Annotated in this window: 96 protein-coding genes and 1 pseudogene (1 of these 97 running past the window's edge); 62 read left to right on the top strand and 35 right to left on the bottom strand. The window is 62.0% G+C overall.

Annotated features, from left to right (window positions below):
- Positions 1–955 precede the first annotated feature (955 nt).
- The 3 genes from rpsT to mutM form a co-directional block, all read right to left on the bottom strand.
- A complete protein-coding gene (gene rpsT / locus ACSQ8R_RS22035; RefSeq protein ID WP_210010493.1) occupies positions 956–1,222 on the bottom strand; it encodes a 30S ribosomal protein S20 in 267 nt (88 codons plus the stop codon).
- A 191-nt stretch (positions 1,223–1,413) separates the two neighbouring features.
- On the bottom strand, positions 1,414–2,187 hold the full coding sequence (locus ACSQ8R_RS22030; protein WP_436255331.1) for an enoyl-CoA hydratase: 774 nt from the start codon (positions 2,185–2,187) through the stop codon (positions 1,414–1,416).
- Between the two features lie 63 nt (positions 2,188–2,250).
- Positions 2,251–3,129 carry a bifunctional DNA-formamidopyrimidine glycosylase/DNA-(apurinic or apyrimidinic site) lyase gene (gene mutM, locus ACSQ8R_RS22025; protein WP_436255330.1) on the bottom strand — a complete coding sequence of 293 codons (879 nt, stop codon included), beginning with the start codon at positions 3,127–3,129 and terminating at the stop codon, positions 2,251–2,253.
- Positions 3,130–3,281: 152 nt separating this feature from the next.
- Between mutM and ubiE the strand changes: the two genes are divergently transcribed.
- The 4 genes from ubiE to ACSQ8R_RS22005 all read left to right on the top strand — a co-directional run bounded on the left by ubiE (position 3,282) and on the right by ACSQ8R_RS22005 (position 7,890).
- The gene (gene ubiE / locus ACSQ8R_RS22020; RefSeq protein ID WP_436255329.1) at positions 3,282–4,058 is read left to right on the top strand and encodes a bifunctional demethylmenaquinone methyltransferase/2-methoxy-6-polyprenyl-1,4-benzoquinol methylase UbiE; all 777 of its coding nucleotides are present in this window, start codon (positions 3,282–3,284) and stop codon (positions 4,056–4,058) included.
- Positions 4,059–4,062: 4 nt separating this feature from the next.
- The gene (gene ubiB / locus ACSQ8R_RS22015; protein ID WP_436255328.1) at positions 4,063–5,625 is read left to right on the top strand and encodes a 2-polyprenylphenol 6-hydroxylase; all 1,563 of its coding nucleotides are present in this window, start codon (positions 4,063–4,065) and stop codon (positions 5,623–5,625) included.
- A 164-nt stretch (positions 5,626–5,789) separates the two neighbouring features.
- Positions 5,790–7,127 (top strand): hypothetical protein, encoded by a 1,338-nt coding sequence (locus ACSQ8R_RS22010; RefSeq protein ID WP_436255327.1) that lies wholly within the window; start codon positions 5,790–5,792, stop codon positions 7,125–7,127.
- Positions 7,114–7,890 (top strand): hypothetical protein, encoded by a 777-nt coding sequence (locus ACSQ8R_RS22005; protein ID WP_436255326.1) that lies wholly within the window; start codon positions 7,114–7,116, stop codon positions 7,888–7,890. Before ACSQ8R_RS22010 ends, ACSQ8R_RS22005 begins: the two co-directional genes overlap by 14 nt.
- Before the next feature lie 88 nt (positions 7,891–7,978).
- On the opposite strand, the gene ACSQ8R_RS22000 is transcribed toward ACSQ8R_RS22005, so the two are convergent.
- Both ACSQ8R_RS22000 and ACSQ8R_RS21995 read right to left on the bottom strand, forming a co-directional pair.
- Complete coding sequence (locus ACSQ8R_RS22000; RefSeq protein ID WP_436255325.1) at positions 7,979–8,539, bottom strand: glyoxalase superfamily protein; 561 nt, start codon at positions 8,537–8,539, stop codon at positions 7,979–7,981.
- A gap of 222 nt (positions 8,540–8,761) precedes the next feature.
- Complete coding sequence (locus tag ACSQ8R_RS21995) at positions 8,762–9,121, bottom strand: hypothetical protein (protein ID WP_436255324.1); 360 nt, start codon at positions 9,119–9,121, stop codon at positions 8,762–8,764.
- Between the two features lie 128 nt (positions 9,122–9,249).
- Between ACSQ8R_RS21995 and coaBC the strand changes: the two genes are divergently transcribed.
- Entirely contained in the window at positions 9,250–10,455 is a 1,206-nt protein-coding gene (gene coaBC / locus ACSQ8R_RS21990; RefSeq protein ID WP_436255323.1) for a bifunctional phosphopantothenoylcysteine decarboxylase/phosphopantothenate--cysteine ligase CoaBC, read from the top strand.
- Between the two features lie 3 nt (positions 10,456–10,458).
- On the opposite strand, the gene ACSQ8R_RS21985 is transcribed toward coaBC, so the two are convergent.
- On the bottom strand, positions 10,459–11,253 hold the full coding sequence (locus ACSQ8R_RS21985; RefSeq protein WP_436255322.1) for a class II glutamine amidotransferase: 795 nt from the start codon (positions 11,251–11,253) through the stop codon (positions 10,459–10,461).
- Positions 11,254–11,447: 194 nt separating this feature from the next.
- Here ACSQ8R_RS21985 and otsB point away from each other — a divergent pair, with 194 nt between their 5' ends.
- The gene (gene otsB, locus ACSQ8R_RS21980; RefSeq protein ID WP_436255321.1) at positions 11,448–12,257 is read left to right on the top strand and encodes a trehalose-phosphatase; all 810 of its coding nucleotides are present in this window, start codon (positions 11,448–11,450) and stop codon (positions 12,255–12,257) included.
- A 17-nt stretch (positions 12,258–12,274) separates the two neighbouring features.
- Complete coding sequence (gene otsA / locus ACSQ8R_RS21975) at positions 12,275–13,651, top strand: alpha,alpha-trehalose-phosphate synthase (UDP-forming) (protein WP_436255320.1); 1,377 nt, start codon at positions 12,275–12,277, stop codon at positions 13,649–13,651.
- 103 nt (positions 13,652–13,754) lie between these two features.
- Here otsA and ACSQ8R_RS21970 read toward each other — a convergent pair whose 3' ends face one another.
- Positions 13,755–14,462 carry a glutathione S-transferase family protein gene (locus ACSQ8R_RS21970; protein ID WP_436255319.1) on the bottom strand — a complete coding sequence of 236 codons (708 nt, stop codon included), beginning with the start codon at positions 14,460–14,462 and terminating at the stop codon, positions 13,755–13,757.
- Positions 14,463–14,573: 111 nt separating this feature from the next.
- Here ACSQ8R_RS21970 and ACSQ8R_RS21965 point away from each other — a divergent pair, with 111 nt between their 5' ends.
- Both ACSQ8R_RS21965 and ACSQ8R_RS21960 read left to right on the top strand, forming a co-directional pair.
- Positions 14,574–15,467, top strand: coding sequence for a LysR substrate-binding domain-containing protein (locus tag ACSQ8R_RS21965; RefSeq protein WP_436255318.1), 894 nt, complete (start codon positions 14,574–14,576; stop codon positions 15,465–15,467).
- A 62-nt stretch (positions 15,468–15,529) separates the two neighbouring features.
- Entirely contained in the window at positions 15,530–16,474 is a 945-nt protein-coding gene (locus ACSQ8R_RS21960; protein WP_436255317.1) for a threonine/serine dehydratase, read from the top strand.
- A 15-nt stretch (positions 16,475–16,489) separates the two neighbouring features.
- On the opposite strand, the gene ACSQ8R_RS21955 is transcribed toward ACSQ8R_RS21960, so the two are convergent.
- The gene (locus ACSQ8R_RS21955; RefSeq protein ID WP_436255316.1) at positions 16,490–18,073 is read right to left on the bottom strand and encodes a peptide chain release factor 3; all 1,584 of its coding nucleotides are present in this window, start codon (positions 18,071–18,073) and stop codon (positions 16,490–16,492) included.
- 98 nt (positions 18,074–18,171) lie between these two features.
- Here ACSQ8R_RS21955 and dut point away from each other — a divergent pair, with 98 nt between their 5' ends.
- Both dut and cysK read left to right on the top strand, forming a co-directional pair.
- On the top strand, positions 18,172–18,642 hold the full coding sequence (gene dut, locus ACSQ8R_RS21950) for a dUTP diphosphatase (protein WP_436255315.1): 471 nt from the start codon (positions 18,172–18,174) through the stop codon (positions 18,640–18,642).
- Positions 18,643–18,772: 130 nt separating this feature from the next.
- The gene (cysK, locus tag ACSQ8R_RS21945) at positions 18,773–19,741 is read left to right on the top strand and encodes a cysteine synthase A (RefSeq protein WP_436255314.1); all 969 of its coding nucleotides are present in this window, start codon (positions 18,773–18,775) and stop codon (positions 19,739–19,741) included.
- Between the two features lie 262 nt (positions 19,742–20,003).
- Here the strand turns inward: cysK and ACSQ8R_RS21940 are convergent, their stop codons facing one another.
- The 9 genes from ACSQ8R_RS21940 to rsmI form a co-directional block, all read right to left on the bottom strand.
- Positions 20,004–21,539 carry a YifB family Mg chelatase-like AAA ATPase gene (locus ACSQ8R_RS21940; protein WP_436255313.1) on the bottom strand — a complete coding sequence of 512 codons (1,536 nt, stop codon included), beginning with the start codon at positions 21,537–21,539 and terminating at the stop codon, positions 20,004–20,006.
- A 195-nt stretch (positions 21,540–21,734) separates the two neighbouring features.
- Positions 21,735–22,685 (bottom strand): glutathione synthase, encoded by a 951-nt coding sequence (gene gshB, locus ACSQ8R_RS21935; protein ID WP_436255312.1) that lies wholly within the window; start codon positions 22,683–22,685, stop codon positions 21,735–21,737.
- A 75-nt stretch (positions 22,686–22,760) separates the two neighbouring features.
- Positions 22,761–23,264 (bottom strand): cupin domain-containing protein, encoded by a 504-nt coding sequence (locus ACSQ8R_RS21930; protein WP_436255311.1) that lies wholly within the window; start codon positions 23,262–23,264, stop codon positions 22,761–22,763.
- A gap of 108 nt (positions 23,265–23,372) precedes the next feature.
- Positions 23,373–24,473: a sn-glycerol-3-phosphate import ATP-binding protein UgpC gene (locus tag ACSQ8R_RS21925; protein ID WP_436255310.1), complete on the bottom strand. Its 1,101-nt coding sequence runs from the start codon at positions 24,471–24,473 to the stop codon at positions 23,373–23,375.
- Between the two features lie 2 nt (positions 24,474–24,475).
- Positions 24,476–25,324, bottom strand: a complete 849-nt coding sequence (gene ugpE, locus ACSQ8R_RS21920) for a sn-glycerol-3-phosphate ABC transporter permease UgpE (protein ID WP_436255544.1) — start codon at positions 25,322–25,324, stop codon at positions 24,476–24,478.
- A gap of 9 nt (positions 25,325–25,333) precedes the next feature.
- A complete protein-coding gene (gene ugpA / locus ACSQ8R_RS21915) occupies positions 25,334–26,218 on the bottom strand; it encodes a sn-glycerol-3-phosphate ABC transporter permease UgpA (RefSeq protein ID WP_436255309.1) in 885 nt (294 codons plus the stop codon).
- A 66-nt stretch (positions 26,219–26,284) separates the two neighbouring features.
- Positions 26,285–27,613 (bottom strand): sn-glycerol-3-phosphate ABC transporter substrate-binding protein UgpB, encoded by a 1,329-nt coding sequence (ugpB, locus tag ACSQ8R_RS21910; protein ID WP_436255308.1) that lies wholly within the window; start codon positions 27,611–27,613, stop codon positions 26,285–26,287.
- Positions 27,614–27,736: 123 nt separating this feature from the next.
- Positions 27,737–28,135, bottom strand: coding sequence for a YraN family protein (locus ACSQ8R_RS21905; RefSeq protein ID WP_436255307.1), 399 nt, complete (start codon positions 28,133–28,135; stop codon positions 27,737–27,739).
- Positions 28,122–29,039, bottom strand: a complete 918-nt coding sequence (rsmI, locus tag ACSQ8R_RS21900) for a 16S rRNA (cytidine(1402)-2'-O)-methyltransferase (RefSeq protein WP_436255306.1) — start codon at positions 29,037–29,039, stop codon at positions 28,122–28,124. Before rsmI ends, ACSQ8R_RS21905 begins: the two co-directional genes overlap by 14 nt.
- A 270-nt stretch (positions 29,040–29,309) precedes the next feature.
- Between rsmI and dnaN the strand changes: the two genes are divergently transcribed.
- The 7 genes from dnaN to ACSQ8R_RS21865 all read left to right on the top strand — a co-directional run bounded on the left by dnaN (position 29,310) and on the right by ACSQ8R_RS21865 (position 34,365).
- A complete protein-coding gene (dnaN, locus tag ACSQ8R_RS21895) occupies positions 29,310–30,428 on the top strand; it encodes a DNA polymerase III subunit beta (protein WP_210010467.1) in 1,119 nt (372 codons plus the stop codon).
- 124 nt (positions 30,429–30,552) lie between these two features.
- Positions 30,553–31,146, top strand: coding sequence for a phospholipid N-methyltransferase PmtA (gene pmtA / locus ACSQ8R_RS21890; RefSeq protein ID WP_436255305.1), 594 nt, complete (start codon positions 30,553–30,555; stop codon positions 31,144–31,146).
- A 2-nt stretch (positions 31,147–31,148) separates the two neighbouring features.
- Positions 31,149–31,742, top strand: coding sequence for a histidine phosphatase family protein (locus ACSQ8R_RS21885; RefSeq protein WP_436255304.1), 594 nt, complete (start codon positions 31,149–31,151; stop codon positions 31,740–31,742).
- Positions 31,739–32,431: an orotidine-5'-phosphate decarboxylase gene (gene pyrF, locus ACSQ8R_RS21880; protein ID WP_436255303.1), complete on the top strand. Its 693-nt coding sequence runs from the start codon at positions 31,739–31,741 to the stop codon at positions 32,429–32,431. Before ACSQ8R_RS21885 ends, pyrF begins: the two co-directional genes overlap by 4 nt.
- Before the next feature lie 151 nt (positions 32,432–32,582).
- Complete coding sequence (locus ACSQ8R_RS21875) at positions 32,583–32,870, top strand: DUF1330 domain-containing protein (protein WP_436255302.1); 288 nt, start codon at positions 32,583–32,585, stop codon at positions 32,868–32,870.
- A 102-nt stretch (positions 32,871–32,972) separates the two neighbouring features.
- On the top strand, positions 32,973–33,953 hold the full coding sequence (locus ACSQ8R_RS21870) for a complex I NDUFA9 subunit family protein (protein ID WP_436255301.1): 981 nt from the start codon (positions 32,973–32,975) through the stop codon (positions 33,951–33,953).
- A gap of 259 nt (positions 33,954–34,212) precedes the next feature.
- Entirely contained in the window at positions 34,213–34,365 is a 153-nt protein-coding gene (locus tag ACSQ8R_RS21865; protein WP_007763306.1) for a hypothetical protein, read from the top strand.
- A gap of 38 nt (positions 34,366–34,403) precedes the next feature.
- Here the strand turns inward: ACSQ8R_RS21865 and ACSQ8R_RS21860 are convergent, their stop codons facing one another.
- Positions 34,404–35,210, bottom strand: a complete 807-nt coding sequence (locus tag ACSQ8R_RS21860) for an undecaprenyl-diphosphate phosphatase (RefSeq protein WP_436255300.1) — start codon at positions 35,208–35,210, stop codon at positions 34,404–34,406.
- A gap of 156 nt (positions 35,211–35,366) precedes the next feature.
- Here ACSQ8R_RS21860 and ACSQ8R_RS21855 point away from each other — a divergent pair, with 156 nt between their 5' ends.
- The 13 genes from ACSQ8R_RS21855 (at position 35,367) to guaA (ending at position 48,759) form a co-directional block, all read left to right on the top strand.
- Positions 35,367–36,059, top strand: a complete 693-nt coding sequence (locus ACSQ8R_RS21855; RefSeq protein WP_037079594.1) for a glutathione S-transferase family protein — start codon at positions 35,367–35,369, stop codon at positions 36,057–36,059.
- On the top strand, positions 36,040–37,215 hold the full coding sequence (gene queG / locus ACSQ8R_RS21850; protein WP_436255299.1) for a tRNA epoxyqueuosine(34) reductase QueG: 1,176 nt from the start codon (positions 36,040–36,042) through the stop codon (positions 37,213–37,215). The genes ACSQ8R_RS21855 and queG overlap by 20 nt, the downstream gene beginning before the upstream one ends.
- Positions 37,215–38,087 (top strand): SDR family oxidoreductase, encoded by an 873-nt coding sequence (locus ACSQ8R_RS21845; RefSeq protein WP_436255298.1) that lies wholly within the window; start codon positions 37,215–37,217, stop codon positions 38,085–38,087. The genes queG and ACSQ8R_RS21845 overlap by 1 nt, the downstream gene beginning before the upstream one ends.
- 382 nt (positions 38,088–38,469) lie before the next feature.
- Positions 38,470–38,880 (top strand): septal ring lytic transglycosylase RlpA family protein, encoded by a 411-nt coding sequence (locus tag ACSQ8R_RS21840; RefSeq protein ID WP_436255297.1) that lies wholly within the window; start codon positions 38,470–38,472, stop codon positions 38,878–38,880.
- A gap of 97 nt (positions 38,881–38,977) precedes the next feature.
- Positions 38,978–40,267 carry an RsmB/NOP family class I SAM-dependent RNA methyltransferase gene (locus ACSQ8R_RS21835; protein ID WP_436255543.1) on the top strand — a complete coding sequence of 430 codons (1,290 nt, stop codon included), beginning with the start codon at positions 38,978–38,980 and terminating at the stop codon, positions 40,265–40,267.
- Positions 40,268–40,401: 134 nt separating this feature from the next.
- Positions 40,402–41,679: an imelysin family protein gene (locus ACSQ8R_RS21830; RefSeq protein WP_436255296.1), complete on the top strand. Its 1,278-nt coding sequence runs from the start codon at positions 40,402–40,404 to the stop codon at positions 41,677–41,679.
- A gap of 51 nt (positions 41,680–41,730) precedes the next feature.
- Positions 41,731–43,269, top strand: coding sequence for a di-heme oxidoredictase family protein (locus ACSQ8R_RS21825; protein WP_436255295.1), 1,539 nt, complete (start codon positions 41,731–41,733; stop codon positions 43,267–43,269).
- Positions 43,269–44,372, top strand: a complete 1,104-nt coding sequence (locus tag ACSQ8R_RS21820; protein WP_436255294.1) for an imelysin family protein — start codon at positions 43,269–43,271, stop codon at positions 44,370–44,372. Before ACSQ8R_RS21825 ends, ACSQ8R_RS21820 begins: the two co-directional genes overlap by 1 nt.
- A gap of 4 nt (positions 44,373–44,376) precedes the next feature.
- Entirely contained in the window at positions 44,377–45,459 is a 1,083-nt protein-coding gene (locus tag ACSQ8R_RS21815) for a DUF1513 domain-containing protein (protein WP_436255542.1), read from the top strand.
- Positions 45,460–45,496: 37 nt separating this feature from the next.
- Entirely contained in the window at positions 45,497–45,949 is a 453-nt protein-coding gene (locus tag ACSQ8R_RS21810; protein ID WP_436255293.1) for a TspO/MBR family protein, read from the top strand.
- 71 nt (positions 45,950–46,020) lie between these two features.
- Positions 46,021–46,470, top strand: coding sequence for a PaaI family thioesterase (locus tag ACSQ8R_RS21805; RefSeq protein ID WP_436255292.1), 450 nt, complete (start codon positions 46,021–46,023; stop codon positions 46,468–46,470).
- Positions 46,467–47,120: a 5'-methylthioadenosine/S-adenosylhomocysteine nucleosidase gene (locus tag ACSQ8R_RS21800; RefSeq protein WP_436255291.1), complete on the top strand. Its 654-nt coding sequence runs from the start codon at positions 46,467–46,469 to the stop codon at positions 47,118–47,120. The genes ACSQ8R_RS21805 and ACSQ8R_RS21800 overlap by 4 nt, the downstream gene beginning before the upstream one ends.
- A 61-nt stretch (positions 47,121–47,181) precedes the next feature.
- The gene (gene guaA, locus ACSQ8R_RS21795) at positions 47,182–48,759 is read left to right on the top strand and encodes a glutamine-hydrolyzing GMP synthase (RefSeq protein WP_436255290.1); all 1,578 of its coding nucleotides are present in this window, start codon (positions 47,182–47,184) and stop codon (positions 48,757–48,759) included.
- A 121-nt stretch (positions 48,760–48,880) separates the two neighbouring features.
- Here guaA and ACSQ8R_RS21790 read toward each other — a convergent pair whose 3' ends face one another.
- Complete coding sequence (locus ACSQ8R_RS21790) at positions 48,881–49,438, bottom strand: methylated-DNA--[protein]-cysteine S-methyltransferase (protein WP_436255289.1); 558 nt, start codon at positions 49,436–49,438, stop codon at positions 48,881–48,883.
- Positions 49,439–49,768: 330 nt separating this feature from the next.
- Between ACSQ8R_RS21790 and ACSQ8R_RS21785 the strand changes: the two genes are divergently transcribed.
- On the top strand, positions 49,769–50,425 hold the full coding sequence (locus ACSQ8R_RS21785) for a 2'-5' RNA ligase family protein (RefSeq protein WP_436255288.1): 657 nt from the start codon (positions 49,769–49,771) through the stop codon (positions 50,423–50,425).
- A 76-nt stretch (positions 50,426–50,501) separates the two neighbouring features.
- A complete protein-coding gene (locus ACSQ8R_RS21780) occupies positions 50,502–50,984 on the top strand; it encodes a VOC family protein (protein WP_436255287.1) in 483 nt (160 codons plus the stop codon).
- Positions 50,985–51,003: 19 nt separating this feature from the next.
- Here the strand turns inward: ACSQ8R_RS21780 and ACSQ8R_RS21775 are convergent, their stop codons facing one another.
- Complete coding sequence (locus ACSQ8R_RS21775; protein WP_436255286.1) at positions 51,004–52,446, bottom strand: methyl-accepting chemotaxis protein; 1,443 nt, start codon at positions 52,444–52,446, stop codon at positions 51,004–51,006.
- A 131-nt stretch (positions 52,447–52,577) separates the two neighbouring features.
- Positions 52,578–52,742 carry a hypothetical protein gene (locus tag ACSQ8R_RS21770; protein WP_436255285.1) on the bottom strand — a complete coding sequence of 55 codons (165 nt, stop codon included), beginning with the start codon at positions 52,740–52,742 and terminating at the stop codon, positions 52,578–52,580.
- A gap of 174 nt (positions 52,743–52,916) precedes the next feature.
- Here ACSQ8R_RS21770 and ACSQ8R_RS21765 point away from each other — a divergent pair, with 174 nt between their 5' ends.
- Genes ACSQ8R_RS21765 through ACSQ8R_RS21745 form a run of 5 tightly spaced genes read left to right on the top strand, consistent with a single transcriptional unit; the run spans position 52,917 to position 55,332 of the window.
- Complete coding sequence (locus ACSQ8R_RS21765; protein ID WP_436255284.1) at positions 52,917–53,264, top strand: ArsC family reductase; 348 nt, start codon at positions 52,917–52,919, stop codon at positions 53,262–53,264.
- A 40-nt stretch (positions 53,265–53,304) separates the two neighbouring features.
- Positions 53,305–53,733, top strand: coding sequence for a putative toxin-antitoxin system toxin component, PIN family (locus ACSQ8R_RS21760; RefSeq protein WP_436255283.1), 429 nt, complete (start codon positions 53,305–53,307; stop codon positions 53,731–53,733).
- Positions 53,715–53,960 carry a ribbon-helix-helix protein, CopG family gene (locus tag ACSQ8R_RS21755; RefSeq protein ID WP_436255282.1) on the top strand — a complete coding sequence of 82 codons (246 nt, stop codon included), beginning with the start codon at positions 53,715–53,717 and terminating at the stop codon, positions 53,958–53,960. Before ACSQ8R_RS21760 ends, ACSQ8R_RS21755 begins: the two co-directional genes overlap by 19 nt.
- Before the next feature lie 6 nt (positions 53,961–53,966).
- Entirely contained in the window at positions 53,967–54,440 is a 474-nt protein-coding gene (ybaK, locus tag ACSQ8R_RS21750) for a Cys-tRNA(Pro) deacylase (RefSeq protein WP_436255281.1), read from the top strand.
- 4 nt (positions 54,441–54,444) lie between these two features.
- A complete protein-coding gene (locus tag ACSQ8R_RS21745; RefSeq protein ID WP_436255280.1) occupies positions 54,445–55,332 on the top strand; it encodes an MBL fold metallo-hydrolase in 888 nt (295 codons plus the stop codon).
- A 28-nt stretch (positions 55,333–55,360) separates the two neighbouring features.
- Here the strand turns inward: ACSQ8R_RS21745 and ACSQ8R_RS21740 are convergent, their stop codons facing one another.
- Entirely contained in the window at positions 55,361–56,176 is an 816-nt protein-coding gene (locus ACSQ8R_RS21740) for a hypothetical protein (RefSeq protein ID WP_436255279.1), read from the bottom strand.
- A 73-nt stretch (positions 56,177–56,249) separates the two neighbouring features.
- Between ACSQ8R_RS21740 and ACSQ8R_RS21735 the strand changes: the two genes are divergently transcribed.
- The 4 genes and pseudogenes from ACSQ8R_RS21735 to ACSQ8R_RS21720 all read left to right on the top strand — a co-directional run bounded on the left by ACSQ8R_RS21735 (position 56,250) and on the right by ACSQ8R_RS21720 (position 59,189).
- Entirely contained in the window at positions 56,250–57,503 is a 1,254-nt protein-coding gene (locus ACSQ8R_RS21735) for an aminopeptidase (RefSeq protein WP_436255278.1), read from the top strand.
- Between the two features lie 50 nt (positions 57,504–57,553).
- Positions 57,554–57,850 (top strand): annotated as a pseudogene (locus ACSQ8R_RS21730) (type II toxin-antitoxin system RelE/ParE family toxin).
- Positions 57,850–58,137: an addiction module antidote protein gene (locus ACSQ8R_RS21725; protein WP_105402410.1), complete on the top strand. Its 288-nt coding sequence runs from the start codon at positions 57,850–57,852 to the stop codon at positions 58,135–58,137. Before ACSQ8R_RS21730 ends, ACSQ8R_RS21725 begins: the two are co-directional and overlap by 1 nt.
- 110 nt (positions 58,138–58,247) lie before the next feature.
- Complete coding sequence (locus tag ACSQ8R_RS21720) at positions 58,248–59,189, top strand: cyclase family protein (protein WP_436255277.1); 942 nt, start codon at positions 58,248–58,250, stop codon at positions 59,187–59,189.
- Here ACSQ8R_RS21720 and ACSQ8R_RS21715 read toward each other — a convergent pair whose 3' ends face one another.
- A complete protein-coding gene (locus ACSQ8R_RS21715) occupies positions 59,190–59,783 on the bottom strand; it encodes an NAD(P)H-dependent oxidoreductase (protein ID WP_436255276.1) in 594 nt (197 codons plus the stop codon).
- Positions 59,783–61,390 (bottom strand): exodeoxyribonuclease VII large subunit, encoded by a 1,608-nt coding sequence (gene xseA, locus ACSQ8R_RS21710; RefSeq protein WP_436255275.1) that lies wholly within the window; start codon positions 61,388–61,390, stop codon positions 59,783–59,785. Before xseA ends, ACSQ8R_RS21715 begins: the two co-directional genes overlap by 1 nt.
- Before the next feature lie 304 nt (positions 61,391–61,694).
- Between xseA and ACSQ8R_RS21705 the strand changes: the two genes are divergently transcribed.
- The 3 genes from ACSQ8R_RS21705 (at position 61,695) to ACSQ8R_RS21695 (ending at position 62,619) form a co-directional block, all read left to right on the top strand.
- Positions 61,695–61,958 (top strand): spike base protein, RCAP_Rcc01079 family, encoded by a 264-nt coding sequence (locus ACSQ8R_RS21705; protein WP_436255274.1) that lies wholly within the window; start codon positions 61,695–61,697, stop codon positions 61,956–61,958.
- 18 nt (positions 61,959–61,976) lie between these two features.
- Positions 61,977–62,249, top strand: coding sequence for a hypothetical protein (locus ACSQ8R_RS21700; protein WP_436255273.1), 273 nt, complete (start codon positions 61,977–61,979; stop codon positions 62,247–62,249).
- A 139-nt stretch (positions 62,250–62,388) separates the two neighbouring features.
- Positions 62,389–62,619, top strand: a complete 231-nt coding sequence (locus ACSQ8R_RS21695; RefSeq protein ID WP_436255272.1) for a hypothetical protein — start codon at positions 62,389–62,391, stop codon at positions 62,617–62,619.
- A gap of 16 nt (positions 62,620–62,635) precedes the next feature.
- Here ACSQ8R_RS21695 and ACSQ8R_RS21690 read toward each other — a convergent pair whose 3' ends face one another.
- A complete protein-coding gene (locus ACSQ8R_RS21690; RefSeq protein ID WP_436255271.1) occupies positions 62,636–64,489 on the bottom strand; it encodes a hypothetical protein in 1,854 nt (617 codons plus the stop codon).
- Between the two features lie 125 nt (positions 64,490–64,614).
- Here ACSQ8R_RS21690 and ACSQ8R_RS21685 point away from each other — a divergent pair, with 125 nt between their 5' ends.
- The 4 genes from ACSQ8R_RS21685 to ACSQ8R_RS21670 are packed head-to-tail and all read left to right on the top strand — an operon-like array spanning position 64,615 to position 67,062.
- A complete protein-coding gene (locus ACSQ8R_RS21685; RefSeq protein ID WP_436255270.1) occupies positions 64,615–65,622 on the top strand; it encodes a glycosyltransferase in 1,008 nt (335 codons plus the stop codon).
- Positions 65,619–66,317 (top strand): class I SAM-dependent methyltransferase, encoded by a 699-nt coding sequence (locus ACSQ8R_RS21680; RefSeq protein WP_436255269.1) that lies wholly within the window; start codon positions 65,619–65,621, stop codon positions 66,315–66,317. The genes ACSQ8R_RS21685 and ACSQ8R_RS21680 overlap by 4 nt, the downstream gene beginning before the upstream one ends.
- Positions 66,318–66,326: 9 nt before the next feature.
- Positions 66,327–66,689, top strand: coding sequence for an EamA family transporter (locus tag ACSQ8R_RS21675; RefSeq protein ID WP_436255268.1), 363 nt, complete (start codon positions 66,327–66,329; stop codon positions 66,687–66,689).
- Between the two features lie 7 nt (positions 66,690–66,696).
- Positions 66,697–67,062 (top strand): hypothetical protein, encoded by a 366-nt coding sequence (locus ACSQ8R_RS21670; protein WP_436255267.1) that lies wholly within the window; start codon positions 66,697–66,699, stop codon positions 67,060–67,062.
- Here the strand turns inward: ACSQ8R_RS21670 and ACSQ8R_RS21665 are convergent.
- The gene (locus tag ACSQ8R_RS21665) at positions 67,059–68,045 is read right to left on the bottom strand and encodes a Gfo/Idh/MocA family protein (protein WP_436255266.1); all 987 of its coding nucleotides are present in this window, start codon (positions 68,043–68,045) and stop codon (positions 67,059–67,061) included. The two genes, ACSQ8R_RS21670 and ACSQ8R_RS21665, sit on opposite strands and share 4 nt — an antisense overlap.
- A 191-nt stretch (positions 68,046–68,236) precedes the next feature.
- On the opposite strand from ACSQ8R_RS21665, the gene ACSQ8R_RS21660 reads away from it, so the two are divergent.
- The 3 genes from ACSQ8R_RS21660 (at position 68,237) to ACSQ8R_RS21650 (ending at position 70,678) form a co-directional block, all read left to right on the top strand.
- Positions 68,237–69,187, top strand: a complete 951-nt coding sequence (locus ACSQ8R_RS21660; protein WP_436255265.1) for an aldo/keto reductase — start codon at positions 68,237–68,239, stop codon at positions 69,185–69,187.
- Between the two features lie 61 nt (positions 69,188–69,248).
- The gene (locus tag ACSQ8R_RS21655) at positions 69,249–70,244 is read left to right on the top strand and encodes an aldo/keto reductase (RefSeq protein ID WP_436255264.1); all 996 of its coding nucleotides are present in this window, start codon (positions 69,249–69,251) and stop codon (positions 70,242–70,244) included.
- A gap of 74 nt (positions 70,245–70,318) precedes the next feature.
- Positions 70,319–70,678, top strand: coding sequence for a nuclear transport factor 2 family protein (locus tag ACSQ8R_RS21650; protein WP_436255263.1), 360 nt, complete (start codon positions 70,319–70,321; stop codon positions 70,676–70,678).
- Between the two features lie 15 nt (positions 70,679–70,693).
- On the opposite strand, the gene ACSQ8R_RS21645 is transcribed toward ACSQ8R_RS21650, so the two are convergent.
- The 6 genes from ACSQ8R_RS21645 to infC all read right to left on the bottom strand — a co-directional run bounded on the left by ACSQ8R_RS21645 (position 70,694) and on the right by infC (position 76,484).
- Complete coding sequence (locus ACSQ8R_RS21645; RefSeq protein WP_436255262.1) at positions 70,694–71,311, bottom strand: hypothetical protein; 618 nt, start codon at positions 71,309–71,311, stop codon at positions 70,694–70,696.
- Positions 71,312–71,429: 118 nt separating this feature from the next.
- Positions 71,430–73,853, bottom strand: coding sequence for a phenylalanine--tRNA ligase subunit beta (gene pheT, locus ACSQ8R_RS21640; RefSeq protein WP_436255261.1), 2,424 nt, complete (start codon positions 73,851–73,853; stop codon positions 71,430–71,432).
- A 13-nt stretch (positions 73,854–73,866) separates the two neighbouring features.
- Positions 73,867–74,949, bottom strand: a complete 1,083-nt coding sequence (pheS, locus tag ACSQ8R_RS21635; RefSeq protein WP_436255260.1) for a phenylalanine--tRNA ligase subunit alpha — start codon at positions 74,947–74,949, stop codon at positions 73,867–73,869.
- A 155-nt stretch (positions 74,950–75,104) separates the two neighbouring features.
- A complete protein-coding gene (gene rplT, locus ACSQ8R_RS21630; RefSeq protein ID WP_046627769.1) occupies positions 75,105–75,509 on the bottom strand; it encodes a 50S ribosomal protein L20 in 405 nt (134 codons plus the stop codon).
- Between the two features lie 39 nt (positions 75,510–75,548).
- Complete coding sequence (gene rpmI / locus ACSQ8R_RS21625; RefSeq protein ID WP_007751830.1) at positions 75,549–75,752, bottom strand: 50S ribosomal protein L35; 204 nt, start codon at positions 75,750–75,752, stop codon at positions 75,549–75,551.
- Positions 75,753–75,947: 195 nt separating this feature from the next.
- Positions 75,948–76,484 (bottom strand): translation initiation factor IF-3, encoded by a 537-nt coding sequence (gene infC / locus ACSQ8R_RS21620; RefSeq protein WP_046603008.1) that lies wholly within the window; start codon positions 76,482–76,484, stop codon positions 75,948–75,950.
- A 181-nt stretch (positions 76,485–76,665) separates the two neighbouring features.
- Between infC and ACSQ8R_RS21615 the strand changes: the two genes are divergently transcribed.
- From ACSQ8R_RS21615 to ACSQ8R_RS21605, 3 genes are all read left to right on the top strand, one after another.
- On the top strand, positions 76,666–77,469 hold the full coding sequence (locus ACSQ8R_RS21615; protein WP_436255259.1) for an alpha/beta hydrolase: 804 nt from the start codon (positions 76,666–76,668) through the stop codon (positions 77,467–77,469).
- 130 nt (positions 77,470–77,599) lie between these two features.
- Entirely contained in the window at positions 77,600–78,214 is a 615-nt protein-coding gene (locus ACSQ8R_RS21610; protein ID WP_436255258.1) for a transglutaminase-like cysteine peptidase, read from the top strand.
- A gap of 184 nt (positions 78,215–78,398) precedes the next feature.
- On the top strand, positions 78,399–79,934 hold the full coding sequence (locus tag ACSQ8R_RS21605; protein ID WP_436255257.1) for a sensor histidine kinase: 1,536 nt from the start codon (positions 78,399–78,401) through the stop codon (positions 79,932–79,934).
- 155 nt (positions 79,935–80,089) lie between these two features.
- Here ACSQ8R_RS21605 and mbfA read toward each other — a convergent pair whose 3' ends face one another.
- Positions 80,090–81,073: an iron exporter MbfA gene (mbfA, locus tag ACSQ8R_RS21600; protein ID WP_436255256.1), complete on the bottom strand. Its 984-nt coding sequence runs from the start codon at positions 81,071–81,073 to the stop codon at positions 80,090–80,092.
- A 238-nt stretch (positions 81,074–81,311) separates the two neighbouring features.
- Here mbfA and ACSQ8R_RS21595 point away from each other — a divergent pair, with 238 nt between their 5' ends.
- The 6 genes from ACSQ8R_RS21595 (at position 81,312) to ACSQ8R_RS21570 (ending at position 85,204) form a co-directional block, all read left to right on the top strand.
- Positions 81,312–82,418 (top strand): TRAP transporter substrate-binding protein, encoded by a 1,107-nt coding sequence (locus ACSQ8R_RS21595; RefSeq protein ID WP_436255255.1) that lies wholly within the window; start codon positions 81,312–81,314, stop codon positions 82,416–82,418.
- Positions 82,419–82,562: 144 nt separating this feature from the next.
- Positions 82,563–83,669: a TRAP transporter substrate-binding protein gene (locus ACSQ8R_RS21590; protein WP_436255254.1), complete on the top strand. Its 1,107-nt coding sequence runs from the start codon at positions 82,563–82,565 to the stop codon at positions 83,667–83,669.
- Between the two features lie 354 nt (positions 83,670–84,023).
- A complete protein-coding gene (locus ACSQ8R_RS21585) occupies positions 84,024–84,233 on the top strand; it encodes a cold-shock protein (protein WP_007770461.1) in 210 nt (69 codons plus the stop codon).
- Between the two features lie 126 nt (positions 84,234–84,359).
- Complete coding sequence (locus ACSQ8R_RS21580; protein ID WP_436255253.1) at positions 84,360–84,647, top strand: cold-shock protein; 288 nt, start codon at positions 84,360–84,362, stop codon at positions 84,645–84,647.
- Positions 84,648–84,698: 51 nt separating this feature from the next.
- On the top strand, positions 84,699–84,941 hold the full coding sequence (gene rpsU / locus ACSQ8R_RS21575; protein ID WP_038548258.1) for a 30S ribosomal protein S21: 243 nt from the start codon (positions 84,699–84,701) through the stop codon (positions 84,939–84,941).
- A gap of 41 nt (positions 84,942–84,982) precedes the next feature.
- Entirely contained in the window at positions 84,983–85,204 is a 222-nt protein-coding gene (locus ACSQ8R_RS21570; protein WP_046603001.1) for a hypothetical protein, read from the top strand.
- Positions 85,205–85,279: 75 nt separating this feature from the next.
- Here ACSQ8R_RS21570 and ACSQ8R_RS21565 read toward each other — a convergent pair whose 3' ends face one another.
- Entirely contained in the window at positions 85,280–86,494 is a 1,215-nt protein-coding gene (locus ACSQ8R_RS21565; protein ID WP_436255252.1) for an MFS transporter, read from the bottom strand.
- 198 nt (positions 86,495–86,692) lie between these two features.
- Complete coding sequence (locus tag ACSQ8R_RS21560; RefSeq protein ID WP_436255251.1) at positions 86,693–86,863, bottom strand: hypothetical protein; 171 nt, start codon at positions 86,861–86,863, stop codon at positions 86,693–86,695.
- A 183-nt stretch (positions 86,864–87,046) separates the two neighbouring features.
- Between ACSQ8R_RS21560 and ACSQ8R_RS21555 the strand changes: the two genes are divergently transcribed.
- Positions 87,047–87,644, top strand: the 5' portion of a protein-coding gene (locus ACSQ8R_RS21555) for a TetR/AcrR family transcriptional regulator (protein WP_436255250.1). It continues 11 nt past the right edge of the window; 598 of the gene's 609 nt are visible here — the first part of the coding sequence; its start codon is at positions 87,047–87,049; its stop codon lies off the right edge, out of view.

Genomic DNA, 87,644 nt, shown 5'->3' with positions numbered 1-87,644 from the left:
TTCCGTCGTTTCCCCTGCCGCCTGGGAGCAACTTGAATCAAATGCCTGCCGCGCTTGGTCCCCATTACCTGCACGGGCTGATATAGTATTCATATGCATAATTCGCCGCCTTCCAAATCGCGTAGCCTGGCGGTTCTCGTTAACGCCGCCAGAACAACCTTCGTTTCAAGGCATAGCAAACCATTCCCAATCATTGAGAACCGTCGCCGCCCGTCCCCTTTGTTTCAAAACTTTCTCTCGTCCTCGCAGCCGATCGAAAGTTACGCTCAGCCCGCCTCGTGAACGGTCTGCGCTTGCAGGAGCCACCCCGCATATACGAACGCCCTCATCCTCATCATGAGCCGTCCGAACCTCTTCCACCTCCTTTACCCGGGTATGGACCGGATAGCGTTGACAAAAACCGGCCGTTTCCGGAAATGCCAATCTCCGGACCGCAACCGATGGTTATCAGGAAAACGGGCGATTTATCCCGTTGCAAAGGGTAAAAAGTCTACCTGCCGTCCTACATGTGACGGTGACCGGCAGCCCTCTGAAGTAATCCCCGCGCCCCTTGCTGGAGGCCATTTAGGCAGGATCAAATGCCAAGATCAATGATGAATTTTACGCAAAATTAAGAGGCGGGCGTTGACTCGGCGAGCGTGATTTGAATGTCACAGAGGCATTCATGGAGAATCGCTGTTGAATCAATGGGATTCAAAATTGACATACATTCTGAACGATCGTTCACAGAAAAAATAAAAATCTGCTTGACTCCACCTGGGAGCTTTTACCCGTCGCCAAAGTCACCCATGGACTCATAGACCTCCCGTAACAAATTGATTTAACTAGATATTTTCTGTCACGCCGATGACACGAAATTGTTAATGAGCCGGATAAATATAAGGAGTCCTGAGAGAATCACAAAAAGCCCAGTCAGAACGACCAGGCTTCATTATGATACAGTTTGTGAAATTAATTAGGCCGAAAGGGCCTTCACACGTGCAGCAAGACGGGACACCTTGCGGGATGCCGTGTTGCTGTGAAGCACGCCCTTGGTAGCGGCGCGCTGGATCTCCGGCTGGGCAGCCTTGAGGGCTTCTGCAGCAACCGCCACATCGCCCGTAGCGATAGCCTCTTCGACCTTGCGGATGAAGCCGCGAACGCGCGAGCGGCGGGACTTGTTGACTGCGGTACGGCGAGCGATCTTGCGGGTCGCTTTTTTCGCCGAAGTTGTATTGGCCATTTCATGCCTCTCTACGAATTCGAACCAAACTCCGCCGTTGCCGCGCCGGTCCTTGCGACCATCAATCCAGCAATTCGGGAGCAATAGAGGAAGCCGTGATCAGGCTTTCCCAACTGTGGGCGGGCATATAACCGGAATACCCGCCCCAGTCAACGCGCATTTTGGTGGATGACCATCCGCTGTTGCACGATTTAGCGGTTGGAGAACTGCGGCTTGCGCTTTTCCACGAAGGCCGCCATGCCTTCCTTCTGGTCGGCGGTCGCAAACAGCGAATGGAAAAGCCGCCGTTCGAAGCGCAGGCCTTCGGCAAGCGTCGTCTCGAAGGAGCGATTGACGGCCTCCTTGGCCATCAGCACCGCGCCGCGCGGGAAAGAGGCGATCTTCGCTGCCGCCTCGACCGCCTCATCGATCAGCCGCTCCGGCGAAACGATACGCGACACGAGCCCTGCCCGCTCGGCTTCCGAGACATCCATCATCCGGCCGGTCATCACCATGTCCATCGCCTTGGCCTTGCCGACCGCGCGGGTCAGCCGCTGCGAGCCGCCCATGCCGGGGATGACGCCGAGCGTGATCTCCGGCTGGCCGAACTTTGCGGTTTCAGAGGCGATGATGAAATCGCACATCATGGCGAGTTCGCAGCCGCCGCCGAGCGCGAAGCCGGAGACGGCGGCGATCATCGGCTTGCGCGTGGCAGCGATCGCCTCCCAGCCCGAGATGAAGTCGTTCACATAGGCCTCGACGAAATCGATGCCCTGCATTTCCTTGATATCGGCGCCGGCGGCAAAGGCTTTTTCGGAACCGGTCAGCACGATCGCACCAACCGCCGCGTCCTTGCCGAATGCGGCAAGCGCCTGCGTCAATTCGGCCATGACGGTCGAATTGAGCGCGTTCAGCGCGGTCGGCCTATTGAGGGTGATGAGCGCGACGGCGCCCCGGGTTTCGGTCAGCAGGGTTTCGTAGCTCATCCGATGTCTCCTCTTCTGGTCTTTTGCTCTAGGCTTCTGGCAGTCGGTTGGTTCTGGCCGCGGTTACTCCTGGCAGACCGGGCAATAGAAGGTGGAGCGGCCCGCCTGGGTGATGCGCGCGACGGTACCGCTACAGCCCGGCGTGCGGCAAGCTTCGTCCTCGCGGTCGTAGACGGAGAAGGAGTGCTGGAAATAACCGAGCGAGCCATCCGTCTGGATGTGGTCTCTCAACGACGAACCTCCGGCGGCTATCGCATCGGCAATGACGTCGCGGATCGACTGGTTGAGGAGGACCATCTCCTTCTTCGGCTTGCCCGTCTTGGTCACGATGCTGCCCGAAGCCCGGGTCGGCAGGAGATGCGAGCGCCACAGGGCCTCGCAGACATAGATATTGCCGAGGCCGGCTATCACCGTCTGGTCGAGCAGGGCACCTTTAAGCGGCTGGCTCTTGCCCGCCAGCCTGGCCGCCAGGTAATCAGCATCGAGCGCATTGCCGGTCGGCTCCGGTCCGAGCTCGGCGAAAGCCGGATAGAGGTCGAGCTCGCTGCGCTTCCACAACTGCATGAAGCCGAAACGGCGCGGGTCATTATAGATGACACGCAGCAGGCCTTCCTTCTGTCTCAGATGGAAGACGACATGATCGTGCTTCTGATCCTTCGAGCGCGGGTGGTGGAACTCGCCGAGCATTTCGTTCTCGATCCGAAACGATCCCGACATGCCGAGATGGCTGATCACGGTCAGATCGTCCTCCAGGTCGATCAGCAGGTATTTGGCGCGCCGGCCGAGCGAGACGATGCGGCGCTCGTTGACCGCCTGGGCGAAATTCTCCGGCAGCGGAAAGCGCAGATCCGGGCGATTGAGTTCCAGCCTGGCGATCACCGCGCCTTCCATTGCCGGGGCGAGACCGCGCCGGACGGTTTCCACCTCTGGCAATTCGGGCATGATTGACCAACTTCCTGTTTCAACGATATCGCGCCTGGTCTATAGACCGGACCGGATGTCGCACCCATCTTATGAATACGCGCCACAGATAGCGCGGGATGCGCGACTTCGCTATGGTCGCCGACCAGAAGAGAGACGTTAGGAGTTCACCGATGACCGAAGCCCGTACCAGCGCCGACGGCGGGATGGAAACATCCTATGGCTTCCGCAAGGTCGCGGACGGCGAGAAGCAGGGCCTCGTCAACGACGTCTTCCACAAGGTCGCCAAACGCTACGACGTGATGAACGACGTGATGTCGGCCGGCATGCACCGCGTCTGGAAGGACGCGCTGATCGCCTCGCTCAATCCGAGAAAAGATGCCGGCTATAAAACTTTGGATGTGGCCGGCGGCACGGGTGACGTCGCTTTCCGGATCGTCGAGGCTTCCGACCGGAAGGCGCATGTGACCGTGCTCGACATCAACGGTTCGATGCTGGCGGTCGGCGCGGAGCGGGCTGAGAAGAAACGTCTTTCGGAAAACCTCGCCTTCGTTGAAGCCAATGCCGAGTCGCTGCCTTTCGAGGCCAATTCCTTCGATGCCTATACGATCGCTTTCGGTATCCGCAACGTGCCGCATATCGACGTGGCGCTGAAGGAGGCCTATCGCGTTCTGAAGCGCGGCGGACGGCTGCTGGTGCTGGAATTTTCCGAAGTCGAGATGCCGCTTCTCGAGCGCTTCTACGAGGAATGGTCGTTCAAGGCGATCCCGCGCTTCGGCAAGATGATCACCGGCGAAGCCGAGCCCTACCAATACCTGGTGGAATCGATCCGGAAATTCCCGAACCAGGAAAATTTCGCGGCGATGATCCGCAACGCGGGTTTCTCGCGCGTCACCTACACCAATTATACCGGCGGCATCGCGGCGCTGCATTCCGGCTGGAAGCTCTGAACGCATGAGCACGATCGGCGCTTATTTCCGGCTTGCCCGTGTCGGCTGGGTCCTGGTGCGTGAGGGCGTGGTATCGGCCCTGCCGACCCAGGACATGCCTCCTTCCATCGGCCTCGTCAAAGCACTGGTCGAGCCTCTGGCGCGGTTTCGCTCCAAGACGCAGGCGCGCAGCGAACGCCTGACCCGCGCGGTCGACCGGCTTGGCCCCTCCTATGTCAAGATCGGCCAGTTCCTGGCGACCCGCCCGGATGTGGTGGGCGTCGATTGGGCCGTCGATCTCGCCATGCTGCAGGACCAGATGGCATTCTTCCCGACCGAGACGGCGAAATCGGCGGTCGAGGCATCGCTCGGCCGCACGATCGGCGATCTCTATTCCGCCTTCGGCGAACCGATCGCTGCCGCCTCGATCGCCCAGGTCCATCCAGCCGTCGTCAATGACAGGAAGGTGGCGGTCAAGGTGGTGCGACCGGGCGTGCGCCAGCGCTTTGCCCATGACATCGAGAGCATGTACCTGCTCGCGCACATGCAGGAACGCTTCATGCGTTCCAGCCGCCGCTTAAGGCCCGTCGAGGTGACGCGGACGCTCGAACAGACCACCAAGGTGGAAATGGACCTGCGCCTGGAGGCTGCGGCGCTTTCCGAGATCGCCGCGAATACCAAGGAGGATCCGGGGTTCCGGGTGCCGTTGGTCGACTGGGAGCGCACCGGCCGCGACGTGATCACCATGGAGTGGATCGACGGCATCAAGATGTCGGATGTTGCAGGCCTTCGCGCCGCCGGGCATAATCTCGAAAAGCTCGCCGAGGTGCTGATCCAGTCCTTCCTGCGCCACACGCTGCGGGATGGCTTCTTCCACGCGGACATGCATCCCGGCAATCTGTTCGTTGATTCCGCCGGCACGATCGTCGCGGTCGACATGGGCATTGTCGGCCGGCTCGGCAAGAAGGAGCGCCGCTTCCTCGCCGAAATCCTCTATGGTTTCATCACCCGCGACTATCTGCGCGTCGCGGAAGTGCATTTCGAGGCCGGTTACGTTCCTTCCCATCACGACGTGGCGAGCTTCGCCCAGGCGATCCGGGCGATAGGCGAGCCGATCCACGGCCAGCCGGCCGAAACGATCTCCATGGCGCGCCTCTTGGCCCTGCTCTTCGAGGTCACCGACCTGTTCGAGATGCAGACCCGCACCGAACTGATCCTGCTGCAGAAAACCATGGTCGTGGTCGAAGGCGTGTCGCGCATGCTCGATCCGCGCTTCAACATGTGGAAGGCGTCGGAGCCGGTCGTTGGCCAGTGGATCCGCGACAATCTCGGACCGAAACGGATCGTTTCCGATCTGCGCGATGGTGTCAAAGCCGCCGTCAAGCTTGCCGAGGCGCTGCCGGAAATCGCCGCCAAGACGGAGACGCTGCACCAGGAACTCGTCTATATGAGCGAGCACGGCCTGCGCTTCGATCCTGAGACTGCTGACGCGATCGGCAGGTCGGAAGCACGACACAACCGTTCAGGCCGCGTCGCTCTCTGGATCATCGCGCTGTCTCTGCTGTATCTCGCCTTTATTCTGAGCTGAACTCCCCACAGACCCGGTGTCTGGCTTCCTGATGTTGAAATAACCCGGTTCCACAAGGGCTTCGGCCCTGTTGCAGCTTTAATGCGGCCTTTATTCCGCCGGGTTTTTCATTCTCTGTTAAGGAATACATTCCTTTTGGGGCCTAGCCTTCCGGAGACGATTTCATGGCGCTAGGCGCAACTCAACGCTTGCATGACGGCGTCGCGGCCGTCGAGACGATGACCCGTTTCGCGCTCGCCGTGCTGGCGCTCGCCTCCGGCGTCTACACCTATCTCGGTGCGCGCAGCATCCTCGACGGGTCGCCGACGGCCGTGTTCTTTGCGGCGGTCATCTACTCCGCTTCGGTGTCGGTCGGCATCTATGCCTTCTGGTCTTATATGGCCCGGTTCTATCCGCATGTGACGACTCGTGCCGGGCGGTCGGCCATGCTTGGTGTCATGGCGATTGGCGCAGCAATGATCCTTGCCATGTCGAGCTGGCTGAACGCGGCGGCACTTGCCGGCTCCGCGGCCGTCGAGCAACATCTTTCCGAAACGGTCGAGGACTATACCGCTGATCTCGACCGTGCCCACCAGAACGCGCTCGCGGCGCAAAGCCTGCTGCCGGATATCCAGCGCGCTTCCGAGCGGTTTTCGCAGCTTGCCGGCGTCGAACGGCAGTCCGGCTCGCTGACCGGCACGACCGGATCGGGCAGCGTCGTACAGCTTCTCAGCCAGATGTCGGCGCAGATGAAGTCGCTGCAGGCCAATATCAACGCCTCGCGCGAACAGGTGGACGACCTCTTCACCCAGGGCCAGAAACGGCTCGAGACGATGCGTTCGCTGGTCTCGGCACCCGGCACGATCGAGCCCCGTGCCGACCAGTTTTCCACCGAAGCCGTGGCACTGACGGGCGTCATCACCTCGCTGGCGCAGACCTCGATCGCCCCGTCGATCCGTCGCGCGGCGGACGACCTGTCGCTTGGTTTCATCGCGCCGGTTCCGGATGGCGGTGCGGCCGATCTCGTCAATCGGCAGAACCAGGTGATGGACACCGTCCGCACCTCGGTCACGGCGCAATCCAAGGCGCTTGCCAAGGCCGCCGACGAGATCCTTACCCGTCCAGGGGTTCAGGAGCGTCGTTTCGTGCCGCTCTCGTCCGCCGAGGCCGTGCTGCACTATGCACAGGACTTCATTCCCGCCTGGGCCGGCGCCATTTCCATCGACCTTCTGCCCGGCGTGATGGTCTTCATTCTTGCCACCGTCCATGGCGCGATCCGCCGCCAGGAGGAAAACCTGCCCTTCGCCGAACGGATCACCGCGGCCGAGCTTCTCAGGGCGCTCGAAGTTCAACGTGCTGTTACCGCGAGCGGGGTGAATGTCGAACAGACGATCGCCAAGACGGAAGCCGAGGACAAGACATCGGCGCCAAGGCCGGAACCCGCGTCTGAACTCGAGCCGAACAACATCACCGCAATCGATCTCAAGTCACGCAGCCGGGACCGTTCGCATGAGGATCGGTGAGGCGATCAGGACGCTCGACGAGGGCAGGCTGATGCGCGGCGCCTTCTATGTGCTTCTATCGGCTGCGGCTGTTTTTCTCGTCGTCGATATTCGCGACATGACGACGATGAACGCCGCCTTGCCCGGCTTCGATCCGATGCATGACGGCCAGCCCGTGTTGCCGCCGGCCCTGACCGAAGGCGTGCCCGCCGCGCCGCCGGTGCAGCCCGCCAGCCCGAAGGAAGTGCTACGAAAGCCGATGACCTTCGAGCTCACCACAGGCGGCGTGCTGCTCGCGGAAGGCACGATCGATCCGGGCGCCGCCGCCCGCTTCGCCAGGGAGATCGAAACGCGCGGGGAATATGTGAAGACGGTGACGCTGAATTCCCCCGGCGGCTCGGTGGACGATGCGCTTGCCATGTCGAAACTGATCCGCGACCGTAAGCTCGACGCGAGGGTGGCATCGAAGGCGCTGTGTGCCTCTTCCTGCCCGATCGTGTTTGCCGGGGGTGTCGGACGTTCGGCCGAGAAGGATGCCGTGATCGGCGTCCACCAGGTATTCAACGGAGGCAAGGACCGGCCTTCGGCGGAACAGGCGATGTCCGCCGCGCAGGCGACCACCGCGCGGGTGGCCCGGCACCTCGACCAGATGGGCATCGGCGCAGGGCTCTGGATCCATGCGCTCGAAACGCCGCCGGACCGGCTCTATTATCTGACACCGAAGGAAATGACGGATTTCAAGCTGACGACCGAGCCGCTCGCGACGGCCAGGAAGAAGATCTAGTTTTCCGGGGCGACCCGTTCGCCTGCAACGAGGGGCGGCATCATGCCGGTAAAGGCCGCTGCCGCTCCCTATGCCGGGTCCTGTCAGATCAAGCCTGCGGCTTGATCTCCCGCTCGCAGAAGGTAATGCGGTTGTTGAACGGGTCGGTGACCGTCACTTCCAGACCCCAGTCCGCCTGTTCGAGGCCCGGCTTCATGTACGGGTAGTTCTTGCCGATCAGCTCCTGCTGAAAGGCGCGCGCACCCGTTATCGGCACGAAGACCCGCGCCCCCGGCGAGGCATCGCCCGCATGTTCGGACAGGTGCATCAGCATGCCGCTTCTCGAAATCTGGCAATAGAGAGGGAAATTTTCGCCGAAGCGATGTTCCCAGTCGACCGTGAAGCCCAGGAAATCGTGGTAGAATTCCATCGCCTTGTCGACTGAGAAGATCCGGAAGATCGGGATCGCCGGCTGGATCGAAACCGCATCCGGCTTCCTTTGTTGCGGTTCTGCGGCATCGATCTTTGCGGCAAGAATGTTCCAGTTGTCATAGCCGAACTGTGTCGCAACCAGCTCCAGGGCCTGGCTATGGGTCAGCTCGACCTTACGCTCGGCAAGCGCCTCGCGCAGGCTTTTCGCCATCAGTTTCGCATCGCGGAAATCGCGCATCTCATCATCCTTTCAACGGGCGAACGAGAGCCTCTTGGGCCCATCAATCAGCGCCCGCATTACTGACCCGTTCGTCATCATTGGCCGGATCGGCAAAAGGATGAGAGGCAGTGGATGCGTTCACCTGGACGCCGGAGCGCCGCGGGCGGCTGGCCGCATCCGGCCGCAAACAGGAGTAACTTACTCCAGAATCTAACGCAAGATGCAAGAACCGCCTTCCTGTCAGTGCGTGACAGGCTCCCGGAAAATGCGGCCCTCTTTCGCCTTCGCGCCTGCCTCGAAAAGGGGGCGCGTCGAGCCGGCGACGATGTCGGTGGCCGCGGCGGTGGCGCTCTCGATCGCCTCGCCGGCCACGCCCGCGGCAAGCGCACGTTTGCGGCCTTTCGTGTTGCCGGGCTTACGGATGTCGGTACGCTCATCGGTCAGCACCGCGGCCGCTGCACCGGCGCCGGCGACGAGCGCTCTCGCCAGCATCTGCCGGCCGGTGCGGCTCGCGAGCATATTGCGCAGCAGGGACGACTTGCGCACGGATTTCGGCACCTTGAATCCGGCGATCTTCTTCGGAACGATCTTCTTTGTCATGGCGGTTCTCCCTTTGCTGCTGAACTCCCATCGGCTGCAACTGTTCCGCGGCGCCGGCGATGCGCAAGACAATTGCAACTTGGCGGCCAAAGGCTTAGCTTCCGGCCATTGTGGTATCGGGTACGAGCATGGAACTTTCTGGCAAGCGCATCCTTCTGATCATCTCCGGCGGCATCGCGGCCTATAAGAGCCTCGACCTCATCCGCCGGCTCCGCGAGAGGGGCGCCTCCGTCCGGCCGGTGATGACGAGGGCGGCACAGGAATTCATCACGCCGCTCGCGGTCGGCGCGCTCTCTGCCAGCCATGTCTATATCGATCTGTTTTCCCGCGAGGACGAGCAGGATGTCGGGCATATCAGGCTTGCCCGCGACAACGACCTCGTCATCGTGGCACCTGCCAGCGCCGACCTGATGGCCAAGATGGCGCATGGGCTGGCGGACGATCTTGCGAGCGCCGTGCTGCTCGCCACCGACCGGCCGGTCCTGATCGCGCCCGCCATGAACCCGAAAATGTGGACCGCGCCCGCGACCAGGCGCAATGTCGAGATGCTGAAGACCGACGGCATCCATTTCGTAGGTCCGATGGCGGGCGAGATGGCCGAAAGCAACGAGGCCGGCACCGGCCGCATGGCCGAGCCGCTTGAGATCGTCGCGGCGGCGGTCAAACTGCTGGACGGCGCACCGAAGCCGCTCGCCGGCAAGAAGGTGATCGTCACATCCGGCCCGACCCACGAGCCGATCGACCCGGTGCGTTACATCGCCAACCGCTCTTCCGGCCGGCAGGGCCATGCGATCGCGGCAGCGCTCGCAAAGCTCGGCGCGGATGTGACGCTCGTCTCCGGACCGGTGACGATTGCCGATCCGGCAGGCGTGAAAACCGTGCATGTGGAACGCGCAGAGGAAATGCTGGAAGCCGTGATCGCCGGTCTTCCGGCCGATATCGCCGTCATGGTGGCGGCGGTTGCCGACTGGCGCGTCGCCTCGTCGGCCGGCCAGAAGATCAAGAAGCAGCCGGGCGAGGCCCCGCCTCCCCTGTTGCTGACCGAAAATCCGGACATCCTGAAGACCGTCGGGCATCACGAAAAGCGGCCGAAGCTGGTGGTCGGCTTTGCCGCAGAGACCCAGGATGTCGAAAAGAACGGCCGCGCGAAACTGGAACGCAAGGGCGCCGACCTGATCGTCGCCAACGACGTCTCACCGGAAACCGGCATCATGGGCGGCACCCGCAACCGGGTGAAGATCATCAGCGCCAACGGCATCGACGACTGGCCAGATCTCGACAAGGACGAGGTGGCGGAGCGCCTTGCGGCACTGATCGCTTCGAAGCTGGGATAGATTTCAGGCTGCTTCGGACAGGGCCTTCGGCCGGAAAAGCGTGACCTGCATGCCATCGGCGCCAACCACGACGGCGCTGCCGTCCGGGATTTCCACCCAGGTATCGGCCTCATCGTTCAGCGGTTCGGACACCAGGCAATGCCCCGTCTCGCCGCCCATCGGGGCCGCGTAGAGCGTTGGCGGCTTGTGGTCGGTGGCGTAACGCACGGCGTAGAGTTCCCGACCGTTGGAATAGGCGGCGGTGAAGCGTACCAATGCCTCTCCCGATTTTTCCATCGACAGGTCTTCGACCATGGCGATGGCCTTTTCCATGGCCCGGAGCGGATCGGCGTCTAGCCCGAACTGCAACGCGAGCAGGAAGAGAAGTTCGGAATCCGTCGTGCCGGTGCGGGCGTCGAACAGCGCATCCGAGAGCATGCCCTCCATGTGCCGGCGGATGCGCTCGAAGCCGGAGATCTGGCCGTTATGCATGAACGACCAGTGGCCCTGGACGAAGGGATGGCAGTTGTCGCGCCGCGTCGCGCCATGGGTTGCCGCCCGCACATGGGCAAGGAAAAGCGGCGAACGGATCTGCCGCGCAAGGCTTTTCAGATTGCAATCGGACCAGGCGGGCAGGATGTCGCGGTAGCGGCCGGGTTCCGGCCGGTCGCCATACCAGGCGATGCCGAAACCATCACCATTCGTCGCGGTCTTGGCGCGGGTGGCGCAATGAGACTGCTCTATCAGGGAATGGGCAGGCGAGGAGACGAGTTCTTCCAGATAAAGAGGTTCGCCGCGATAGGCTGCCCAACGACACATGGGTCTTTATGCTCCAACATTGCCGCTCGTCTGCGGCCTGAAAATCCAAGAACTTCAAGGTCTCGACAATTGCTTAACGAAACATGAAGCCGGCACCTTCATGACAGCTTTTTGGCAAACGGCGTATCACTTTTTGCGACAACACGTTGTCTTTCGAGGTTGCCCCAGCAGTTTGATTGCCTAGATATAGGCAGATGTCGCGTAAAGAACAGTCGAGCCCAGCTACAGCAGAAGTGCCCCTTCCGGAGGATCCCGTTCTCAGAAAACTCGTCCTCGAACCTGAGCGATGGGCGCTGTTTCTCGATATCGACGGCACGCTGATCGACCTTGCCGAGACCCCGGACGGGATCGTCGTACCGCCGGAACTGCCCGAAAACCTGCATCGTCTTTCCATGAGGCTCGGCGGCGCGCTGGCGCTGGTCACAGGCCGGGCTCTTCCTTATGCCGACCAGCTTTTCACACCGTATAAGTTTCCGATCGCAGGCCTGCACGGCTCGGAGCGCCGCGATCCCTCCGGGGCGATCAGCCGTGTCGGGACCGATGCCGCGTTCGAGGATCTGAAGGTGGCTCTTATCCGTGAAGCCAGCCAATGGCCGGGCGTTCTGGTGGAGGACAAGGGCGCGGCCGTCGCCGCCCATTATCGCCAGGCGCCGGAGCAACGCGAGGCGGTCGAGGCGGCCATGCCGCGCTACCTCGACAGGGCAGGTCCGGACTTCACGCTCCAGCACGGCAAGATGGTGATGGAAATCCGGCCGGCACAGGCGAGCAAGGGCCACGCCCTGCGGGCCTTTCTCGATCAGCCGCCCTTCCAGGGCCGCAAGCCGATCGCGATCGGCGATGATCTGACCGACGAGGCGATGTTCCGCGTCGCCAACGAGCTCGGCGGCCACTCCATCCGCATTACGGAAACCGAAGCGGAGACGCTTGCCAGATCCACCCTCCCCTCGGCTGCGGCTCTGCGCGCGGCGATCACTGCCCTGGCGAGTGACACCAGATCCGCATGAGCTGAAAGGACAATATATTGAGCCGACTTGTCGTCGTTTCGAACCGTGTCACCCTTCCGCAAAAAAGCGGCGACGCCCCAGCCGGCGGGTTGGCCGTCGCGCTGCAGGCCGCCCTGGAGGAGCACGGCGGCATCTGGATGGGATGGTCCGGCAAGTCCAGCGGCGCGAAGGAGCCGGCGCCGCTCGACATGCAGCAGCATGGCAACATCACCTATGCGCTCACCGATCTCACCAAGACGGATGTCGAGGAATATTACCACGGGTTTGCCAACCGCGTGCTTTGGCCGATCTGTCATTACAGGATGGATCTGGCGGAATATGGACGCAAGGAAATGGCCGGGTATTTCCGCGTCAACCGCTTCTTTGCCCATAAGCTGGCGCCGCTCATCCAGGAAGACGACATCATCTGGATACACGACTATCACCTGATCCCGCTTGCCGCGGAACTGCGCCAGATGGGTCTCAAGAACAAGATCGGGTTCTTTCTTCATATTCCCTGGCCGCCGGCGGACGTGCTCTTCACGATGCCGGTGCACGAGGAGATCATGAAGGGGCTTTCGTATTACGATCTGGTCGGGTTCCAGACAGACCACGACCTCGCCAATTTCGTCGGCGGGCTTATACGCGAAGGCATCGGCGACGCCCTGGAAGGGGGTAAGCTCAGTTCCTACGGGCGCACCTTCAAGGGTGGCTTCTATTCGATCAGTATCGAGACTGCCGCATTTGCCGAATACGCGAAGAAAGCGGCCAGCAACATCATGGTGCGCAAGGCCAAGCAGAGCGTCGAAGGCCGCGACCTGATCATCGGCGTCGACCGGCTGGACTATTCCAAGGGCATCACCCAGCGAATCGATGCGTTCGAGCACTTCGTCAAATCCAACCCCGCCCATCACAACCGCGTCACCTACCTGCAGATCACCCCGAAATCCCGATCCGAAGTGCCGGAATACGAGCAGATGCAGCGCATGGTGGCCGAACAGGCAGGCCGCGTGAACGGTGCCATCGGCACGGTCGACTGGGTGCCGATCCGCTATATCAACCGCTCGATCGGCAGGCCCGTTCTGGCAGGCCTATACCGGCTCGCCAGGATCGGGCTCGTCACACCGCTTCGCGACGGCATGAACCTGGTCGCCAAGGAATATGTCGCGGCACAGGATCCGGAAAACCCGGGCGTACTGGTGCTATCGCGTTTTGCGGGTGCGGCGCGCGAACTCCGCGGTGCGCTGCTGGTCAATCCTTATGACATCGAAGGCACGGCGAACGCGATTGCGCGCGGCATCAACATGCCGCTCGAAGAGCGCAAGGAACGCTGGGGCCGCATGATGGAGCATCTCCTCGAACACGACGTCACCCGCTGGTGCGACGACTTCCTCAAGGATCTCACCGGGGCTTAGGTTCCTTAAGACCTCCGAGGATCAACCCCGGATACCACTTCCCGCAGAAGCCGTGGCGCCATCAGGGTCGCCACGACTGGGCTGTGCACATGGATATCGGCAATCACGCCGCCTGCTTCAGAGATCCGAGCGCTTCACCGAGGCTCACATGGCCGAGGAACTGGCCGCTTGTCTGCGCCTCCTCCTGGTGCTCGATGGCCCAGGCGAACCGTACCGCCGGGTCCTGCTGCATACGCTCGTAAAGCGCATTCAGCGCCGGATACTGCCGCCGGTCGACGACCTGATGGAAATCGTTCCAGCGAGCGATACCGGCGAAATAGGCGTCCGCAAAACTCTTCTCATCGCCGAGCAGCCAATCCCGGCCGCCAAGCAGCTTTTCGAGCTGGGCATGCGCCTTCTCCATCTTGGCGATACCGTAAGCACGGAGAGCCTCCTTGGCCTGCGGGTCCAGCTCATGCTCGACCGCGTACCAGAGCGGGCTGAAGGCGTTGAAGAACCCGGTATTCAAAAAAGCCAGCATCTGGTTCAGCCGGTCGAACTTCTCCGATTTCGGATCGAAGCCCCAGCCCTTCCCCACCGTGCGGGCGGCGATGTGGCTGAGGATCGCCAAGCTCTCGCTCATCACCCGGCCGTCCGGCAGCATCAGCGACGGTGTTTCGCCAATCGGATTAACCGGCTTGTAGGCGTCGCTCGAAACCACGGCCGGCATTTCGACACGGCACAGCCGATAGGGTGCGCCGGTCCATTCGAGCGCCACGATCGAGCCGAAGGAACATCCTTCCGGCACGCCATAAAAGAGTATCGGTGTCATTTCATCACTCCTTGGATTGAAATTCTGAGGCACCGGCAATATGATTTTGTGGACGCCGGCGCGATAGACATCGATTTTCCGCCTTTAAGTCTATGCATATGGACGCTGAGAATGACTTTACCCAACCTCAACGATCTCTATTTCTTCGTGCAGGCGGTGGAGCACGGCGGCTTTTCCGCGGCAGGCCGCCGGCTCGGCCTACCGAAATCCACGGTCAGCAAACGCGTGGCGGAGCTGGAGGACCGGCTCGGAGTGCGGCTGATCCAGCGGACATCCCGCAGTTTCTCGCTGACCGATCTCGGCCGGGATTTCTTCCGGCACGCGCAGGCGTCGGTGATCGAGGCGGAGATGGCGGAAACCATCGTGCGTACCCATCTCGGCGAGCCGAGTGGCATCGTGCGGATGACGGCTGCGGTGCCGACCGCGCAATTCGTGCTCGCCGATCATCTCGCCGAGCTTTCGGCACGATATCCAAGGCTACATCTTTCGCTGCATGTCAGCGATCGGTTTGTCGATATCGTTCAGGAAGGTTTCGATATCGCGGTGCGCAGCCATCAGGCGCCGCTGCCGGATTCGACGCTGCTGCGGAAGAAGCTTGCGACCGACCCTTTTTTCGTCGTCGCCTCACCGGATTATGTTCGCACCCAGGGCGAACCTTTGCGGCCGGAGGATCTTGCAGGGCACGGGGCGGTCACCGCCGGCCCGACGGATATGGTCTGGAAGTTGTCCTCGGAGGATGGCGAAGCGGTCGTCGTGACACCCAGATCCGTGCTTTCCGCCGACGAGCCGATGGTGATCATGAAGGCAACGATGGCAGGCCTTGGCCTGACCTGCCTGCCGACTTCCGTCTGCCGCGGCGCGCTTGCCGAGGGCAGGCTGATCCGCCTGCTGCCCGAGTGGACGGCCGGCAGTATCACCACGACGATCCTGATGCCGCATCGGCGCGGGCAGCTTCCCGCGGTGCGTGCCGTCGTCGATTTCCTCAGCGAACGGATCGGCGCCTGAAGGGACTTTCATTTCCGTGTTTTGCCGGATACCCATGGCCGTCCCATTCCCAAGAGGCCATCATGTCGATCGAAAACACCGTCACGCCCGAACGTATCGCGGAGACCGAAAAGCTCATCCGCCCGCATATCCGCCGCACGCCGGTCATGCGCGTCGATATGCGCGATTTCGGGGGGACACCACTGCCGGTCGATCTGAAACTCGAACTGCTGCAGCATTCCGGCTCGTTCAAGGCCCGCGGTGCCTTCACCAACCTCCTGACGCGCAAAGTCCCGGCAGCGGGCGTCGTTGCCGCATCCGGCGGCAACCACGGAGCGGCGGTCGCCTATGCGGCGATGCGGCTCGACGTGCCAGCGCATATTTTCGTACCGAGCGTGGCCTCGCAGGCGAAGATCGACCTTATTCACTCCTATGGCGCTGAACTGGTGGTCGGTGGCGACCGCTACAACGATGCGCTGGCGGCGAGCCAGGCCTACGTGGCGACGAGCGGCGCAATTGCCGCGCATGCTTATGACCAGGTGGAAACCCTGCTCGGACAGGGCACGCTCGGCAAGGAGATCGAGGACGACCTGCCGGAGATGACGACGCTACTCGTCGCGGTCGGCGGCGGCGGACTGATCGGGGGCATTGCCTCGTGGTTCAGGGGCCGGGTGAAGATCGTTGCGGTGGAATCCGACGGCGCGCCGACGCTGTACGAAGCCTTCAAGGCCGGCCGCCCGGTCGATGCGCCGGCCGGCGGCATTGCGGCGGATTCGCTTGCGCCAAAGCAGGTTGGCGAACTGATGTTCCCCGTTGCCCAGAAATTCGTCCAGCCGCCGGTCCTGGTGACCGACGACGAAATCCTCTCCGCTCAGAAGGCGCTGTGGGCCGGCGCACGCATCGTCGCGGAACCGGGTGGCGCCGCGGCCTTTGCGGCTCTGCTCTCCGGCAAATATGTTCCCGGCCCGGACGAGCGCGTCTGCGTCCTCGTCTGCGGGTCGAACACGACGGCGGTCAAGTTCGCCTAAGATGACCTCATGATATCAGGCCGCCTTGGCGACCTGATATTCCTTGATGGCGACCATCTTGATCGCCGGATAACGCTCCGACTCGTAGCGCAGCGAAAAGCTGTCCTGCGCCAGGAAAACCGGATCGCCATCGAGATCGCGGGCGATATCGCCGCGCTTCACCGTCAGGAACTTGTCGAGATCGGCCTGGTGATCGGCAGAAATCCAGCGGCAGATCGAGAAGCGCGACATTTCGAAGGAGACCGGCAGGCCGTATTCGCCCTGCAGCCGTTCCTTCAAGACGTCGAGCTGCAGCGCGCCGACGACGCCGACAATGGCCGGCGAGCCGTCTTCCGGCGAGAAGAGCTGCACGACGCCCTCTTCCGCCATCTGCTGCAGCGCTTCCTTGAGCTTCTTCGCCTTCATGGCATCCTCCAGCCGGACGCGGCGGAGGATTTCCGGCGAGAAGTTCGGCACACCCTGGAACACCAGTTGTTCGCCTTCGGTCAGCGTATCGCCGATGCGCAGCGTGCCGTGGTTCGGGATGCCGACCACATCGCCCGCGTAGGCGGTGTCGGCCAGCTGGCGCTGGGACGCAAAGAAGAACTGCGGCGCCGTCAGCCCGAGCTGCTTGCCGGTGCGCGACAGCCGCGCCTTCATGCCGCGCTCCAGCTTGCCCGAGCAGATGCGCGCAAACGCGATGCGGTCGCGATGGTTCGGGTCCATGTTCGCCTGGATCTTGAAGACGAAGGCCGTCATCTTGTCGTCCGTCGCATGCACAGTGCGGATGTCCGCCACCTGGTCTCGCGGCGGCGGGGCAAAATCACCCAGCGCATCGATCAAATCGCGGACGCCGAAATTCCGCAATGCCGAACCGAAGAAGACCGGCGTCATGTGGCCTTCGAGGAAAGCCTTGCGGTCGAACGGCCGGCAGGCCTCGATTGCCAGTTCCGTCTCCTCGATGAAGGCGGCGCGCTCGTTTTCCGGCAGGCGGTCGGCAACGCTCTGGGGGCCGTTGACCGGCGTTACCTTAACCTCGGTATCGGAACCGCGCACCGTGTTTTCGGCCAGATGATAGGAGCCGCAGAACGTCTTCGAACGGCCGATCGGCCAGGTGATCGGCGCAGTGTCGAGCGCCAGCTTCTCCTCGACCTCATCGAGGATCTCGAAGGGATCGCGGCTTTCACGGTCCATCTTGTTGATGAAGGTGATGATCGGGATATCACGCATGCGGCAGACTTCGAACAGTTTCAGCGTCCGCGGTTCGATGCCCTTGGCGGCGTCGATGACCATGACCGCGGCATCCACCGCCGTCAGCGTGCGATAGGTATCGTCGGCGAAGTCTTCGTGGCCGGGCGTATCGAGGATATTGAAGACGTTGCCGTCATATTCGAAGGTCATCACCGAGGTGACGACCGAGATGCCGCGCTCGCGCTCGATCTTCATCCAGTCGGACCGGGTCTGGATGCGGTCCTTCTTCGCCTTGACTTCGCCGGCGAGCTGGATCGCGCCGCCGAACAGCAGCAGTTTTTCGGTCAGCGTCGTCTTGCCCGCGTCCGGGTGGGCAATAATTGCGAATGTGCGGCGGCGGGAAACCGCCTCGGCAATCGTTTCGGGCATTTTTTCTAGATCCTTTACGTTGCCGCGTATCTAACGACTCCGTGGATAACTTTCAATTCGTGTTTGACCGGAGCGACCCTCGGTCGCCAAATGACCTGATGAACATCCATGCCCCCTCCTCGCCGAAGCTGAACCTGATCCGGCTCGCCCACGGCGCCGGCCTCGACCTGCCGGCCTATGAAACCGCTGGCGCCGCCGGCATGGACCTGCGCGCCGCCGTCGAGGACGGCATGCCGCTGACGATCGCGCCCGGCAAACGGGCGCTGGTGCCGACCGGCTTCATCTTCGAAATCCCGGAAGGGTTCGAGGCGCAGATCCGGCCGCGCTCCGGTCTTGCCTTCAAGAATGGCATCACCTGCCTCAACACGCCCGGCACGATCGACAGCGATTATCGCGGCGAGGTGAAGGTACTGCTCATCAACCTCGGCGACGAGGATTTCGTCATCACCCGCGGCATGCGCATCGCCCAGATGGTGATCGCGCCGGTGACCCAGGCTCGGGTGGCTGAGATTTCCGAGGCGACCGCCACCGCCCGCGGCGTCGGCGGCTTCGGCTCGACCGGCCTCTGAACGAAACAGCGTTCTCGTTCCCGACGACTTCCGGGAACAAAATTTCCATTTCGCTTGCCGTCGGGTTCCACCTTGCTGGCTTTCGCCGGGAACACGCCCTACGTTCTCTCTAAATCCTAGGGAGAGCACCATGCCAGAGACCAGAAAGCCGGGCCGCGGCCGAATCTATTCGTCGATCACCGAAACCATCGGCGACACGCCGATCGTGCGCCTCGACAAGCTGGCCAAGGAAAAGGGCGTGAAGGCCAATCTTCTGGCCAAGCTTGAGTTCTTCAACCCGATCGCCTCCGTCAAGGACCGTATCGGCGTGGCGATGATCGAAAGCCTGGAGGCCGAGGGCAAGATCACTCCTGGCAGGACGACGCTGGTCGAGCCGACATCCGGCAATACCGGCATCGCACTCGCCTTCGCCGCTGCCGCCAAGGGCTACAAGCTGATCCTCACCATGCCGGAAACCATGTCAATCGAGCGGCGCAAGATGCTGGCCCTGCTCGGTGCCGAACTGGTGCTGACCGAAGGTCCGAAAGGCATGAAGGGGGCGATCGCCAAGGCGGAAGAACTGGCCGCCTCGCTGCCGGATGCGATCATCCCGCAACAGTTCGAAAACCCGGCCAACCCGGAAATCCATCGCAAGACGACGGCCGAGGAAATCTGGAACGATACCGACGGCAAGATCGACATCTTCGTCTCCGGCATCGGCACCGGCGGCACGATCACCGGTGCCGGCCAGGTGCTGAAGGAGCGCAACCCGGCACTCAAGGTCATTGCCGTGGAGCCCGAGGAGTCACCGGTACTCTCCGGCGGGCAGCCCGGCCCGCACAAGATCCAGGGCATCGGCGCAGGTTTTGCGCCAAAAATCCTCGACACGCACATCTATGACGAGATCGTCACCGTCAACAGCAGCGAGGCCATGGAAATGGCCCGTCTCGTAGCAAGGCTCGAAGGCGTACCGGTCGGTATCTCTTCCGGAGCGGCGCTAACCGCCGCCATCGAAGTCGGCAGCCGGGAGGAAAATGCCGGCAAGACCATCGTCGTCATCATCCCCTCTTTCGCCGAACGCTATTTGTCGACCGCGCTTTTTGAAGGGTTGGGTAGTTAGCTGCACTTCTTCAGGTCGTCATCCTCGGGCTTGACCCGAGGATCCAAGGCCAAGCCCACCAAGGTTGACTACGTTAGAGCGCGTCGCCAGGCGGATGGATCCTCGGGTCAAGCCCGAGGATGACGACGGAAGGGTATGCTATCCGCGTCGGCCTAAGCGCGGTCCGCCTAAAGGCCTGGTCATCGGTGACGACCTGCCCTGGCCGCAGAGCAAATTCATCGCCACCTCCCAGCCCTCGCAACCCCATCCCCAACCTTCCGCCTCATGCCGCGGCCGTCGCCAGCCGTTCGCCGGTCATGCGATAGGAAATCGCCTCGGCGAGATGAATGCGGCCGACCGTGTCCTTGCCGTCGAGATCGGCGAGCGTGCGCGCCACCTTCAATATGCGGTGGTATCCGCGTGCGGAGAACTTGAGTTTTTCCGCCGCATCCCGCAGCAGCTGAAGGCCGCCCGGATCGGGTTCGGCGATCTTCTCGATCAGCGCCGTCGAGCAGCGGGCATTGGTGAGCACACGCGGATAACCGGCCTGTTCGAACCGCTCCCGCTGCCTGTCCCGCGCAGCCGCCACGCGCCGGGCGACATCCGCGCTGCTTTCTGCCGGCATCGGACGAATGAGATCCGCCGCCGAGACTGCCGGCACGTCGATGCGGATATCGATCCGGTCCATCAGCGGCCCGGAAATGCGCCCCTGATAGTCCGACATGCATTTTGGTCCACGGGCGCAGGTATGGCCGGGTTCGCCCGCCATGCCGCAGCGGCATGGATTCATGGCCGCGACAAGCTGGATACTGGCGGGATAGGAAACGCGATGATTGGCACGGGCGATAACGCATTCGCCGGTCTCCAGCGGCTGGCGGAGCGCGTCCAGCGCCTGCGGCGAGAATTCCGGGAATTCGTCGAGGAAAAGCACGCCGTGATGGGCAAGCGACGCCTCCCCCGGCCTGGCGCGCAGGCCACCGCCCACCAGCGCCGCCATGGTCGCCGAGTGATGCGGCGTGCGGTAAGGCCGGCGGTCGGAGAGCTTGCCGCCGGAAAGCTGGCCGGCAATCGAATGGATCATCGACACTTCCAGCAGTTCGGCGGCCGAGAGCGGCGGCAGGATGGACGGCAGCCGGGCGGCAAGCATGGATTTTCCGGAGCCGGGCGGACCGACCATCAGAAGGTTGTGCCCACCGGCGGCGGCGACTTCCAGCGCACGCTTGGCGGATTCCTGGCCCTTGATATCGACCAGGTCCGGCAAATTGCCAGGCAAGGCGCGGATCGCCGGCTGCGGACGCGAGATGACCTGGGTGCCGCGGAAATGGTTGGCGAGCGCGATCAGGCTGCGCGGCGCGACGATGTCGATCTCGGCCCCTGCCCAGGCGGCTTCCGCGCCGCTGTCGGCCGGGCAGATCAGACCCTTCCCCAGGACGTTGGCGGCGATTGCCGCCGGAAGCGCCCCGGCGACGGGCGCAAGCGTGCCGTCGAGGTTCAGTTCCCCAAGCACCACATAACCGGCGAGAGCGTCTCCGGGAACGGCGCCCAGCGCGGCCATCAGGGCGAGCGCGATCGGAAGGTCGAAATGGGAGCCTTCTTTCGGCAGGTCGGCCGGCGCCAGATTGACGGTGATCTTCTTCGGCGGCATGGCAAGGCCCGATGCGTGCAATGCGGCCTGCACCCGCTCGCGGCTCTCGGCCACCGCCTTGTCCGGCAGGCCGACGATATGCATGTTGATCTTGCCCGGGCCGACCATGACCTGCACATCGACCGGAACGCCTTCTATGCCCTGGAATGCGACTGTGCTGACGCGCGAAACCATATCCACCCCGCCCCTAACTTGATGTCCAGGACGCCAGCGATACACGCTTTCCGTGCCAGGAATTGCAATCTGGCATGGAAATCGGAATGAAACAAGAACATTCAACGAACAATTTCACGCATCCGCTGCATGTGGGTTGCAGGCGGTTGCATCACGGGAACAAAGGCGATCCGTATCCGAAACGCCTTGCCCTTATCAGGCGCGTTTTGCCTCGATTGCATCCCAAAGGAGGCCTGCGACGTCGGCGCCGCCGAATTTTTTGACTTCGCGGATACCGGTCGGGGATGTGACGTTGATCTCGGTCATATAGTCGCCGATCACATCGATGCCGACGAAGATGAAGCCGCGCTCGCGCAGGGCGGGTCCGATGCGGGAGCAGATCTCCTTCTCGCGCGGCGTGATCTCGGTCGCCTCGGCGCGGCCGCCGACATGCATGTTGGAGCGGCTGTCATGTTCGGCGGGAACGCGGTTGATCGCGCCGACCGGTTCGCCGTCCACCAGAAGGATGCGTTTGTCGCCCTTGCGCACGGCCGGCAGATAGGCCTGGGCGATATAGGGTTCGCCGCGATACATCTGGCCGAACATTTCGAGCAGCGAGGTGAAATTGCGGTCGTCGCGGGCGGAATGGAAAACCCCGGCGCCGCCATTGCCGTAGAGCGGCTTCAGGATGATGTCGCCCAGCTCCTCGCGGAAACGGGCGATTTCGCCCGGATCGCGGCTGATCAGCGTTGCCGGCATCAGATCGGCGAACTCCGTGACGAAGATCTTCTCCGGCGAGTTTCGCACCCAGGCGGGGTCGTTGACGACAAGCGTCTTCGGATGGATGCGCTCGAGCAGATGGGTCGAGGTAATGTAGCCCATGTCGAAGGGCGGATCCTGGCGCAAATGGACGACGTCCATCTGCGAGAGATCGACGCGTTCCTTCTCTCCGAGCGTGAAATGATCGCCCTTGACGTCGCGCACCTGCAACGGCTCGACAGCGGCGAAGATCCTGCCGTCACGCATGGTCAGGCGGTCGGGAGTGTAGTGAAACAGCTCGAAGCCACGCGCCTGCGCTTCGAGCGCCATGGCGAAGGTGGAATCGCCGGCAATGCCGATGCCGGAAATATGGTCCATCTGGAACGCGACCTTGCGGATTTTCGCCATGACTTCAGCCCCCTAGGATTGGCCCGCCTGATGTAGGATGGCGGGCTTCCAAAGGCAACTGCAATCGGGCCACTATCACGCGGAGATGCCGACCTGCGTCTTTGCCCGCAACATGTTGCGCAGGCGGAAAAGCATGGCGATCGGCTTCGGGAAGGGCCGGCGGATGAAGGCGACCTTCTTCAGATATTTGTCGATGCGCCAGGTGGCCCAGGTCCGGCCCTTGAAATAGGCGACATCGCCTGCCTGGAGAACGCGCTGCGTGCCGTCTTCGGCAGTGACGTGCACCTCGCCCTCAAGGATCACCACTGTTTCGTCCCAATGGAAGTACCAGCGGAACTCGCCCGCCGTACATTCCCACACGCCGGTCGTCGCGCAATCGTCCTCGGCGGTGGAATGAGAACCGGCACGTGCCTGCGGATCGCCGGCGATGACCCAGGTCGGCTCGATCGGCATCGGCTTCATTTCGAGAGAATGCGGACAGGCGCCGACAAAGGGTTTCACCCTCGGCTTCTCAGGTGCGTAGGACCTGGACCGAAATGCAATTGCCGCTGCGGTCGCGGCGAGGACATGCCAACTCATCTTTCCCCCGGAAGCTGTCAATTCGGGGAGATGCTACCGGCAAAGAGTAAGCCGGCTCTTCAGGCCGATGTTAGGATTTTAACGATCGGCCTGAATTTTGAGACTCTCTCAGAGAACCGGTTCGACCGGCGCAAGCTTTGCCTCGGCCGGAACGTTGCCCGGCAGGCGCTTGCCCGTTTCGATCGAGAAGAAGTGCAGGCGCCTGGCGTCGATGGCAATGCGCATGTCCGGCGACAGCGCGATCTCGGGAGAAACGGCGGCGGTAATCTGCTGGTCGCCGACCGTGCCGTGGATCAGGCGCTGGGCACCCAGTTCCTCGGTATATTCGAGGCGGAAAGGCAACGCCTCTTCGTCGTCGCGAGCGATGCGCAGATCCTCGGCGCGGATACCTACGGTGACGGCACCGGACGTCGGCGCAAAACCGTTGAGGCCGATCATCGCCGGGCCGATCGCCAGCCTGTCGCCGTGCAACTCGCCCTTGACGAGGTTCATGGCCGGCGAGCCGATGAAGCTCGCGACGAAGGTGGAGGCCGGCGCGTGATAGACTTCCAGCGGTGCGCCGATCTGCTCGATCTGGCCGCCGTTCAGGACGACGAGGCGGTCGGCCAGCGTCATGGCCTCGAGCTGATCATGGGTGACGTAGATCGACGTGGTGCCGAGGCGGCGCTGCAGGCGCTTGATCTCGCCGCGCATGGAGACACGCAGCTTCGCATCGAGGTTGGAAAGCGGCTCGTCGAACAGGAAGGCGGCTGGCTTGCGCACGATCGCGCGGCCCATGGCGACACGCTGGCGCTGGCCACCGGAAAGGGCACGCGGCTTGCGTTCCAGATACTGGGTGATCTCCAGCATGCGGGCGGCTTCAGCGACGCGGGCGTCGATCTCGGCTTTCGGCGTGCCGCGGTTTTTGAGGCCGTAGGCGAGGTTGTTGTAGACCGTCATATGCGGATAGAGCGCATAATTCTGGAAGACCATGGCGATATCGCGGTCGGCCGGTTCGACCTCGTTGACGACCCGCGAACCGATCTTCACCTGGCCTTCGGAAATCGTCTCCAGGCCGGCGATCATGCGCAGAAGCGTGGACTTGCCGCAGCCGGACGGGCCGACCAGGACGATGAACTCGCCGTCGGCGATGTTCAGCTTGATATCGGTGACCGCCCGGACATTGCCGGTATAGACCTTGCCGACGTTTTCGACATCGATGGAAGCCATGATTATTTCTCCGTCTCAACCAGGCCTTTGACGAACAGGCGCTGCATGAAGATGATGACGAGCACCGGCGGCAGGCCCGCCAGGATGACGCCGGCCATCACGAGGTTCCACTGGGTATCGCCATCAAGCACGGAAGCAAGCCGCTTGATGCCCATGACGACGGTGTAATAGTGCGGCTCGGTGGTGATCAGCATCGGCCAGAGGTACTGGTTCCAGCCGTAGATGAACATGATGATGAAGAGAGCGGCGATATTGGTGCGCGACAGCGGCAGAAGGATATCGCGGAAAAATTTCATCGGACCGGCGCCATCGACGCGGGCCGCTTCCATCATCTCCTCCGGCACGGTCAGGAAGAACTGCCGGAACAGGAAGGTGGCGGTCGCGGACGCGATGACAGGAATGACGAGGCCGGAATAGGAATTCAGCATGCCGAGATCGGCGACGACCTTGTAGGTCGGCAGAATGCGCACTTCCACCGGCAGCATCAGAGTCATGAAGATCAGCCAGAAGGCCGGCACCCGCAGCGGAAAGCGGAAATAGACGATCGCGAAAGCCGAGATGATCGAGATGGCGATCTTGCCGACTGCGATCAGGATGGCCATCGCCAGGCTGTTTGCCAGCATCAGCAGGAAGGGCGGTGCGCCGGCTGTCGATTCACCCGAACCGAGCAGATAACCGTAATTGGCTGAGAGCTGATCGCCGGGCAGAAGCGGCACGACCCCGGTCATGAAGTCCGTCGCCCCACGCGTCGAAGCGACGAAGGCGAGGTAGACCGGAAACACGACGGTCAGCACGCCGATGATCAGGACCAGATGGGTCAGGAAGGTGAGAAAGGGACGATTTTCGACCATCATGGCACCTCAATACTGAACTTTGCGCTCGATCCAGCGGAACTGGACGACGGTGAGGACAACCACGATCAGCATCAGGATGACCGACTGCGCGGCGGAAGGTCCGAGGTTCAGGCCGATGAAGCCATCCGCATAGACCTTGTAGACAAGGATATTGGTGGATTGGGACGGCCCGCCGGAGGTGGTCGCATCGACGATGCCGAACGTATCGAACATCGCGTAGGTGATGTTGATCACCGCCAGGAAGAAGGTCGTCGGCGACAGCAGCGGGAAAACCACGGTCCAGAAACGCTTGAAAGGACCGGCCCCATCGATCGCAGCGGCCTCAGTCAGAGATTGCGGCACGGACTGAAGCCCTGCCACGAAGAACAGGAAATTGTAGGAAATCTGCTTCCAGGCGGCGGCGATGATGATCAGCACCATGGCATCGCCGGTGTGAAGACGATGGTTCCATTCGTATCCGAGGAAACTCAGCAGATAGGGAATGATGCCGACGCTGGGGTTGAACATGAACCACCAGAGCAGGCCGGCAGCCGCCGGTGCCACCGCATAGGGCCAGACCAGCAACGTCGTATAGAACCGGCCCGAGCGCAGCACGCGGTTGACCGCGACGGCGAACATCAGGGACAGGCCCATCGACAGAACCGTGACGCCGACCGAAAAAACGAACGTCGCTCCAAGCGCATTCAGATAATCGGGATCGTCCAGCAGACGCGTGTAATTCGCGAACCAGACGAATGTCGCCTTCAGGCCAAACGGGTCCTGGCGCAGGAACGACTGCCAGATCGCCTGTGCGGCGGGCCATACGAAAAAGATGAGCGTGATGATCAGCTGCGGCGCCAGCAGGAAATAAGGCAGGACGCGACTTTGAAAAACGGTGCGCTTGGTTTGCATGGCGAGATGTGCCCAAGGAAATGCCCTCCCCGGGGATCGGGAAGGGCTTGAGGTTTAAGGCGATGCTTAGTTGGAATTCGAAGCTTCGAATTCGCGCAGGACAGCGTTGCCAGCCTTGGCAGCATCGTCGAGAGCCTGCTGGCCGGTCTTCTTGCCGGACAGGACTGTTTCGAACTGCTGGTCGATCAGGTCGCGGATCTGGGTCAGGTTGCCGAAGCGGACGCCCCTGGAGTTGTCCGACGGCGTGCCGCGGGTGATCTGCTTGATGGCGATGTCGGAACCCGGGGTCTTTTCATAATAGCCCTGCTTCTGACCAAGCTCGTAAGCGGCGTTGGTGATCGGCAGGTAACCGGTGAACTGGTGCCAATCGGCCTGGACTTCCGGCTTGGAGAGGTAGGTGAAGAACTTGGCAACGCCCTTGTAGACGTCGGGGTTCTTCTGGCCGTTGAGCGTCCAGAGCGTGGCGCCGCCGATGATCGAGTTCTTCGGATCCTTGGTGACCGTGTCGTCGTAAGGCATCGGCGCGAAGCCGACCTTGAAGCCCTTGGCGTTGTTGATGACGCCGGCGCGCGACGCGGAGGAGCCCATGTAGACGGCGCATTGTTGCGCGTAGAACATCGGAGCCGTTTCAGCACCGCCGCCCGGGCCGCCGTACTTGAAGACCTTGGCGTCCTGCCACTTCTTGAGGTTATCCCAGAAGGCAGCCTGTTCCTTGCCGTTGAACTTGAACTCGGTCTTCAGGCCGCCGAAGCCGTTCTGAAGCGTGCCGTAGGGCAGGTTCTGGATGGCCGAGTAGTTTTCGAGCCCGACCCAGGTCGCAGCGTAGGACAGCGTGAAGCCGCAGGCAGCCGCGCCGGAATCGACGATCTTCTTGCCCATGACGGCAAGTTCGGCCCAGGTCTTCGGGGCAACTTCAGGATCAAGGCCAGCCTTCTGGAAGACGTCCTTGTTGTAGTACATGATAGGGGTCGAGGAATTGAACGGCATCGACAGGATGTTGCCCTGCGCGTCCGAATAGTAACCGACGACCGGGGCGAGGAAGCCCTTCGGATCCCAAGGCTCCTTGTTGTCGGCCATCAGCTTGTAGACCGGGTAGACGGCGCCCTTGGCGGCCATCATCGTGCCGGTGCCGACTTCGAAGACCTGGACGATTGCCGGCTGCTGGCCCGCGCGGAAGGCGGCGATAGCGGCAGTCAGGGTTTCCGGATAGGTGCCCTTGAAGACCGGGACGACCTTGTAATCGCTCTGGCTGTCGTTGAACTTCTGAGCGATCTCTTCGAGCTTCTTGCCGAGCTCGCCGCCCATGGCATGCCACCAGGTGACCTCGGTCGCAGCAAGCGACGAGGTCGCGGACAGTGCGACCGCGAGCGCGGCCATCGAAAGCTTTTTGAACATTTTAAGGTCCTCTCCACCTTTGTTGGGGTGAGGATCGCAATAGGGCTAGGCTGTGACAGGCCCTTAACAGTTTCATGTCAGAAATGTTACATTGCACACCTATGCAACAATTTCACATCATCGTCAGAAAGCGTTCACAAAATGCCGCGGCAGACGGCCTGGAAGCACCGCGATCACGTCGTAACGCAGGGACAATCCTGCGGCATCCTTCCGCTTTGAAAGCCAGATATCGCTTGCGGCTCGAATTCGCTTCTGGGTGGCGTAGCCGACGGCATCGATCGCCTCCTGTTCGCCGATCCGCGCCTTGACCTCGACAAAGGCCACCAGATCGCCCTTGCGGACGATCAGATCGATCTCCCCGAGCCTGGTGCGGTAGCGGATCGCCAGAACTCGATAGCCCTTGGCCAATAGATAAAGTGCGGCGAGATATTCCGAGACATGGCCCCATCGCTGAGCCTTTTGCCGCTCGGCAGTCTGCCGCCCAGGCCGGCGGCGTTTCAGGCCTGGGTCACTCTCCGCCACCCGCCTCGCCTTTCAGGTCCAGAAGCCGCTGATAGAGATCCTTGCGCGGCAGTCCTGTCACGCGGGCAGCCTCGGCGGCTGCCTTGGCGGCCGGCATGGAGGCTGAAAGCTGGCGCAGCAGGACGTCCACCTCGACCTCGCCGGGAGGCTCCTCGGCCTCCGGCGGTGCCAGCAGCAGCACGATCTCGCCTTTCACGACGCGGTCGCCATTATAATAGGCGGCAAGCTCTTCCAGCGTGCCGCGGCGGAACTCTTCGAAGGTCTTGGTCAGTTCGCGGCAGACTGTCGCACGCCGATTCGCCCCCAGCACGTCGGCGGCGGCGCCAAGCGTCGCTCCGATGCGATGCGGCGATTCAAAGAAAATCAGCGTCGCCGGCACTTTCGAAAGCTCGGCCAGCCGGTCGCGCCGGCCCTTGTCCTTGACCGGCAGGAACCCGGCGAACAGGAACGCATCGGACGGCATGCCGGAACCGACAAGGGCTGCGAGCGGCGCGGAGGCACCGGGGATCGGCACGACCCTGTGGCCGGCTTCGATCGCCATCTGGCCAAGCCGGTAGCCGGGATCGGAGACCAGGGGGGTGCCGGCGTCGGAGACCAGCGCCACGGACTTCCCCTCTTCCAGTGCCGCGATGAGCTTCGGCCCCACTTCGTCGGAATTGTGCTCGTGATAGGCATAGGGCCGGTTGACGATGCCGTAACGATCGAGCAGCACGCGGGTCACCCGGGTATCCTCGCAGGCCAGCACATCGGCGCCGGACAGCGTTTCGAGCGCCCGCAGCGTGATGTCGCCGAGATTGCCGATCGGGGTCGCGACCAGATAAAGCGCCGGCTCCAGCGGCCGCGCCGGCACGAAAGTATTGGCGACGCGATAGCCGCGCTGGCTGCTCTTCAGGTCATCGGTCAAGGGATGTCACGCACAGATGGATGGTCATGAGCCTTTATGGGCAAGCCGGCCGGCTTCGGCAAGTAAAGCGCAAGCTGTTGAGAACGCATATTTTCTGTGTGCAGTGCGTGAGACAGACGTGAAATGACTTGCTAACGCCTTGTTCACCTCTTGCTTTTGGAATGCGTTGTCTGCCATTTTGCCGGTCCACATCATCCGGCTCGCCCAAAGCCGGCAGAATATCAGGGGTCCGGCCCTGCCGGATCGCCACGGTCGAAAGCGATTGCGTCCATGCGTATTACTCTTGAGCGGTCCAACCTTCTGAAGTCGCTGAACCACGTGCATCGCGTGGTGGAGCGTCGGAACACGATCCCGATCCTTTCCAACGTGCTGATGCGCGCGTCCGGCGCCAGCCTCGACCTGAAGGCGACCGACCTCGATCTCGAAATCACCGAGGTCCTGCCGGCCATGGTCGAGACTGCCGGGGCTACGACGGTTCCGGCGCACCTGCTTTACGAAATCGTCCGCAAGCTGCCGGACGGTTCCGAGGTGCTGCTCGCCACCAATCCGGACGGCGGCTCGATGACGGTGCAATCCGGCCGCTCGAAGTTCTCGCTGCAGTGCTTGCCGGAATCGGACTTCCCGGACCTTACCGCCGGCAGCTTCACGCATACGTTCAAGCTCAAGGCGACCGATCTGAAAATGCTGATCGACCGCACCCAGTTCGCGATCTCCACCGAGGAGACGCGCTATTACCTGAACGGCATCTTCTTCCACACGATCGAAGCCGACGGGGACCTCAAGCTTCGCGCGGTCGCGACCGACGGCCATCGCCTGGCGCGCGCCGATGTGCAGGCACCCTCCGGCTCGGAAGGAATGCCGGGCATCATCATTCCCCGCAAGACGGTCGGCGAGCTGCAGAAACTGGTCGACGATCCGGAAGCGACCGTCACGATCGAGGTCTCGGACGCCAAGATCCGCATCACGCTCGGCTCGGTGGTGATGACCTCCAAGCTGATCGACGGCACTTTCCCGGATTATCAGCGCGTCATCCCGACGGGCAACGACAAGGAAATGCGCGTCGATTGCCAGAGTTTTACCAGGGCCGTCGATCGCGTCTCTACCATTTCCTCCGAGCGCGGCCGCGCGGTCAAACTGTCCCTGACCGACGGCCAGCTGATGCTGACGGTCAACAATCCGGATTCCGGCAGCGCCACGGAAGAGGTTGCGGTCGGTTACGACAATGATCCGATGGAAATCGGCTTTAACGCCAAGTACCTGCTCGACATCACCGCCCAGCTTTCCGGCGAGGATGCGATCTTCATGCTGGCCGATGCCGGTTCTCCGACATTGGTGCGCGACACGGCGGGTGACGACGCGCTCTATGTCTTGATGCCGATGCGCGTCTAGTTCATCAGGGCGGCTGGGAAATTCCAGCCGCCTTTTTTCATGCAGTTTTCCCGATGCGACATTTTTCCTTGCTTTTGCGGCATAGAAGTTCACATAGGGCAAAAAAAGGGAGAGGATAAAAAAAATGGAATTGCGCCTGAAGGAGCGGCTCGGCCGCAAGTTCGACGACGAGATCCGGTTTTTCAAAGGCTGGATCGACGGACCAAAACGGGTCGGCGCCATCTGCCCCACCTCCTCCGTCACCGCCAAGCGCATGGCGAGCGTCATCGACGCCAAATCGGGCCTGCCCGTCCTCGAACTCGGACCCGGCACCGGCATCATCACCAAGGCGATCCTGAAGCACGGCATCTCGCCGGAGAACCTGGTCTCGATCGAATACTCGACCGATTTCTTCCAGCATCTCGTCCGCACTTATCCCGGTGTGAAGTTCGTCAACGGCGACGCTTTCGATCTCGACCGCACCCTCGGCGCCTGGAAGGACAAGACCTTCGACAGCGTAATTTCGGCGATCCCGCTTCTGAGCTTCCCGATGGAGCGCCGTATCGCGCTGCTCGAAGACCTGCTCGACCGAATCCCGGCCGGCCGGCCGGTGATGCAGATCACCTATGGCCCCGTCTCGCCGATCATCGCCCAGCCCGACCGCTACCGGATCAAGCATTACGATTTCGTCGTCCGCAACATCCCGCCGGCGCAGCTCTGGACCTATAGCCGCGGCTGACCATGACGTTCGGTCTCTACATCACCCATCCGCAGGTTCGTATCGACCCGAACATACCGGTGCCAAAATGGGGCCTTTCCGATATTGGCGCCGCCCGCACCCGCGAAGCCGCACAATCCGACTGGGCCAGAAAGCTCGGACGGATCGTCTCCAGCGACGAGGTGAAGGCGATCGAGACTGCGGAAATCCTCGGCCTCGCCTCGGGCGTTTCGATCGAGATCGCCGGGGATACCCACGAGAACGACCGCTCGGCGACCGGCTTTCTGCCTCCGCCGCAGTTCGAGGACGCGGCGAACTGGTTCTTCGCCCATCCTGAGGAGAGCTTCAAAGGCTGGGAGCGCGCCGTGGACGCGCAGAGCCGCATCGTTTCGGCGGTCGCCAGAATTCTTGCCGATCACGATCCACACGTCCCGATCGCCTTCGTCGGCCACGGCGGCGTTGGAACGCTGTTGAAATGCCACCTCACCGGCTCGCCGATCGCCCGCGACCGTGACCAGCCGGGTGGCGGCGGAAATCTCTTCTGCTTCACCCTTGCGGATCGAACTGTCTCATGCGACTGGACGCCCATCGAAAAATGGGAAGGGTTCCAGGCATGAACGCTCGTGATCGCCTCATCGTAGGCCTCGATATTCCGACCATCGGCGAAGCCGAAAAGATGATCTCCGCGCTCGGCGACACCGTTTCCTTCTACAAGATCGGCTACCAACTCGTATTCGCCGGCGGTCTCGAACTTGCACGCGATCTTACGAAGGATGGCAAAAAAGTCTTTCTCGACATGAAGCTGCTCGACATCGACAACACGGTCGCGAAGGGCGTCGAGAACATCGTCAAGATGGGCATGACCATGCTCACCTTGCACGCCTATCCGAAGGCGATGCGCGCCGCGGTCGAGGCAGCCAGGGGTTCCGACCTCTGCCTGCTCGCGGTCACCGTCCTGACCTCGATGGACGAGACGGACCTCGTCGACGCGGGTTACGAATACGATCCGCATACGCTGGTTCTGCGACGCTCCGAACAGGCGCTGGCGGCCGGCATGGGGGGCATCGTCTGCTCCGCCGAGGAATCGGGTGCGGTGCGCAAGATCGTCGGCCCCGACATGGCGATCGTCACGCCCGGCATTCGGCCGGCGGGTTCGGAAGCGGGCGACCAGAAGCGGGTCATGACACCTTCGGACGCATTGCGTGCCGGATCGAGCCATCTCGTCGTCGGCCGCCCGATCGTCAAGGCGCCGGATCCGAAGGCCGCAGCGCAAGCCATCCTCGCCGAAATGCAGGGCGAGCTCTGACGACGAGCCGTTGCGGGAGATGATTTTTCCCGACCGTGATCCGGGATGAGTTCCGGTGGGCGCAAGGATAGCTGAGCAAAGCCCGTCATCTTGACTCGCCCTGGAATTTGCCTGAAGTCACCGCAACCGAAAACACGTTGGAGGAAATATCATGGCCAAGGGATATTGGGTCGCCCGCGTCGATGTCCGCGATCCGGAACGCTATAAGGACTATATCGCGGCGGCCACGCCGGCCTTCGAGAAATATGGCGCCAACTTCCTCGCCCGTGGCGGCGCAATGGCGGCGATGGAGGGCAAGTCCCGCGCCCGCAACGTCATCATCGAATTCCCGACGATGCAGGCCGCCATCGACTGCTACAATTCGCCGGAATATGCGATCGCCATCAAGATCCGCCAGGAAGTGGCGGATGGCGAAATCGTCGTCCTCGACGGCCTTTAAGAACCGCTTGCCGCAGGCGGTGCGGCAGTGGAGACACTTCCACCCGCGCCGCGATTCGGCTAAACAGCACTCATCTCGTCCCACAGGCTCCCGGAGCACGCCATGACCGTCAACAACCTTCCGCCGCTCGTCACCGTTTTCGGAGGATCGGGCTTCGTCGGCAGGCATGTGGTGCGTACGCTCGCCAAGCGCGGTTATCGCGTCCGGGTTGCCGTCCGCCGCCCGGATCTCGCAGGCTTCCTGCTGCCGGCCGGCTATGTCGGGCAGATCTCGCTGGTCCAGGCGAACCTTCGCTACCGCCAGTCGGTTCTGCGGGCCGTCGAAGGCGCTTCGCATGTCGTCAACTGCGTCGGCATCCTGTTCGAGAGCGGCCGCAACACGTTCGATGCGGTCCAGGATTTCGGGGCTCGCGCGGTCGCCGATGCGGCACGGGCGGCCGGCGCCAAGCTCACCCATATTTCCGCGATCGGCGCCGATGCCAATTCGGAATCGTCCTATGCCCGCAGCAAGGGCCGCGCCGAGGCGACGATCCTTTCGACTTTGCCGGATGCCGTGATCCTGCGGCCGTCGATCATGTTCGGGCCGGAAGACAGCTTCTTCAACAAGTTCGCCGCGATGGCCCGCATTTTCCCTGCCCTGCCGCTGATCGGCGGCGGCAAGACGAAATTCCAGCCGGTCTATGTGGAGGATGTCGCCGAAGCCGTCGCCCGCTCCGTCGATGGCACGATCGCGTCCGGCAGGATCTATGAACTCGGCGGCGGCGAAGTGATGACCTTCCGCCAGTGTCTCGAGACGATGCTGCGCGTCACCAACCGCAGCAATGCGCTCGTCTCGCTGCCTTTCGGCATCGCGTCGCTGATCGGCAGCATCGCGTCACTGATCCCCTTCGTCCAGCCGCCGATCACCAGTGACCAGGTGAAGCTGCTGAAGGTCGACAATGTGGTTTCCGATGCCGCCGCCGCGGAAGGCCGCACGTTGCAGGGGATGGACATCCGCCCGACGCTCGTCTCCTCCATCCTGCCATCTTACCTTGTGCAATACCGCCCGCAGGGCCAGTACACCGGCTCCGGCCGCGCGGCCTGATATCATTAACCATATCCAGCGATTTGTTTCGCTTCGATATTCCGGCCGTGCCCGCTGAAAAATCGGGCACGCCTTTGTTGTCGCTCATGTTTCGGGCAAGGATTGTGGCACAAAGGTCGCAGTGGCCGAAGCAGTGGCGTTAACGGCCGGTTCAGCAAAATCCTTTATTGAATTCTTCTAATCCAACCCATAAGTCCTCCTTCACCAAACAAGCGGCGCAACCGTGACGATAAAATCTTCCATCGAAAGGCATTCCTCCATGGGCAAGCCCATCGCACTCTTTTTTGCGTGCGCAGCGCTGATCATCCTCGCGGGCTCGTTCATGGCCCCGACGACGGGAGCCGCTGGCAAGAGCGAATGCACGCCCGCATACGGCGTCGATCCGTGCAGCACGGCATCCATCCATCATTGACATGATCGGGAAGTCGGCGGCCTTTCGGCCGCCTTCTTTTACGCTCCCAGAAGCAGGGCGATGAGGCCCACGGCGCCTACGGCGATTCGCCAATAGGCGAACGGCGCGTAACCTCGGCTCGACACGAAATCGAGCAACGAGCGCACCACCAGTATGGCGGTGATGAAGGCCGCGACGAAGCCAACCGCAATCACCGCGCCATCGTCGAAACTCAAGGCACTGCGGTTCTTGTAGAGATCGAGCGCGAAGGCGCCGAGCATGGTCGGCATGGCGAGAAAGAACGAAAATTCCGCCGCAGAACGCTTGTCCGTTCCGAGCAGGAGAGCGCCGACGATGGTGGCGCCGGAGCGCGATGTACCCGGGATCATCGCCAAACACTGGAAGAGGCCGATCTTGAAGGCGAGCGACAGCGGATAGTCCATCACATCGTGATATTTCGGCCGGAACTCCATCTTGTCGACGGCAAGCAGCACGAACCCGCCGAGGATCAGCATGATACAGATCAGCATCGGCGTCTCGAACAGCACGGCCTTGATGAAACCATGCGCCAGAGCGCCGATCACCGCAGCCGGCAGGAAGGCGATCAGCACCGTGACGACGAAATGGCGCGCCTTCGGGCTGGTCGGCAGATCGGCGGCGATCTGCAGCAGCTTGCGGGCATAGACAAGCAGGATGGCCAGGATCGCACCAAGCTGGATCAGCACCGCGAAGGTGTTGCCGGGCGACCGGAAACCGAGGAAATGGCCGGCCAGGAGAACGTGGGCGGTCGAGGAAACGGGAAGAAATTCAGTAAGCCCCTCGATCAAACCGAGGACGAGTGCGCTGATGATGGACTGATCCGCCATTCTTAATCCTTTATTGAGCAGATAAGGGCAGTTTTAAGCAGTTTATGAGCCGTTGCTTGTCTTGGGCCTACCAAATCCATATAGCTGCCATATGTCAGGCGGGCGCGCGAGGCGCCCCTGCCCCTCCTATACGAAGTTCGTGAAGTTCAAGTATCCATGCCCACTCTCTATCATCATTCCATGTCTTCGGCCTCGCGGTTCGTCCGGCTGATTCTTGCCGAATACGGCTTTCAGGCGGATCTGGTCGAGGAACAGCCGTGGGAAAAGCGGCGGGAATTCCTGACGCTCAATCCGGCGGGCACGCTCCCGGTCTATGTCGATGACAGCATGAGAGTGCTTTGTGGCCCTTCCGTGCTCCTGGAATTCCTCGACGAAACGCATGGCGTGCTGAAGCGCGACCGCCGACTGCTTGCGGAGGACCCGTGGCAGCGCGCCGAAATCCGGCGCCTGACGGAATGGTTCCTGCAGAAGATGGAGCAGGATGTCACCCGGCCGTTGACCCGGGAGCGGGTCTACAAGCTGCAGATGACCACGGCTCAAGGAGGCGGCGCGCCGGATTCGAAAGTGCTGCGCACATCCCGCGCCAATATCCGCCAGCATATGAAGTATCTCTCCTGGCTCGCCGGCTCGCGGCCCTGGCTTGCGGGTGACCGGCTGAGCTATGCAGACCTTGCCGCCGCGGCCTCGATTTCGATCCTCGACTACCTTGGTGAAATCGACTGGTCGGAGACGCCGGTCGCCAAGGACTGGTATCAGCGGCTGAAATCCCGCCCCTCCTTCCGGCCGATGCTTGCCGAGCGCATCCGCGGCCTCACTCCGGTTTCCCACTATGCGGACCTTGATTTCTGACGCGCTTACGCGGGAGGAAGAAAAGGCGCTCCGGCGGCGGGAGAAGCTGACCGCCTTCATCCGCGAGGAAGCTGCGGCACAGGGCTTCGATCTCTGCCGCGTCACCGGCCCGGACAGCATTCCGCGGGCACCGGAGCGTCTGGAGATTTTTCTGGCCGACGGGCACCACGGCAGCATGGACTGGATGGCGGAAACGAGGCTGCGCCGGGCCGATCCGAAGGTGTTGTGGGATCAGGTGCGCTCGATCGTCATGTTCGGGCTGAACTATGGGCCGGACGAAGACCCGCGCGGCATTCTCGACAAGCCCGACAAGGCCGCGATCTCGGTTTATGCGCGCAATCGCGACTATCACGACGTCATCAAAGGCCGGCTGAAGGAGATCGCCACCCGGTTTGCGGCTCGTGCCGGCGAGGACGTCAAGGTCTTCGTCGATACGGCGCCGGTGATGGAAAAGCCGCTGGCGGAGGCCGCAGGCCTCGGCTGGCAGGGCAAGCATACCAATCTCGTCAGCCGCACCCACGGCTCCTGGCTCTTTCTCGGCAGCCTGTTCACCACCGCAGACCTTATCATAGACGCGCCAGAAACCGATCATTGCGGCTCCTGCCGCGCCTGCCTCGACGCCTGTCCGACGGCGGCCTTCCCGGCGCCCTATCGGCTCGATGCCCGCCGCTGCATCTCCTACCTGACGATCGAGCACAAAGGGCCGATCGATCCGGAATTCCGGCCGCTGATCGGCAACCGCATCTATGGCTGCGACGACTGTCTCGCCGCCTGCCCCTGGAACAAGTTTGCCGCAAGCGCCTCGGAAATGAAGCTGCAGGCGCGCGAGGAACTCAAGGAACCGTTGATCGGGTTTCTGCTGACCCTGGACGACGCGGCCTTCCGGACCTTCTTCAGCGGCTCGCCGGTCAAACGCATCGGCCGCGACCGGTTCATCCGCAACGTGCTGATCGCTGCCGGCAATTCCGGTGACGCTGGGTTCATCGGACAATGTCTCGACCTTGCCGGCGATCCCTCGCCTGTGGTGCGCGGCATGGCTATATGGGCCCTGAAGCGCCTGATGACGGATATGGACTTCGCGCGGCTTGCCGAGACACGCGGCGAGGAAGAAGATCCGGAAGTGCGGGAAGAATGGCGACTGGCGGGAGCGGCCTGATGAATGTGATGATCTTCGGATGCGGCTACTCGGGTCATGCAATCGCCGAGGTCTTCCAATCCGAAGGCCACCGGGTTTCCGGCACGGTCAGGACCGCCCAGAAGGCGCTGGAGCTTGCGGCCCGGGACATCAAAGCCTTCGTGTTCGACGGCAGCCCGTTCAGCGAGGAGCTTCTGGCGGAATTGCGCGAGATCACGCACGTGGTGCAGTCGATCCCCCCGGGAACGGAAGGCGATCCGCTGCTGAAGCTCGTCTCCGGACGGTTGCTGGAGCTCTGCCCGAGGCTCGAATGGATCGGCTACCTCTCGACGGTCGGCGTCTACGGCGATCATGGCGGCGGGTGGGTGACCGAGGAAACGCCGGGCAGCCCAATCCTGGGCCGTTCGATCGAGCGGGTCGATACGGAAGACGCCTGGACCACCGAAGGATTGATTGCTGATATGCCGGTTGCAAGCCTGCGCCTCTCCGGTATCTACGGTCCCGGCCGCAACGCCTTCATCAACCTCGAGCGCGGCACGGCGCGGCGTATCATAAAGAAGGGCCAGGTCTTCAACCGCATCCGCGTCGAGGATATCGGCGGGGCCGCCCTCTTCCTCGCGAAGGGCAATATGGGCGGAATATATAACGTCACTGACGACGAGCCCGGTCCGCCGCAGGATGTCATCGTCGAGGCCGCCCGGCTGATGGATATCGAGCCGCCGCCGGAGCAGGATTTCGAGACAGCCGACATGACCCCGATGGCACGCTCCTTCTACGGTGCCAACAAGCGCGTTTCGAACGCCAAGATCCGCTCGGCCGGCTTCCAGTTTCGCTTTCCGAACTACCGGATGTCGCTCGCTGAAATGTGGTCCTCGGGCCGCTGGCGGGGGTGACTTTCCCATTTTGGAACGGTTGAAATTTCCATCTTAATAGGATGATCTAGTCATTCTTTCTTAATACATGCGGCTGAGGATCACAAAAATTGCCCAAATGAGGCAATAAATCTCGCATCACTAAAAATTTTTTTCTGTGGTTTTTGTGATCGCCGCACCATTACGAGTCACAAGGGAACGCTTTTCCGCCTTCTGACTGTTTTTAAAGGTTTTCTTCCGCAGAAGGTTAGCTGGCTTCTTAAAAAGATTCGCAAAAATGTAATCACGAATGTTACAGCCTGTAATGTTCCGTGATCGGAAGCCCCACTTTTTCGCCACTTTTCGCCCCGCTTAGCCGTTTTGCACGCAACGTGCAGGGACAAAACGAACGGGGACGACCGACTTGACAACAATTCGACGCTCGACTTTCGCCGCGGCCTCCATTGCTGCTTTTGCAACTCTCGGCGCCGCGCAGGCCAATGCTGCGCCCGGGTGCGGTCACGCATCCTGGTACGCCCTCGGATCCAAGACCGCATCCGGGGAACGGATGAACCCTTCTCTCATGACCGCGGCACATCGAACGCTGCCTTTCGGCACCAAGGTTGTCGTGACCAACAAGCGCAACGGCAAAAGCGTCGTCGTTCGCATCAACGACCGCGGGCCATTCATCCGCGGCCGGGTGATCGACGTCTCCAAGGCCGCAGCCAAGAACATCGGCATGATCAGCTCCGGCACCGCCCAGGTCTGCTACCAGATCGTCGACGCCAACGACCAGAAGGTCCCGGGCAAGGGCCTGAAAGCGATCGAAGGCTGAGTTTGTTCAAGGAGGCTGTTTGGACCGGCCTCTTGCCCTATCGCGCGATCACGGTTACGACCCGTGCCACACGGGTGCAACCGACACGGAGAGCGACATGCGATTGGGCGGACGAATTGCCGGGGCCATTGAGGTGCTGGCGGATATCGAGACCCGCAGGCGCCCCGTCGCCGATGCCCTCAAGGATTGGGGCCTCGCCCATCGTTTCGCCGGTTCCGGCGATCGGGCCGCAATCGGCAATATCGTCTACGACGCATTGCGCATGCGGCTGTCGCATGCCTGGTTGATGGATGACGAAAGCCCCGCTGCGCTCGCCTACGCGGTCCTCATCCGGCAGTGGGGCCTGACGCTCGAGGCGCTCCAGGCCGAGTTCGCCGACGACCGTTTCGCCCCGCCGGCCTTGACCGAGGCGAACCTCTCCTCGCTCGCCTCCCGCAGTCTCGATGATGCACCCCCGCATGTGCAGGGGGACATACCCGACTGGATCCAGCCATCCTTCGAAGCCAATTTCGGCGAGGACTGGCTGGTCGAGGCCAAGGCGTTGGCCGACCGCCCGACCCTCGATCTGCGCGCCAATACGCTGAAGGCGAGCCAAGAAAAGGTCGTCAGGGCGTTGGAACGTTCGGCCGCGAAGCCTTCGCTCATCGCCCGCAACGGCATCCGGATTGCCGCCGGCGAGGGAGCGTCCCGCCTGCCCAACGTCACCGCCGAGCTTTCGTTCCAGAAGGGTTGGTTCGAAGTCCAGGATGAAGGCTCGCAGATCGTCGCCGATCTCGTGCAGCCGGGCGAACACGACCAGGTCCTCGACTATTGCGCGGGCGGCGGCGGCAAGACGCTCGCCATGTCGGCCGCCATGCACAACAAGGGCCAGATCCACGCCTATGACGCCGACCGCAAGCGACTGGCGCCGATCATCGAGCGGCTGCGGCGCGCGGGCACCCGCAATGTGCAGGTGCATGACGATGCGCGCCAGCTCAACGCCCTGAAGGGCAAGCTCGATGCGGTCCTGGTCGACGCCCCCTGCACCGGCACCGGCACCTGGCGCCGCCGTCCGGACACCAAGTGGCGGCTGACCCCGAAAAACCTCGACGAGCGCATTGCCCAGCAGCAGGAGGCGCTTTCGGAAGCCGCCGTCTTCGTGAAGCCGGGCGGCGCGCTGCTTTATGTCACCTGCTCCATCCTGCCGGAGGAGAACGATGCCCAGGTTTCTCGTTTCTGCGCCGAAAACCCGGAGTTTTCGATTGCGCCGGCCGCGGCGCGCTGGGATGAGATTTTCGGGAAGGACGCACCGCGGCCACGCTCGAAAGATGCACTAACCGTCACGCTTACGCCGGCAAGTACCGATACTGACGGATTCTTTTTCTGTCGCATGCAACGCAAAGTTTGAGTGCGTGCGGACCGAGATCAAAGTCGAGCTCTACTTTCAAATTATTCTAAACTAGATAGTTTGACACCAGTTTCCAATTGCGCGATGAACCCTTTGACGGCCGGGGAGAGATCCGGGCCGTGAAGGAGAGGGACATGATCCGCAAGACCGTTCTTGGCGCCGCCCTGGCGCTTTTCGCTGCCTCCGCGACGTTCGTCGTGACCGAGGCTGAGGCGGCCACCACATCCGCCGCCGTCCTCAAGCATTATGCCGAACTGGCACATGCGAAATACGAGGATTCGCTGACGACCGCGCAGGCGCTCGACAAGGCGGTCAACGCGCTGATCGCCAAGCCCAGCGAAGAGACGCTCAAGGCTGCCAAGGACGCCTGGATCGCCGCCCGCGTTCCCTACCAGCAGACGGAAGTCTACCGTTTCGGCAACCCGATCGTCGATGATTGGGAAGGCAAGGTGAATGCCTGGCCGCTCGATGAAGGCCTGATCGACTATGTCGATGCCTCCTACGGCACCGAGAGCGACGAGAACGCGCTCTATACCGCAAACGTCATCGCCAATCCTAAGATCAAGGTCAACGGCAAGACGCTCAACCTTTCGAAGTTCGACGCCAAGACGCTGCGCAGCCTCAACGAGGCCGGCGAGATCGAGGCGAATGTCGCGACCGGCTACCACGTCATCGAATTCCTGCTCTGGGGCCAGGACCTGAACGGCACCGGACCGGGCGCCGGTAAGCGCTCCTACACGGACTACGACAAGGCCAATTGCACCAACGGCCATTGCGACCGCCGCGCCGAATACCTGAAGGCCGCCTCCGCCCTGCTGGTCTCCGACCTCAAGGACATGGTTGTCGCCTGGGCACCGAAGGGCAAGGCAACCAGGAACGTCGAGGCCAATTCCAAGAAGGGCCTGACCGCCATCCTGACCGGCATGGGTTCGCTCTCCTATGGCGAGCTTGCCGGCGAACGCATGAAGCTCGGCCTTTTGCTGCACGATCCGGAAGAGGAGCATGACTGCTTCTCCGACAACACCTACAACTCGCATCTCAACGACGCGATCGGCATCAAGTCGGCCTATACGGGCGAATACACCCGCGTCGATGGCACGAAGATGACGGGCCCGTCGCTCTCCGAACTGGTTGCGGCGACCGACAAGTCGCTCGACACCGAAATGCTCGGCAAGCTGGACGCGACGCTCGCCGCCATGAACGCCATGGCCGACCGCGCCAAGAAGGTCGAGGCTTACGACCAGATGATTGGCGAAGGCAACAAAGAGGGCAACGCGGTCGTCCAGAAGGCGATCGACGGCCTGATCGACCAGAGCAAGAGCGTCGAGCGCGTCATTGCGTCGCTGAAGCTTGGCAAAGTAGAGCTTGAAGGTTCCGACAGCCTCGATAATCCTGACGCCGTCTTCAAATAAGCAACGAAAAGGCGGGCCGCGGCTGACCTTCAGCCTGCGGCCCGATTTCCCATGAGAACGCCCAAGTCCTTCGTCTTCCTGTTGCCGATCCTGTCGGGCGCTCTCCTTCTCACGCCGCTGATCGCCACAGGCGGCGATGCCCTTTACCCGGCCATCCGCACGGATCTCAATCCGAAGGACCAGAAGCGCGTCGAGAGCGTCACCCGCCCGACGACGGATTTTTCCAAGCCCGAACAGTTCGAGACCATGTCCGGCGGCGCCGCGACCAGCCGCGCCGATGTCAATGGCGACGCCTTCTCGCATTTCTCCGCCAACCTCACCTTCGAGGAAGAAGGGACGTTCAAACTCGGCAACGCGCTGTTCACGAAGCTGTGGGTCTCGGCCCCCTCCTCGACGCAGGCGTCCGACGGGCTTGGGCCCCTCTTCAACGCCCGCGCCTGCCAGAGCTGCCACCTGAAGGACGGCCGCGGCCATCCTCCGGAAGGCGGTGCCGACGCGACTTCCATGTTCTTCCGGCTCGCCCGTCCGGCGCGAACCGACGAGGAACGGGAGGCCATCTCGGATTATCAGAAGCTCAATTTTCCTGACGCAACCTATGGCGAGCAGTTGCAGGACCTCGCGGTACCGGGCCTTGCAGCCGAAGGCCGGATGAAGATTTCCTACGAGGAGATCCCGGTCAGGCTCGGTGATGGCGAAATCGTCAACCTGCGCAAGCCGGCCTATTCGGTTGCCGACCTCGGTTACGGCGCGATGGAGGGCGACGTGACGCTGTCGCCACGCATCGCCCCGCCGATGATCGGCATGGGCCTCATCCAGGCTATCCACGATGCCGACATTCTCGCCAAGGCCGACCCGGACGACAAGGATGGCGACGGGATTTCCGGCAAGCCGGCCATGGTCCGAGACCACAAGACCGGCGAACTGAAGCTCGGCCGCTTCGGCTTCAAGGCGCAGAATGCCTCGGTCCGCGACCAGAGCTCGGCCGCCTTTGCCGGTGACCTCGGCATCTCGACCCCTGACAATCCGTTCGACCACGGCGACTGCACCAAGGCGGAAGCCGCATGCCTCGCCATGCCGACCGGCGTGCAGCAGCGGCTGGGGCCAGTCGAAGCGCCCGATCCGGTCCTGCCACTGGTTACCTTCTATTCCGAGAACCTGGCCGTGCCGGCCCGCCGCGAAATCGGCGACAGGACGGTGCTGAGGGGCAAGGAGATTTTCTACCAGTCCGGCTGCACCGCCTGCCACACGCCGAAATTCGTGACCAGCCGCGATGCCGGCAACAAGGCGCATGCCTTCCAGCTCATCTGGCCCTATTCGGACTTCCTGCTGCACGACATGGGCGAAGGCCTTGCCGACGGCCAGCCGGTGGGCGTCGCAGGCGGCAGCGAATGGCGCACCCAGCCGCTCTGGGGCATTGGCCTTACCGAAACCGTCAACGCCCATACGTTCTTCCTGCATGACGGCCGGGCGCGAAACCTCACAGAAGCCGTTCTCTGGCATGGCGGGGAGGCGCAGAAGGCCCGCGATGCCTTCGCCGCACTTTCCAAACAGGACCGTGCCGCCCTGCTCAGATTTGTGGAGTCACTTTGATGCGCAAAATCCTCCTTGCCGGACTCGTCTCGCTGATCCCCGTCGCGGCTCTCGCGCAGGAGAGCGATGCCGCTCCCACCGTGGATCTGCCGATGGCCGAGGTCACCAAGGTGATGACGGCGGCGGTCGACGGGTTCATCCGGCCGGGTTACGACGCCTTCCACGAATCCGCAGGCAGGATGACGACCGCGATGAAGGCGCTCTGCGAGGCGCCCTCCAGGACGAGTTACGATGCCGCGAAAAGCGCCTTCCGCGATGCGGCGGTGAGCTGGGCGCATATCGAAGTGGTCCGCGTCGGGCCGGTCATCGAGCAGAACCGCTTCGAACGCATTCTCTTTTATCCCGACCGCAAGAGCACGGGACTGAAGCAGGTGCAATCGGTCCTGTCCAAGGTCGATGAGACTGCCACCGATCCCGCCACGCTCGGCACCAAGAGCGTCGCCATGCAAGGTTTCGGCGCACTCGAATATGTGCTTTCGGGTACGGGATCCGACGAGCTTCTGAAGGCGAAGAACAGTTATCGCTGCCGTTATGGCACGGCCATCGCCGGCAATATCGCCAATGTCGCCAAGGAACTTTCCGACATCTGGGATGCGCCCGACGGCATCCAGAAGGCCTGGGAACAGCCGGGGCCGGACAATCCGGATTTCCGCACCGGCGGCGAGGCGATCACGGCGCTGCTCGGCATTCTCGTGCACGGCGCCGAAGCGGTGCGCGACCAGCGGATCGAGACCTTCTACAAGGGGGCCGACAAGGCGAAATTCCCGAAACAGGCACTGTTCTGGCGCTCGGAAAACACCTGGCCGACCATCAAGGGCAATCTCGAAGGCCTTTCCGCCCTGCTGGAGACGTCCGGCATGGTCGCGCTTCTCAAGGAAAAGGACCGACCGATCGTCGCCGCCACCCAGGCGCAGCTCAAGTCGATGATCGAGCTTTCGGCGAAGATCACGCCCGACCTCGAAAGGGCGGTCGAAAATGCTGCTGAGCGCAAGAAGCTCGATACGCTGCTGGCCGACGGAAAGGACGTCATCGCCAAGCTGAACGACGGTTACGGCGGCGCGATCGGCCTCAGTTCCGGCTTCTCCTTCGCGGATGGCGACTAAGACCATGTGGCGCGGCGAGGCCATCGACCGGCGCGGTTTCCTGAAGGCGGCGGGGATCACCTTCACCGCCGCGCTTTCGCCGCGTTCGCTGATGGCGCTAGAACGGGCCGATGCTGTTTATGCCTCCGGTTTTCGCGCCCCGGACGGCTCGTTCGGTGTCGCCACCGTCTCGGAACGTGGCGAGATCATCGACCGCGTCGCGCTTCCCGCCCGCGCCCACGGTTTGGCCTATAGCGCGGCCACAGGCCGCACCGTCGCCTTCGCCCGCCGCCCGGGCACGTTTGCCATGGTGTTCGACCCATCGCGGCAAGCCGAGCCGGTGATGATCACCTCGCCGGAAGGGCGGCACTTCTACGGACACGGCCATTTCTCGCCGGATGGAACGCGGCTCTATGCCAGCGAGAACGATTTCGACGGTAATCGCGGCATGATCGGCGTCTACGAAGCCCGCGACAAATTCCGCCGCATCGGCGAGTTCGACGCCCATGGCATCGGCACCCATGACATGACCGTTTCCGATGACGGCAGGCTGCTGGTCGTCGCCAATGGCGGCATCGAGACCCATCCGGATTTCGGCCGCGCCAAGCTGAATGTCGATCGCATGGACCCCTCGCTGGTGCTGCTCGATGCGAAGACCGGCGCCCTCATCCAGCGGCACCGCCTGCCCTCCTCGCTGAAGCAGCTCTCCACCCGCCATCTCGACATTGCAGAAAACGGCCAAATCTGGTTCGCCTGCCAGTGGGAAGGGGCGCGCAACGCCCTGCCCCCGCTTGCTGGCTGGTTTTCCAAGGGCGAGGACCTGTCCTTTGTCTCACTGCCCGAGGAAACGACGGTCCGGCTGAGCAACTATGTCGGCGCCATTGCCATCAACCGCCGCGACGGCGTCGTCGGCCTCACCTCGCCGGTCGGCGGGGCCGCCGTGACGCTGGACGCCAAAACCGGGGCGGTGGTGAAGGAAGAGGCCGTCCGCGAGGCCGCCGGCGTTGCGCCGGCCGCGCATGGCATCGCTGTTTCCTCCTATGACGGGCAGTTCAACGGCACCCGCAGCAAGGTTGCCTGGGACCAGCATATCGTCCGGCTGGACTGACCTTTTCCCGCTGCCGAAGCGCCCTAGTTGGGGCCGCATGACCAAAACTGTCGTTACGATCCTCTTCATCGTCGCCTGCGTCGCACTCGGCGCCTTGAGCGGCGCAAGCAACCAGCCCGGCCAATGGTATCAGTCTCTCGACAAGCCATTCTTCAATCCGCCAGGCTGGATCTTCGCGCCGGTGTGGACGTTCCTCTACATCCTGATCGGCGTCGCGCTTTCCGCGACCTGGTATGACGAGAACAACGGCCGCCGCCTCGTTCTCTTTGCCATCCAGGCGGTCCTCAACCTTCTGTGGTCGCCAGCCTTCTTCGGCCTGCAGAGCCCGGTTCTCGGCCTGGTAATCATTGTGCCGTTGCTCGTCTCGATCCTGCTGTTCATCGCCGCAAGCTGGCGGGAAAATCGTACCGCCGCATGGCTTTTCGTGCCCTATGCTCTGTGGGTCGCCTTCGCGACGCTCCTCAACCTGTCGATCGTTCTCCTGAATTAAGCACGTGCCATCCGATGGCTTGCCGAACACCCTCCGCCATGCCAATTTCGCAACTGCGAAAGGGATGGGACATGAACGGGAAAGATACCGGTGACTTCCGCGAACGGGTGCGCCAAAGCTTTGGCCGACAGGGCGCGATGGCGATGCTCGGCGCCGAGCTGACACGCGTCGAACAGGCGATGGTCGAGATCGAGTTGCCTTTCGACATCAAGCTCACCCAGCAGCACGGTTTCCTGCATGCCGGCGTGATTTCCGCGGCGCTCGATGCGGCCTGCGGTTATGCCGCCTATACGGTGATCGAGCCGGATGCCTCGATCCTGACCATCGAATTCAAGGTGAACCTGATGTCTCCCGGCCGCGGTGATCGCTTCCTGTTCCGCGGCGAAATCACCAAGCCGGGTTCGACCATCATCGTCGCCGATGGCCGCGCCTATGCGATCGGCGACGGCCCCGCCAAACTGATCGCTTCCATGACCGGCACCATGATGGTGATCCGGGGCCGAGAGGACGTAACCGGATGACTTCTCAACTTCCCCTCGGCGAACCGAGCCTTGCGGGCGGCAAGTCCATACTCTTCGTGATGGCGGTCGATGCCGAATACGGCCCGGCACTCAAATCCCGCATCAAGCCGCTGATGACCGGCGTCGGCCCGGTCGAGGCAGCCGTCGTGCTTTCCCATGCGCTGACGAGGCTCGAAGCAACGGGCGACCTGCCCGATCTCGTCGTCTCGCTCGGCTCGGCCGGCTCGCGCAATCTCGAGCAGACGGAAATCTACCAGGCCTCGTCGGTCGCCTATCGCGACATGGACGCCTCGCCGCTCGGCTTCGAGAAGGGCCACACGCCGTTCCTCGACCATCCGGCGATCATGCCGCTTTCCCTGCGCATCCCCGGCGTCAGGGAAGCTTCGCTGTCGACCGGCGGCAATATCGTCTCAGGCGCCGCCTACGATCTCGTCGGCGCCGACATGGTCGACATGGAGACGTTTGCGGTGCTGCGCTGCTGCCAGCTTTTCGGCCTGCCGCTGATCGGCCTGCGCGGCATTTCAGACGGCAAGGAGGAACTGAAGCATGTCGGCGACTGGACGGAATATCTGCACGTGATCGACAAGAAGCTGGCGGATGCGGTCGACAGCCTGTTCGAAGGCCTGGAGGACGGCGCCATCGCCCTTTGAGACCGTGATTTTCGCCTCATTCCCCGTTGCCAGAAAGGGGAAGTTTCTTTAAAGGCTCGGCATGACCCAGATAGCTCATCCCGACAGCATCCTCATCATCGATTTCGGCAGCCAGGTGACGCAGCTCATCGCGCGTCGCATCCGCGAAGCGGGCGTCTACTGCGAAATCCACCCCTTCCAGAACGCAGCCGCCGCGTTCGAGAAACTTCAGCCGAAGGGCGTGATCTTCTCGGGCGGCCCGGCTTCGGTGACCACCGAAGGCAGCCCGCGCGCACCGCAGGCGGTGTTCGACAGCGGCGTTCCGATCCTTGGCATCTGCTACGGTCAGCAGACGCTTGCGACCCAGCTCGGCGGTGTCGTCGAAGGCGGGCACGCGGCCGAATTCGGCCGCGCCGATGTGGAGATCAAGGCCAACAGCCCGCTGTTCGAAGGTTTCTGGGAAGTCGGCGGCCGGTATCCGGTCTGGATGAGCCATGGCGACCGCGTCACCCAGCTTCCGGACGGCTTCGAGGTCATCGCGACTTCCGAAAATGCGCCTTTTGCGATCGCGGCCGACGAGAGCCGGCACTATTACACCACCATGTTCCACCCGGAAGTGGTGCATACGCCCGACGGCGCCAAGCTGCTTTCCAATTTCGTGCACAAGATCGTCGGGCTGAAGTCCGACTGGACGATGTCGGCCTATCGTGCCGAAATGATCCGCAAGATCCGCGAACAGGTCGGCAAGGAGCAAGTGATCTGCGGCTTGTCCGGCGGCGTCGATTCCTCCGTCGCCGCCGTGCTGATCCACGAAGCGGTCGGCGACCAGCTGACCTGCATCTATGTCGATCACGGCCTGATGCGCCAGGGCGAGACTGAGCAGGTCGTCGGCATGTTCCGCGACAACTACAACATCCCGCTCGTTCATGTGGACGCGTCCGACCTTTTCCTGACGCAGCTTGCAGGCGTCAGCGACCCGGAAGTGAAGCGCAAGACGATCGGCCGGCTGTTCATCGAGGTGTTCGAGGCGGAAGCCGCCAAGATCGCCACCGACGGCAAGGGTTCTCCGGCGTTTCTGGCCCAAGGCACGCTCTATCCGGACGTGATCGAAAGCGTTTCCTTCTCCGGCGGCCCGTCGGTGACGATCAAGAGCCACCACAATGTCGGCGGCCTGCCCGAGCGCATGAACATGAAGCTCGTCGAGCCGCTGCGCGAACTCTTCAAGGACGAAGTGCGCGCGCTCGGCCGCGAGCTCGGCCTGCCGGACAGCTTTATCGGCCGTCACCCGTTCCCGGGTCCAGGCCTTGCAATCCGCTGCCCTGGCGCCGTCACCAAGGAAAAGCTCGACATCCTGCGCAAGGCGGATGCGATCTATCTCGACGAGATCCGCAAGGCCGGCCTCTACGACACGATCTGGCAGGCGTTCGCCGTGCTCCTGCCGGTGCAGACCGTCGGGGTGATGGGCGATTACCGCACCTACGATTTCGTCTGCGCACTGCGTGCCGTCACCTCCGTCGACGGCATGACGGCCGATTTCTACCCCTACGACATGAACTTCCTCGGCCGCACGGCGACCCGCATCATCAACGAAGTCCGCGGCATCAACCGGGTCGTCTATGACGTGACCTCGAAGCCGCCCGGCACAATCGAGTGGGAATGATTTTTACCTACCCTTCGGCGGTGTAGGTACGTCTGACGGACCTCGCCCATATTGATCGTGATGAAATTTGAAAGTGCCGTCGGGGGAATGAGGCTCCTGACGGTATTTTTTTTGGCATGTTTCAGAATCCCAGCGATTGCTGTGCCGGTTCCGGCGGCGTCAGGCGTACGCCTTCCAGTTCCAGCATGCGGGTCTTCGACGTCGATCCGCCGGGCGCCGAAAAGCCGCCGATCTTGCCGCCGGCAGCTAGCACGCGATGGCATGGGATGATCAGTGCCACCGGATTTTTCGCCATCGCCTGGCCGACATCGCGGGCGGCTTCAGGACCGGCGCCGAGTTCCCTGGCGATCGCGCCGTAGGTGGTCGTATGCCCCCAGCCGATCCGGCGGGCGGCGGCATAGATCTGCCTGAAGAAATCGTCCTGGCCTTCGAGATCAACCGTGACCTTGGAGAAATCGACTTCTTCGCCCGCAAAGTAACGTTTTACGGCGTCTATTGCTTCGAGCACCTCGGCCGGCGGCCTGCCCGGTTCGGCTTCAGGCAACCGGCGCAGGAGCAGCTTCTCGGTCGAATCCGCGCTGTTGGTCGGGAGCTGGAAACGGGTGATTCCGACGTTATTCCAGGCGATGCCGCAGAAGCCGCGGCCGGTTTCGAAAACCAGGTATTGATGGGTTGCCATGAGGAAAACCTCCGCATTTCGACTGACTTTAAAATCATGCCTACAGGCCGTGGATTCAACCCGTTTTCCTGCCTGCAGCAGCGTATTTCTCACATAATTATTGGCTGAGCTTTCACGGGCGGCCCCCGATTTTCCGGCTGAGCGGATCGCCGCCATTTGCGGCCCCACGCGCGATTGACGGCTGGGAGGCTGAACGTGTGCCGGCGGCTGCCGTCCGCCATGCGGATTAACCATGATTGCAATTGTTCTGCATTTGTTCTTTACTCTCCCGAGCAGTCCCGCTAGGTTCGATTCAACGGCATGAGGTCGCACTACTATGATGGTAGCAAGATGAGCTTGCGCAAGCACGCTGGCCAGCCTTCGCTCCCCTTTGGCGAAGGCTGGCTTCCCAAAGCGACGCCGGCTCGGCGCAAGAGCAAGCTGATGTTCGTGTTGAAGCCGTCGGCACCCGTTGGTCTCGTCATGCATGGCGACGCGACGATCCACGCGGCGAACGAGAATACCCGCGATGCCTATCCCGCCGCTCTTCTCCATATGAGCCTGCTCTGCATGGAACAGTTCGAAGAACCGCCCACGCCGCTCATCGAAGCCGCCAAAATTGTCGCGGCCGGGCTCCAGGCGAGACCCGTGCCGATCACGCTCGACAGCAGCGCCCTGTTCGGAGGCAACCGTCATCTCGCCCTCTATCGCGCCAGGGGCAATCCGGTGGTCAACCAGTTCGCCCAGATGCTGCGCCGCGCGCTTGCCCGTCACAACCTTCCGAATGTCTGGAGGGCGGACGCCGCACCGCATGTGACGCTGATCTATGGCTGCGGACGCATAGAACCCATGCCCATCGAACGGAACTATGCGTGGATCGCCGGCGAGTTCATGCTGGTCTACAGCCACCATGGCGAGACGCGGCATGAGGAGTTCGGACGATGGAGCTTTGATCCGAACGCTCCTGCCTATCCGACGCGGCCGGAACAGCTCCGCATGATGATCTGAAAGAATTTCGCGGGGCGAGTCGGATCGGCGGGCGCCTTGGCGTCCTATGGCCGGTCGCCCATTTGAGGAGAGAAAAATGGCCATCCAGAAGCATAAAATCGTCCCGCATCTCTGGTTCGACAACAACGCGGAAGAAGCCGTCAATTTCTATGTCTCGGTATTCGACAATTCGAGGATCACCGATGTCTCGCGTTATGGCGATGCCGCTCTCGGGCTCAAGGGTTCGGTGATGGCGATGGGCTTCGAGCTCGAGGGCCAGAATTTTGCGGCGATCAACGGTGGACCCTGGGCTAAATTCAACGGCGCGGTTTCGTTCCTTGTTCATTGCGAGACGCAGGACGAGATCGACCACTATTACGACAAGCTCGTCGAGGGTGGCCAGCAACAGCCCTGCGGCTGGCTGACGGATCGTTTCGGACTTGTCTGGCAGGTCAGTTACGCGAGGATGCCGAAGATGCTGACGGATAGCGATAGCGCCCGCGCCCATCGCGTCATGCAGGCCATGTTCTCGATGAAGAAGATCTATATTGCCGAACTGGACGCGGCCTACGCGGGGTAACGCATGCCGCCTCCCGATATCAGACCTTGATCGCGAGACGCAGCCCGCCCCAATGGCGTCCGTTGACGGTGATCGGGGCAGAAATGTCCTTCATCAGCACAAACTCACCGCCGCCCATGTCGCGACGGTAGGTCTGCAGCAGAAAGGGCTCCTTGTTGCGGCCGGCCGCCAGGCCCACGCGGTCATTGAAGATGCGCCGGTTGCGGCAGTTGGCGGTATTCCAGGTCACGTCGCCCGGACGCTGGCGCTGCGAGAATTTTCGATTGTGGGTCGGCAGGTAACCGTTTTCATCTATGGCGGCGCAGAACGCCACCTGGGCGTCGCCTTCGGTTGCCCGTTCCTGGATAGGCGGCAGCACGGTATCGGTGAATTCCGTGAAGCGCGTCATGTACTGGACAGGATCGCTACCGGGGATCGCAACATATTGCCGGTCGAACAATGCCCCAAGATCGATGCGGCCGGATTTTACACCCGCCTCGAAGGCGGACGAAACCTCGGCGGCATAGGCCATCACGGCACGGATATGGGGAGCGTCCGGGGTCTCGATGCCGGCGCTCGCCGTCGTCTGGATCATCCGCTCGGAAATCGTCACCACCTCTCCGACGCGGGACGAGGTCTGCTGCAATTGATCATTGGATTTCAGGATCGCGCTTGCCGCGGACGCTATCGACGAGGCAAACTCGCCGCATTGCCTGTCGACCGTTTCGGTCGTTCCGGCGAGCGAGGACGCCTTGTCGAGGATCTGGGTCATGACGCCTTCGACGCCCTTGAATGACCCCTGAACCTTCATCGCGGTCGTCTTGACGCCCTCGGCCGACTGGCTGGCGCCTTCGCCGGCCATTACCAGCTTGTCGATGCGGCTGTTCAATTGGTCGAGCGTGGTCTGGATCGAACTGGTGGTCTGGGAGGTTTGCAGCGACAGCGCGCGTACCTCCGCGGCGACCACGGCGAAACCCTTGCCGGCTTCGCCCGCACGTGCCGCCTCGATCGCGGCATTCAGTGCCAGAAGGTTCGTCTGCCGGGCGATCATGCCGATCGCGTCTGCCAGACGCCCGACATCTCCGAGCGCCGTTGAAAACAGCTTGATCTCGGCGCCGATCTCCTGCGACGCATGCACCATGTGATCGATCGCAGTGATCGAGCCGGAAAGCTGTTCGGCCTGTTCGCCGAGCACCTTGCGCGCATTTGCCGTCAGCTTGTCGGATTCCTGAAGGGAGCGGGCAACGTGGCCGTTGGCGTCCGCGATCGATTGGGCGGACTGGGTCAGGCGGCCAAGCAAGGTCGCGTGTGCTGAGGATTGCGCGGCCGTATCCTGGATGGCACCGGCGATATCGACCAGGTGAAGGCCGAGCGCGGAAGCCTCGTTCGCCAGTTTGGCGACGGACCGCTTCAACACCTCGCCGTCGACAGACACGGGCCCCGACGGCGCTTCTTCCCTGACAATCTGCCCGACCAAATCCACATCTCCCGGAATATTAGGAGAATATAGGATGGCATGGTTAACGGACAGTTTCCGCGAGTACTTTGCAAAGCCTTATACTTAAGGCTGAGACGCGGTCACCTTCCCAGCCAGGCAAGGCCGGGAAAGATCGATTAGCCGAGACGATCGAAAGCCTTCGGGTCGATGCCGAGGGTGGTCAGGTCGCGGCTGGTCGGGCGGCGGTGGTTTTCAACGGCAGCCGAAACCGAGATTGCGGCGCTCATCACTGCGAAGGCGCGGCCAATGGCGCTGCCACGGATTTTCTTCTGTACGGACATGTGAAACTCTCCTTTTTCGTTCTGCTAAAATATGATGCCTGTGCTGTTTTTGTGCAATGCACAACGGAACAGGGGAGCCATGCAACTGTCACATAACAACCGTTAACTACGCCGAGAGGCTTGCACGGCAAGGGGTGCACTTGGTATCGGTCGGGCCGAGATGAAGAGGCTTCGATGGCAATCACGATCTACGGCATCAAGAACTGCGACACGATGAAGAAGGCGCGCGACTGGCTCGACCGCAAGGGCGTCACTTACACCTTTCACGACTACAAGGCCGAGGGCATCGACCGTGCTCATCTCGATACCTGGACGGATCGCGCTGGCTGGGAGATCGTGCTCAACCGCGCCGGCACGACCTTCAAGAAACTCGACGAAGCCGACAAGACGAACCTCGACCGTGAGAGGGCGATCACGCTGATGCTCGCCCAGCCCTCGATGATCAAGCGGCCGGTCCTGGAGGCGGACGGAAAGCTGATCGTCGGTTTCAAGCCGGAGGTTTACGAAGAGGAAATCGGCTGATCCGTTGACAGAGAGATGATAGCATATATGCTATCACTTCATGAAAGTCGTCATCGACACGAACATATTCGTATCTGCCATCATGAATGCGGAGGGCGCCCCCCGTCAGGTCGTCAGGCTTTGCTTGCTTGAACAGATTACTCCGTTGATGGCGAATGCGCTTTTTTCCGAATATGAAGATGTCTGCCATCGCGACGACCTTTTCGGCCGTGCACCCCTTTCCGCTGAGGAGAGAACCGAACTGCTGGATGCCTTTTTGTCATGCTGCCAATGGGTGCCTATCTATTTTCTCTGGCGGCCCAACCTTCGTGATGAGGCGGATAACCATGTCATGGAACTGGCGGTCGGCGGCGGTGCGGAGGTCATCATAACAGCGAACAAGCGGGGCTTCGCCCAGGCAGAGCTCGCGTTTCCGAAACTGAAGATCTTCACCGCTGGTGAGTTTCTGACTTGGAGAAAGAAGACATGAGCACTTTGACTATCCGGCTTCCTTCCGATCAGCATGAACGCCTCAAAGCACTGGCCGCATCACGGGGGACCAGCATCAATAAGCTTTTCGAGGAATTCTCCTCGAGGGCGCTTGCTGAATTCGATATTGAGACCCGTTTTCGCCTGCGTGCTGCGAAAGGGGACAAGAAACGCGGACTCGCCCTTCTGGACAAGCTCGACCGTGTCCATTCGCAGCCCGATCGGTAACCAGCGATGTCCAAGACAACCCGTGCCACCCAGATGCTCGAGAAGGCTGGCGTCGCCTTTGCCACCGTCACCTACGACTACGATCCGAATGCGGACCGGATCGGGATGCAGGCGGCGGAAGCGATCGGCGAGGAACCGCGCCGTGTCTTGAAGACGCTGATGGCGGAGGTGGACGGCAGGGCGGTCTGCGTCGTGGTGCCGTCGGATCACGAGGTTTCGATGAAGAAGCTCGCAGCCGCGTTCGGTGGCAAATCCGCGAGCATGATGAAGCCCGCCGATGCGGAACGGGCGACGGGTTATCATGTCGGCGGCATCAGCCCCTTCGGCCAGAAGAAACTCGTGCCGACCGCGATCGAGATCACCGCGCTCGACGAGCCGCATGTCTTCATCAATGGCGGCCAGCGCGGATTGCAGGTGCGGCTTGATCCCAAGGCAGCCCGCGATACCCTGAAGGCGGTCGCGGCGCCGCTGGTGGCGTGAAATCATGAGTGAGATGACCTCGACGCTTCGAATTCTCGAACCCTATCCCGGCATCTTTGCCTATTATGACGGGCGGGTATCGGGCAAACGCTTGCATTCGAAAAGCCCAAACTGGCTGGACGACGGCGCCTATTCGCTCGGCGTCGCCTCCTATGCCATCGTCGATCAGGACGAGGCGCTGGTCTATGACACGCATATCTCGCTCGACCATGCTAAAGCGATCCGCACGCATCTGGAAGCGCTTGGCGTCACCAAGATCCGCGTCGTGCTCAGCCACTGGCACAAGGATCATATCGCTGGAAACGCCATCTTTTCCGATTGCGAGATCATCGCGCTGACGCTGACGGCGGAAAAGCTGGAAGAGAACCGCCGGAAGATCGAAAACGCCAACCCGCCGATCTCACCGCTCGTCATGCCGACCACCCTGTTTGATGGCAGGTTGGACCTGACGATCGGCTCCCGCCGGATCGAACTGCACCATTTCGCCATCCACAGCGCCGACGGTAACGTGGTCTGGATGCCGGACGAACGGCTTCTGCTCGCCGGGGACACGCTGGAAGACACCGTCACCTATATTTCGGAAGCCGCCGAGATCGGCACGCATATCGCCGAACTCGCACGGATGGCCTCCTGGCCGATCGCAAAAATCCTGCCGGCGCATGGCGATGCGGAGCGGATTGCGGCGGGCGGTTACGAGCCGGGCCTGATCGACGCCAACCGCGCCTATCTGCGCCGCATGGCGGGTGCCGTCGCCGCCGGTCAGGACATCGATCCTTCTCTGAGGTCATTCGCCGCGGAAGAGATCGCCTCGGGCGTGGTGCTTTATTTCGCGCCCTACGAAGAGGTTCATGCCGGCAACATAGCGGCGGTCAAGGCGGCGCTGCAGCGCTGAACGGCCAGATGCCGGTCAGGTCAAACCGTCATGGCCACTTTGCCGACCATTGCTTGAGAGCAGCCAGCGCCGGTGCCGGCCATCTGCGGATCGCCGGTCGCAGGATGATCTTCCGGCCCGCAGGCTTCCAGGCAAGATAGAGCTTTCTCGCCGAAATATCGGCGGCAATCAGCGCTTCAGCCTCGGTGCACATATGCGGCCTGCAGGCTTCGCCGATGTAAAAGCCGTTTCTGAACGCTCCGGTGCCGGGTCCGGTGATGGAGCTCTCGAACTCCTGCCGATGCTCTCCCAGCATCATGTTTGCCGTATCCGCGATCGGGCCTATGCCGAGCAGTTCCGATGGGTGCCCCACCTTCTTCATGTCGTCCCAACCCATTGTCGCATTCGGCTGGAAGGCGACCTTGCCAGCCTCGGCGAAGCCTTTTTCGGGCGTCCACGTCCAGCGCAGGCTCGGCTGGCCGGCAACCGACTGCGTCGCAAGCAGAAGGTGGTCATCCTCTGTGGCGATCGAGGCAGCGCCGCGGCAATCGTCTATGGGCTCATCGACACGCGGCTCACCACCCTGCGGGAACGACACGACAAGGGGCGAACCCGGGCAGGCGTTGCCGCCATCCGAACTCACCACCACGACGAACGGTACACCTGCCACCAGGCCGACGTTCTCGATCAGCAGGAACCGGTTGGAATGGACCTGCCTGCCGTCGATCGTCAGTTTCTCCTCGTCGTCATCGGAGGCGATGACCACCTGATGATCGAACATGGTCGCCGCAAAGTCGGCCGAGAGACAAGCAGAGACCGAGGCGCCGAAGAGAGCGGCGCCCAGCAGGGCGATTTTCATGAACATGTATGCCTCAGCTTCAATTTTGCCCCAAACCTCTTTAAGTCTCTTCGATCACAGAAATCAGGTGAGGTCCAACATGACAATCGTGCCGAATTTTCAAACCGTCGTCGATCCTCAAAAGCTTGAAAAACTGGCGGAAGTTGCCATCAAAGTGGGCTTGCGCCTCGATAAGGGCCAGGATCTGGTGATAACGGCACCGCTTGCCGCCCTGCCGCTCGTGCGGCTCCTTACCAAACATGCCTACATGGCCGGCGCCGGCCTCGTCTCGACCTTCTATTCCGACGAAGAGACAACGCTTGCACGCTACGAATACGCATCCGACGCAAGCTTCGACAAGGCTTCCGACTGGCTCTACGAGGGCATGGCCAGGGCCTATGCCAACGGCGCCGCGCGGCTTGCCATCTCCGGCGACAACCCGATGATGCTGTCCGGCCAGGACCCCTCCAAGGTGGCGCGCGCCAACAAGGCCAATTCCATGGCCTACAAGCCGGCGCTCGAAAAGATCGCCAATTTCGACATCAACTGGAATATCGTCTCCTACCCCAACCCCTCCTGGGCCCGGCAGGTGTTCCCGGACGTTCCCGAAGACGTCGCGGTCGGCAAGCTGGCGAACGCCATCTTCGCCGCCTCGCGCGTCGATCTTGCCGATCCGATCTCGGCCTGGGCTGAGCACAACGCCAACCTCAAGAAGCGCTCGACCTGGCTCAACGGCGAGCGCTTTTCCGCGCTCCATTTCACCGGCCCGGGCACCGATCTCACGGTCGGCCTTGCCGACGGCCACGAATGGCATGGCGGCGCCTCGACCGCCAAGAACGGCATTACCTGCAACCCGAACATCCCGACCGAAGAAGTCTTCACCACGCCGCATGCGCTGAAGGTCGAGGGCCATGTCTCCAGCACCAAGCCGCTGTCGCACCAGGGCACGCTGATCGACAATATCCAGGTGAAGTTCGAGGGCGGCCGCATCATCGAGGCCAAGGCTTCGAAGGGCGAGGAAGTGCTGAACAAGGTGCTCGACACCGACGAAGGCGCCCGCCGGCTGGGGGAAGTGGCGCTGGTGCCGCATTCCTCGCCGATCTCCAAGAGCGGCATCCTGTTCTACAACACCCTGTTCGACGAAAACGCCTCCTGCCATATCGCGCTCGGCCAGTGCTATTCGAAATGCTTCCTCGACGGTGCTACGCTCAGCCAGGACCAGATCAAGGCACAGGGTGGCAATTCGAGCCTGATCCACATCGACTGGATGATCGGCTCCGACAAGGTCGATATCGACGGCGTCAGCGCCGACGGCTCCAAGGTGCCGGTGATGCGCAAGGGCGAGTGGGCCTGATAAGCTCATGATAAGCGGACCACATGTAGTTTTTAAACTACATGTGGTCCGTGTTCGAGCTCAGACAGACGGAAACGTTTCTGAAATGGCGCACGCGTCTGAAGGACGAGCGGGCTCGCGCACTGATAGCCTCGCGTCTGGACCGGCTCGCTTTCGGGCATGCTGGTGATGCGGCCCCCCGTTGGTGAGGTGTCAGCGAACTGCGCATTCACCACGGCCCGGGCTACCGCATCTACTTTCAGCAGCGTGGCAATGTCCTGATCGTTCTACTCTGTGGCGGCGACAAAAGCAGCCAGGCAAAGGACATCAAGGCTGCAAAGCGACTCGCGATGGAATGGAGTGAGTGATGGCTGAAAAACTGACCGCTTATGATCCAGCCGAAGACTTGGGCTCCGATCAGGCGATTGCGGCATTTATGGCCGAAGCTTTCGAGACGGAGGACGCGGCCTACATTGCGCATGCCTTGGGGGTGGTCGCCCGTGCCAAGGGGATGATGCAGATTGCCAAGGACACTGGCCTTTCCCGAGAGCAGCTCTACCGTTCCTTCAGCGCCACCGGCAACCCGACGCTCAAGACGACGATTGCGGTGATGAAATCGTTGGGGATCGAGTTGACCGCCAAGGTCCATTCCTGATTTCCCGGCAGAGTTGACTTTCCCTCTTTCACGGCAGGAAACTGATCTTGCCGGCACGCTCGATGTGTCGGCTCACGCTGATCAGGACAATCCGAAAAGAGGGAAACAGCATGCCCATTTCTCTTATGCGTCTGGCTGCACCGCTCGGCGCAGCACTTCTCGCCATTGCGCCCGTCACCAGCACCTCCGCCCAGGAGCCCGGTCTTTGGAAGGTCTATAACGAGACCCTCAAGGGTGCGAAATATGTGGACCTCACCCACACGATCACGCCGAATATCCCGGTCTGGGCGGGCTTCGGCAAATCGGCCTTCGGCCAGGCCGCGGCTGGCGTCGATCTGGAAGGTTATGCCAAGAAGGGCGACACCTTCACCTATGAGAAGCATGGTTTCGCCGCATCAACCTACAATCTCGCCACCGACCAGCTCGGTACGCAACTCGACCCGCCTGCCCATTGGGCTCCGGAATATGCGGCGATCGACGAACTTCCAGCCACCTATGCCGTGCGGCCGCTCGTGGTCGTCAATATCGAGGACAAGGTGAAGACCGATGCCGGCTATCACCTGCAGGTTTCCGACATCGCCGAATTCGAGAAGAAGAACGGCAGGATCCCCGAAGGCTCGGTGGTGTTCGTGCGCTCCGGCTGGTACAAGAAATGGCCGGATCCGTCGCTTTCCACAACGACGCCGTTTCCCGGCGTCAGCCTCGATGCGTTGAAATTCCTGCATCTGGAACGCAAGATCCTCTTTCACGGCCACGAACCGCTCGATACCGATACAACGCCGAACCTCGAAGGTGAGTATTGGCTGATGCACAATGGTTTCGCGCAGGCGGAAGGGGTGGCGAACCTCGACAAGGTACCGGAAACAGGTGCGCTGGTGGCGATCGGCTATCCGAAATTCGGCGGCGGTGTCGGCGGCTATGCCCGCTATATCGCAATATGCCCGCCGGACTGGCAATTCGGCGTGACGATCGGCTCGGTGCCGGAGGCGCCGCTTGCGAAATTCGACAAGCCGCTACATTTCGACGAGAAGGCGGGCATGCGGGTGCGCTGATTATCGCAAGGATTGGAGCGCGGCCTTGACGCGCTCCAGATGCCGCCCGCGCTTGTCTCCCGTGGTGCGGTCCATGTCGTGCAGCGCCAGCATGCGGAAATCGACCTTCCTGTTGCAGAACACGGCGATGCCGCGCCTGAGTTGGCGGCGCACGGGATCGCCCATGTAGAGCTTCACCACCCACCAGGGCGAACCGGTCGTCGTGAAAACCCGGAAATGGCGAATGTTGGTGAGCAGCGGGACGATCCTTCCGCCCGCCTTGTCGTGGCGGAAGGCGACGCCCGGCGCAAAGACCCTGTCGAAAAAACCCTTCAGCACCGCCGGCAGGTTGAACCACCATTGCGGAAAGACGAATATCAGCGCTTCGGCCTTCTGTAGCCGCTCTACCAGATCCGCCACCTCCGACGTGTCGTAGGGCACATCGAAATACCCGCGCCGTTCATGTTCCGTCAGCCGTGGATCGAAACCTTCCGCATAGAGATCGAGCAGGTCGACCGTGTGGCCGTTGCCTTCCAGGGTCTCGCGCGCCAAACCTGCCACCGAATGCGCAAAACTTTCCGCCAGCGGATGGGCAAGCACCAAGAGGACATGCATCAGAAGAGCGTGCCCTGTTTCGGCGCGTCCCCGCCCTGCTCCGGTTTCGACGTCCGCTTTTTTGGTTGAGGCGGCACGGCGGACGGAACCGCGGGATCGCCGCCCTCGCCGGTCACCGCCGCAATCCTTCCATCGGCGAATTCCACCGAGATCGCCATCCCTTCGCCGATGCCGGCAGCGCGCGTCAGCGGCCGGTCGTCCTCGCCGCGCACCACGGCAAAGCCGCGTTTCAGCACGTTCTTATAGGAGAGCGATTGCAGAACGCGATCCTGCGCGGTGATTGCCGCGCGGCCGCGTGTCAGCGCGTGCGAGATCGCCGTATCCGCATGACGGGCCATCGACGCCAGGTGCTGACGCTCGCGCTGCAACTGGCCGAGCAGCCTTGCGGGCAGCGCCGAAAGCGAGGCGCCCGCCTTGGCGACACGGTTGTTCTCCTTCAGCAATTGCCGCTCCAGGCAGCGGTCGCCGCGCATCAGCCGGTCGGCCAGCAATTGCCGCTGCTGGGCAAGGCGGTTGGTCAACAGTTCCAGCCGCAGTCCCGAAGAAGCCCGCTCAAACCCGCGGCGCTTGACCACCGTCGTGCGCTCCAGCCCGCGGCCGAGACCGGCTGCCGCCTCGTCGAAACGACGGCGCGGCAAAGCCAGCAACTGGTCGATGGACGGCAGCGCGCGGACAAGCGCCCGCACCGACTGGCGGCGCAGGTCCATCTGACGGCTGGCGGCGCCCCGCAGGCGGGCTGTCAGATTGGCGACCTGCGCCTGCATGTCCGCCTTGACCGGTACCGCCATTTCGGCGGCACCCGTCGGCGTCGGCGCGCGAACGTCGGCGGCGTGGTCGATCAGCGTCCAATCGGTCTCGTGGCCGACAGCCGATATCAGCGGGATCTGGCTTTCCGCGGCAGCGCGGACCACCGCCTCGTCGTTGAAACTCCAGAGGTCTTCGAGGCTGCCGCCGCCGCGCGCGACGATCAGCACGTCCGGCCGCCTGATCGGCCCGCCGGGCGACATCGCGTTGAAGCCACGGATCGCGGCGGCCACCTCGTCACCGGATCCCTCGCCCTGCACCTTGACCGGCCAGACGATGACATGCACCGGAAAACGGTCGGCAATACGGTGCAGGATATCGCGGATGACGGCGCCGGTCGGCGAGGTGACGACGCCGATAACCTGCGGCAGGAAGGGCAGAGGCCGCTTGCGGCCCTGGTCGAACAGGCCCTCGGCGCCCAGCCGGCGCCGGCGTTCTTCAAGCAGCGCCATCAGCGCGCCGGCACCGGCCGGCTCCAGGTTCTCGATGACGATCTGGTATTTCGAAGAGCCGGGGAACGTCGTGATCTTGCCCGTGGCGATCACTTCCATGCCCTCTTCAGGGCGGAATTTGATGCGCGGGAAGCTGCCCTTCCAGATCACGGCATCGATCCGGGCGCGGTCGTCCTTCAGCGAGAAATAGGCGTGACCGGAGGAATGCTGGCCGCGATAACCGGAAATCTCGCCACGCACGCGCACGTGGTCGAACGCGTTCTCCACCGTGCGCTTGATCGAGCCGGACAGTTCCGACACCGAAAACTCGGTGAGGTTCGTGGGCGAATCGTTGTCGAGCAAACTGGTCATCCCTTTCTTCTAAAGGAAGAGCGCGGCGATTTCACCATTTCCAGACGGCGAAAGCGGGGAAGATACGGCCCCCAAACGGCGGCTTCGAGAGGCCCGTCCGACAATGCGTTGGGAACCTAACCGTTCGCCGCTCCGCAGCCAAGCATTTGACGCTGCATCTTTTCTTTTGCCGGACACGCCACATTTCCATCTCTGGGAGAAACCGGATACCTGCGGGTACCGCGCTTTTTTAAGCCCCGCATTTTCCCCGCTGGAGAGAGGAGAGCGACAATGACGGCGAGCGATATTCAAGGAGATTTCGTCCATGCCCGACCGTTTTGCCAATACCCAAGCCTCGCTTTCCGGCCCAGCCTCCTCCGGATTTGCGATCACGCCCAGCGACAGCGCAGACCTGCCGGAGACGACGCGCGCGCTCTATGTGGGGACCGGCGGCCATCTGTCCGTCCGCATGCTGTCCGGCGAGACGCTGACGCTTTCGAACGTAGCGGCTGGCGGCCTGCTTCCGTTGCGGGTGACCCGCGTGTTTGCGACCGGCACGACGGCGGTGGCGATCGCTGGCCTCGTTTGAGGGAAACGGTGGGCAGCGATGCGGCGTGAACTTCTGCTGCTCCGCTTCGAGGACCGACCGCAAGCCGTATCCGTGCTCGGCGAGATCGGCATTGCCTTCGATGTCGTCTCGGGTGACGGCATCATCCGCAAGCCGACGGGAGAAACAGCCGAATTCGAGGGCGAGGTCGTCGCCCTCACCTGCCCGGTCTCCGGTTACCATGTCCAGCTTCTCTGGCGGGGAGAACCGCCGCCCTCATTGTCGCCATATCTTGTGGATCACGGCGCTTCCAGCAAAGACACGGGCGACTGAACATGGCATGGAGGCACCGAATCAGATCGTATCGAAATTGTCGCGGGACGCATGACGCCCGCCACGCATTGGAGCGAAAGCATTTATTAGCAGATTGCTAATAGGCTCGTTCCGGTGAAGCCGATGAGGAGATATCCGAGTGCTTTTCCTGACCGCTGCATCGATTGGCATTTGCGTCGGCATGATGCGGTCCGCGTTCTCGATCGCATTCATCGCTGTTTTGATCACCGCGACATTTGCGCTTGCCACCGCCGTATCGCCCGGCCCGGCGTCCTTTTTCAATCTTCTGATCGCCGTCCTCGGCTACAATGCCGGACTGATTGCGTTCCTCGCCGGTCTTTTCGTCCTGGATACCCGCCGCGAGGCATAAGGCACTTCATCCGCGATCAATTCCTGTCCGGCAGCACCTTATAGAGACGGAAGCCGCTTTGGCTCGGTTGCCCGAACGGCTGTAGATAATCGGGCACCTGGCCGCGGGCGAGATTGGCATAGAGCCCGTCCGGCTTGCGCCTGATCAGGGCATCGGTCTGCGGATCGGTCTTGCAGAAGGCCAGCGCGGTCACCCCCGCCCCTCTCAGGAAAGCCTTTGCCTCCCCCGGCTGGGCCAAACCGATGTAGAGTTCGGTCAGCATGCCTTTCTGGTTGCGATGATAGGGGGCCGTCAGCACCCTGTGATGGGTCCAGCGCAGGATATCCGCCCCGCTGTTCGAGGGTGCGGCTATGAGGCCCGCAGGCAATGTGGCCAACGCGGCCATATCCGCCGGATCGCCGCATTCCCCGACCTCGCCATCGGAAATGCCCGCCTTGGTGAGTGTGCGCATGTCCGCCGCCTGTTTCCAGCCATGCACCGCAAGCACGCCGCCAAGAGCCCAGACGACCGGAACGGACATCAGCACTGCGCTGATATAGGCAAAGGCCACACTGGGGTTCCGAGGATCGGCGGCGGAAACCCGCCGCAGGTCGGTGATCAGAAGCGACAATGGCAGGATGGCCAGCATATTGGCAAAAAAAGCGCCCCGCACCTGCAGCAGCGCGATCCCCCATGAGGCGCCGATCAGCGCCAGGAGCAAGAGATGGAGCTCCGTCTTCTCCCGCCTCAGGCTGCGGACAAGGCAGACCATGATTGCAAACAGCCCGACAGCGTAGAATCCGCCGACCATTTCCGGGTCGGTCCGGGCCTCGGCAAAAAAGGACCGCGCCTCCGTCACGCCGTTCAGCCAGAGTTCGACCAGCAGCGGGTCGAGCGTGCTCAACGGATCGCCGAGGCATTGCGGCGCGATGATGCGGGCCGCCAGAAGAAGGAGGCCGCCGGTGCCGCTGGCCAGGATGACGCGGACAATACGGCCAGGTTGTTTCGGCAGGCTTGCGAGGAGAAAGAGCGCGGCCCCTCCCAGCGCGGAAAGGGCGTAGAAGCCGAACGAAAAGTTGTCACAGGTGACGACCGCATAGGCGCGCGGCGGGATCGTCAGGAAAAAGACCGCCGAGACCGACAGCGCCAGCGACAAGCCGAAGAAGCGGGCCGGTCGGGAAAACGCCTGGCCCAGCCAGACCCATTGAAGCGCCACGCAGACGCAGACGACGGCAATAAAGGGCGTCGTCTCGGCGCCGATCGCCAGTGCGAGTGCACAGGCGATGCCGGCGGCGATATAGCTGGATGCCCGCCTCTCAGGATCGACCAGCATGGCGGCGATCCACATGACGAGCATGAGCTGGACATTGTGATGGTCGATGGAACCGGGTTTGAACCGGACACAGCCGAGAACGAAGAGCGCACCGAGGCCGAGTGCGATATGCATGGCCGTAACGCCGGCCAAGCGGCGGGCAGCCAAGCCGAGCGGCAGGAGCAGAAGCGGCACCAGCAGAAGAGGCCAGATTGTGACAACGACGGCTTCGGCCTTGTCCTGGGTCAGGAAGAACGAAAACAGCCGGATCAGCAGCGCGATCGGCAGATCGATCAACCGCGACCAGTGCATCAGCGTGCCGCCCTCGAGACCGAGCCTGTACTGCGTCAGATCGAACCAGCCCTGGCCGGCGAGCAAATCCCGGATTTCGACGAGCCGCATGACGTCGTCGTTGTCGGATCCGAGGTAGTCCGTGGCGTCCGGCAGTGAAAACGCGAGAGCCGCTACGGCGACAATGGCCGCATAAAGAGCCACTGCCGGCAGAAGCCGCGACAAAAGCGGCACCGTGGCGCCGCCCGCCGTCCTCGAAAAGGATGTGTCTGCTGCATTTTCCGTCATCGTCGTCCGGACTTTTCGCCTGTTTCGAGGGTCGAGGAAACCTAGCCTTAACCTTCCCAAGAAATAGTAAAGCCGCGGCACGGGAGACTTCCCGCGTTCGGTTTTCCATGTATCGAGTGAGCAACATGACCGACGCCCTGACCGGCCATTTCGACATCGCGATCCTGCTGCCCTGCTATAACGAGGCGATGACCATCGCCGGCGTGGTGCGCGGGTTCCGCGAGGAGCTGCCGGGCGCGCGGGTCTATGTCTACGACAACAACTCCACGGACGGCACCGCCCTTCAGGCCATGCTCGCGGGTGCGCTGGTGATGCGCGAACGCCGGCAGGGCAAGGGCCATGTGGTGCGGCGGATGTTCGCCGATATCGATGCGGACGTCTACATCATGGCGGATGGCGACGGCACCTATGCACCGCAGGATGCGGAAGAGCTGGTCCGCACGCTTCTGACCGAGCGTGCCGACATGGTAGTCGGCACTCGCCGCGGCGTGCATGCGGATGCCGGCCGGCAGGGTCACGCGGCCGGCAACCGACTGTTCAACTTCCTCTACCGGACGATGTTCGCACCCGACTTCACCGACATCTTCTCCGGCTACCGTGCCTTCTCGCGCCGTTTCGTGAAGAGCTTCCCGGCCGTTTCCGGCGGATTCGAGATCGAGACCGAGATGTCGGTGCATGCCTCGCTCCTCAAACTGCCGGTCTGCGAGATCGAACTCGATTACGGCCGGCGCCCGGAAGGCTCTCATTCCAAGCTCTCGACCTTCAAGGACGGTGCGAAGATCCTCTGGATGTTCGCCATGCTGATGAAGGAGACGCGGCCCTTCGCCTTTTTCGGCCTGATCAGTAGCGCCTTCATGACGGCAAGCCTGGTCTTCATGGCGCCAGTGCTGGTCGCCTATTTCCAGACCGGCCTCGTGGAGCGCATGCCCACCTGGGTGTTCTCGCTGGTGCTGATGCTGGTTTCGCTGCTGATCTTCACCGCCGGGCTGATCCTCGATTCCGTGTCCCGCGCCCGCGCCGAACAATTGCGGATCCATTATATGAGCCTGCCGGCCAGCGCCCACGTGGCCGGTCCGGTGCAAGCTCCTGCCCAGCCCGCCAAGCCCGAGCGGCGCAGGACCAGAGCCGCATGAACCGGGAAACCACCAACCGCATCCGCTTCGTCATCGAGGACCTGCTGCCGCCAATCCTTCGGGATTCGCCGCTTTTCCTCTGGCTGGCCAAGCGCGTCTGGGGCGATCACATCAGCCATCTCGCCCGTTTTCGCGAACGGGCGCCGTTCCTGACCGCCGAGGAATATGCGGACCTCTATCGCAATCATCCGCGCGTCCATAAGGGCACGGACAATTCGGCGGCCTGTATCCGGCGCATCAATTCCATGATCGCCGGAAACAGCGTCTGCGACGTCGGTTGCGGCACGGGCGCCTTGCTCACCCATATCCGCGCCGCCCATCCTGAGCTCGCGCGCCTCGTCGGCGTCGATTTCGTCGTCGAGGATGCGGCCGCCATCGAAGGCGTCGAATACGTCGCCGCCAGGATCGAAGACCTGCCCTTTGCCGACGGCGAATTCGACACGGTGGTCTGCACCCACGTGATCGAACATGTGCTGGAATATCAAAAGGCGATTGCCGAACTGCGGCGGATCGCCAAAAGGCGGCTGATCATCGTCGTTCCGCGCGAACGGGAAGCCCGCTATACGTTCAATCCGCATTTCAACTTCTTCGCCTACACGCATTCCTTCCTGCGCGCCGCGCATCCGGTCCCGGAGGTCTATACCTGCGAGGATATCGGGCGCGACATCTTCTACAGCGAAGACCGGCCGGGCTGAGGGTTTTTCATGTTCGTTTCGCTTTCCCCCATCACCTGGCTCGGGCTTCTCGGAACGCCGCTGCTGATCGCCATGGGCCAGGTTCTGTTCAAGATGACCAGCTCCACCGCCGGCGATTTTTCGCTGCGCGGGCTTCTGGCGCTCGCGGCCAATCCGGTGCTGATCGCAGCACTGGCGCTTTACGGTTTCGGTACGATCGTCTGGATCTATGTGCTCAAGTCCGTGCCGCTGACGCTCGCCTATTCGTTCATGGGGCTGACATTCTGCTTCGTGCCGCTTCTGGCGCAATTGTTCTTCGGCGAACCGCTGACGTTTCGATATGCGCTCGGGACCGTGCTGATCTTCGCCGGTCTGCTGGCCATCAACGGCTGACCGGGCGATGACCCGCCGCGCCAGGCTTGCCCTTCTCCTCGCGCTGCTGATCTTGGTCGATGCGCTGCTCCTGCAGGCCCTGACCATGGAGACCGAGGCGGGGGTGCTCCTCGACCGGCTCCTATCGCTTGGCGCGGGCCTCCTCACCGCGTTGATCCTGCACAGGCTGCTGCCGGCCGCTGCGAACCGGCGGCATCAGCCCGGTTTCTGGCCGCTCGTCGCGATCGGCCTTGTTCTCAACTATGGAATTTTCGCAGCGCTGGCGTCGCGCGCGCCGCATGTGCAGCCGCTCGTGCATCTCAGCTTTTCCTGGGCCTGCACACTGATGTTCGGCGGCTTCGGGCTATACCGCATCCGCCGCTGGCGGGACTAGACGTTTTCCCAGCCGTCATGGCCGCCGGCGCGATAGATGGCGTCGATGAACCGCTGGTTCTTCAGCGAATTCTCGAGCGTCACGATTTCGACCGGCTCGCCTTGGGCGGCCTTCGCAAAGGCTTCCGCCTGGCGCTTGTACTGCCGGCTGTCCGGAAAACGGAAGATCTGCGACACCGCATGGTTCTGGTTGGTGAGTTCGATTTCCTCGGCGCCCCAGCGGCCGGCATTGAAGGGCGACTTGACCTCGATATAACCCTCGGTGCCATGGAAGACCATCAGCTGGCGGGCGGCCATCTGGGTGGCGATGTAGAAGGTCATTTCGAACGAACCGAAATCCGCCTTGACGCTCGAATAGATATCCGTGCCGAAACCGGGATCGCGGTCTACCCGCGCCTGCACCCGCTGCGGCTCCTCACCCGTCACGAAACGTGTCGTAATCGTCGGGTAGACGCCGATATCCGGCAGCGCCCCGCCGCCGAGTTCGGGGATATTGCGCATGTTGGACGGGTCGCGGTTGAAATAGCTGAACGAGCCCTGCACGTGCTTGAGCTCGCCGATCGCCTTCTGGCTCAGCAGCTCACGCACCTTCAGCCAGACAGGTGCGTAAGTGACCATGAAAGCTTCGCAGATCAGCTTGCCGGTGCGGTCGCGGACCTTGATCAGCTCTTCGATCTCGCTCGCCTTGATCGCGATCGGCTTTTCGGAAAGCACGTGCTTGCCGGCTTCCGCCGCCTTGATCGACCATTCGACATGCTGGCTGGAAGGAAGCGGGATGTAGACGGCATCGATGACGTCCGACGCCAGCATCTCGTCGTAGGAACCGAAGGCATGCGGGGCGCCGAAGCGGTCGGCGAGCACGCGGGCTTTGGCGAGATCGCGGCTGGCAAAGGCGGTGGTCACGCAATTTGCCGCGTCCTGGATCGCCGGCACCACCTGTTCATGACCGATCCTGGCAGTCGACAGGATTCCGAAACGCAGCATGTGAACCTCCCTATGGCATTGTTGCCGCACCTTATTGGGCCACCGTGGGCAGCGCAATGTCACGCCGGATGCGACGCTTGAAAAAGTGATCGTCCGCCCAAAATAGGGACTGGTCGGCGGCGGAACATCGGCTAATCTCAGGCTCCCTTCCCAAGCTCATCCACTCACTTTAGAAATTTTGGAGGAATATCATGGAGCTGCGCGCACTCGGCCGGACCGGCCTTTCCATTTCGCCTGTCGTTCTCGGCGGCAACGTGTTCGGCTGGACCGCCGACGAGAGGACGTCGTTCGACATTCTCGACCGGTTCTTCGATGCCGGCTTCAACACGATCGACACGGCCGACAGCTACAATCGCTGGGTGCCCGGCCATGTCGGCGGCGAGTCCGAAACGATCATCGGCAAATGGCTGAGGAGCGGCGGTATCTCCCGTGACAAGGCGATCATCGTCACCAAGGTCGGATCCGACATGGGCCAGGGCAAAAAGGACCTGTCGGCCAAGTGGATCCTCGAAGAGGTCGAAAATTCGCTGCGCCGACTGCAGACCGATTATATAGACCTCTATCTCGCCCACTGGCCCGACGAGACGGTCCCCTACGAAGAGACGCTCGGCGCCTTCGCCAAGCTGAAGGAACAGGGCAAGATCCGGGCGATCGGCTGCTCCAACCTCGACGCCCGGATGCTGCAGGACAGCTTCGACGCAGCAAAGAAAGCCGGCCTGCCGCGTTACGACGTGCTGCAGCCGCAATACAATCTCTATGACCGCGACACGTTCGAAGGCCCGCTTGCGGATCTTTGCGTGAAGGAAGAGATCGGTGTCATCAACTATTACGGTCTCGCCTCCGGCTTCCTGACCGGCAAATACCGCGACAAGGCCGATACCGAAGGCAAGGCACGCGGCGGCCGGGCGCTCGGTTATCTCAACGACAAGGGCCTGCGCATCCTCGCAGCCCTCGACGAGGTCTCGGTCGAGACCAATGCCGAGCCCGCCTCGATCGCGCTCGCGTGGCTTTACCAGACACGCGGCGTCACCGCGCCGATCGCCAGCGCCACCAGCACCGGCCAGCTCGACGCAATCATCGCTGCCGGTAACCTGACGCTGTCGGCCGACCAGATGAAGCTGCTCGACGAGGCCGGCGCCTGATCAATCCAACGGGCGCCACGAGACGCCCGTCCGTTTTCGACGATCACAAAAGGAGGCTCCCATGCAAATGAGGAAGCTTGGAAAAGAACTGACCGTATCCGCCGTCGGTCTCGGCTGCATGGGCATGAGCCACGGTTACGGCGGCCAGGACGAACAGGAGGCGATCAGGACGCTGCACCGCGCCGTCGATCTCGGTGTCAATTTCTTCGACACGGCGGAAGTCTACGGCCCTTTCAAAAACGAGGAACTGCTCGGCAAGGGGCTGAAGCCTTTCCGCGACAAGGTCGTCATCGCCACCAAATTCGGCTTCAAGATCGACCCGAACGCCTCCGACTCCAAAGCCATGTCCGGCCTCGACAGCCGGCCTGAACATGTTCGCGAAGTGGCGGAAGCCTCGCTGAAGCGGCTCGGTGTCGACGTCATCGACCTCTTCTACCAGCACCGCGTCGATCCCAACGTGCCGATCGAGGATACGGTGGGCGCGATGGCTGAACTGGTGAGGCAAGGCAAGGTGCGTGCGCTCGGGCTTTCCGAAGCGGGTGCGGCCGCCATCCGCCGCGCCCATGCGGTCCATCCCATCACCGCCCTGCAGAGCGAATATTCGCTCTGGACCCGTGAACCGGAAGGCGAGATCCTCGACACCTGCCGCGAGCTGAATATCGGTTTCGTGCCGTTCAGTCCGCTCGGCCGCGGCTTTTTGACCGGCAAGATCCAGAAGCCGGAGGATTTCGGCCCGGACGACTTCCGCAATACGCTGCCGCGCTTCAGCGCCGAAAACATGGCTGCCAACGCCGCCCTGGTGAAGGTGCTGGAGGACATGGCTGCCCGGAAGGGCGTTACCGCCGCTCAGCTGGCGCTCGCCTGGGTTCTCGCGCAGGGCGACTTCATCGTGCCGATCCCGGGTGCGCGAAAAATCCCGCATCTGGAACAGAATGTTGCCGCGACGGCAATTTCGCTCTCGGCGGACGAGCTGAAGACCCTCGGCGACATGCTGGCGCCTGAGAAATTCTCCGGAACCCGCTATGCGGCACAGGCGATGGCCTGGACGAACCGTTAATTTCCACTTGCTAATGCAACCTCGCGCTTCCATCTTCCGTGTTGGCATGTCGGAGCTGACACGGGAGAAGATCGATGTCCGAGGAACGAGCCGTTCAAGCGGTGATCCATCTCTATGTTGACGGAATGACGTATGCGCATGAGGCCGCGCTTAGAAAGGCGTTCCACCCCAAGGCTTGTATCATCGGCAATTACGACGGCGCGGTCGAATGGCTGTCGCTCGAGGATTTCATCGGGGCGGTCACATCGGAAGGTGCAGCACCCGCCGGTACTCAGCCGCTGATCCAGATCGAAGCGCTCGACGTGACCGGCGATGCGGCAACGGTAAAGGTTGTCGACGAGTTCGCAGGTATGCGGTTCTCGGATTATCTCTCGCTTCTGAAAATCGAGGGGCGCTGGATGATCGTCAACAAGCTCTACCATCTTCATTCGTGAACGGTGCGCCACCGCTTACCGTTTAAGCGCTGGAAACCCGATGTAATGCTCGGAATGATCACCTTCGTTGTTGGGCATTCCGATCTTGGTGAGCACGCCCCGCGGCTCGGCGAAGCTGCGAATCCGCCGTGCGGGCTTTTCGTGCCACTGGATGTTCATCGCCCAGAGTTTCGGAAAGACCATGATCGACGAGTAAGGCAGGTGGTCGTGGATCCACCAGGCCATCTTCTGCCAATCGCCGTCCTCGTGATAGTTGTCGACCAGCCATGGGAAGACGACGCAAGCGGTAGCGCCCATGAAGCCCTTGGCGTCGCGACGATCCCATATATGGTCGGCGGCGGTATTGGCATTGGAGGAGCAATTGAGATTGTTCCTGTTGCCGTATTCGTTGACCCTGGCGCAGCGATAACCGGAACGCAGGTGCAACCGCCCGAACGTCGCCTGCAGGGGTTCCAGCAGTTCCTCGCAGAGATGGCGGCCCGCCTCGATCGCCAGGTCCGGGTCTTCCGGAATATTCGGGATGCCGTAGAAATTGGCGATCTCCGAAAACAGGAAATCGCGGAAGAAGAAGTTCTTCGACAGCCGCACCCGGCCGAGTTCCTCCAGCCCTTTCATCGATCCCGGTGTCCGCATTTGCCAACTCCTCCAACCCGTCATGCCCAGGCCTGCCCCGAGCATCTGCGACGCCAAAAGAAAAGCCTGCTCCCGAAGGAAGCAGGCTATCTCTGCGCAGTGATTCAGGCCACCCGTTTCAGGCGCGCAGAACCCCGCCCGTTGTCTTTTCGACATTGGCGACGATCTTGCCGGTCAGCGCGTCAAAATCCTCGTCGGTCAGCGTGCGCTCGACCGGCTGGATCAGCACTTCGACGGCAATCGACTTGCGGCCCTCGCCGAGCGAAGGGCCTTCGAACACGTCGAAGACGTTGACGCCGGTGATCAGCTTACGGTCGGCGGTTGTCGCGGCCTTGACGATTGCCCCGGCTTCCACATCGCTGGAAACCACGAAGGCGAAGTCGCGCTTGACCACCTGGAAGGGCGAAAGCTCGAGTGGCGGCTTGGTGCGCGTCGCCTTCTTCTTCGGCTCCGGCATGGCATCGAGGAAGACCTCGAAACCGCAAAGCACGCCGGAAACGTCGAGTGCTCCCAGCGTCTTCGGGTGGAACTCGCCGAAATAACCGAGCACGACTTTCGGTCCCATCTTGATCGTGCCGGAGCGGCCCGGATGATACCAGGCGGGCGCACCCTTCTCGATCTGCACGTTGCCCATCGGCAGGCCGCAGGCTTCAAGCACCGCCAGCGCATCAGCCTTGGCGTCGAAGACATCGACCGGCTTGCCGCCGCCCTTGGCATTGTTCGACCACAGACGGCCGGCGCCGTTGATTGAGGCCGTGCCGCGGCGGATGCCACCCGCGACGCGGCGCTGGCCTTCCGGCCTGTCGTTTTCGTAGGTGCCGGAGACCTCGAAGATCGCCACGTCGCCAAAACCCTTGTCGGCATTGCGCTGCGCCGCGGAGAGCAGGCCCGGCAGCAGCGACGGCCGCATGTCGGACATGTCGGCCGCAATCGGATTGGCCAGTTTCAGCCCCCGGGCGCCGCCGCCGAAGAGCTTTGCCTGGTCTTCCGGAATGAAGGACCAGGTGACGGCTTCCAGCATGCCGCGCGAGGCAAGCGCCCGCTTGGCGGTGCGGGTGCGGATCTGCAGCGTGGTCAGGATCTTGGCGTTGACGCTCGACAGTTTCTCGATCGGCTCCGGCTTGATCTGGTCGACACCGTGAATGCGCATCACCTCTTCGACGAGATCCGCCTTGCCATCGACGTCAGGACGCCACGACGGCACGGTCACCGACACGCGCTCGCCGGAACCTTCCACGGCAAAGCCGAGGCGCGTCAGGATATGGCGGCTTTCCTCGGTCGAGACTTCGAGGCCGGTCAGGCGCTTCACTTCCGCATAGGGGAAGTCGACGACCTTCGGCTGATGGCCTTTGTAACCGACGACTTTCGCTTCCGCAGCCACGCCGCCGCAGAGTTCCAGAACCAGTTGGGTGGTGCGATCGAGGCCGGGGACCATGTATTCCGGATCGACGCCGCGCTCAAACCGGTAACGTGCATCGGTGATGATGCCAAGCGAACGGCCGGACTTGGCAATGTTGATCGGATCCCAAAGAGCCGACTCGATCAGCACATCGACGGTATTTTCGTCGCAGCCGGAATGCTCGCCGCCCATGATGCCGCCGATCGATTCCACGCCGTTGTCATCGGCAATGACGACGTTGCCGGGGTTCAGCTTGTATTCACGCGTATCGAGCGCCAGCACCGTCTCGCCTTCCAGGGCGCGACGCACCGTCAGGTCGCCCTTGACCTTGGCGGCGTCGAAGACGTGCATCGGTCGGCCGTGGTCGAAGGTCATGAAGTTGGTGATATCGACCAGCGCGTTGATCGGGCGAAGGCCGATCGCCTTCAGCCGCTGCTGCATCCAGAGCGGGCTCGGGCCGTTCCTGACGCCGCGCACGCGGCGCAGGCCGAAACCTGGGCAGAGCCGTTCGTCGTCGAGAATGATCTTGAGACCGATGGCGGTCTGGCCTTCGGTCTTGAAGTCAGGCTTTGCCTGAGGCTTCAGCGTGCCGAGGCCCGACGCCGCCAGGTCCCGGGCGATGCCGTGGATCGAGGTGCAGTCCGGACGGTTCGGCGTCAGATTGATCTCGATGACCGGGTCGTCGAGACCGGCATAGGAGGCGAACGGCGTGCCAACCGGCGCGTCTTCGGGCAAATCAATGATGCCGTCGTGATTGTCGGACATGTCGAGCTCTTTTTCCGAGCACATCATGCCGTGGCTTTCGACACCGCGGATATTGCCGACGGCCAGCGTCACGTCGATGCCCGGAACGTAAGTGCCGGGTTTCGCGAACGCGCCGACCATGCCGGCGCGGGCATTCGGCGCGCCGCAGACGACCTGCACCGGCTTGCCGTCGCCGGCATCCACCATCAGCACCTTGAGGCGATCCGCAGACGGATGCTTTTCGGCGGAGATGACCTTGGCAATGACGAACGGCTTGTAGGCCGCCTTGTCATCGACATCCTCGACTTCGAGGCCGATCGCCGTCAGGCGTTCGCAGATTTCATTGAGGGTCGCATCCGTTTCCAGATGATCCTTCAGCCAGGAGAGTGTGAATTTCATTGTCGTTTCTCCCTTACGCGCTCAACCCGCCGAACAGCGTCGGCATGTCGAGCGGGCGGAAACCGTAGTGGTTCATCCAGCGGACGTCGGCGTTGAAGAAGTCGCGCAGGTCCGGCATGCCGTATTTCAGCATGGCGATGCGGTCGAGACCCATGCCCCAGGCAAAGCCCTGGAACTCGTCCGGGTCGAGCCCGCCGGAGCGCAGCACGTTCGGGTGCACCATGCCGCAGCCGAGGATTTCCATCCAGTCGGTGCCTTCGCCGAACTTGACGATCGGGCCGGAGCGGTCGCACTGGATGTCCACTTCGAAGCTCGGCTCGGTGAACGGGAAGAAGGACGGGCGGAAGCGCATGGTGACGCTATCGACCTCGAAGAAGGCCTTGCAGAACTCTTCGAGGATCCAGCGCATGTTGCCGACATGCGACTTGCGGTCGACGACAAGGCCCTCGACCTGGTGGAACATCGGCGAATGGGTCGCGTCGCTATCCTGGCGATAGGTCTTGCCGGGGATGATGATGCGGATCGGCGGCTTCTGTGCTTCCATGGTGCGCACCTGCACCGGCGAGGTGTGGGTGCGCAGGACCTTGCGCTCGCCATTTTCGTCCGGCTGGAAGAAGAACGTGTCGTGCATCTCGCGGGCCGGATGGCCCTCTGGGAAGTTGAGCGCCGTGAAATTATAGTAGTCGGTCTCGACGTCCGGGCCTTCGGCGATCGAGAAACCCATATCGCCGAAGATGGCGGTGATCTCGTCGACGATCTGGCTGATCGGATGAATGCGGCCGCGTTCCGCAGGCGAGGAGCGAACCGGCAGCGAGACATCGACCGTCTCGGCCTTGAGGCGGGCCTCGATCGCCGCGTCCCTCAGCACCGTCTTGCGTTCGGTGATGGCCTCGGTGATCTCGTTCTTCAGTGCGTTGATCGCAGCGCCGCGGGTCTGGCGTTCTTCCGCCGACATCGAGCCCAGCGTCTTCAGGAGCTCGGAGACGGAGCCCTTCTTGCCGAGAGCGCCGACGCGAACGGCCTCGATCGCCGCCTCGTCGCTGGTGCCGGCGATTTCCACTAGCAGCGAAGTTTTCAGGTTTTCCAGATCGGACATGGTTTCTTCCGTTTGATGCTCGGCGAGATCTATTGCGAGGTCGTGACGGCTGTTTGGGGAATGACGTGCGGGGATGCCAAAAGAAAAACCCGCGCCAGCCGTAACCAGCGCGGGTTTCCCAAAATCAGTAAAGCTAAAAGCTTGGGAAGCGCTGGTTAACGAACCGCGCTTTCAAACTCGTTGGTGGTGCCGGCGTCCTTGAGATACTCAAGAGCCTTCTTCGAGGCGGCAACCAGAGCACCGAATGCTTCCGGCTCATGGATTGCCATGTCGGAGAGAACCTTGCGGTCGACTTCGATACCGGCCTTGTTGAGACCGTCGATGAAGCGGCCGTAGGTGAGGCCGGATTCGCGGACGGCAGCGTTGATACGCTGGATCCACAGGGCGCGGAAATTGCGCTTCTTGACGCGACGGTCGCGCGTGGCGAACTGACGCGAACGATCGACGGCAGCCTTTGCGGCCCGGATCGTATTCTTGCGGCGGCCGTAGAAGCCCTTGGCTGCCTTCAAAGTTTTGGTGTGCTTGGCGCGGGAAGTGACGCCCCGTTTTACGCGTGCCATGTCATGATCTCCTTAACTGATCCAAAAGTGACGAGGGTCTCAGAGACCGTTCGGCAGGTAGTTCTTGATAACCTTCTTGCCATCGGGTTCGGCAAGGATCATCGTTCCGCGTGCATCGCGGATGAACTTGTTGGACCGCTTGATCATGCCGTGGCGCTTGCCAGCGGCAGCTGCAACGACTTTGCCGGTCGCGGTGATTTTGAACCGCTTCTTGGCAGCCGATTTCGTCTTCATCTTGGGCATTTTGCTACTCCAGTTTTGTATCGAAACCACAGACGATGCTGGTTTCAAGCATTTAGAACAGCCACGGCATGCCCTGCCGGACCGTTCGGAACGCGCGCTTATAACCGCAGTCGGTCAAAAGCGCAATGGCAAAGAAAAACGCGGCAAATGCCCGGCCGAAATGCCGGCAAATCCGCTCAAGGTAATGGCGGGCGCTTATTTCGGCGCCAACACCATCATCATCTGGCGGCCTTCAAGCTTCGGCTCGGCTTCCACCTTGGCGATTTCCGTGGTGTCGTCCTTCACCTGAAGCAGGAGCTTCATGCCGAGTTCCTGGTGGGCCATTTCACGACCGCGGAACTTCAGCGTCACCTTGACCTTGTCGCCCTCTTCGAAGAAACGGTTCATCGCCTTCATCTTCACGTCATAGTCATGCGTGTCGATGTTGGGACGCATCTTGATTTCTTTGATTTCGACGATCTTCTGCTTCTTGCGGGCTTCTGCCGCCTTTTTCTGGTTCGCATATTTCAGCTTGCCCAGGTCGAGGATCTTGCACACCGGCGGCTCGGTGTTCGGCGAGATCTCGACGAGATCGAGGCCGGCGTCCTCAGCCATCTTGAGAGCCTGCTCGGTCGGAACGATACCAAGGTTCAAGCCTTCGGCGTCGATAAGCTGGACCTTGGGAATGCGAATTTCCCGGTTGGAGCGAGGCCCGTCCTTTACAGGGGCATCGGTTTTGAATGGTCTGCGGATGGTCGTATTCTCCTAGATTGTTTCGGACCGCAGCGACACATAGAGAGCGTCCGGCTTGCGGCCGACGGCAATGTCGTGATCGCTACGGCGAAGTCAATAGCATAGCCGCGCGAAAAAATCACCTGCTGTCCGCATGTCGCGAATCTGTTTTATAAGCGCGGCAAAACCTCAGGATTCCATCATGAACGACGCTGCCAACCTCACCCGCAAAACGATCACCGTCGGCACCGGACCGCTTGCACGGGAGATCGCGATCATCCACCGGGCGGCGCGCAAGAAGACGTCCGGGCCTGCTTTCGTCTGGCTCGGCGGCTACCGGTCGGACATGGCGGGCACCAAGGCCGTCGAGCTCGATGCGCTTGCCGGCGAGCTGGGGCTTGCGGCGATCCGGTTCGACTATTCCGGCCACGGCATTTCCGGCGGCGCCTTCCGCGAGGGCACCATCTCGCGCTGGCTGGAGGAGGCAATCGCCGTCCTGGACGACATCAAGCCGAAACGCGTCATCCTGGTCGGCTCCTCGATGGGGGGATGGATCGCGCTGCGCCTCGCACAGGAATTGAAGAAGCGAAAGAAGGCGCCGAAGATCGACGGCATGGTGCTGATCGCGCCGGCGCCGGATTTCACGGCCGAACTCATCGAACCCAATCTCACCGAGGTCGAGCGGCAGTCGCTCGCCGAGCGCGGCTATTTCGAGGAACGCTCCGAATACAGTCCCGAACCCAATATCTACACGCGCGCCCTCATCGAGGACGGCCGCGGCAACCTGGTGATGGCGGGCATTATAGAAACCGGCTGCCCGGTCCACATCCTGCAGGGCATGAAGGACCCGGACGTGCCCTATGCCCACGCCCTGAAGCTCGTCGAATTCCTGCCGGCCGACGACGTCGTCCTGACGCTGATCCGGGACGGCGACCACCGGCTTTCCAGGCCCCAGGACATCGAAAAAATGCGAGCCGCGGTCTCGGCCCTAATATTGAATGATTAAATTTTGGGCTGAGACAAAAATGTTGCAGCCTTAACCATAATACGAGCGACGACCCGTTAACAAAAGTCACGGATTGACTCTTTCTCCCGTCCGCCCTTAACGTTTCATTAGGATTTGAAGGGACGGGTCCATGAAGATAGCCTTGCAGGCACGGCGAATAGCCGTGATCCTAGTCAGCGTACTTGTACCAGTGAGTGCTGCAGTTCCGGCTCCAAGGCCAATGGCCGCAATGGTCACCGGCGCCGTCACTTCCCAGCCGATCGGCCATTACGAATTCTGTCAAAGATATGCGGCGGAATGTTCGATCAAGAGCCGGTCTGCCCCTTCCCCCAAGATCAGCGCAAAAGGCTGGGCTGCCGTCCGTCACATCAACCGGGCCGTCAACGCTCGCTACATCGCCAAGACGGACAAGGAAGTCTACGGCCGCGAAGAGGTCTGGAGCTATCCGACCAATTTCGCCGATTGCGAGGACTTTGCGCTGGAGAAGCGCAAGGAACTGGCGGCGCAGGGTTTCGCCCTTTCCGATCTCCTGATGACCGTCGTCCGCAAGCCGGACGGCGAAGGCCATGCGGTCCTGACGTTGCGCACGTCCGATGGGGATTTCATCCTGGACAACCTCGATAACGAGGTGAAGCCCTGGTTTGCGACACCATATACCTTCCTGAAGCGTCAGGCCTCGTTCAACACGGGACGCTGGGTCACCATCGAAAACGGCCGCGACCTGCTGGTCGGCGCATTGAAATAACATGCACCCTTGAGTACAATCTGGCATTCGCCCGCATCATTCAGGTTGCGGGCGAATGTTTTTGGTATCGCCTTGTCGGAAGACATTTCCCCGATGCGCCCAACCTGCTAGGAGGGAATCTCTGAAACCGGAGCGGGTTGTGCGTGACGATGTGAAACCAGCCCTGCCACACGCGCCCCGTGCAATGCGGCCCGCCCTCCCGATCCTGCTGACCGGCCTCTTCGCTATTGCCCTGCTGGCGGTTGCCGGCCTTATTATCCTCGAAAACTACCGAACCGCCCTGAAGGAAGGCGAAGCTCGCGCGCTCTCATCCGCGCATGTGGTCGCGGCCCACCTGGAGTGGATGGTCGAAGCAAGCGACCAGGCCCTGCGGCGCATCGGGACCGAGGTGAGAGACAGGCCGATCGATGGCTCGCCGGGTCTTGCGGCCGACCTGTCGCGGGCTGTCGGCCAACTGCCGGCGGGTTTTCAATATTCGCTTCTCGATGACACCGGCATAGTCCGCTTTTCCAGCGCCGGCGGGAATGCGCTCACAAATCTATCCGACAATCACAGCCAGCGCGCATATTTCAGCAGGCTGAGGGATGGCCAGGAGCTGACGTTTACCCGGATGCTCGACAACCAGCGTGCCGGCAAGCCATCCTTCATCGTCGCACGGCGGATCGAGCGAGACGGGGTTTTCCGGGGCATCGCCTCCATTATCATCCCGAATGAGAGCCTTGACGGCTTCTGGGCCTCGATGGGGCTCGGGCCGAACTCGACGATCTTGATCATCAGGGATGACGGGTGGCTGATCGCCCGACGTCCGGCGACAACGCGCCCGATCGATCTCAGTACCACCGCGTGGTACCCGATGACGCGCCAAATGCCCTCCGGCTTCTACCATAGTCCGGTCTCGCCGATCGACGGCCATGCCCGCATCGTCGCCTTCTGGAAGGTCTCCGGATGGCCGCTCGTCGCCCTTGCGGCGATCGCAAGGCAGGAAATTCTCGACCAGTTCTGGCGCAATCTCTTTTCGGACACGCTGGTCATGCTGCCGTTGATGGCGCTGCTGGTCCTCGGCGCCTTCTGGATCAACCGCCTTCTCTATCGCACCGCAGCCCGCAACGAAGAACTGGAGCAGGCGGTGGAGCGCAACCGTTTCCTGCTGCGGGAAATTCATCACCGGGTGAAGAACAATCTCCAGGCGGTGCTGGCGCTCGTGCGGCTGCAGGCTTTGCCGGCCGATGCGCGCGACGACATGACGAGACGCATTGCGGCGATGATCGCCGTGCACGAGCAGATCTACCAGAACGACCAGTTCGAGCAGGTCGAGGTGGCGCCCTATGCCACCAAGCTGATCACCGACATCGCCTCGGGCTACGAGACGCCTGTCGTTCTCGACCTCAAGCTGCAGCCGCTGACCGTGGATCGCGAGCAGGCCTTGCCGCTCGGGATGATCATCAACGAGGTCGTTTCCAACTCCTTCAAATATGCCTTTGCCGGCCGTCAAGGCGGCAGGCTTTCGGTTGAACTCCGCCAAGACGGCGACAATCTCAGCCTGGTCATTCGCGACGACGGGCCAGGCATCGAGGCCTTCAATCGGACCGGCGGCATGGGCAGCAAGCTGATCGCCAATTTCGTCAAGCAACTCGGCGGGCATTTCACCACCCGCAACGACGGCGGCGCGGTGTTTTCGCTCGAAGTGCCGCGGGCGAGGGCGCCGCAAGCGGCGGAGTGAGGTTTTGAGCCTTTCATCAGCAGCCTTCTGCCTGCTCGTTTAGGCTCAGGGAATTTGCCGCACCGTATCCCGGCCGGTCCTTCGCCTTGGGCTCAGGGCGTTCGGTGCTGCAATCGATTCACTGGATCGATGCCCGGGCTTTGCCCGACCGCGCCTCACCCATTCCCGATCAGAATGCCTGCGGCCAGCACCAGCGAACCACCGAACACCACCTGGACGACTGCCCTGAGGAACGGGGTTTCCATGTAGCGGTTCTGGATGAAGGCAATCGCCCAGAGCTCGAAGAAAACGATGATCGCGGCGACGATGGTCGCGGTCCAGAAATGCGGGATGAGATAAGGCAGCGTGTGGCCGAGGCCGCCGAGCGCCGTCATGATGCCGGAGGCAAACCCGCGCTTGATCGGCGAGCCGCGGCCGGAAATCTTGCCGTCGTCGTGTGCCGCTTCGGTAAAGCCCATGGAAATGCCCGCGCCGACCGAAGCCGACAGGCCGATCAGGAAGGTCGACCAGGTGTCACCGGTCGCAAAGGCCGCCGCAAAGATCGGCGCCAATGTCGATACCGAGCCGTCCATCAGGCCTGCGAGGCCCGGCTGCACATAGGTGAGGATGAATTGGCGGCGGGCGGTCTCGTCTTCCTCGGTCTTCACGTCGTCGGTCACGTGCTTGTCGCCGAGCATGCGGGCAATATCCTCATGCCCCTGCTCGGCAATCGCCAGGTCGCCGAGCAGCTGCCGCGTCGATGCGTCGGAGACCTGCTTTGCCGCCTCGGTATAAAACCGGAAGGCCTGCTGCTCCATGGCTTCCGCCTGTTCCCGGATGGTGTCGAGCGGCAGGTTGCGGGTCAGCCAGTCCGGCTTGCGTTCGTAGAAGCCCCTTACATGCTCGCGGCGGATCAGCGGGATGCGCTCTCCGAAGCGCGAGCGGTACATCTCGATCAGCATGTTCTTGTGAGTCTGCTCGACCTCCGCCATGTCTTCGAACACTTTGGCGGATGACGGAAACTGATCTTTGAGATTATCCGCATAGGCAAGATAGATCCGCGCATCCTCCTCTTCCGAAGCGATGGCGAGCGCCAGAATTTCCTTCTCGTCGAGCGAGGCGAATGAGCGCTTGGAACTGGAGAGAAGGTGGGCGAGCATGGAAACCTCTTATTAGAATAATTCTAAACTAAGGCCTGGCCCGAAAACTTCAAGGGATTTCTACATTCCATTCGGGCGAAAGGCGAGGACAAAGCTCGGCGCAATATCCGCAAAGCTTTGCTGCGGCGCAGCGTAATCTTTTGGATTTTTTGCTTGCTGTTCCTGAAATGAAAGGATTATGAGCGGCCCGCGCCGGCAAAAATCCGGGCACCTTGCAAAGTTTAGAAGGCATAATCCCATGAACCGCAGAAACTTCTTCCGGCAGGCAGCGACCGCCGGCGTGGGCGCCGCTGCAGCGACCGCGCTGGCTGCGCCCGCCATCGCCCAGGAATCCCCGAAGATCACCTGGCGGATGACCTCGTCGTTCACGAAGAGCACCGATATCCTCTTCACTGCCTCCACCGAGATCGCCGAGAGCGTGAAGGAAGCCTCCGACGGCAATTTCACGATCCAGACCTTTGCCGGCGGCGAGATCGTGCCGGCGCTGCAGGCTGCCGACGCCGTTGCCAACGGCACCGTCGAGATGGCCCATACCTGCGCCTACTATTATATCGGCAAGGACCCGACATTTGCGCTTGGCACCGCCGTGCCGTTCGGCCTCAATGCGCGCCAGACCAATTCCTGGTTCGCGGTCGGCGGCGGCAACGAGCTGATCAACGAATTCCTTGCCGGTTATAATCTCTATGCGCTGCCGGCCGGCAATACCGGCGCCCAGATGGGCGGCTGGTTCCGGAAGGAAATCAATACGATCGAGGACCTCAAGGGCCTGAAGATGCGCATTGCCGGCCTGGCTGGCCAGGTCATGCAGAAGGTCGGCGTCACCCCGCAGCAGATCGCCGGCGGCGACGTCTATGCGGCGCTTGAAAAGGGCACGATCGACGCCACCGAATTCGTCGGTCCCTACGACGACCGGAAGCTCGGTTTCGTGAAGGTCGCCAAGTACTACTATTACCCGGCATGGTGGGAAGGCGGCCCGGCCGTCCACGCCTTCTTCAACCTGGAAAAGTTCAAGGCCCTGCCGAAGGCCTACCAGCGCATGCTGAAGGATGCCTGCGCCAGCGCCAACCAGAACATGCTTGCCCGCTACGACGCGAGCAATGCCCTGGCGCTGAAGCAGCTCGTTTCCGAGGGCGCGATCCTGAAGCCATTCAGCCAGGAGATCCTCGACGCCAGCTACAAGGCGGCACAGGAAGTCTACGCCGAAATCAACGCCAAAAACCCCGCCTTCAAGAAGATCTACGACAGCCAGCAGGCGTTCAAGAAGGACGGCTACCTGTGGAACCAGATCGCCGAATACACCTATGACACCTACATGATGGTGCAGCAGCGCAAGGGCACGCTGTAACCCATCGCTGCCAGATCAGGTTCGAAAAGCCCGGAGCGATCCTCCGGGCTTTTTTCGTCTTGAATTTGCTTGCCGTCCCCGAAACGATCGGATTAAGAGCGACATACCGCGAGGCCCGCGCTTCGGGAGCCAAGGAGCAATCTCATGAACCGCAGACGTTTCTTCAAGCAGGCGGCCACGGCCGGGGTCGGCGTCGCAGCCGCGACCGCGCTGGCTGCGCCTGCCATCGCCCAGGAAAGCCCCAGGATCAACTGGCGGCTGACCTCTTCCTTCCCCAAAAGCCTCGACATCATCTTCAACGCCGCCAACCAGATCGCCGACAGCGTCAGGAACGCGACGGACGGCAAGTTTACCATCCAGACATTCGGGGCCGGCGAAATCGTGCCGCCGCTGCAGGCGGCAGACGCGGTTGCTAACGGCACCGTCGAAATGGCCCATACCTGTTCCTACTATTACATCGGCCAGGACCCGGCGTTCGCGCTCGGCACCGCCATTCCCTTCGGCCTCAACGCCCGCATGACCAATGCCTGGTTCACGGCAGGCGGCGGCAACGACCTGATCAACGAGTTTCTGGCCCCGCGTAACCTCTATGCCCTGCCCGCCGGCAATAGCGGCACCCAGATGGGCGGCTGGTTCCGGAAGGAAATCAACACGATCGAGGACCTCAAGGGCCTGAAGATGCGCATTGCCGGCCTGGCTGGCCAGGTCATGCAGAAGGTCGGCGTCACCCCGCAGCAGATCGCCGGCGGCGACGTCTATGCGGCGCTTGAAAGGGGCACGATCGACGCCACCGAATTCGTCGGTCCCTACGACGACCAGAAGCTCGGTTTCGTGAAGGTCGCCAAGTACTACTATTACCCGGCATGGTGGGAAGGCGGCCCGGCAATGCATGCCTTCTTCAATCTCGAGAAGTTCAAGGGCCTGCCGAAGAGCTACCAGCAGATCCTCACCGACGCCTGCGCCGCGGCCAATATGAGCATGCTCGCCAACTACGATGCGCATAACGCCACCGCGCTGAAGAAGCTCGTCGCCGAAGGCGCGATCCTGAAACCGTTCAGCCGCGAGATCATGGATGTCTGCTTCAAGGCGGCAATGGAGACCTATGCCGAACTTTCGGCCAAGAGCCCGGCCTTCAAGAAGATCTACGACAGCCAGCAGGCGTTCAAGAAGGACGCCTATCTCTGGGCCCAGGTCGCCGAATATTCCTACGACACCTACATGATGACGCAGCAGCGCGCCGGCACGCTCTGACCACCCGTCACGACGACATGCAAAGCCCCGGGGGATGACCTCGGGGTTTTGTCTCTTTGCAATCGCTTGCCGCCCATTCTGGCCCCCGGGCGACACCAAGGCGGTTGCGCTTTTTAATATTTCGACGTAAAATCATGCCGTTGAATGAGCAGTTCCGCGCCGTCTTTGAGCGCCCGGAAAATTAAATCTCCGCGGCAGCATTGATTATCAACGGATAAAGCTTATATTGACGCTATCGAAAATTGCTTGCGACCTTTGTTCACGGGCCTGGTGCTCAGTCAGATTTCCTCTCAAATATCGATCAAAGCGGACGGAATACTGTCCGCAATCTCTAACAATTGGAAGGAAATCGTTATGAATACTGGCACCGTGAAGTGGTTCAATAGCACCAAGGGTTTCGGCTTCATTCAGCCTGATGACGGCGCGACGGACGTTTTCGTTCACGTTTCGGCTGTTGAACGTGCCGGCATGTCTTCCCTGACGGAAGGTCAGAAGATCTCCTACGAGATCGTTCGCGACCGCAAGTCCGGCAAGAGCTCGGCCGACAACCTCCGGGCCGCATAAGGATGTCATTCGCCTCGGCTGACCACGGATGTACTGGCAGCGACGGCTTGAATGGCGGGAAGAGGTCGGGGTAACGCCCGGCCTTTTTGTTTTGCCCCGGCTTTCGGCCGGTCCAAGGAGAACACGATGAGCGCAAATGTCTATGCCATAGGCGATAACATCGTCCTCAAGGCAGGCCTTACCCGGACCGCCACTGGCGACCGGACATGCCGCGTCGTGGGCCTTTTGCCGGCAGCCGACCGCGGTGAAAACCAGTACCGGGTACGTTTCGGCAGCGAGAATTTCGAGCGCCGGATCGTCGAAAGCGATATCGACAGTTCCGAGACCGCATCGTCCGCCAACAAGGACGAGGCTTCCGCCGCCGCCCCGAGCGGGCCATGGCTGAAGCCGTCGAGCATTCGCATTGGCAAGTGATTCAACACTTTGATCGAACGCGGGATCTGCCCGCAATGGAAAGGATTTAGTTTGCAGGTTCTAGTCAGAGACAACAACGTCGAACAGGCACTCCGGGTGCTGAAGAAGAAGATGCAGCGCGAAGGCGTCTTCCGCGAGATGAAGGCGCGCAGCGCCTACGAGAAGCCCTCCGAAAAGCGGGTGCGCGAAAAGGCCGAAGCCGTGCGGCGTTACCGCAAGCTGGCCCGCAAGAAGATGCAGCGCGAAGGCCTCCTGCCGGCGCCCAAGAAAGTGGTCCGTCCGGCCCGCGGGTAACCTGCCGACCGCACGGACATCCCATCAGGAAGGAGGATATTATGGCCGCCACCAAGGACGAATTCTTCAATCCCACCAAGCTTTCCGCGCGTGACAAAGCCGCTGCGACAGATCACACCGCGCGCTCGATCATTAGTGCGGAAGCGACCCAGCGGGAAAAGAAAACCGAGAAATTGAGGCAGCTTCGTCTCGAACGCGAAGCCGCGGAGCCTGCTCCGGCCCCGGCTCGAGCCAAGGGCCGCAAGGCCCCAGCCGATCACTGAATGTCAAAAAGCCCGGAACAATCCGGGCTTTTTGCTGTGTGGCCTACGGTCAGTGGCTCGCTGCGCGAGGACTGCTCAAGCCGCCTGGAGCTGCACCGGCTGGCGCGGCAGCGGCGGGAAGGCGAGAGCGATCGCCACCGCCCCGAGGCCGACCAGCGCTGAGCCGAAGAACAACCAGTCATAATTGGCGAAATGGTCGAAGGCCCAGCCGCCGGCAAGAGGTCCGAAGGCCATGCCGAGACTCGACAGCATCGCCGCCGCACCGAACACGGTGCCCATGATCTTCGGCCCGAAATACTCCCGCGCCAGCACCGCATAGAGCGGCATCACGCCGCCATAGGTGCCGCCGAAGATCACCGCCAGGGTGTAGAACTGGCCGAGGTCGGTGACCATCGTGTAGGCTGCGATGACGATTGCCTGGATCATCAGCCCGCCGATCAGCACCGGCTTGACGCCCAATCGGTCGGCCAGCACGCCGAACAGAATTCGGCCGCCGAGGCCGGCCGCGCCCTCGACGCTGTAGATGCTGACGGCCGCCATCGGCGCCACGCCGCAGAACATCGCATAGCTCACCATGTGGAAGATCGGGCCGGAATGGGCGGCGCAGCAGGCAGCGAAAGTGAGCCCGAGTACCAGGAACTGCGGCGAACGGAACACCCGCGACAGCGGCATGCCGGCACCTTCGGCCTGCGGTTCGAAGGCTGTGCCGTCCGCAGCCGTCGCGACCGGCGGATTGCGGACCAGAAACGCCGTCGGCAGGAGCAGTATCCAGGCGCCGATGCCGATGAAGAGCATCGCCAGGCGCCAGTCGTCATAGGCGGTGATCAGCCAGCGGGCGAAGGGCGAGATGGTCATCGGCGCCATGCCCATGCCGGCCGAGACCAACGAGACCGCCAGGCTGCGATGCTCGTCGAACCAGGACATGGTGACGGCGATCATCGGGGCGAAGAAGGCGCTGGCGGAAAGCCCGATCAGGCAGCCATAGATCATCTGGAAGGCGATGAGGCTTTGCGTCTGGCTGGCGAGCACCAGCGCCAGGCCGAGAAGGGCGGCCCCGATCAGCACGACGACACGTGCGCCAAACCGGTCGCTCAGTGTACCCCACATGAAGCCGCCGAGGCCCATGACGATGAAATTGAGCGTCATGGCGCTCGAAATGCCGGCACGCGACCAGCCGGTCGCCTTGGCGATCGGCTCCAGAAAGATGGCGAGCGAGAACATCGTGCCGACGGCGACACAGCCCATCAGGGCCCCGGCCGCGACGATCACCCAGCGATAATTGCTACCCATGTCCATTCCCTATGTCAAAGGTTCCGAAATCCGGACGGATTGCGCAACATCGCAATGCATCCTTGAACCTAGGACGTCCGGGTTCTCCCCTCCCCGACAGACCAAACCGATTTTTTCCGCAACCGGATTTTTCGGATCCTACAACAAAAAGCCCCGCACGCGGCGGGGCTTTTCAAATCCGTTGATGGTGGTGACGTGTTAGTTACTGCCGGTGTTCGGACGGTTCTTGCCGACATTGGTGTTGGTCGATGCCGTCTTGCCGTCCGGATTCTGGCCGTAATACGTGCCGCCGAGGTGGCCGCCGGAACTGGTGTTCTCGACCTGGCGTTCGGCTCGCTTTACGGCCTGTTGTACGTCACTCTTGCTCATGTCTGCCTCCAGCTTTGGGGTTGGTGACGGGGATGTAACCGTCCGGCGTGCCAAGTGTTCCCCGCTAATTTCGCCGAACGGGCGCAACCGCCGACGGCGACATGCCACGAACAGGCTTTGCCCTTGACGAAGCGCAAGCATGCCTCTATTTGGGAGCGATCGTTTCCTAATTAAGCCGATATCATGGGCAGCAACACCACGACACGCCCGCCGGGTCGTCCCCGCGAATTCGAGATCGAAGAAGCGCTCGACAAGGCGATCGTCGTCTTTTCCGAGCGGGGCTATCACGCGGCCTCGATTTCGGAGCTGAAGGAGGCGATGGGGCTTGCCGCCGGCAGTCTCTACAAGGCGTTCAAGGACAAGAAGGCGATCTTTCTCGCGAGTTTCGACCGCTACAAGCAGGTTCGCAACGCACTTCTCGACCAGGAACTGGCCGAGGGCGCAAGCGGTCGCGACAAGGTTTCCCGCGTGCTGCGCTTCTATGCCGAGGCCTCGCACGGGGAGAACGGCCGACGCGGCTGCCTCGTCGTTGGAACGGCGATCGAGCTTGCGGTCTACGATGCCGAGGCCGCCGAGCGGGTCGATCGGTCCATGGCGCGCAGCGAAGCCCTGTTCGATAGCCTGATCCGCCGGGGCCAGGCGGATGGCTCCATTCCGCAGGCGATCGATCCCGCCACCACCGCCCGCCTCCTGCTCTCCGTCACCCAGGGCCTCAGGGTACTGGGAAAAACCGGCCCTAACCGGGACCGCGCCTTTTCCGTGGTCGATACGGCCATGAAAC

Origin of the sequence: Neorhizobium sp. LjRoot104 (assembly GCF_964253725.1) — a bacterium.
Taxonomy (GTDB): domain Bacteria; phylum Pseudomonadota; class Alphaproteobacteria; order Rhizobiales; family Rhizobiaceae; genus Neorhizobium.
The sequence above is the reverse complement of the archived record's forward strand: the minus strand, read 5'-3'. Positions and strand labels throughout refer to the sequence as shown.

Excerpts from the sequence above, each read along its gene's own strand:
- rpsT (WP_210010493.1), bottom strand. The coding sequence starts at position 1,222 with ATGGCCAATACAACTTCGGCGAAAAAAGCGACCCGCAAGATCGCTCGC.
- ACSQ8R_RS22030 (WP_436255331.1), bottom strand. The coding sequence starts at position 2,187 with ATGAGCTACGAAACCCTGCTGACCGAAACCCGGGGCGCCGTCGCGCTC.
- mutM (WP_436255330.1), bottom strand. The coding sequence starts at position 3,129 with ATGCCCGAATTGCCAGAGGTGGAAACCGTCCGGCGCGGTCTCGCCCCG.
- ubiE (WP_436255329.1), top strand. The coding sequence starts at position 3,282 with ATGACCGAAGCCCGTACCAGCGCCGACGGCGGGATGGAAACATCCTAT.
- ubiB (WP_436255328.1), top strand. The coding sequence starts at position 4,063 with ATGAGCACGATCGGCGCTTATTTCCGGCTTGCCCGTGTCGGCTGGGTC.
- ACSQ8R_RS22010 (WP_436255327.1), top strand. The coding sequence starts at position 5,790 with ATGGCGCTAGGCGCAACTCAACGCTTGCATGACGGCGTCGCGGCCGTC.
- ACSQ8R_RS22005 (WP_436255326.1), top strand. The coding sequence starts at position 7,114 with ATGAGGATCGGTGAGGCGATCAGGACGCTCGACGAGGGCAGGCTGATG.
- ACSQ8R_RS22000 (WP_436255325.1), bottom strand. The coding sequence starts at position 8,539 with ATGCGCGATTTCCGCGATGCGAAACTGATGGCGAAAAGCCTGCGCGAG.
- ACSQ8R_RS21995 (WP_436255324.1), bottom strand. The coding sequence starts at position 9,121 with ATGACAAAGAAGATCGTTCCGAAGAAGATCGCCGGATTCAAGGTGCCG.
- coaBC (WP_436255323.1), top strand. The coding sequence starts at position 9,250 with ATGGAACTTTCTGGCAAGCGCATCCTTCTGATCATCTCCGGCGGCATC.
- ACSQ8R_RS21985 (WP_436255322.1), bottom strand. The coding sequence starts at position 11,253 with ATGTGTCGTTGGGCAGCCTATCGCGGCGAACCTCTTTATCTGGAAGAA.
- otsB (WP_436255321.1), top strand. The coding sequence starts at position 11,448 with ATGTCGCGTAAAGAACAGTCGAGCCCAGCTACAGCAGAAGTGCCCCTT.
- ACSQ8R_RS21970 (WP_436255319.1), bottom strand. The coding sequence starts at position 14,462 with ATGACACCGATACTCTTTTATGGCGTGCCGGAAGGATGTTCCTTCGGC.
- ACSQ8R_RS21965 (WP_436255318.1), top strand. The coding sequence starts at position 14,574 with ATGACTTTACCCAACCTCAACGATCTCTATTTCTTCGTGCAGGCGGTG.
- ACSQ8R_RS21960 (WP_436255317.1), top strand. The coding sequence starts at position 15,530 with ATGTCGATCGAAAACACCGTCACGCCCGAACGTATCGCGGAGACCGAA.
- ACSQ8R_RS21955 (WP_436255316.1), bottom strand. The coding sequence starts at position 18,073 with ATGCCCGAAACGATTGCCGAGGCGGTTTCCCGCCGCCGCACATTCGCA.
- dut (WP_436255315.1), top strand. The coding sequence starts at position 18,172 with ATGAACATCCATGCCCCCTCCTCGCCGAAGCTGAACCTGATCCGGCTC.
- cysK (WP_436255314.1), top strand. The coding sequence starts at position 18,773 with ATGCCAGAGACCAGAAAGCCGGGCCGCGGCCGAATCTATTCGTCGATC.
- ACSQ8R_RS21940 (WP_436255313.1), bottom strand. The coding sequence starts at position 21,539 with ATGGTTTCGCGCGTCAGCACAGTCGCATTCCAGGGCATAGAAGGCGTT.
- gshB (WP_436255312.1), bottom strand. The coding sequence starts at position 22,685 with ATGGCGAAAATCCGCAAGGTCGCGTTCCAGATGGACCATATTTCCGGC.
- ACSQ8R_RS21930 (WP_436255311.1), bottom strand. The coding sequence starts at position 23,264 with ATGAGTTGGCATGTCCTCGCCGCGACCGCAGCGGCAATTGCATTTCGG.
- ACSQ8R_RS21925 (WP_436255310.1), bottom strand. The coding sequence starts at position 24,473 with ATGGCTTCCATCGATGTCGAAAACGTCGGCAAGGTCTATACCGGCAAT.
- ugpE (WP_436255544.1), bottom strand. The coding sequence starts at position 25,324 with ATGGTCGAAAATCGTCCCTTTCTCACCTTCCTGACCCATCTGGTCCTG.
- ugpA (WP_436255309.1), bottom strand. The coding sequence starts at position 26,218 with ATGCAAACCAAGCGCACCGTTTTTCAAAGTCGCGTCCTGCCTTATTTC.
- ugpB (WP_436255308.1), bottom strand. The coding sequence starts at position 27,613 with ATGTTCAAAAAGCTTTCGATGGCCGCGCTCGCGGTCGCACTGTCCGCG.
- dnaN (WP_210010467.1), top strand. The coding sequence starts at position 29,310 with ATGCGTATTACTCTTGAGCGGTCCAACCTTCTGAAGTCGCTGAACCAC.
- pmtA (WP_436255305.1), top strand. The coding sequence starts at position 30,553 with ATGGAATTGCGCCTGAAGGAGCGGCTCGGCCGCAAGTTCGACGACGAG.
- ACSQ8R_RS21885 (WP_436255304.1), top strand. The coding sequence starts at position 31,149 with ATGACGTTCGGTCTCTACATCACCCATCCGCAGGTTCGTATCGACCCG.
- pyrF (WP_436255303.1), top strand. The coding sequence starts at position 31,739 with ATGAACGCTCGTGATCGCCTCATCGTAGGCCTCGATATTCCGACCATC.
- ACSQ8R_RS21875 (WP_436255302.1), top strand. The coding sequence starts at position 32,583 with ATGGCCAAGGGATATTGGGTCGCCCGCGTCGATGTCCGCGATCCGGAA.
- ACSQ8R_RS21870 (WP_436255301.1), top strand. The coding sequence starts at position 32,973 with ATGACCGTCAACAACCTTCCGCCGCTCGTCACCGTTTTCGGAGGATCG.
- ACSQ8R_RS21865 (WP_007763306.1), top strand. The coding sequence starts at position 34,213 with ATGGGCAAGCCCATCGCACTCTTTTTTGCGTGCGCAGCGCTGATCATC.
- ACSQ8R_RS21860 (WP_436255300.1), bottom strand. The coding sequence starts at position 35,210 with ATGGCGGATCAGTCCATCATCAGCGCACTCGTCCTCGGTTTGATCGAG.
- ACSQ8R_RS21855 (WP_037079594.1), top strand. The coding sequence starts at position 35,367 with ATGCCCACTCTCTATCATCATTCCATGTCTTCGGCCTCGCGGTTCGTC.
- queG (WP_436255299.1), top strand. The coding sequence starts at position 36,040 with ATGCGGACCTTGATTTCTGACGCGCTTACGCGGGAGGAAGAAAAGGCG.
- ACSQ8R_RS21845 (WP_436255298.1), top strand. The coding sequence starts at position 37,215 with ATGAATGTGATGATCTTCGGATGCGGCTACTCGGGTCATGCAATCGCC.
- ACSQ8R_RS21835 (WP_436255543.1), top strand. The coding sequence starts at position 38,978 with ATGCGATTGGGCGGACGAATTGCCGGGGCCATTGAGGTGCTGGCGGAT.
- ACSQ8R_RS21830 (WP_436255296.1), top strand. The coding sequence starts at position 40,402 with ATGATCCGCAAGACCGTTCTTGGCGCCGCCCTGGCGCTTTTCGCTGCC.
- ACSQ8R_RS21825 (WP_436255295.1), top strand. The coding sequence starts at position 41,731 with ATGAGAACGCCCAAGTCCTTCGTCTTCCTGTTGCCGATCCTGTCGGGC.
- ACSQ8R_RS21820 (WP_436255294.1), top strand. The coding sequence starts at position 43,269 with ATGCGCAAAATCCTCCTTGCCGGACTCGTCTCGCTGATCCCCGTCGCG.
- ACSQ8R_RS21815 (WP_436255542.1), top strand. The coding sequence starts at position 44,377 with ATGTGGCGCGGCGAGGCCATCGACCGGCGCGGTTTCCTGAAGGCGGCG.
- ACSQ8R_RS21810 (WP_436255293.1), top strand. The coding sequence starts at position 45,497 with ATGACCAAAACTGTCGTTACGATCCTCTTCATCGTCGCCTGCGTCGCA.
- ACSQ8R_RS21805 (WP_436255292.1), top strand. The coding sequence starts at position 46,021 with ATGAACGGGAAAGATACCGGTGACTTCCGCGAACGGGTGCGCCAAAGC.
- ACSQ8R_RS21800 (WP_436255291.1), top strand. The coding sequence starts at position 46,467 with ATGACTTCTCAACTTCCCCTCGGCGAACCGAGCCTTGCGGGCGGCAAG.
- guaA (WP_436255290.1), top strand. The coding sequence starts at position 47,182 with ATGACCCAGATAGCTCATCCCGACAGCATCCTCATCATCGATTTCGGC.
- ACSQ8R_RS21790 (WP_436255289.1), bottom strand. The coding sequence starts at position 49,438 with ATGGCAACCCATCAATACCTGGTTTTCGAAACCGGCCGCGGCTTCTGC.
- ACSQ8R_RS21785 (WP_436255288.1), top strand. The coding sequence starts at position 49,769 with ATGAGCTTGCGCAAGCACGCTGGCCAGCCTTCGCTCCCCTTTGGCGAA.
- ACSQ8R_RS21780 (WP_436255287.1), top strand. The coding sequence starts at position 50,502 with ATGGCCATCCAGAAGCATAAAATCGTCCCGCATCTCTGGTTCGACAAC.
- ACSQ8R_RS21770 (WP_436255285.1), bottom strand. The coding sequence starts at position 52,742 with ATGTCCGTACAGAAGAAAATCCGTGGCAGCGCCATTGGCCGCGCCTTC.
- ACSQ8R_RS21765 (WP_436255284.1), top strand. The coding sequence starts at position 52,917 with ATGGCAATCACGATCTACGGCATCAAGAACTGCGACACGATGAAGAAG.
- ACSQ8R_RS21760 (WP_436255283.1), top strand. The coding sequence starts at position 53,305 with ATGAAAGTCGTCATCGACACGAACATATTCGTATCTGCCATCATGAAT.
- ybaK (WP_436255281.1), top strand. The coding sequence starts at position 53,967 with ATGTCCAAGACAACCCGTGCCACCCAGATGCTCGAGAAGGCTGGCGTC.
- ACSQ8R_RS21745 (WP_436255280.1), top strand. The coding sequence starts at position 54,445 with ATGAGTGAGATGACCTCGACGCTTCGAATTCTCGAACCCTATCCCGGC.
- ACSQ8R_RS21740 (WP_436255279.1), bottom strand. The coding sequence starts at position 56,176 with ATGTTCATGAAAATCGCCCTGCTGGGCGCCGCTCTCTTCGGCGCCTCG.
- ACSQ8R_RS21735 (WP_436255278.1), top strand. The coding sequence starts at position 56,250 with ATGACAATCGTGCCGAATTTTCAAACCGTCGTCGATCCTCAAAAGCTT.
- ACSQ8R_RS21725 (WP_105402410.1), top strand. The coding sequence starts at position 57,850 with ATGGCTGAAAAACTGACCGCTTATGATCCAGCCGAAGACTTGGGCTCC.
- ACSQ8R_RS21720 (WP_436255277.1), top strand. The coding sequence starts at position 58,248 with ATGCCCATTTCTCTTATGCGTCTGGCTGCACCGCTCGGCGCAGCACTT.
- ACSQ8R_RS21715 (WP_436255276.1), bottom strand. The coding sequence starts at position 59,783 with ATGCATGTCCTCTTGGTGCTTGCCCATCCGCTGGCGGAAAGTTTTGCG.
- xseA (WP_436255275.1), bottom strand. The coding sequence starts at position 61,390 with ATGACCAGTTTGCTCGACAACGATTCGCCCACGAACCTCACCGAGTTT.
- ACSQ8R_RS21705 (WP_436255274.1), top strand. The coding sequence starts at position 61,695 with ATGCCCGACCGTTTTGCCAATACCCAAGCCTCGCTTTCCGGCCCAGCC.
- ACSQ8R_RS21700 (WP_436255273.1), top strand. The coding sequence starts at position 61,977 with ATGCGGCGTGAACTTCTGCTGCTCCGCTTCGAGGACCGACCGCAAGCC.
- ACSQ8R_RS21690 (WP_436255271.1), bottom strand. The coding sequence starts at position 64,489 with ATGACGGAAAATGCAGCAGACACATCCTTTTCGAGGACGGCGGGCGGC.
- ACSQ8R_RS21685 (WP_436255270.1), top strand. The coding sequence starts at position 64,615 with ATGACCGACGCCCTGACCGGCCATTTCGACATCGCGATCCTGCTGCCC.
- ACSQ8R_RS21680 (WP_436255269.1), top strand. The coding sequence starts at position 65,619 with ATGAACCGGGAAACCACCAACCGCATCCGCTTCGTCATCGAGGACCTG.
- ACSQ8R_RS21675 (WP_436255268.1), top strand. The coding sequence starts at position 66,327 with ATGTTCGTTTCGCTTTCCCCCATCACCTGGCTCGGGCTTCTCGGAACG.
- ACSQ8R_RS21670 (WP_436255267.1), top strand. The coding sequence starts at position 66,697 with ATGACCCGCCGCGCCAGGCTTGCCCTTCTCCTCGCGCTGCTGATCTTG.
- ACSQ8R_RS21665 (WP_436255266.1), bottom strand. The coding sequence starts at position 68,045 with ATGCTGCGTTTCGGAATCCTGTCGACTGCCAGGATCGGTCATGAACAG.
- ACSQ8R_RS21660 (WP_436255265.1), top strand. The coding sequence starts at position 68,237 with ATGGAGCTGCGCGCACTCGGCCGGACCGGCCTTTCCATTTCGCCTGTC.
- ACSQ8R_RS21655 (WP_436255264.1), top strand. The coding sequence starts at position 69,249 with ATGCAAATGAGGAAGCTTGGAAAAGAACTGACCGTATCCGCCGTCGGT.
- ACSQ8R_RS21650 (WP_436255263.1), top strand. The coding sequence starts at position 70,319 with ATGTCCGAGGAACGAGCCGTTCAAGCGGTGATCCATCTCTATGTTGAC.
- ACSQ8R_RS21645 (WP_436255262.1), bottom strand. The coding sequence starts at position 71,311 with ATGCGGACACCGGGATCGATGAAAGGGCTGGAGGAACTCGGCCGGGTG.
- pheT (WP_436255261.1), bottom strand. The coding sequence starts at position 73,853 with ATGAAATTCACACTCTCCTGGCTGAAGGATCATCTGGAAACGGATGCG.
- pheS (WP_436255260.1), bottom strand. The coding sequence starts at position 74,949 with ATGTCCGATCTGGAAAACCTGAAAACTTCGCTGCTAGTGGAAATCGCC.
- rplT (WP_046627769.1), bottom strand. The coding sequence starts at position 75,509 with ATGGCACGCGTAAAACGGGGCGTCACTTCCCGCGCCAAGCACACCAAA.
- rpmI (WP_007751830.1), bottom strand. The coding sequence starts at position 75,752 with ATGCCCAAGATGAAGACGAAATCGGCTGCCAAGAAGCGGTTCAAAATC.
- ACSQ8R_RS21615 (WP_436255259.1), top strand. The coding sequence starts at position 76,666 with ATGAACGACGCTGCCAACCTCACCCGCAAAACGATCACCGTCGGCACC.
- ACSQ8R_RS21610 (WP_436255258.1), top strand. The coding sequence starts at position 77,600 with ATGAAGATAGCCTTGCAGGCACGGCGAATAGCCGTGATCCTAGTCAGC.
- ACSQ8R_RS21605 (WP_436255257.1), top strand. The coding sequence starts at position 78,399 with ATGCGGCCCGCCCTCCCGATCCTGCTGACCGGCCTCTTCGCTATTGCC.
- mbfA (WP_436255256.1), bottom strand. The coding sequence starts at position 81,073 with ATGCTCGCCCACCTTCTCTCCAGTTCCAAGCGCTCATTCGCCTCGCTC.
- ACSQ8R_RS21595 (WP_436255255.1), top strand. The coding sequence starts at position 81,312 with ATGAACCGCAGAAACTTCTTCCGGCAGGCAGCGACCGCCGGCGTGGGC.
- ACSQ8R_RS21590 (WP_436255254.1), top strand. The coding sequence starts at position 82,563 with ATGAACCGCAGACGTTTCTTCAAGCAGGCGGCCACGGCCGGGGTCGGC.
- ACSQ8R_RS21585 (WP_007770461.1), top strand. The coding sequence starts at position 84,024 with ATGAATACTGGCACCGTGAAGTGGTTCAATAGCACCAAGGGTTTCGGC.
- ACSQ8R_RS21580 (WP_436255253.1), top strand. The coding sequence starts at position 84,360 with ATGAGCGCAAATGTCTATGCCATAGGCGATAACATCGTCCTCAAGGCA.
- ACSQ8R_RS21570 (WP_046603001.1), top strand. The coding sequence starts at position 84,983 with ATGGCCGCCACCAAGGACGAATTCTTCAATCCCACCAAGCTTTCCGCG.
- ACSQ8R_RS21565 (WP_436255252.1), bottom strand. The coding sequence starts at position 86,494 with ATGGGTAGCAATTATCGCTGGGTGATCGTCGCGGCCGGGGCCCTGATG.
- ACSQ8R_RS21560 (WP_436255251.1), bottom strand. The coding sequence starts at position 86,863 with ATGAGCAAGAGTGACGTACAACAGGCCGTAAAGCGAGCCGAACGCCAG.